The 112238-nt window shown below is 63.0% G+C and carries 105 protein-coding genes, 2 tRNA genes and 1 other RNA gene (2 of these 108 only partly in view); 35 read left to right on the top strand and 73 right to left on the bottom strand.

Annotated elements, in window-relative coordinates:
- The 7 genes from CHB88_RS00570 to CHB88_RS00605 form a co-directional block, all read right to left on the bottom strand.
- On the bottom strand, nucleotides 1-213 hold the 5' portion of the coding sequence (locus tag CHB88_RS00570; RefSeq protein WP_089397354.1) for a response regulator. 186 nt of this gene lie to the left of the window's left edge; 213 of the gene's 399 nt are visible here — the first part of the coding sequence; it begins with the start codon at nucleotides 211-213; its stop codon lies beyond the left edge, outside the window.
- 46 nt (nucleotides 214-259) lie between these two features.
- Entirely contained in the window at nucleotides 260-535 is a 276-nt protein-coding gene (locus CHB88_RS00575) for a hypothetical protein (protein WP_089397355.1), read from the bottom strand.
- A 672-nt stretch (nucleotides 536-1207) separates the two neighbouring features.
- Nucleotides 1208-3694, bottom strand: coding sequence for a GGDEF domain-containing phosphodiesterase (locus CHB88_RS25770; RefSeq protein WP_089397356.1), 2487 nt, complete (start codon nucleotides 3692-3694; stop codon nucleotides 1208-1210).
- A gap of 12 nt (nucleotides 3695-3706) precedes the next feature.
- Nucleotides 3707-4501, bottom strand: coding sequence for an alpha/beta fold hydrolase (locus CHB88_RS00585; RefSeq protein WP_089397357.1), 795 nt, complete (start codon nucleotides 4499-4501; stop codon nucleotides 3707-3709).
- Between the two features lie 1229 nt (nucleotides 4502-5730).
- Nucleotides 5731-6750: a hypothetical protein gene (locus CHB88_RS00595; RefSeq protein ID WP_089397359.1), complete on the bottom strand. Its 1020-nt coding sequence runs from the start codon at nucleotides 6748-6750 to the stop codon at nucleotides 5731-5733.
- Nucleotides 6747-7130: a hypothetical protein gene (locus CHB88_RS00600; protein ID WP_143131089.1), complete on the bottom strand. Its 384-nt coding sequence runs from the start codon at nucleotides 7128-7130 to the stop codon at nucleotides 6747-6749. The genes CHB88_RS00595 and CHB88_RS00600 overlap by 4 nt, the downstream gene beginning before the upstream one ends.
- Complete coding sequence (locus tag CHB88_RS00605; RefSeq protein WP_143131090.1) at nucleotides 7127-7561, bottom strand: hypothetical protein; 435 nt, start codon at nucleotides 7559-7561, stop codon at nucleotides 7127-7129. Before CHB88_RS00605 ends, CHB88_RS00600 begins: the two co-directional genes overlap by 4 nt.
- A gap of 174 nt (nucleotides 7562-7735) precedes the next feature.
- On the opposite strand from CHB88_RS00605, the gene CHB88_RS00610 reads away from it, so the two are divergent.
- Nucleotides 7736-8422 carry a recombinase family protein gene (locus tag CHB88_RS00610; protein WP_089397362.1) on the top strand — a complete coding sequence of 229 codons (687 nt, stop codon included), beginning with the start codon at nucleotides 7736-7738 and terminating at the stop codon, nucleotides 8420-8422.
- A gap of 199 nt (nucleotides 8423-8621) precedes the next feature.
- On the opposite strand, the gene CHB88_RS00615 is transcribed toward CHB88_RS00610, so the two are convergent.
- The 3 genes from CHB88_RS00615 to CHB88_RS00625 form a co-directional block, all read right to left on the bottom strand.
- Complete coding sequence (locus CHB88_RS00615) at nucleotides 8622-10412, bottom strand: site-specific integrase (RefSeq protein WP_089397363.1); 1791 nt, start codon at nucleotides 10410-10412, stop codon at nucleotides 8622-8624.
- A gap of 97 nt (nucleotides 10413-10509) precedes the next feature.
- Nucleotides 10510-10889, bottom strand: a transfer-messenger RNA (tmRNA) gene (ssrA, locus tag CHB88_RS00620).
- A 269-nt stretch (nucleotides 10890-11158) separates the two neighbouring features.
- Nucleotides 11159-11234, bottom strand: a tRNA-Arg gene (locus tag CHB88_RS00625).
- Nucleotides 11235-11431: 197 nt separating this feature from the next.
- Here CHB88_RS00625 and CHB88_RS00630 point away from each other — a divergent pair.
- Nucleotides 11432-12328 (top strand): c-type cytochrome, encoded by an 897-nt coding sequence (locus CHB88_RS00630; RefSeq protein ID WP_089397364.1) that lies wholly within the window; start codon nucleotides 11432-11434, stop codon nucleotides 12326-12328.
- A 77-nt stretch (nucleotides 12329-12405) separates the two neighbouring features.
- On the opposite strand, the gene CHB88_RS00635 is transcribed toward CHB88_RS00630, so the two are convergent.
- The 10 genes from CHB88_RS00635 to CHB88_RS00680 all read right to left on the bottom strand — a co-directional run bounded on the left by CHB88_RS00635 (nucleotide 12406) and on the right by CHB88_RS00680 (nucleotide 19607).
- Complete coding sequence (locus tag CHB88_RS00635) at nucleotides 12406-13146, bottom strand: YiaD family glycine zipper/OmpA-like lipoprotein (RefSeq protein ID WP_089397365.1); 741 nt, start codon at nucleotides 13144-13146, stop codon at nucleotides 12406-12408.
- Nucleotides 13147-13273: 127 nt separating this feature from the next.
- The gene (locus tag CHB88_RS00640; protein ID WP_143131091.1) at nucleotides 13274-13690 is read right to left on the bottom strand and encodes a hypothetical protein; all 417 of its coding nucleotides are present in this window, start codon (nucleotides 13688-13690) and stop codon (nucleotides 13274-13276) included.
- A 9-nt stretch (nucleotides 13691-13699) separates the two neighbouring features.
- Complete coding sequence (locus CHB88_RS00645; protein WP_089397367.1) at nucleotides 13700-14098, bottom strand: phage holin family protein; 399 nt, start codon at nucleotides 14096-14098, stop codon at nucleotides 13700-13702.
- Nucleotides 14099-14103: 5 nt separating this feature from the next.
- Nucleotides 14104-14409 carry an ElaB/YgaM/YqjD family protein gene (locus CHB88_RS00650; RefSeq protein WP_089397368.1) on the bottom strand — a complete coding sequence of 102 codons (306 nt, stop codon included), beginning with the start codon at nucleotides 14407-14409 and terminating at the stop codon, nucleotides 14104-14106.
- Between the two features lie 217 nt (nucleotides 14410-14626).
- Nucleotides 14627-15169: a hypothetical protein gene (locus CHB88_RS00655; protein WP_089397369.1), complete on the bottom strand. Its 543-nt coding sequence runs from the start codon at nucleotides 15167-15169 to the stop codon at nucleotides 14627-14629.
- 110 nt (nucleotides 15170-15279) lie between these two features.
- Nucleotides 15280-15921 carry a hypothetical protein gene (locus CHB88_RS00660; protein ID WP_089397370.1) on the bottom strand — a complete coding sequence of 214 codons (642 nt, stop codon included), beginning with the start codon at nucleotides 15919-15921 and terminating at the stop codon, nucleotides 15280-15282.
- 300 nt (nucleotides 15922-16221) lie between these two features.
- The gene (locus CHB88_RS24990) at nucleotides 16222-16743 is read right to left on the bottom strand and encodes a hypothetical protein (protein WP_176442276.1); all 522 of its coding nucleotides are present in this window, start codon (nucleotides 16741-16743) and stop codon (nucleotides 16222-16224) included.
- Nucleotides 16744-16891: 148 nt separating this feature from the next.
- On the bottom strand, nucleotides 16892-17857 hold the full coding sequence (gene pip, locus CHB88_RS00670; RefSeq protein WP_089397371.1) for a prolyl aminopeptidase: 966 nt from the start codon (nucleotides 17855-17857) through the stop codon (nucleotides 16892-16894).
- Nucleotides 17858-17942: 85 nt separating this feature from the next.
- Nucleotides 17943-19283: a radical SAM protein gene (locus tag CHB88_RS00675; RefSeq protein WP_089397372.1), complete on the bottom strand. Its 1341-nt coding sequence runs from the start codon at nucleotides 19281-19283 to the stop codon at nucleotides 17943-17945.
- Between the two features lie 114 nt (nucleotides 19284-19397).
- Nucleotides 19398-19607: a hypothetical protein gene (locus CHB88_RS00680; protein ID WP_089397373.1), complete on the bottom strand. Its 210-nt coding sequence runs from the start codon at nucleotides 19605-19607 to the stop codon at nucleotides 19398-19400.
- A 664-nt stretch (nucleotides 19608-20271) separates the two neighbouring features.
- On the opposite strand from CHB88_RS00680, the gene CHB88_RS00685 reads away from it, so the two are divergent.
- Nucleotides 20272-20348, top strand: a tRNA-Asp gene (locus CHB88_RS00685).
- A 172-nt stretch (nucleotides 20349-20520) separates the two neighbouring features.
- Here the strand turns inward: CHB88_RS00685 and CHB88_RS00690 are convergent.
- A complete protein-coding gene (locus CHB88_RS00690) occupies nucleotides 20521-21465 on the bottom strand; it encodes a recombination-associated protein RdgC (protein WP_089397374.1) in 945 nt (314 codons plus the stop codon).
- Nucleotides 21466-21517: 52 nt separating this feature from the next.
- Nucleotides 21518-22666, bottom strand: a complete 1149-nt coding sequence (gene dinB / locus CHB88_RS00695; protein WP_089397375.1) for a DNA polymerase IV — start codon at nucleotides 22664-22666, stop codon at nucleotides 21518-21520.
- A 155-nt stretch (nucleotides 22667-22821) separates the two neighbouring features.
- Between dinB and CHB88_RS00700 the strand changes: the two genes are divergently transcribed.
- A complete protein-coding gene (locus CHB88_RS00700) occupies nucleotides 22822-23034 on the top strand; it encodes a hypothetical protein (RefSeq protein WP_089397376.1) in 213 nt (70 codons plus the stop codon).
- Between the two features lie 96 nt (nucleotides 23035-23130).
- Here CHB88_RS00700 and CHB88_RS24100 read toward each other — a convergent pair whose 3' ends face one another.
- The 3 genes from CHB88_RS24100 to CHB88_RS00720 form a co-directional block, all read right to left on the bottom strand.
- Nucleotides 23131-23688 (bottom strand): hypothetical protein, encoded by a 558-nt coding sequence (locus tag CHB88_RS24100; protein WP_143131092.1) that lies wholly within the window; start codon nucleotides 23686-23688, stop codon nucleotides 23131-23133.
- A 154-nt stretch (nucleotides 23689-23842) separates the two neighbouring features.
- Nucleotides 23843-24154 (bottom strand): DUF2288 domain-containing protein, encoded by a 312-nt coding sequence (locus tag CHB88_RS00715; protein WP_089397379.1) that lies wholly within the window; start codon nucleotides 24152-24154, stop codon nucleotides 23843-23845.
- 17 nt (nucleotides 24155-24171) lie between these two features.
- On the bottom strand, nucleotides 24172-24381 hold the full coding sequence (locus CHB88_RS00720) for a SlyX family protein (RefSeq protein WP_089397380.1): 210 nt from the start codon (nucleotides 24379-24381) through the stop codon (nucleotides 24172-24174).
- A gap of 139 nt (nucleotides 24382-24520) precedes the next feature.
- Here CHB88_RS00720 and CHB88_RS00725 point away from each other — a divergent pair, with 139 nt between their 5' ends.
- Nucleotides 24521-24781: a hypothetical protein gene (locus CHB88_RS00725; protein ID WP_089397381.1), complete on the top strand. Its 261-nt coding sequence runs from the start codon at nucleotides 24521-24523 to the stop codon at nucleotides 24779-24781.
- A 142-nt stretch (nucleotides 24782-24923) separates the two neighbouring features.
- On the opposite strand, the gene CHB88_RS25775 is transcribed toward CHB88_RS00725, so the two are convergent.
- The 3 genes from CHB88_RS25775 to CHB88_RS00735 form a co-directional block, all read right to left on the bottom strand.
- Entirely contained in the window at nucleotides 24924-25055 is a 132-nt protein-coding gene (locus tag CHB88_RS25775; protein ID WP_281254963.1) for a hypothetical protein, read from the bottom strand.
- Nucleotides 25056-25099: 44 nt separating this feature from the next.
- Complete coding sequence (locus CHB88_RS00730; protein ID WP_089397837.1) at nucleotides 25100-27148, bottom strand: UvrD-helicase domain-containing protein; 2049 nt, start codon at nucleotides 27146-27148, stop codon at nucleotides 25100-25102.
- A gap of 136 nt (nucleotides 27149-27284) precedes the next feature.
- Nucleotides 27285-28271, bottom strand: coding sequence for a Vgb family protein (locus tag CHB88_RS00735; RefSeq protein WP_089397382.1), 987 nt, complete (start codon nucleotides 28269-28271; stop codon nucleotides 27285-27287).
- 194 nt (nucleotides 28272-28465) lie between these two features.
- On the opposite strand from CHB88_RS00735, the gene CHB88_RS00740 reads away from it, so the two are divergent.
- Nucleotides 28466-28945 (top strand): SRPBCC family protein, encoded by a 480-nt coding sequence (locus tag CHB88_RS00740; RefSeq protein WP_089397383.1) that lies wholly within the window; start codon nucleotides 28466-28468, stop codon nucleotides 28943-28945.
- 120 nt (nucleotides 28946-29065) lie between these two features.
- On the opposite strand, the gene CHB88_RS25940 is transcribed toward CHB88_RS00740, so the two are convergent.
- Together CHB88_RS25940 and CHB88_RS25370 are read right to left on the bottom strand one after the other, a co-directional pair.
- Nucleotides 29066-31246: a YsnF/AvaK domain-containing protein gene (locus tag CHB88_RS25940; protein ID WP_342745467.1), complete on the bottom strand. Its 2181-nt coding sequence runs from the start codon at nucleotides 31244-31246 to the stop codon at nucleotides 29066-29068.
- A 186-nt stretch (nucleotides 31247-31432) separates the two neighbouring features.
- Nucleotides 31433-32056 (bottom strand): YsnF/AvaK domain-containing protein, encoded by a 624-nt coding sequence (locus CHB88_RS25370; protein ID WP_217900111.1) that lies wholly within the window; start codon nucleotides 32054-32056, stop codon nucleotides 31433-31435.
- A 163-nt stretch (nucleotides 32057-32219) separates the two neighbouring features.
- Here CHB88_RS25370 and CHB88_RS00755 point away from each other — a divergent pair, with 163 nt between their 5' ends.
- Nucleotides 32220-32792 carry a glycine zipper domain-containing protein gene (locus CHB88_RS00755; RefSeq protein WP_089397840.1) on the top strand — a complete coding sequence of 191 codons (573 nt, stop codon included), beginning with the start codon at nucleotides 32220-32222 and terminating at the stop codon, nucleotides 32790-32792.
- Nucleotides 32793-32820: 28 nt separating this feature from the next.
- Here the strand turns inward: CHB88_RS00755 and CHB88_RS00760 are convergent, their stop codons facing one another.
- The 19 genes from CHB88_RS00760 to CHB88_RS00850 form a co-directional block, all read right to left on the bottom strand.
- On the bottom strand, nucleotides 32821-34860 hold the full coding sequence (locus tag CHB88_RS00760; RefSeq protein ID WP_245844620.1) for a primosomal protein N': 2040 nt from the start codon (nucleotides 34858-34860) through the stop codon (nucleotides 32821-32823).
- Nucleotides 34861-35287: 427 nt separating this feature from the next.
- Complete coding sequence (gene hemE, locus CHB88_RS00765; protein WP_089397385.1) at nucleotides 35288-36373, bottom strand: uroporphyrinogen decarboxylase; 1086 nt, start codon at nucleotides 36371-36373, stop codon at nucleotides 35288-35290.
- A 94-nt stretch (nucleotides 36374-36467) separates the two neighbouring features.
- Nucleotides 36468-37196: an SGNH/GDSL hydrolase family protein gene (locus CHB88_RS00770; protein ID WP_089397386.1), complete on the bottom strand. Its 729-nt coding sequence runs from the start codon at nucleotides 37194-37196 to the stop codon at nucleotides 36468-36470.
- 87 nt (nucleotides 37197-37283) lie between these two features.
- A complete protein-coding gene (locus CHB88_RS00775; protein WP_089397387.1) occupies nucleotides 37284-37721 on the bottom strand; it encodes a CoA-binding protein in 438 nt (145 codons plus the stop codon).
- 83 nt (nucleotides 37722-37804) lie between these two features.
- A complete protein-coding gene (locus CHB88_RS00780; protein WP_089397388.1) occupies nucleotides 37805-38227 on the bottom strand; it encodes a F0F1 ATP synthase subunit epsilon in 423 nt (140 codons plus the stop codon).
- A gap of 55 nt (nucleotides 38228-38282) precedes the next feature.
- Complete coding sequence (atpD, locus tag CHB88_RS00785; protein ID WP_089397389.1) at nucleotides 38283-39662, bottom strand: F0F1 ATP synthase subunit beta; 1380 nt, start codon at nucleotides 39660-39662, stop codon at nucleotides 38283-38285.
- A gap of 35 nt (nucleotides 39663-39697) precedes the next feature.
- Nucleotides 39698-40567, bottom strand: a complete 870-nt coding sequence (gene atpG, locus CHB88_RS00790; RefSeq protein ID WP_089397390.1) for a F0F1 ATP synthase subunit gamma — start codon at nucleotides 40565-40567, stop codon at nucleotides 39698-39700.
- Between the two features lie 27 nt (nucleotides 40568-40594).
- Nucleotides 40595-42130: a F0F1 ATP synthase subunit alpha gene (gene atpA, locus CHB88_RS00795; protein WP_089397391.1), complete on the bottom strand. Its 1536-nt coding sequence runs from the start codon at nucleotides 42128-42130 to the stop codon at nucleotides 40595-40597.
- Nucleotides 42131-42188: 58 nt separating this feature from the next.
- Nucleotides 42189-42722 carry a F0F1 ATP synthase subunit delta gene (locus CHB88_RS00800; protein ID WP_089397392.1) on the bottom strand — a complete coding sequence of 178 codons (534 nt, stop codon included), beginning with the start codon at nucleotides 42720-42722 and terminating at the stop codon, nucleotides 42189-42191.
- A 2-nt stretch (nucleotides 42723-42724) separates the two neighbouring features.
- Nucleotides 42725-43195, bottom strand: coding sequence for a F0F1 ATP synthase subunit B (locus CHB88_RS00805; protein WP_089397393.1), 471 nt, complete (start codon nucleotides 43193-43195; stop codon nucleotides 42725-42727).
- A gap of 72 nt (nucleotides 43196-43267) precedes the next feature.
- Nucleotides 43268-43513: a F0F1 ATP synthase subunit C gene (atpE, locus tag CHB88_RS00810; RefSeq protein ID WP_089397394.1), complete on the bottom strand. Its 246-nt coding sequence runs from the start codon at nucleotides 43511-43513 to the stop codon at nucleotides 43268-43270.
- A gap of 59 nt (nucleotides 43514-43572) precedes the next feature.
- Complete coding sequence (gene atpB / locus CHB88_RS00815) at nucleotides 43573-44403, bottom strand: F0F1 ATP synthase subunit A (RefSeq protein ID WP_089397395.1); 831 nt, start codon at nucleotides 44401-44403, stop codon at nucleotides 43573-43575.
- Between the two features lies 1 nt (nucleotide 44404).
- Nucleotides 44405-44743, bottom strand: coding sequence for an ATP synthase subunit I (locus tag CHB88_RS00820; RefSeq protein ID WP_089397396.1), 339 nt, complete (start codon nucleotides 44741-44743; stop codon nucleotides 44405-44407).
- Between the two features lie 216 nt (nucleotides 44744-44959).
- Nucleotides 44960-45850 carry a ParB/RepB/Spo0J family partition protein gene (locus CHB88_RS00825; RefSeq protein WP_176442277.1) on the bottom strand — a complete coding sequence of 297 codons (891 nt, stop codon included), beginning with the start codon at nucleotides 45848-45850 and terminating at the stop codon, nucleotides 44960-44962.
- Nucleotides 45851-45863: 13 nt separating this feature from the next.
- A complete protein-coding gene (locus tag CHB88_RS00830; protein WP_089397397.1) occupies nucleotides 45864-46634 on the bottom strand; it encodes a ParA family protein in 771 nt (256 codons plus the stop codon).
- Between the two features lie 413 nt (nucleotides 46635-47047).
- Nucleotides 47048-47707, bottom strand: a complete 660-nt coding sequence (gene rsmG, locus CHB88_RS00835) for a 16S rRNA (guanine(527)-N(7))-methyltransferase RsmG (protein ID WP_245844622.1) — start codon at nucleotides 47705-47707, stop codon at nucleotides 47048-47050.
- Between the two features lie 3 nt (nucleotides 47708-47710).
- Nucleotides 47711-49636: a tRNA uridine-5-carboxymethylaminomethyl(34) synthesis enzyme MnmG gene (gene mnmG, locus CHB88_RS00840; RefSeq protein WP_089397398.1), complete on the bottom strand. Its 1926-nt coding sequence runs from the start codon at nucleotides 49634-49636 to the stop codon at nucleotides 47711-47713.
- Between the two features lie 137 nt (nucleotides 49637-49773).
- Entirely contained in the window at nucleotides 49774-50511 is a 738-nt protein-coding gene (locus CHB88_RS00845) for a hypothetical protein (protein ID WP_089397399.1), read from the bottom strand.
- Nucleotides 50512-50549: 38 nt separating this feature from the next.
- The gene (locus CHB88_RS00850) at nucleotides 50550-51311 is read right to left on the bottom strand and encodes a sulfite exporter TauE/SafE family protein (RefSeq protein WP_176442296.1); all 762 of its coding nucleotides are present in this window, start codon (nucleotides 51309-51311) and stop codon (nucleotides 50550-50552) included.
- A 163-nt stretch (nucleotides 51312-51474) separates the two neighbouring features.
- Between CHB88_RS00850 and CHB88_RS00855 the strand changes: the two genes are divergently transcribed.
- Nucleotides 51475-52641 carry an iron-containing alcohol dehydrogenase gene (locus CHB88_RS00855; protein WP_089397401.1) on the top strand — a complete coding sequence of 389 codons (1167 nt, stop codon included), beginning with the start codon at nucleotides 51475-51477 and terminating at the stop codon, nucleotides 52639-52641.
- A 336-nt stretch (nucleotides 52642-52977) separates the two neighbouring features.
- Here the strand turns inward: CHB88_RS00855 and CHB88_RS00860 are convergent, their stop codons facing one another.
- The 7 genes from CHB88_RS00860 to CHB88_RS00890 form a co-directional block, all read right to left on the bottom strand.
- Entirely contained in the window at nucleotides 52978-53949 is a 972-nt protein-coding gene (locus tag CHB88_RS00860; RefSeq protein WP_089397402.1) for a branched-chain amino acid ABC transporter permease, read from the bottom strand.
- A 13-nt stretch (nucleotides 53950-53962) separates the two neighbouring features.
- Entirely contained in the window at nucleotides 53963-54847 is an 885-nt protein-coding gene (locus CHB88_RS00865) for a branched-chain amino acid ABC transporter permease (RefSeq protein WP_089397403.1), read from the bottom strand.
- 115 nt (nucleotides 54848-54962) lie between these two features.
- Complete coding sequence (locus CHB88_RS00870) at nucleotides 54963-56171, bottom strand: ABC transporter substrate-binding protein (protein ID WP_089397404.1); 1209 nt, start codon at nucleotides 56169-56171, stop codon at nucleotides 54963-54965.
- A gap of 48 nt (nucleotides 56172-56219) precedes the next feature.
- Nucleotides 56220-56927, bottom strand: a complete 708-nt coding sequence (locus tag CHB88_RS00875; RefSeq protein WP_089397405.1) for an ABC transporter ATP-binding protein — start codon at nucleotides 56925-56927, stop codon at nucleotides 56220-56222.
- A gap of 2 nt (nucleotides 56928-56929) precedes the next feature.
- Nucleotides 56930-57700 carry an ABC transporter ATP-binding protein gene (locus CHB88_RS00880; protein ID WP_089397406.1) on the bottom strand — a complete coding sequence of 257 codons (771 nt, stop codon included), beginning with the start codon at nucleotides 57698-57700 and terminating at the stop codon, nucleotides 56930-56932.
- 448 nt (nucleotides 57701-58148) lie between these two features.
- Nucleotides 58149-59843, bottom strand: a complete 1695-nt coding sequence (locus CHB88_RS00885) for a GMC family oxidoreductase (protein ID WP_089397407.1) — start codon at nucleotides 59841-59843, stop codon at nucleotides 58149-58151.
- A 76-nt stretch (nucleotides 59844-59919) separates the two neighbouring features.
- Nucleotides 59920-61440 carry a CoA-acylating methylmalonate-semialdehyde dehydrogenase gene (locus CHB88_RS00890; protein WP_089397408.1) on the bottom strand — a complete coding sequence of 507 codons (1521 nt, stop codon included), beginning with the start codon at nucleotides 61438-61440 and terminating at the stop codon, nucleotides 59920-59922.
- Nucleotides 61441-61564: 124 nt separating this feature from the next.
- Here CHB88_RS00890 and CHB88_RS00895 point away from each other — a divergent pair, with 124 nt between their 5' ends.
- From CHB88_RS00895 to CHB88_RS00900, 3 genes are all read left to right on the top strand, one after another.
- Nucleotides 61565-62440 carry a LysR family transcriptional regulator gene (locus CHB88_RS00895; RefSeq protein WP_089397409.1) on the top strand — a complete coding sequence of 292 codons (876 nt, stop codon included), beginning with the start codon at nucleotides 61565-61567 and terminating at the stop codon, nucleotides 62438-62440.
- Between the two features lie 297 nt (nucleotides 62441-62737).
- Nucleotides 62738-63031, top strand: a complete 294-nt coding sequence (locus CHB88_RS24110) for a hypothetical protein (protein WP_143131093.1) — start codon at nucleotides 62738-62740, stop codon at nucleotides 63029-63031.
- Nucleotides 63032-63220: 189 nt separating this feature from the next.
- Entirely contained in the window at nucleotides 63221-63991 is a 771-nt protein-coding gene (locus CHB88_RS00900; RefSeq protein ID WP_089397410.1) for a 5'-methylthioadenosine/adenosylhomocysteine nucleosidase, read from the top strand.
- Here CHB88_RS00900 and CHB88_RS00905 read toward each other — a convergent pair.
- The 3 genes from CHB88_RS00905 to putA all read right to left on the bottom strand — a co-directional run bounded on the left by CHB88_RS00905 (nucleotide 63988) and on the right by putA (nucleotide 70062).
- The gene (locus tag CHB88_RS00905; protein ID WP_089397411.1) at nucleotides 63988-64194 is read right to left on the bottom strand and encodes a hypothetical protein; all 207 of its coding nucleotides are present in this window, start codon (nucleotides 64192-64194) and stop codon (nucleotides 63988-63990) included. The genes CHB88_RS00900 and CHB88_RS00905 overlap by 4 nt on opposite strands.
- Nucleotides 64195-64304: 110 nt before the next feature.
- Nucleotides 64305-66341, bottom strand: a complete 2037-nt coding sequence (locus CHB88_RS00910; protein ID WP_089397412.1) for an AsmA family protein — start codon at nucleotides 66339-66341, stop codon at nucleotides 64305-64307.
- A 52-nt stretch (nucleotides 66342-66393) separates the two neighbouring features.
- Nucleotides 66394-70062 (bottom strand): bifunctional proline dehydrogenase/L-glutamate gamma-semialdehyde dehydrogenase PutA, encoded by a 3669-nt coding sequence (gene putA, locus CHB88_RS00915; protein WP_089397413.1) that lies wholly within the window; start codon nucleotides 70060-70062, stop codon nucleotides 66394-66396.
- A 134-nt stretch (nucleotides 70063-70196) separates the two neighbouring features.
- Here putA and CHB88_RS00920 point away from each other — a divergent pair, with 134 nt between their 5' ends.
- Nucleotides 70197-70655 carry an Lrp/AsnC ligand binding domain-containing protein gene (locus tag CHB88_RS00920; protein ID WP_089397414.1) on the top strand — a complete coding sequence of 153 codons (459 nt, stop codon included), beginning with the start codon at nucleotides 70197-70199 and terminating at the stop codon, nucleotides 70653-70655.
- Between the two features lie 92 nt (nucleotides 70656-70747).
- Complete coding sequence (locus CHB88_RS00925; protein ID WP_089397415.1) at nucleotides 70748-71503, top strand: hypothetical protein; 756 nt, start codon at nucleotides 70748-70750, stop codon at nucleotides 71501-71503.
- Here the strand turns inward: CHB88_RS00925 and CHB88_RS00930 are convergent.
- Nucleotides 71491-72456 (bottom strand): LysR family transcriptional regulator, encoded by a 966-nt coding sequence (locus CHB88_RS00930; protein ID WP_089397416.1) that lies wholly within the window; start codon nucleotides 72454-72456, stop codon nucleotides 71491-71493. The genes CHB88_RS00925 and CHB88_RS00930 overlap by 13 nt on opposite strands.
- A gap of 175 nt (nucleotides 72457-72631) precedes the next feature.
- Here CHB88_RS00930 and CHB88_RS00935 point away from each other — a divergent pair, with 175 nt between their 5' ends.
- Nucleotides 72632-72940: a hypothetical protein gene (locus CHB88_RS00935; protein ID WP_089397417.1), complete on the top strand. Its 309-nt coding sequence runs from the start codon at nucleotides 72632-72634 to the stop codon at nucleotides 72938-72940.
- A gap of 60 nt (nucleotides 72941-73000) precedes the next feature.
- Entirely contained in the window at nucleotides 73001-73411 is a 411-nt protein-coding gene (locus CHB88_RS00940) for a DUF2798 domain-containing protein (RefSeq protein ID WP_089397418.1), read from the top strand.
- 77 nt (nucleotides 73412-73488) lie between these two features.
- On the opposite strand, the gene CHB88_RS00945 is transcribed toward CHB88_RS00940, so the two are convergent.
- Both CHB88_RS00945 and CHB88_RS00950 read right to left on the bottom strand, forming a co-directional pair.
- The gene (locus CHB88_RS00945; RefSeq protein WP_089397419.1) at nucleotides 73489-74655 is read right to left on the bottom strand and encodes a PQQ-dependent sugar dehydrogenase; all 1167 of its coding nucleotides are present in this window, start codon (nucleotides 74653-74655) and stop codon (nucleotides 73489-73491) included.
- A gap of 66 nt (nucleotides 74656-74721) precedes the next feature.
- Nucleotides 74722-75150 carry a hypothetical protein gene (locus tag CHB88_RS00950; protein ID WP_089397420.1) on the bottom strand — a complete coding sequence of 143 codons (429 nt, stop codon included), beginning with the start codon at nucleotides 75148-75150 and terminating at the stop codon, nucleotides 74722-74724.
- 252 nt (nucleotides 75151-75402) lie between these two features.
- Between CHB88_RS00950 and CHB88_RS00955 the strand changes: the two genes are divergently transcribed.
- The 5 genes from CHB88_RS00955 (at nucleotide 75403) to CHB88_RS24115 (ending at nucleotide 80910) form a co-directional block, all read left to right on the top strand.
- A complete protein-coding gene (locus CHB88_RS00955; RefSeq protein ID WP_245844624.1) occupies nucleotides 75403-77991 on the top strand; it encodes a penicillin-binding protein 1A in 2589 nt (862 codons plus the stop codon).
- A 32-nt stretch (nucleotides 77992-78023) separates the two neighbouring features.
- The gene (locus CHB88_RS00960) at nucleotides 78024-78836 is read left to right on the top strand and encodes an SIR2 family NAD-dependent protein deacylase (protein WP_089397844.1); all 813 of its coding nucleotides are present in this window, start codon (nucleotides 78024-78026) and stop codon (nucleotides 78834-78836) included.
- Between the two features lie 34 nt (nucleotides 78837-78870).
- Entirely contained in the window at nucleotides 78871-79800 is a 930-nt protein-coding gene (locus CHB88_RS00965) for a delta(1)-pyrroline-2-carboxylate reductase family protein (RefSeq protein WP_089397421.1), read from the top strand.
- A 120-nt stretch (nucleotides 79801-79920) separates the two neighbouring features.
- Nucleotides 79921-80388 (top strand): Dps family protein, encoded by a 468-nt coding sequence (locus tag CHB88_RS00970; protein ID WP_089397422.1) that lies wholly within the window; start codon nucleotides 79921-79923, stop codon nucleotides 80386-80388.
- A gap of 138 nt (nucleotides 80389-80526) precedes the next feature.
- Complete coding sequence (locus tag CHB88_RS24115; protein ID WP_143131094.1) at nucleotides 80527-80910, top strand: hypothetical protein; 384 nt, start codon at nucleotides 80527-80529, stop codon at nucleotides 80908-80910.
- 15 nt (nucleotides 80911-80925) lie between these two features.
- Here CHB88_RS24115 and CHB88_RS00975 read toward each other — a convergent pair whose 3' ends face one another.
- The 6 genes from CHB88_RS00975 to nhaR form a co-directional block, all read right to left on the bottom strand.
- Entirely contained in the window at nucleotides 80926-81609 is a 684-nt protein-coding gene (locus CHB88_RS00975; RefSeq protein ID WP_245844626.1) for a hypothetical protein, read from the bottom strand.
- 209 nt (nucleotides 81610-81818) lie between these two features.
- Nucleotides 81819-82055, bottom strand: a complete 237-nt coding sequence (locus CHB88_RS00980) for a hypothetical protein (protein ID WP_089397423.1) — start codon at nucleotides 82053-82055, stop codon at nucleotides 81819-81821.
- Nucleotides 82056-82070: 15 nt separating this feature from the next.
- A complete protein-coding gene (locus tag CHB88_RS00985; protein WP_089397424.1) occupies nucleotides 82071-83057 on the bottom strand; it encodes an LLM class flavin-dependent oxidoreductase in 987 nt (328 codons plus the stop codon).
- Nucleotides 83058-83068: 11 nt separating this feature from the next.
- Nucleotides 83069-83929: an S-formylglutathione hydrolase gene (gene fghA, locus CHB88_RS00990; RefSeq protein ID WP_089397425.1), complete on the bottom strand. Its 861-nt coding sequence runs from the start codon at nucleotides 83927-83929 to the stop codon at nucleotides 83069-83071.
- Nucleotides 83930-83947: 18 nt separating this feature from the next.
- Nucleotides 83948-85054 (bottom strand): S-(hydroxymethyl)glutathione dehydrogenase/class III alcohol dehydrogenase, encoded by a 1107-nt coding sequence (locus CHB88_RS00995; protein WP_089397426.1) that lies wholly within the window; start codon nucleotides 85052-85054, stop codon nucleotides 83948-83950.
- 279 nt (nucleotides 85055-85333) lie between these two features.
- Nucleotides 85334-86239, bottom strand: a complete 906-nt coding sequence (nhaR, locus tag CHB88_RS01000) for a transcriptional activator NhaR (protein WP_089397427.1) — start codon at nucleotides 86237-86239, stop codon at nucleotides 85334-85336.
- 233 nt (nucleotides 86240-86472) lie between these two features.
- Between nhaR and CHB88_RS01005 the strand changes: the two genes are divergently transcribed.
- The 3 genes from CHB88_RS01005 to CHB88_RS01015 all read left to right on the top strand — a co-directional run bounded on the left by CHB88_RS01005 (nucleotide 86473) and on the right by CHB88_RS01015 (nucleotide 90686).
- Nucleotides 86473-87159: a Bax inhibitor-1/YccA family protein gene (locus CHB88_RS01005; RefSeq protein WP_089397428.1), complete on the top strand. Its 687-nt coding sequence runs from the start codon at nucleotides 86473-86475 to the stop codon at nucleotides 87157-87159.
- Nucleotides 87160-87318: 159 nt separating this feature from the next.
- Nucleotides 87319-88086, top strand: a complete 768-nt coding sequence (locus CHB88_RS01010) for a TerC family protein (RefSeq protein WP_089397429.1) — start codon at nucleotides 87319-87321, stop codon at nucleotides 88084-88086.
- A 497-nt stretch (nucleotides 88087-88583) separates the two neighbouring features.
- Nucleotides 88584-90686, top strand: a complete 2103-nt coding sequence (locus CHB88_RS01015) for a putative bifunctional diguanylate cyclase/phosphodiesterase (RefSeq protein WP_217900116.1) — start codon at nucleotides 88584-88586, stop codon at nucleotides 90684-90686.
- Between the two features lie 111 nt (nucleotides 90687-90797).
- Here CHB88_RS01015 and CHB88_RS01020 read toward each other — a convergent pair whose 3' ends face one another.
- A complete protein-coding gene (locus CHB88_RS01020) occupies nucleotides 90798-92654 on the bottom strand; it encodes a phosphoenolpyruvate carboxykinase (GTP) (RefSeq protein ID WP_089397430.1) in 1857 nt (618 codons plus the stop codon).
- A 322-nt stretch (nucleotides 92655-92976) separates the two neighbouring features.
- Between CHB88_RS01020 and CHB88_RS01025 the strand changes: the two genes are divergently transcribed.
- Together CHB88_RS01025 and CHB88_RS01030 are read left to right on the top strand one after the other, a co-directional pair.
- Nucleotides 92977-93963, top strand: a complete 987-nt coding sequence (locus tag CHB88_RS01025) for a D-2-hydroxyacid dehydrogenase family protein (protein ID WP_089397431.1) — start codon at nucleotides 92977-92979, stop codon at nucleotides 93961-93963.
- Nucleotides 93964-94029: 66 nt separating this feature from the next.
- Nucleotides 94030-95214, top strand: coding sequence for an MFS transporter (locus tag CHB88_RS01030; RefSeq protein ID WP_176442278.1), 1185 nt, complete (start codon nucleotides 94030-94032; stop codon nucleotides 95212-95214).
- A gap of 51 nt (nucleotides 95215-95265) precedes the next feature.
- Here CHB88_RS01030 and CHB88_RS01035 read toward each other — a convergent pair whose 3' ends face one another.
- The 3 genes from CHB88_RS01035 to CHB88_RS01045 form a co-directional block, all read right to left on the bottom strand.
- Nucleotides 95266-96021 (bottom strand): L-asparaginase, encoded by a 756-nt coding sequence (locus CHB88_RS01035; protein ID WP_089397433.1) that lies wholly within the window; start codon nucleotides 96019-96021, stop codon nucleotides 95266-95268.
- A 291-nt stretch (nucleotides 96022-96312) separates the two neighbouring features.
- A complete protein-coding gene (locus CHB88_RS01040) occupies nucleotides 96313-97377 on the bottom strand; it encodes an AbrB family transcriptional regulator (protein WP_089397847.1) in 1065 nt (354 codons plus the stop codon).
- Nucleotides 97378-97521: 144 nt separating this feature from the next.
- The gene (locus CHB88_RS01045; protein WP_089397434.1) at nucleotides 97522-98493 is read right to left on the bottom strand and encodes a Bug family tripartite tricarboxylate transporter substrate binding protein; all 972 of its coding nucleotides are present in this window, start codon (nucleotides 98491-98493) and stop codon (nucleotides 97522-97524) included.
- Between the two features lie 379 nt (nucleotides 98494-98872).
- On the opposite strand from CHB88_RS01045, the gene CHB88_RS01050 reads away from it, so the two are divergent.
- The 7 genes from CHB88_RS01050 (at nucleotide 98873) to CHB88_RS01080 (ending at nucleotide 106872) form a co-directional block, all read left to right on the top strand.
- Entirely contained in the window at nucleotides 98873-100216 is a 1344-nt protein-coding gene (locus tag CHB88_RS01050) for a hypothetical protein (RefSeq protein ID WP_089397435.1), read from the top strand.
- A 153-nt stretch (nucleotides 100217-100369) separates the two neighbouring features.
- A complete protein-coding gene (locus CHB88_RS01055) occupies nucleotides 100370-102325 on the top strand; it encodes a hypothetical protein (protein ID WP_143131095.1) in 1956 nt (651 codons plus the stop codon).
- A 159-nt stretch (nucleotides 102326-102484) separates the two neighbouring features.
- A complete protein-coding gene (locus CHB88_RS01060; RefSeq protein WP_089397437.1) occupies nucleotides 102485-103168 on the top strand; it encodes a response regulator in 684 nt (227 codons plus the stop codon).
- Entirely contained in the window at nucleotides 103165-104619 is a 1455-nt protein-coding gene (locus tag CHB88_RS01065; protein WP_089397438.1) for a sensor histidine kinase, read from the top strand. Before CHB88_RS01060 ends, CHB88_RS01065 begins: the two co-directional genes overlap by 4 nt.
- Nucleotides 104620-104875: 256 nt before the next feature.
- A complete protein-coding gene (locus CHB88_RS01070; RefSeq protein WP_089397439.1) occupies nucleotides 104876-105856 on the top strand; it encodes a CAP domain-containing protein in 981 nt (326 codons plus the stop codon).
- A 92-nt stretch (nucleotides 105857-105948) separates the two neighbouring features.
- On the top strand, nucleotides 105949-106164 hold the full coding sequence (locus CHB88_RS01075) for a hypothetical protein (RefSeq protein WP_089397440.1): 216 nt from the start codon (nucleotides 105949-105951) through the stop codon (nucleotides 106162-106164).
- 18 nt (nucleotides 106165-106182) lie between these two features.
- The gene (locus tag CHB88_RS01080) at nucleotides 106183-106872 is read left to right on the top strand and encodes an SOS response-associated peptidase (protein WP_089397441.1); all 690 of its coding nucleotides are present in this window, start codon (nucleotides 106183-106185) and stop codon (nucleotides 106870-106872) included.
- A 239-nt stretch (nucleotides 106873-107111) separates the two neighbouring features.
- On the opposite strand, the gene CHB88_RS25780 is transcribed toward CHB88_RS01080, so the two are convergent.
- Nucleotides 107112-108716 carry a methyl-accepting chemotaxis protein gene (locus CHB88_RS25780; protein WP_281254964.1) on the bottom strand — a complete coding sequence of 535 codons (1605 nt, stop codon included), beginning with the start codon at nucleotides 108714-108716 and terminating at the stop codon, nucleotides 107112-107114.
- A gap of 645 nt (nucleotides 108717-109361) precedes the next feature.
- Here CHB88_RS25780 and CHB88_RS01090 point away from each other — a divergent pair.
- The 3 genes in view from CHB88_RS01090 to CHB88_RS01100 are tightly spaced (at most 18 nt apart) and all read left to right on the top strand, a layout consistent with a single transcriptional unit that may run on beyond the window.
- Nucleotides 109362-110303: a S1C family serine protease gene (locus CHB88_RS01090; RefSeq protein ID WP_089397442.1), complete on the top strand. Its 942-nt coding sequence runs from the start codon at nucleotides 109362-109364 to the stop codon at nucleotides 110301-110303.
- Between the two features lie 18 nt (nucleotides 110304-110321).
- Nucleotides 110322-111344, top strand: a complete 1023-nt coding sequence (locus CHB88_RS01095) for an AAA family ATPase (RefSeq protein ID WP_089397443.1) — start codon at nucleotides 110322-110324, stop codon at nucleotides 111342-111344.
- A protein-coding gene (locus CHB88_RS01100) for a DUF58 domain-containing protein (protein ID WP_089397444.1) crosses the window boundary here: on the top strand, nucleotides 111316-112238 show its 5' portion. 91 nt of this gene lie beyond the right edge of the window; only the first 923 of its 1014 coding nucleotides appear in the window; its start codon is at nucleotides 111316-111318; its stop codon lies off the right edge, out of view. Before CHB88_RS01095 ends, CHB88_RS01100 begins: the two co-directional genes overlap by 29 nt.

Below are 112238 nucleotides of genomic sequence, written 5' to 3' on the forward strand. Positions count from 1 at the left end.
CACGTCGCTGATAAGCACTTGTAAGTCTGGGATGGCTTTCAACCGTTCAAGCGCCTCTTCCGCATCACGCGCGGCAATCACTTCGTGCCCAAGAAAGTTGAGAAAATCGATTACAAGCTCAAGCAGATCAAGGTTGTCGTCTACTAGCAAGACTTTACGGTGAACCTTGTTTGGCGGTCCAGTTTTTTTGGAATGGCGGGAGGTGGAAGACATGATTAACCACTAGCGAAGTCGCCCCTGCATAGACAGCGACGTTCGTCTACTCTTCTTGTAACTTTACAATAGCAAGTACGCTGTACTCATCGATAGGGTTAAGCGGGACCACGAAATATCCACTCTGCCGGAGTTTGCTCAGTAGCTCTTTATTGGCAAGCAGGTCTGCCGTTTCTATGATGCGGTAAATCTGCCCGTACTCATTCTCTACACCTATTTTGACAGCCTCCGACACAGGCGCCACAGGGACGGCAGCGAGTTGTTGGAGCAAGTCATGGTCGAAGCGAGGAACAAATTTGCCTTCGAGGAGCGTCGTTTTCATTGGGGTCTTTGTTGGTCAATACCTGAACAGTTGACGCACCTCACGTCTACCAAGTTCGCAAGGTTGACAAATTTCTTTCATCAAGCTGAAAAATTGTTGCAAAATTGATATCACCGTGTCTATGTTACGGCTCCCTGATTTCCCGCAGCAGCTATTATGCGGCTGCGGGCCCTTTTTGCTTTACAGCAGCCATAAAAAAGCAGGACACCCAATCAAGGCGTGCCCTGCAATGCTTTAAGTTGGAGACCTAAGAAGCACTTATTGGACATGCAATATGCTGCGTCAAGTTCCTGACGCACAAACGATTATTTTCACTATCCTGCGATCCACGTACCAATCTCCCCGGTCCGCTCTTCACCGCTCTAGTTTGCACGTCTCTCTTACGAAAATGGCCTTCCGAGTGGAACTTGGAAGTTCGCAGCCGCCAGCGTAAGCGAAAAAAGCAGGGTTCTGACGAAGCTATCTATAAGGTTCGCTCGAAAACTGGCCGCAGTTGATGACGGCTGTCCCATCACGTCTGCGCAACGGCTCTAGGGCTTTTGCTTTTGGGGGTATCAGTCAGACGTGACTGAAAGGCGGCCACAAGCTGACATCGTACTAAGCTTTTGATGTGATACCGATGGGGCAGGAATTGCGGTCAGTAACTTGGCATCAAGTGTTCAGGGCGGTGATCTAGCGGTGGGAAGCGGCGTCCGGCACCGGCGGCGGCGTTTGGTGCGCGCGGACGAAGTCCAGGAACGCCGCCTGCGGCAACGGGCGGCAGAAGTAATAGCCCTGGTAGGCCGGGCAGCCCAATTGCGCCAGCAGGTCGTGCTGTTCGCGGGTTTCCACCCCTTCGGCCACCGTCGACAGGCCCAGGCTGCCAGCCAGCGTGATCACGGAGCGAGCGATGGCGAAATCATTGGGGTCGTGCAGCAGGTCGGCGACGAACGAGCGGTCAATCTTCAGCGCGTCCAGCGGCAGGCGCTTCAGGTATGCCAGCGACGAATAGCCGGTGCCGAAGTCGTCCAATTGAAAGCGCACGCCCATGCGCTGCAGCGCGCCCATCTTGGCCACCGTGTCTTCGACATTGGCCACCAACACTGATTCGGTCAACTCCAGGTGCAGGCGCTGCGGCGGGGTGTCGTTGGTTACCAGCGCCTGCAGCACCTGGCCGACAAACTCCGGCTCGGCGAGCTGGCGCGCCGAGACGTTGACCGACAGGGTAAGGTCGGCCAAGCCGGGTTCGCGTGCCATCTGCGCCAGCAGGCGACAGGCTTCCTGCAGCACCCATGCTCCGATGTCGCAGATGAGGCCGCTGCGCTCGGCAATGCCGATGAAGTCTAGCGGCGCAATGAAGCCGTCGGTCGGGTGGCGCCAGCGCAGCAGCGCCTCAGCGCCGACGATTCTGCCGGCAAAGTCGGCCTGCGGCTGGTAGTGTAGTTCGAACTGGTTGGCCGCCAGCGCCCGGCGTAAGTCGTCTTCGAGCCGCGCACGGCGCTCCAGTGCGGCCTGCATGCTGGGCTGAAACGTCTTCGCCAGATCGCCGCCAGCTGTCTTGGCTTCATACATGGCTAGGTCGGCGCGACGCAGCGCCTCGCTGCAGTTCGTGACCGTCGCATTGATGACGGCCACGCCGATCGACGCCGGCAGGTGACGGGCGGCGCCCGACAGCAGATGCGGGTGCGCCAGTAGCTGGCGCACCTGCTCGGCCGTCGCCGCCGCGCACGACTGTGCTGAATCGGCGCTGTCGGCAATCTCCGGCAGAAGCAGCACGAATTCGTCGCCGCCCAGGCGTGCCACCGTGTCGATTGGGCGCGCCGTGTCCAGCAGCCGGCGCGCAACGGCCTTGAGCAGCTCGTCGCCGGCCAGATGGCCGAGCGTGTCGTTGAGGTCCTTGAAGCCATCCAAGTCCAGCAGCAGCAGCGCGGAATACGCCGGCACTTGCTGCTGGCGCTCGATCAACGCCTGGAGCTTTTCCAGCAGCAGGCGCCGGTTGGGCAGCGCGGTAAGCGAGTCGTAGTACGCCAGTTGCGCGACTTCCTGCTCGGCCTGGCGCCGGCCGGTGATGTCGCGCAGATACACTGACAAGCCGTCGGTCGTCGGATAGGCCGAGATTTCCAGCCACAAGTCCATCGCGTCGAGCTGGATTTCAAAGCGCGTCACATGCCCGCTGTTGCGCGCGGCGAGATAGCGGTGCTCAGTTTCCGAGCCGCGAAACGTCGGAAACACTTCCCAGATGGTTTTGCCCAGCATGTCGGCGCGGCTGCGGCGCAGCATCGCCTCGGCGGCGCGGTTGACGTAGCGAAAACGCCAGCCGTCGTCCATGAGCAGAAAGCCATCGGTGATGGTATCTAGCGTGTTGGTCAGGCGCTCATGCAGGCGGCGGTTTTCTTCCAGCGTCTCGCGCTTGACGGTAATGTCCTGCAGCGCGCCGCGCAGGCCGGTGACCGTGCCGTCCAACCCGCGCACCGGCTCGCCCACCACGCGCACCCAGCGCGCCTCGCGCTCGACGGTCCAGATGCGCAGTTCATGCGAGAACGGCGTGCCGCTGTGGCGCGCGGCCTCTTTGGCGTCATTCAGCTCGCGCCACGCGGCGGTGTCCAGATGGCGGCGGTAGGCTTGGCCGGTATCAGTGAACCCGGCGGGCAGGCCAAGGATGGCGGCGGCTTCGTCGCTCCATGTCGTGGCGCCGCTGGCAAACTCCAGGCGCCAGTCACCCACCTTAGCCAAACGGCCGATGGTCTTAAGCGACAGTTCGCGCTCGGACAGGTGCTGCTCGCGCAGCGCCAGGCGCGTTTCCTGCGCGCGGCGCGCCTTAGCCGGAAACAGCGCCAGCGCCAGGCCAGCGGCCCCCGGCAATGCACGCGCATTCATCAGCACCGGCGTGGTCGCACCGCCGGCGCACACCAGGTCGAGCGCGATTTCGTCGATGTTGCTGCCATTGCGTATCAGCGGCCGGCAGACCGCCTCGAACAGCACCGGGCCGGCGGCGCCCATCAGGCGCTGCATGTCCAGGGCGGCCAGTTCGTCGGTGCGGTAGCCGGTCAGGTCGAGGAAAGCGCGATTGACCCCCGTGAGGCGGCCATCGGCGCTGCAGTGCGCCAGAGCGCACGGCGCGGCGTCGGCTTCGACGGTGCCAAGCAATGGCCGGTTAAGTACGGCGAGGATGCTGCTCATGGCTGGTCCCGGTCAATGCAGCAGGAAGCGGCGCAGCACGGCCACGGTTTCCTGTGGCGCCGACAGATGCGGGCAATGGCCGGTGGCCTCCAGCAGCGCCAGCACGCTGCCCGGAATTTGCTGATGCATGTAGTGCCCGACTTCGGGCGGCGCTAGAGCGTCATCGCGGCATTGCATAATAAGCGTCGGCACAGTAATGGCCGGCAGCAGCGAGCGCCAGTCCGACAGGAAGGTCACCCGTGCAAAGGCGCGTGCCACGTCCGGGTCCGTGCGGCAGAAATTATCGGTCAGCTCAAGCGTCAGCCCGTCCCAGGTGGGGCGGCCCATGATCGTGGGCGCCAGCGTCTGCGCCCAGGCAAAGTAATTCGCTGCCAAAAAATCCAGCAGCGCCAGCACGGCAGCACGGTCCATCCCACCGCGATAGGCGCCGTCGTTGATGTAGCACGGCGATGGCGCCACCAGGCTTAGCCCGGCGAAGCGATGCGGGGCGCGGGCGGCCGCATGCGCGCCAATGGCGGCCGACACCGAATGGCCGACGAACTGCGCCTGCTCCAGTTGCAAACCGTCCATCAGGCATAGCAGGTCGTTGGCGTACGCATTTAGGCTGGCATAGTGGATCGGGTCGTAACTGGCGCGGTTGGAGGGGCGCGCGCCGACCAGGTCGTACAGGATGACGTCGAAGTCGTCAGCAAAAGCGGGCGCTACCTGCTGCCAGACGGACTGGTCGCAGCCGAAACCGTGCGAGAAGATCAGCGGAGTGCGGCCGCGGCCGCTGCGGTGAATGTTAAAGCACGCAAGCGAATTCATAGAAAGCCCGGCTAGTACCGCACGCTAAATCAACCGACAACACGCTGTGTAATGCGTGGCGACGGCCCGGCGGCGGGAAAACGGGGCAGTCGGCAAGCGCTGGCCGACCACCTGATTGCTGGGAAACAGTAGCACCAATTTACAGTTTCTTACAAGAAAAAACTTACACAGAGGAAACAATTTTGGATTTCCGGCCACACCTGCTCGCGACCGACCAGCCCGCCCAGCAGCGGTACCGGCCGCAACGGCGGGGCAGCCAGGCCCAGCGACGCGGCGTTCCCACCCAGCGCCTACGAGCGACCCCAACACGGTGACAGAGCCGGCCGCCGGCTTGACGCCGACAAGCGCCGCCACGGTGCCGCTGGCGACTGGGGCCGTAGGAGTTTTGGGAAGCTAGTCAAGGTACGCGACTTCGCTAAGTGTGATGGGCAGCTTTGGGGCGAACTTGGAAGTTCACATGTCATGGCGTATAAAGCCGCAGTCCTGCAACAGTCAATCTATAAGGTTTGCATTGAAACCTGCCATAGTCGACGACTGCTGCACCATCACACCTGCGCAACGGCTCTAGGGCTTTTGTTTTTGGGGGGTATCAATCCGAGGTGATTGAGCGGAAGGGAGAGCAAAAATAAAGGGAATTGTTTCGATTGCAGCCAAGCTGTCTATAGATGAACAGGGCTACGCGGTCCGCGTTGGCCCCATGCACGGTGATGAACCGGCATGGGTTGTCAGGTGTGCCGATGTTTCCATGCATAGCTATCGTGCTTTTGGTCTTCATTGTCTGTCGTGCAGCCGGCAAGGTGCAGAATGCATGCAATGCTGTGTGCGCGAAACGCAGTCGAAAGATAAGAAACCACCCGCGTTAGACCAGCAAACCGCCAGCACGGGTTTAGGTTATTTGGACCAGTAAGCCAACCCGACGACAATGCTGGCAAAGGTCACAGCAAGGCCAAAGATTTCTGCGAAGGTGGCACGAGTAAGCCAGCGAGTAGAACGCCCACGCGTGATGGTGTCGAGCAGAAGTGCAACAACTAGCGAGATCATGAAAACGTGGAACATTGTTTCCCCCTTGATGTTTTCTAGCAGACGCACCAACCGCTTTGCGTTTCTTGTTTCGGCTGGTGTGTCTACTTTGTTAATGTAGGCAAAGATAGAGCTTTCAGTAGGTATAGTTAAAAGGACGCTGCCCGCAAACCCGCATGAATCCTGGGTTCAGGATGGAAAATCCGTGCCTATTTTTTGTGGAAACGGGTCGATAACGTGGCCAGCTTCGCCCTCACGATCCGGTTCAGCTCCTCGTCGGCAACAGTGTGCCTGGAGTGCCGCAACTCCTTCGGCTTACCGCCATCTCTTGGTTTCCCGGTTCGGGCGTCGGTACCGTAGGCAAGTCGACCGAGCGGGTAGGTGCAGACCGCTTCCGCCCTTCCCTTACGCGCAGCGACTAACATGAGCTGCATGAGCTGCATGATTTCAAGCCGCCCCTGTGTCAACTCATCGATGGATCGAAGGCGGCGAAAATGCAGCAGTTCGGCCAGGCGCTGAAAGCGGTAGCCGTCCAAGTCGTCCAGCCTCACAATGCCGTGCTTCGCCAGCTCGTCGCCGCGCAAGGTGAATTCGGCGCGGGCGCGATGCTCTGCAATCGGCAAATCTCGGTTACCGCTGTCGCCGCCCCAGTTACCATCGGTGCGCTTGTAATAAACCTGGTAGCTGATCTGGTTGCCCTTGCTGCCGATACGCAGGTTGTGGTGCGGATCAATTTTCAACCGACGCGTGTAAATGGTCGGCTCTGGATCGTCGCCGCTTAGAAAGACGTTCCCCATTGTCGCCGTGTCTTTCAGGCTAGGGTCGAATTGGCGGGCGTCTTTCCCATATGCTGCAATCCCAGCTTGCAGCCGGCGCACCATTTCAGTAACCGCATTAGGATCGCCGTCCTCTGGTCGCGCATAGAAGTCGAGCGAAATTTCTAGGCCGGTGACGGTCGGTTCCTGCGCCAGGGGCAAGGCGCTGACAATGCGGCGCAGCTCCGAATAGGAATTTGCCTGAGCGTCGTACAGGGTTATTCTGAAGTTGGTAGCGACGCCGCCCGCGCCCGGATTGATGGCTTCGGTTCGCGTGGCATTCGTTCCGGTAATGCGTTGCAGGTTCTCCCAAATCCATCGCGGCTGGGTTGGCTGTGTGGTGCGCACGTCGAGCTGAATCCAATCGATCACGGCCTCCGTGCGGTAACGGGAACGGAGGCTCTGGCTCATCATGCGGCCGCAACGTATGCCGAAGGCGAAGCCGCACAACTGACCACGAAAGCCGTCCGCGCCGTTGGCAGCTTACGCAGCCTCCAGTGCCGGATGTCGGTCGAATCGCTGAGCGCGGTCTTCATCAAGGGGGGCTCGTTACGCTTAGTACTGGGATCGGCCGCCCTGACCGCCTCGATGAATTCCCAGACTTTTGCCGCTTGATACATTGGCAGCCAGGCGCGGTCTCCTTTGCCCTTGCACTCTGGAAGGAGAATAAAACCGCTGACAGCGACTTTGCCGCGCCGCATGTCGCTCAGGGTGTCAAGCCAAGACCTGACCGGTCCAAGCTCCTTGCGGAGCAGGTAGGCGGCTTCAGACGCGGACATAACGGTAATTTTCATTGGTGCTTCTCGTTTGAGGTAGTCAATCCGTGTGGAACGATGAATGCAAAGTGAAGGCCATTGCGCAGGCCGTTCCGAATCCATACGCAATCCTGGCCATGCTCATCGAAGCCGAAAACGACTTCAAACCCACCGAAGTCTAATCGTCCTTGCACGTGTGCCTTTTCCAAGATCGAACCGAGTTCAGCATCGTCGAGCATGCCGCTGTCGCGGATCAGCGGATGGTTTCCCATTGCTGCGTATTGGGCTGCCCGATCTTGGAAGATTGTCTGTTCTAGCAACCTACACATTGCCGCCTCTCTAAGCGCTGCCGTCATGTTTTCTGCATCACTTGCTGGAGCCAGCGCATCGGCACACCATACCTGCCAAGTCTTGCTTTGCTGGTCGGCAAGCCAATCGATAGCCTGCCAAGTCGCTTCGTCTAGCTTCATGGGTATGCGCCTTCCGGAATGAAGGGTCAGCATGCGTTGCGCGGTTGTCGGCATTTTTACTCCTACGAAATAAACGTTAGCATACCATGAGATTCAATTGCATATTATAAGGTTCAGATTTATTATTGACCACAGATTAAACGAACGTCTTGAAACGTCGTCAAGGAGAAAATCATGGCACAGGGCAAATACATCGCCTACTACCGCGTCAGTACCCAAAAGCAAGGTGCTTCTGGGTTGGGGCTCGAAGCACAACAAGAAGCCGTGCGGCGTTATCTGAACGGCGGAGAATGGGAGCTGGTCGATGAGTTTGTCGAAACTGAAACCGGAAAGGGCGCCGACGCACTCGCGAAACGGCCCCAACTTCGCGCGTCTCTAGAAGCATGCCGAAAGTCTGGCGCAAGGCTACTGATTGCAAAGCTCGACAGACTGGCAAGAAACGTCCACTTCATTACAGGCCTGATGGAAGCCTCGCGGGGAAACGGCAAGAACGCGGTCAAGTTTGTGGCATGCGATATGCCGGATGCAAATGACCTAACCATTCACCTGATGGCAGCGTTTGCGGAGCATGAAGCCAGGCGAATCAGTGAGCGCACGAAGGATGCATTGGCGATGGCAAAGAAACGCGGAGTGATTCTCGGCAAGGCCGGCGCCGCAAATCTAAAGCCAAATATCCACATGCGCCAAGCGAACGCCAATATCTTTGCCGAAAAGCTGCGCGGTCAGATTGAAGGGTTCACGCTGCGTAAATTGTCGCAGCGCGCTATGGTGGATGAACTGAACCAGTTGGGTATTCGCACCGCGCGAGGAAGCACGTGGTCGCTCGTGCAACTGCAACGAGTCATCCGGCGGCTAGCCTAGCGTTGTCGCTGCTCGCATCGTTTGGGGCACGATGTTCGGCGGGTTCTGTAGGTGGCGAGATCGTCGGGCGAAATGACAGACGGATTTTGGAATTTCCACGTCTGTATAAACGTTGTTCGATGATGGCGACATCCGGCTGCCAAAGTCGCCGGCGCCATTAGGCGACAAAATAGCCCCATATTCGGCGCTGTTACTTGTTTTAACGGGGCCCCCGGCGCGGGACAATACGCACTTGCTCGAACTTTGGTATTAGGCGCCACACGTCTTCGTGCGGTTGATATTTTTCGACGGTCGGTTTTCTTTTGGCCGCGTCTTTGGCGTTCCAATACACCTTGCCGGTGATCAGATTCGATTCGTGGCCTACTATCTGAGCGACAGAATGTTCGGGCACTTCGTCGTCCAGCAGAGCCGAAATGAAAGTATGACGAAAACTGTGGAAAACTTTCGTATGCTTGCCGTCGATGCCGCATTTCCTTTTGTGCCGTTGGAACCAGTTGGACGCCGCCTGCGCAAAACCGTCGCGGCGCTCGTTCAGTTCCGGAAAAAGCCGCTTAGCACCGGCTTTGCGCAAACCGTCAACGTATTGTAATAGACCAAGGTCGATCAGCTTGCTATGGACTGGGACGAGGCGTTTGGAGTTGGCGTTCTTCAGGCGCTGGCCTTCTTTTTCGTCAGTCACGTCGATGCAAGGGACGCCGTTGTGATCTACGAAGTCCGAAAGGTAAAGCTGGCACAGTTCGCCGAGTCTTGCACCAGTGAGTAATCCCATAGGTATTAGCCAGTAGGCATAGGGATTCTCGAATTCGCGCGTAGCGAATTCTTCCGAGCGCAACAAGGCGGCAAGTTCCGAATTTGTGAAAGGTTGGCGCTTCGCAGCGCCGCTTTCGTCCACGCTCATGCCGGCGGCGGGGTTGCGGGTAACGCCGTATTTCTTCTTGCCCATCGCCCATTTGAACAAGCTGCTTACTCGCTCGACGTTTTTATTGATTGTCCGCGCTGCCATTGTCGTTTCGGGCGCCAGTGCAATAATTTCATCAATCGATTTGCCTACATAAGCAGGGGCTTTGTTTATGTTCGGCGGGAGCTTTTTCAGCGTTTCAAGGTAGCTGACGATGCCATCATCGTCGATCTCCACAAGCGGCTTGTCTCCGACAATCAGCTTGAACAGTTCGTAGACAGCGCGGTTTTCCGCTTCAGTTTTGGCTGTCCACCTTCCTTGCGCGCGCTTGAAGCGGACGAAGTCTTCGATGGTCGCGGATAGCGAAGGGATAGAGGGGACGCTGTTGGATTCGGATGCCGGCGCCCTTGACACTATAGTGGAAACGAAATCGGCCAGCGCATGCTTCTCGGCCTTATGCGTGCTCGCTTGCTCTGCAATGGCTTCCTGATGTTGTCGGGAAAGGCTCAACGCGCGAACGTCCTGCAGGAGCAGCATATATTCGGTATTCAGGCCGCTCTCTTCAGTCTTGAATGCCATCAATTGCGGCAACATCTTATCCAGCATGCCATCGACCCTATGAAATTCGGCATTGATGGCGGTGCGCCTGTCCGCGTCTTTGGTGGTGCCGCGCAAAGCATCGAGTTTAGCTACGTGTTCTTGCATCGCCAAGAGCGCTTCAGTAAGCGCTGTCTTCCGTTTTTCGAGGGCTTTACCTTTCTCCATCAATGACAGCAGGTGATCGCCAAGCCGAGCTCTTTCAGCGGCAAGGTCCGCGATAAAAACCGGAGTGCTATCGACATCAGTAGCTAGGTGTGTTGCGGTTGTAATTCGGTCTGGCATGGGTTTTTGACGGAGTTCTTCGAACATCCGCTTAAATGCGGTCGATAGCGATTTTGCGTCGTTTACCGCTTGTCGTACGTTCGCAGTTCGAAGGCTGCGGTAAATTTCTTTGGTAGCGAAATGGTGCCGCAGGTCGAGCGGTATTGCAATGCGGAAATGCAGCGTGCCGGATCGGCTGCGGTGAAGATGGGAAGGTAATTTGATCGCCATGCTCGACCTGTTTTGGGGTGCTTGGTTGGGGTACCAAGCCAGGTCGGATAGTCAGAAACGGCTAAACCGTTGAGTAATCAACGGTTTAGCGTATTGGTGGTGGAGGCGGCGGGAATCGAACCCGCGTCCAGAAGCCCTCTACAGACAGTTCTACATGCGTAGTGCAGCCTATTGGTTTTAACCCTGCCGACGCGGACGCACGCGCTTCGTCAAGGCGAGCCACCTAAGTTTAACGCCATGCCAAGTAGCCCGACATGACGCGATTCCCTGTAAATGACTCCACTGCTGTTGCCAGCCCGCCCCAGGGACGAGACGGTGTGGAGCTAGAAGGTTCTTAGGTTTCTAGTGATTTACGCTGCGAGAGCGTAAGGGGTTTCATCGTTTGCATTTAAGCATTTCTGGATGGATTTATGAGGTAACCAGTCCTCAGCATGCCCTGCACTGCTTTGCAACCCCTGTCGAAACCAGGTCGCCCCCAAGCAGAAAATCTATTGTACTCCATAGATGGACACGGCCCGAGCGAATTCAAGGGCCAGGACCAATGATATGTGCCGGCTTCGATTTAGCGGCCGACCCACGTATCCACAGGACGAAGACGGAAAGAAAAGGGATCAGCCGTTCCTGGTTACCTGATCGTGAGGCGATGCGGTAATCGTTTCGGACGCTTTCCGCGGAACGCCGGAATCATGGCCGGTCCGGAGCGCGCCTGAAGCGCGGTGAAAGCGTGATGCGTTGGGAAAAATGCGTGGCGCGGCTGGCTGGGATCGAACCAGCGACCCTTGGCTTCGGAGGCCAATACTCTATCCACTGAGCTACAGCCGCGTTGTGGAACGGGAAGAGGCCTGAAGGATACCGGTTTTCTTCGCTTCCGTCCATGCAAAACACGGCCGTTTCATTCCAAACCAAGGGTATTAAGTCTATAATCAAAAGATTTGCAAGGTATTGCACCGCAGCATCTTTTTGCTGGTCTTGCTGTCCTGTGCCCTGCCGTCCGGTTTTGAAATAGCACTGAGGGAATAATGAGCGAAGCACATAACGAACACGAATCCGTCATCAAAACCCCAAAGCAGCTCATCGCTGTGGTGGTCGCGGCCTTTGTCATCCCCATTACGATCATCATGCTGCTGGCCGGCCATTTCGGCTCTGCGGACAAGGTCGGCGCAGGCTCCAATGCACAATCGCCGGAGGCCGTTGCGGCGCGCATCCGTCCGGTTGCCGACGAGGGCTTTACCTTCAAGGATGTGAACGCACCGAAGCAACTGCAAACCGGCGAAGCCGTCTTCAAGGGCGTGTGCGCGGCCTGCCACGCCAGCGGCGCCGCCGGCGCGCCCAAGCTTGGTGATGGCGCCGCCTGGTCGGCCCGCATCGCCCAGGGCTACGACACGCTGGTCTCCAACGCGATCAAGGGCATCCGCGCCATGCCGGCAAAGGGTGGCAATCCTGATCTGGAAGACGTGGAAGTCGCGCGCGCCGTGGTGTATATGGCGAATCAGTCGGGCGGCAAGTTCAAGGAACCGGCGGCACCGGCTGGCAAGACCGCGGATGCCGCACCCGCCGACGCCGGCAATGCCCAGGCGGCCGCAGCACCTGCCGCTCCGGCTGCGACTCAGGCGGCAGCTGCTCCCGCAGCGGCTGCGCCGGCAGCTGCGCCTGCCAAGGCATCGGCCGATGCCGGCAAAAAACTGTATGAATCGGCCTGCGTCGCTTGCCATGGCGCCGGTGTTGCCGGCGCGCCGAAGTTCGGCGACAAGGCAGCCTGGGCGCCGCGCATCGCGCAAGGTTCGGCCACGATGTATGAGCATGCGATCAAGGGCTTCCAGGGCAAGGGAGGCGTCATGCCGCCCAAGGGTGGTTCCACCGCCTCCGACGATGAAGTCAAGGCGGCAGTCGATTACATGGCATCCGCCGCCAAATAATCTGCCGACGCAAGAAGAAAGCCGACCCGCGGGTCGGCTTTTTTATTACCTTCGGCGGCATGCGTGCCGCCTATCGTTCATCGCGGTGAGACCGGGATCGATTGCTGCATCGGGACGGACCGCTGCATGGGCACGGGCTGCGACTGCATCGGCGCCTGCGCAGTGGTCTGCGGTTCGGCGACGAAGATCTCCACCCGACGGTTGCGGGCACGATTGGCTTCGGTATCGTTCGGCGCCACCGGCTCGTGCGAGCCATGGCCCTGCACGTTGACCCGATTGGCCGCCACGCCGCGGCCCGAGAGATAGTCGCGCACCGAGGCGGCGCGATTGACCGACAGCGGATTGTTGATGGCATCATTGCCGGTGCTGTCGGTATGGCCGGTGATGTTGAGCACCGTTGCCGGGTTCTCCGTCAGCGTGCTGGCGAACTTGTCGAGGATGGGCCGGAAGTTGGGCTTGATGTCGGCACGGTTGGTATCGAAGGAAATGTCGCTCGGGATGTCGAGCTTGAGCCGGTTGTCGGCGGTCTGCGTGACCTGGATGCCGGTGCCTTGGGTGGCTTGCTGCATGGTGCGCTTCTGCTGTTCCATGCGCGTCGACCAGATGTTGCCGATGACCGCGCCGGCAGCGCCGCCGAGCGCAGCGCCCTGGGCCGTGCGGTGCCCGCCGCCCGGGCCGACCACGGCGCCGAGCACCGCGCCGACACCGGCGCCAATGCCGGCACCTTGCGCCGTGCCGCGGTCCACCGCGTTCATGTCGGCGCACCCTCCCGCAACCAATGTGATTGCGAGCATGCCTGCTGTCAGTCGAATGTGCATTGCGAAGTCCTTGCCTGATTGCTGGTCTTTTTCGACCCCGGCAAGATATGTAAGTTCGACAAGCCCTTTGCGAGGCGGCAAGCAAAGTGATGCCCTTCCCCGTCGGGGTTACGGCATCGGTGGTTCGTCAATAATACGAGTCGGTAGAGTCGGCCGTGTCGTCGCGCGTCAGGCGCGACTTGGCCTTGGCATAGAGGAAGGCTGCGCCGCCGGCCACGGCGGCCACGCCCAGCACGGTTCGCAGCGAAGGCTTGCGCACGCGCCCCTTGAACAAGGTGGAGGCAAGGCTCGTCGCCACCGGCAGCAGTGCCTGCAGGTCGAGCGGCGCGCCGGCTATCGGCAGGCCGGTTCGCCGCTGCAGCAGCGACATGACCATGCCGCCGGCGTTGCGCAGCGCGCCGAGTGCCATGCGCGGGGGCTGCAAGGATGCCAGCGCATCTTCCTTGGCGTGATACAGATCGGCGCGAAAGAGCGCGCCCTGCGCAATCAGCTGCTTTTTGCGCAGTTCGGGCGACATGCGCATGGTATTGCGTGGTGTATCCATGTCGCCTCCTTAAAGCAGCGCGTCGCGGTCGGCGCGCAGTTCCGACAGGGTAGCCGGCAGCGACAGGCTGCCGCCGGCCACCATGCCGCGCGCGCGCCACAGCAGCAGCGCGGCCAGCGCGGTGAACGCCAGGGCCAGCAGCAGCAGTATCTTCCAGCCCCAGGTTTCCCATGCGAGGACGATGATCAGAGCGCTCCATCCCGCCAGCGCAAAGCCGATGGCGACAATCGCCAGCGCGCCCACCAGCAGCAGGCGCAGCAGCACATTGCGCGCTTCGCCCAGTTCCAGCGCCGCCAGCTCGATGCGGCTGAGCGTCAGGCCGAGCAGATTCTTCGCGACGGCTGCGACGCTCGCCGCGAAGCCGGGGGATGGCGCCGATGCGCTGTTGTCGTTATATCCCTCCCTCAAGGCGCTTACCTGCGCGATGAGAACAGCATGCCGAACACGAGGCCGACGCCGGCCGAGACGGCGACGGCGCGCCACGGGTTGGCGCGCACGTACTGATCGGTGTTCTGCGCCACTTCCCGACTGGATTCGAGCGCGACCGCCTGCATCTCCTGCGCCCGTTCCACGGCCACGTCCAGCAGCTGGATGCCCTTGTTGCGCAGATCCTCGGCCCGCTCGCCGGTCGTGCTGGTCGCTTCCCGGAACAAATCGCGGGCATCCTTCAGGAGGGTGCGCATGTCGTTTCGCACGGTCTTGTAATTGGTCGTCTGCATGATGTTCTCCTGTACGGACTGGCGGGAATGCAGGCGTCTTGGCGTCTGGCATTCACCGGGTTAAGACAATGACGGTATGTTAACTGTCTTCAATGAGACAGATGTTCCACCGGAATTGTTCATCGGCCCGCCATGGAGCGGACACGACGCACGCGAACCTGACTAATTTACCAAATGTAAGAGCAACGCGTGCTGCCGCGGCACGCCGCCTTGATCTTTACACGGCCCGCTGGCGCAGTTCGGCAATGCCTTCGATGCTGCCGATGCGGATGATGACCGGCCGCGAACTGAGGCCCGGCTGCATCGGGCGCCAGGCGAACAGCCACTCCTTTTCCATCGCGAACTGGCGCGACTTGGAGAAGGTGGCGCCGAGCGGGCTCGGCATGCCGTAGGAAACGGCGGCGTCGATGCCCGCCCAGCTCGGCAGCGCGCGCTGCGCCGCGCGGTGGATGCGCTCGCCGAACTGCTCCGGATCGTGGATGACAAGACAGCAGTCGGTGCCGGGGAAGGCATCGAACAGTTTCTCGTCCCAGGCCGAAGCCAGGCTCAGCGTCAGGTAATTGCGGGCCGAGGTCATGCTGGCCTGGCGCGCGCTCCACGGCAGGATGCGGTCGCTGGAAGCGGCTTCGGGCTGGGGCGGCTGCAGGCGAAATTCGCCTTGAGCGAGTGAGCGTTCCAGCCAGATGCTTTGTGAGTAACGGTAAAGCTTTTGGGGACGGTCACTGGGGACGGCAAGCGATGCCGGCGAGACTGATTTCATGAAGGGCAACGGTGATGATCTGCGTCCATTTAAACAGATTCGGTAAGACCCGGCAAATCACGTGAAAAAAGCGGCCTGGGGCCGCTTTCCTGGCATGCCTGTCGGCGTGCTTACTTCGAGGTGGCGGCAGCGCCCGGGGAAGCGCTGCTGGTCGGTGCCGACGCGCCGGCGCCCTGGCCGCCCGAGGTCGATTCGCGGGCGCCGCCGGTGGTGCCGCCCGGGGTGCCGGTCGCGGCGGTCGATGCAGAAGCACCGTCGCGCTTGGCGGCGCGCTTGGCTTTCTTGGCTTTCTTCTTGGCCTTGGTGCCGGTATCCGACGCGGCGGCGGTGCTGGTGCCGCCGGCGCTGGACGCAGCCGGGCTGCTCGAGGAAGTATCGCTGCCGGTCGAACTGGCGCCTGAAGTGCCGGCGGTGCCGCTCATGCTGGTGCCGGTGCCGCCGGAGGTGCCAGAGGAAGATCCCATGCTGCCGCTGCCGGAATTGCCGGAGGAACCCGCGGTGCTGCCGCTGGTGCCGGAGGAGGCTCCTGCTGCGCCGGTGGTGCCGGCGGTGCCGCCCATGGCACCCGTGGTGCCGGAAGAAGCGCCGGTGCCGCCGGTGCTGGACCCGCCGGAAGCGCTGTCGGATTTCATGGTGGAGGTGCGATCAGTGCTGCCGGCGTTGCCGGTGGAACTGGTTTGGGCGAAGGCGAGCACGGAAACGGATGCGATGACAACGAAAGACAGGGACTTGAGCGTTTTTTTGAATGCCATGACTGACTCCTTGGTTGAAATAAAGACATCACCGAGACAGCTGCTTGGATGCAGAGGCCGGCGGCTTGTTCATTGAAGCATTGGCGACCGCCTAAGGTCTGGTGACCAAGTCGTTGAATCGGCGATGATTTTTACGGTGTAAAAATCTGTAACCCAGATCGGTCGTTGTCATTCGACTATCGGTGCCGGAAAAAAATCCTTGGCAGTATCGCCGCGTCGATGAAGTGCCCGGATCTGCCAAGGAGCAACCCGCGTGCAGCAAAACGGATGTCGGGGAAGGCGCTGCTTATCCTATTTATCCTATTGATCCATCTGCGCCAGCGCGATGCTGCGTAGCTGGAAGCGGCCATCGCTGTTGAAGAGCCAGGTTTCGGAAAGCTCCACCCGGCCGCCGCGCATCAGATGCGAGGCGGGCTTGGGGAAAGGCGCGCTGTTGCGCAGGCTGGCGAGCGCAATGCTCTCCGTCTCGCGGTCACGGTTGGAGCGCTGGATTTCGCTGCGCACGAGGTTGCCGTGGCTGTCCACTGCATACTTCACCACGATCACCGAGCGCAGCAGCGCTTGCGGCCGATCGAGATAGACACGGGTCGAGTTCACCTGAGAGATGCGCTGAGCCAGGTCACGCTTGTAGCTTTCGGCGGTCATTGCGGTGGACACGGCATTGCGGTCGGTTTCCGCCCGATCGTAGCCGGCGCTCTGGCTACCGACCGGGATCAGCGCACCGGGATGGGTGCTGGCGCAGCCGGCCAGGGCCGCCACCGCGCCGGCCAGGAGAAGCCCATGGATGGGCCGGATGGTCTTCGTCAACAACAATGGTTTCATTTGTCTCGTCCCTCTCGCAATCCTGTTTTCAGTTATCGCCGCATGGCAAGCATGGAACCCGGCTCGACCCATGATGCATTACCTGCCTGCGGATCGCCAGCAATGTCACAAACGGAAGCAAGATGTCGGACGGAAGCGGAACGAAATGTCAGATGAAGCCGCGCCCGAGCCGGAACTGTTCGGTGGCGTTGACCAGAGCGCTGGTGATGCCGGGTTCGGCGGCGGCATGGCCGGCGTCCGGCACGATATGGAAGGCCGCCTCGGGCCATGCCTGGTGCAGGCGGTGGGCGGTCGCCGGAGGACAGACGACGTCGTAGCGGCCCTGAATGATGACGGCAGGCAGATGGCGGATGCGGTCGATGCCGCGCACAAGCTGATCTTCCTCGAAGAACCCGCGATGGAGAAAGTAATGCGCTTCCAGCCGCCCGATGCCGAGGCTGACGGCATCGCTGCCGAAATCGTCGATTGCTTCCGGCTCCGGCCGCAGGAACAGGCAGCTTCCTTCGTAGCGGCTCCATGCCCGGGCCGCCGGCATGTAGACGTCGGGATCGTCGCAGAACAGGCGCTTCTCATACGCATGCAGCAGGTCGGCCCGCTCCGTTTCCGGAATCCGGGCGATGAACTCGTCATGCGCCTCCGGAAAAAACCAGCGGATGCCGTGCATGAACCAGTCGATCTCCGGCTGGGTGCAGAGGAAGATGCCGCGCAGGATGAAACCGAGGCAGCGCTCCGGATGAGCCTGCCCGTAAGCAAGCGCCAGGGTGGACCCCCAGGAACCGCCGAACGTCAGCCATTGCTCGATGCCGAGCATGACCCGCAGGCGCTCGATGTCGTCGATCAGCAATTGGGTGGTGTTGTTGCGGTACTCGCCCAAGGGCGTCGAGCGGCCGGCGCCGCGCTGGTCGAACAGCACGATGCGGTAGTGCTGGGGATGGAAGAAGCAGCGATGGCGCGGCGTCACGCCGCCGCCCGGACCGCCATGCAGGAACAGCACCGGCAAGCCGTCCGGATTGCCGCACTCTTCCCAGTACAGCGTATGGATATCGTCCACGGCGAGCATGCCTTGGCGATAGGGCTCGATCGGCGGGAAGAGCGCGGTGCGGGGCAGGAACATGGGACGATTGAAAAGTGGAGTCGGCCCATTGTAGCGAAGTCGCCTGGCGCGTGGCGCAGGCATGCCGGCCTGGCCGTTCAGGGATTTACTTCGCCAGCTCATCGAGTGCGAACAGCAGATTGAGGCGATGCCTGATGTTGTGCTTGGTCGAAGGACAGGGCGCCATGCCCTCATGCCAGGATTTCGGACACTGGCCGCCGCATACCGGCAGCATGGCGCAGGCGGCGCACTGGCGATGTTCGCCATTGAGCAATTGCGCATTGAATGCCTTCAATCGCTGCGCCGGCTGCATCTGCGTTTGCGTGATCACCTTGACCGGAAAAGAGACGGCATGGCGATCCGGCTGGCCATGCGCCGGCACGCAAGGCGTCTCGGTGCAGTTATTGCCGCCATGGGCATCGACGACTTCGGCATCATGCTGCACCGACAAGCAAACGATCTTGCGCCGCTGCGGCAGCAGCGCCGGCTGGTAACCGAGGCGGGCCTGCAGCGCCAGCCATTCGACTTCGGCGTCGGCAAGGGTTTTCGGGTCGAGCGCGGTGTCGTGGGCAGCGGCGCCCGAGGCGCAAACCGAAGACACGTAGAACCGGATGCGGCCGGCCAGGCCGGCTTCGGCGATCCGCTCGATGAGGCCCGATACCGCCGTCGCGTTTTCCCGGGTGACGTTGCAGCGTAGCGTGATGCCGAGATTGCTGGCGGCGGCAATCAGGCAAAGGTTGCGGAAGATGGCGGCGAAGCTTTCCTTGCCGTTCGTGCCGGGCCGCCGGCGGCCGTGGGTCTTCGGGTCGCCATTGAGCGCGATTTCCACTTCCCGCACGCCGTGGCACTGCGCCAGTTCCCGAGCGACTTTGGGCGTCAGCCCCAGGCCGCTGGTGACCAGCCTGGCCGAATAGCCGCATCCATGACGCGCCGCCAGCGTCATCAGCCGAGGACTCATGTCGCGCATGACGGCAATGCCGGTCAGCGGTTCGGCGCCAAACCAGCCGATGCGCAGCTCGCGATAGCGTCCGCTTGCCAGGCGGCTTTCCACTCGAGCCAGGAAATCCTCCCGCATGAGCTCGCTCTTCAGCGTCTTCTCATGCGCCTGGCCGCAGCCGCCGCAAGCCAGCTCGCACCAGGCGCTCGGTTGAATGACTTGATACAGCACGTCGTTGGCATCGACCGCGGCCTGATTCTCGCGGACCACCGCCGCAAATTCATCTTCGCTCCGATCGACCAGGATGCCCGCCTGCGCCAAGACGCCCCGTTGCTCGTCGCCGATCGCATCGATGTCGTCGGCCAGCAGCGTTTGCCAAGCGGCTTCAGTCAGCCGCATCAGATTGCCGGAGCGGGTCGAGAAAACCAGGCGGCCCCTGAAGCCGCTGCGGGCTGCGGTCAGGCAGTCGCTCGCGGCGACATATCGGGAAAGCTTCATGGAACGGGACATCGGTAACTCCGGACGAAGTGCGCATGAAGGAGCAGGGATGGCCGCTGCCCTGCCAATGACGACCGGCAGGGCATGGACGAAGCGGCGCGCTCCGGCATGCCCTGCCCCGAACGCTCAGCCGATCCCGCCGCGCTGGGTTGGCATCGTCTGCAGCGCATTTTCAAGGCTGCCGCCGGAACCATCCTTGCCGACGCAGGCAGCCGGCGCCACGCGGGCAACTTCATCGGCCCCCGGCTCGCGCATGCAATCCATCCGCGCGGGTGCATCGTTGATTTCGACGCCGGCGCGGGCCAGCAAAGCCTTGACTTCATTTCTGTCTGCCATGGTGTTCTCCGTTGAATCGATTGGAAAGGCGTGTCACCGGCCGCGCCAAGGTCGGCATGGTGCGGGAAATGTAGGTGAAATCAGGCGGGTTTGGGCGCCCGGTACGGCGTGCGGTGGCGTACCGGTGCATCAAACGGAATGTTGAAGTTTCGCTTTCATGCATTGTCAGTGCCTGGGCAAGAAAAGCGAATCCATGACCAGCAAAGCTTGGGCGGATGACAATAACCCGCACGCCTCTGTTTGCTTCCCGATTTACGAACATCGAAATTCAGGAAGGTGATTCCAAAGATTCGCTACGGAAGCCGGCCGCGATTACGCCCTGATCAATTTTTGTGCACAGAATCGGACAGAAGCGGCACCGTCCGGGCCCTTCCAGCCCGCACGATGCGAAGACCGATAACCCTGAAAACGATGCGGAAGACGGCACCGCAGGAGCCGGCATGGCAACGCACTGCGGCAATGATGAAGGGAGGCTGCTCCTGCGCATCTATACTGCCCGTCTGCCGTGCCGAAAGGTTTTCCCGCCGTTACGCTGCGCGCCTTCTTTTTTGCTTCTTTGGTATCTTGCCGCAGCATCAGGAATTTTTTCCTCGCCGCTACCCAAATCCGGAAATCCCCTGTACAATTCGCGCCTCCAGACGTTGATGAAACGCTGACCGATTTAGGAGTGGTAGTTCAGTCGGTTAGAATACCGGCCTGTCACGCCGGGGGTCGCGGGTTCGAGTCCCGTCCACTCCGCCAAACTCGAAAACGGCTCGCTTCGGCGAGCCGTTTTTACTTTTTGCCTTTCCCCTTCCCTCGCATGCGCCGCCGCTCGTCTACCGCACGGGCCGGCAAGCCATGACGTTCCTGCGCCGCCAAAGAAAAAGCGCGGACTCGCCGCGCTTTCTAATTCAATCAAATTCACAAGCCGTCAGGCAGCCAGCTTCTCTCCCGACGCAGCGGGCGCAGCCAGCGCGCCTTCCGGCACTTCGCCGCCGAGCGCATCCACCAAGTCGTTGAGCAGCTTGCCGAGCTCGCCCGTCATCAGCGCGAAGTCGGTATCGAAACGCTCCTCATCGTTCTGCGTGGTGCTGTCGTTGTTCTCCTTCAGCACATCAAGCGGCGCCACGCGCTTGATGGCGAGGCTTTCGGTCAGCACGATGGAGACGCGGTCGTTCCAGGTCATGGCGAGGCGGGTGCACTGCTTGCCGGCGGCGATATGGCGCCGCACATCGTCTGCTTCCAGCGTATGGCGCACATAGCGCACCGTGGCCTTGTCCTGGCTGGAAGCGCGCAGCTCGGTGTCCTGGTCGACGGTGAAGTTGTACGGCGCTTCGTCGGCGGCGAGCCAGTCGGTCATGGCGGCGACCGGCGAACGCGCCACGCGCAGCGTGCCCACCGGCAGCTGGTCGAGGCATTTGAGCAGGGTCTTGAACACCTCGTCGGCCTTGGCCGGGCTGGCGGCATCCACCACCAGCCAATTGTTGACCGGATCGATCCACACCGAGGTGCTGCGGCGGATGCTGAAGGCGCGCGGCAGCAGTTCATCGGCGACCTGCTCCTTGATTTCCTTCATCTGCTTGCGACCCGGCTTGAAGCCCTGCTGCTCTTCCAGCTCGGCGGCGCGCTCCTTGCTCACCTGGTTGATGACCGACGACGGCAGCAGCTTGCGCTCGGTGCCGAGCTGCAGCAGGATCTGGCGATTGACGGTATGCGACAGCATGCCGTTGTTGCGCGGCGAGACCCAGCCGCGGGTCTCCATGTCGGCGCTGCTGCAGGGCGCGAAAGCCTGCTTGGCGAGCGCGGCTTCGAGCGCATCGCCGACGACTGTCCACGGCGCGCTGAGACGATAGATCTGAAGATTTTTGAACCACATGGCGGCACGCAAAAAGCGGGAATTCTACACGCTGGCCCGCGCGCATTGGTTGCTATCCCACGGTGTTTTCGCTACCGTCCGCAACAGCGGTTGACAAGCGCGGCGCATCGGCTTCTGAGTCCTCGAGGGTGATGTTCTCCACGCCGAACAAGCCGAGCTGATCGGCCGGCGCTTCCTCGCTCAGCCGGATGCCGACGCCAAGCAGTCGCACCGGCTTGCCGCCGCGACGAAAGCCCGCTTCCAGCAGCGCATGCAACTGACGCTCATCGACGGCGTGGGCCACGCACTCCGCCGTGGTGCGCTTGAAGTCGGCGAAGCGCAGCTTCACGAACAGCTTGTTCATCTGGCGCTGCGCGTTGGCGCGCCGGATGCGCTGGTGCAGCCGCTCCACCAGCGGCGGCAGTTCGGCCATGCAGGCTTGCAGATCCGGCAGGTCCGTCACATAGGTTTCTTCGACGCTGATCGACTTGCGCTCGCGCTCGGGGCACACCTCGCGGCGATCGATGCCGCGGCACAGGCCGTGCAGGCTTTCGCCGAACTTGCCGAAATGCTGCTGCAATTGAAGCAATGACCAGGTTCGCAGGTCGGCGCAGGTATGGGCGCCGAGGCGCTTGAGCTTGGCGGCGGTCACCTTGCCCACGCCATGCAGCTTTTCCACCGGCAGCGCGGCGACGAAATCCTCCACTTCTTCCGGCCGGATGACGAACAGCCCGTCCGGTTTGTTCCAGTCGCTGGCGATCTTGGCGAGAAACTTGTTCGGCGCCACGCCGGCGGATGCGGTGATGCCCACCGTGTCCGCGATGCGGCGGCGGATCTCCTGCGCGATCAGGGTTCCGCTGCCGCGGAACTGCGGCGTCTGCGTCACGTCGAGATACGCCTCGTCCAGCGACAGCGGCTCCACCAGCTCGGTGTAGTCGCGATAGATGGCCAGGATCTGCTTCGAGGCGCTGCGGTATTTGTCCATCGCCGGCGGCAGCACGATCAGGTGCGGGCAGCGCTGCAGCGCCTGCGCGGTGGACATGGCGGAGTGGATGCCGAACTTGCGCGCCTCATAATTGCAGGTCGCGACCACGCCGCGTTGATCGGCACGGCCGCCGACGGCGAGCGGCTGGCCGCGCAGCGACGGGTCGTCGCGCATCTCGACCGCGGCGTAGAAGCAGTCGCAATCGCAGTGGATGATCTTTCGGGAAGCGGAGGTCAAGGCGGTCAGGCGGGATGGGGCTCGCGCGGCAAGCCATGCGCCTATTGTAGCGGTGTGAATGCCTGGATGTAATACAGCTCGATACAACCCGGGCGCGTGAGAAACTCGCTGCGGCGATCGCGGGTCGAATTCCCATCACCACTCCGGAGAACACCATGGCCCAGCCCGGTTCGATGCAGGACCCCGCCAACATCAAGAATCCGCCCAATCCGGCGCCCTATCAGCCGCGCGACCGGCAGCCCAAGGAAGGCACCGCAGCGCCGGCCGGCACGGCCGATGGCCATGTCGAGGTCATCGGCGAAGTCGACAACGAACGCAGCGACGAGGACAAGGCGCCGATTCTTTCGGATGAGCGTTACAAGCGCTGAACCATCGGTCTGGCTGCATGCAGAGCGCAGAAGCGCTGAAAAATGCAGCAATAAAAACGGGGCGCCATGGCGCCCCGTTTTGCTTCGGCTACCCGCTTACTGGCCGGAAGTGGAGCCGCGGTTCAGCGGGCCGGAGACGCGGTTGGCATCCCTCAGCTCGGCATCGGCGGCACGCTTCTCCGCCTTGTACTCTTCCTTGGCGGCGCGCCGGTCGGCCTTGTACTCCTCTTTCGCGGCGCGCTTGTCCGACTTGTAATCGGCCTTCGCTTCGGCGCGCTCGATGCGGCGGCGCACCAGCGGATCATTGGCCGCATTGTCGGCCGGGTTGGTGCCGGGGATGGGCACCATCACCGGGGCAGAAGAAGCGCTCGATGCCGCCGAGCCTCCCATGGCAGCGCCGGAACCCATCGAAGATGCGCCCGAGGTATCCGCACCGGTCGCCGGGACTGGAACGATTTGCACCGGCACGACGACCACGCCCGGCGTGGCGCTCGGCGCGGTGCCCGATGCGGAATCAGTCATCGCGGAGCCGCTGGCTGCCGGGCTGGCCGAAGAAGCACCATAAGTGGATGAGGTGCCGGCAGACTGCGCTTGGGCGAGCTGACCAAAGGCAAGGAGGGCGGAAGCAAGCAGGATCTTCTTGGGTGTGAACATGAACGACTCCTTTCGAAATGCCCCGGCGGCACCATGCCGGAGGGAACAAGAAAATTCCCTCGCTGCCGAGCGATCTTGTTGAAAAGACAAATCGTTCATTTCGTAGTTCCAGTCAGGGTCGTTACGAGATGTTTCAACCCTTGCCGACGAGCACTCAGGACGCCCTCATCTGCACCAGAATCCAGGGCTTCACCACCACCGTCCACAGCAGCGCATTGCTGTCGCTCCATGCCTGCGCCAGGTCGTCCGGCACCTTGCTCAGCTGCTGCTTGTTCATCCATTGCAGCACAGCGGCCTTGTCATCGCTGGCGATGGCGGTGGCCACTTCGATCAGGTCAAGCTCATCGCTCACCACGATGACCATGCCGGCGGCGAAATAGCGCTCCAATTCCTTCCAGGGAAAATGCGCGGTCTCGAGGTTGAGCTTGGCGCGAAGCAGCGGGTCCTGCGGTATGGAGGAAGTCATAAGGTCGGGAAAAGTTTTCAGTAGTGAGGCGGCTTGTCGTCAGCCGGCGAGGCATCGCGGGCGGCGTCGCGCAAATCCTTTACATGGCGCGCCAGGGCGGCGCACAGGGCTTCCAGTTCGTCTATCTTCTTCTGCTGGCGATACACAAGCTTGTTGAGCGTTTCCACCAGGTCGTCCTGGCGCGCAAGCTGCATCTCGATATTGGCCAAGCGCTCGTCGCTGATCATCGTCACGCTCCTGTGCAAACTGTGAAAAAATGAGAAGCCGCCATGGTAGCGGAATCAGCCCTGCGATGGCTCGTCGCAGGGTGAACAAAGCGCGTCCGGCGCGATCCATCGAATGCCGGGACTTTCATGAAAGCCAGCAATGAGAACCACCAAAGCCAGCGCCGCCGTTACCCGCTTGAACAGCCGCGATCCGGAACACCACTATTCCCTCGGCATGACCGCCAGCGGCTTCTTCTACCTGCTGCGCGCCAGCGACGATCAGCCGGCGGAAAAGATCAGCGGCGATCTCACCATGGAAGAATTCGTGGAACTGTGCAACCGCACTGGCCCGCAGAAACAGGTACGCGTCAGCAAGCTCGACGTCGCCTTCGAGAAGCAGCTCGTCAACCGCGCCAAGTAGGCGCATCGCACACGAACATCGTCTAGACACCGTCGGGCTTGACGCCCTCGCCGATGCCGTCACGGCAGGCCGGCGGCACCGCATCGGGCAGGCGGTTGCCCGCGACGCGCTCGCGTATCGTCACGTTCACCGCGACCTTTCCTCAGCCGAAGCAGATGGCCGGCAGCAACAGCAGGGCCAGCAGCGCCAAGCCCTTGCCCAGGGCATGCTGACGCCGCGGCGGAGCGGCAGAAGAAGCGGCGGGATGGCGGCCGGATTTCACTTGGATGGGCATGATCGATCACCTCCGTCCTTTCGACCCGGGCGATCGCCGGAAATTCAGGCCGCCTTCGGTTTCTGCAGCAGCGCCTTGAGATTGGCGAGCCGGGCCTGCGGCGTGACGACTTCATCCTCCTTCGGCACCGCATCCCCTTCGTCCAGCTTCATTTCCTTGATGAAGCGGGAGATGTCGCAGTTGATGCTTTCGCGGGCGCGCTTGCGGCGCTTGCACCAGGTGACATGCAGGCTGCGCTGGGCGCGGGTGATGCCCACATACATCAGGCGACGCTCCTCCTCGATGCGCGCCGCGATCTGCGCGTCCGGCGCATCCGGGTCGCCCTTGTGCGGCAGGATGCCCTCCTCCACGCCGACCAGGAACACGTGCGGAAACTCCAGGCCCTTGGAGGCATGCAGGGTCGACATGCGCACCGCGTCCGGCTCCTCGTCGCGTCCTTCGAGCATGGTCATCAGCGCCACCATCTGCGTCAGCTCCAGCAGGCTCTTCTCCTCGCCGGCGCCATCCTTGCCGCCGGTGCCCTTTTCCTTGAGCCAGCCGGTGAAGTCGATCACGTTCTGCCACTTGGCCTGGGCCTGGCGGTCGTCGAAGGTATCGTAGAGATAACCCTCGTAATTGATTTCCTTCATCATGTCGTCCAGCAGCTGGGCGGCATCCTCGCCGCGCCGGCTGGCGCGCGCTTCCAAACCGTTGATGAAATGCCCGAACTCGCGCAGCGGCGTGAGCTGGCGCTCGGCCAGCTTGGCTTCGATGCCGCCCTTGAACACCGCTTCGAACAGCGAGCATTGCCACTGGCCGGCGAAGGCGCCGAGCGCTTCCAGCGTCGACTGGCCGACGCCGCGCTTGGGCGTGGTGACGGCGCGAATGAAGGCCGGATCGTCATCCTCGTTCGCCACCAGCCGCAGATAGCTGACGATGTCCTTGATCTCGGCGCGGTCGAAGAAGCTCTGGCCGCCGGACATGGTGTAGGGAATGCGCTCCTTGCGCAGCGCCTGCTCGATCACGCGCGCCTGATGGTTGCCGCGATAGAGGATGGCGTAGTCGGAGAACTTGGCGCGGCGCTCGAACTTGTGCGCCGAAATCATCATCGCCACCTGCTCCGCTTCCTGCTCGTCGTCCTGCATCGCCAGCACTTTCACCGGGTCGCCCAGTCCGTGCTCGGACCAGAGCTGCTTCTCGAACAGCTTCGGATTGTTGCCGATCACCGCGTTGGCGGCCTGCAGGATGCGGGTGCTGGAACGGTAGTTCTGCTCCAGCTTGATGATCTTCAGGTCGGGGAAATCCACCTGCAGCGTGCGCAGGTTCTCGATGGTCGCGCCGCGCCAGGCGTAGATGGCCTGGTCGTCGTCGCCCACGGCGGTGAACATCGGCTTCTTGCCGAGGCCGGTCACCAGCAGCTTCACCAGTTCATACTGGCAGGTATTGGTGTCCTGGTATTCATCCACCAGCAGGTAGCGCAGCTTGCGCTGCCACTTGTCGCGCACGGCTTCGTTGCTGCGGAACAGTTCCACCGGCAGCCGGATCAGGTCGTCGAAATCCACCGCCTGGTAGGAAGCGAGCGTCGCGACGTAATTGCGGAAGATGCGCGCCGCCTGTGCCTGCTCTTCGGTGCGCGCCTGCTTCAGCGCGGTGTCAGGGTCGATCAGGGCATTCTTCCACAGCGACATCTCGTTCTGGATGCGGCGGATTTCCTGCTTGTCGGTGGTGCAGGCGAGATCCTGGACCAGGGAAAAGCAGTCGTCGCTGTCGAGGATGGAAAAGCGATCCTTCAGTCCGATCTCGCGCGCTTCGCGCCGCAGGATCTGCACGCCGAGCGAATGGAAGGTGCAGACCGTCAGGTTCTTCGCTTCCTTCGGTTCCTTCAGCAGCTTGGCGATGCGCTCCTGCATCTCGGCGGCGGCCTTGTTGGTGAAGGTGACGGCCGCGATGTTTTTCGCCTCGTAGCCGTGGTCCTCGATCAGGTGGGCGATCTTCTGGGTGATGACGCGGGTCTTGCCGGAACCGGCCCCGGCCAGCACCAGGCAGGGACCGTCCATGTAACGCACCGCCTCGCGCTGCGGCGCGTTCATGCCAAACTGGGGAGGATGTGTCATGGAAACCAACGGAGAGGAAAAGCGAGCCATTGTAGCAGCGCGCTTTTCCCGGATTTCCAATCTTGCATTTTTGGCCAGCAGAAAAAATCCGCTGGTGTTGCAACCCGGCTCTTGACCGGCAGATCGATGCGGCGGCTTACTCCACCACGCCGAGCTTGCCGCTGTGGCTGCCCATGTACCAGAGCTTGCCCTTGGCATCGACGATCATCTTGCGGATGCCTTCGTTCTTGGTCGGCAGATCGAAGACGCGAAATTTCTCGCTGGCCGGGTCGAACAGGGCGACGGTATCCGTCGCGATTTCGTTGGCCCATACCTTGCCGGCGCCATCCACCGTCACCGCATAGGGATTGCCGCGCGGTCCGGCCGGCATGTCGTAGCTCTTGATCACTTTTGCCGTCCTGGCATCGATATGCGTCAGCTTGCCGTCGCCATAGCGCACCACCCACAAGGTGTTGTCCGGCGCGGCGGCGATGCGGCGCGGCAGCGAGCCCTGGCCGAAGTCGATCTCGCTCACCTTGCCGCTGCGGGCATCGATGCGGCCGACGCGCTGGCCGCTGGCCTGGCAGAACCAGACGTTGCCGTCGCGGTCGATGGCGATGCCGTAGGGGCCGTCGCGGCTGCCGTATTCGGTCATCTTCTGCGTCGCGCGGTCGTAGCGCGTCACCTTGTCGGCCGACTGGTTGGTGAACCACAGGCTGTCGCGGCCATCGAAGACGATGGTATGCGGGCTGCCACCGGACGGCACCTTGTGCGCCACCATGCGCTCCGGCTGGCCGTTCCTGAACGGGATTTCGAGCAGCGTGCCGTTGCCATTGCCGGTCATCCAGACCGTGCCCTTTTCATCCACCAGCAAGGCGTGCGGCCGGGTGCCTTCCGGCAAGTCCCACTCCTCGAAGGCTTGTGTCGCAGGGTCGAAGCGGGCCAGCTTGTTGCCGTGCATGACGGCGATGTAGATCTTGCCATCCAGCGCCGGCGCGGGATCGCGCGCGAACTTTGGCGTCGGCACCGCCCACTCCGATACCTTGCCGCTGGGCTGGGACGTGCCGGGCGGCACGGTGTAGTTGGAACCGCCGGCCAAGGCGAAAGCCGGGAGGCTGGCGAGGAGAATCGGCAGGATGCGCATGATGACTCCGTGGGAACACATGGCGGATGGATGCCGGCGAACGCCGATCTTCGCTCCTTCTTGTCGAACGGCTCGCCAGACCTTATGTATTATGGATGAATTGCCGGATTGCGTACGCCGCACCTGTTCCCGGTATCGCTTCTTTTCCGCCTCACGACCGCGTGCTGGCCCGACCTTCTCCCTTACGTTCAAGAATGAAGTTTGCCCATCTCATCGAAATCAACGATCCGCTCAACCCCCTGATCGACCCGCTGACCCGCGAGCAGCTCTGGCGCGGCCTGGTGCTGCGCGCGGAAATCCCGAAGGCATTCGTGCCCTGGCTGGACCAGTGCCACATCACCGACCGTTCGGAGGACTCCATCTCGCGCGAGCTGCATTACGGCGACGTGGTGGTGCATGACCGGGTCACCTTTCTGCCGCAGCATCAGGTGCGCTACCAAGTCCCGCAGCAGAAGGACATCCCGGCGTCCAGCCTGACCATGACCATCGAGGAGCCAAATCCGGACGTGTTCTTCGTCCGCTTCGAGTACGACGATGGCCATGAGGAAGCCGACACCATGGCCGCCTTCTACAGCGAGTTCCGCCGGTCCGCCTATCAGGAAGCCGACATCGACACCATCCGCACCATCCGGCAGATGGCCGAGGATGGCCGCCTCGCCAAGCCGATGGCCTGACGTTTCTTCACGCTCTCCGCATGGTTTCCGGGACATGAAAAACCGCGCCGCTGCGGTCTGCAGCGGCGCGGTGTCGGGATAATGGCCAGGCACGCACCCGGCCGGTTTCCCCTGCCTTGCTCAGTGGTGACGATTGCCGGTGACGCGCTCGGCGCCGTACCGCACCGCATCCTTCACCCGTTCCCAGGTGCTTTCCGGGTGGCTGCGCTCCCAGTCGCTGCGCAGTTCCGGCTCGGCCTCTTCCCAGCGATAATTCCTGAAGCGCTCGGTGCCGCCCATGGTCGACCCGTAGCGGTAGGCCGAGTCATAGTCCTCGTAGCGGCCGCCCGACTGCCCATAGGCCGACTGCCAGTGGCGGCGATAGTCGTCGCTGTCGTCCATCATGCTTCGGCTGGTATCGCCGGTGCCCATGCTCATGCCGGCCGGCGCCATGCTTTCCGATGCCATGTCCGGATTGCGCGAAACCATGCCATCGGCAGTCGCCGCGCCGCTGGCCATGTGGTCGCGGGTCATGTCATGGCGCATGTCGCTGCTCATGTCGTCGCGCAGGCCCTCGCCCATCGTTTCGCCGCGCGTATCGGCTGTCGACATATGGGCTGCGCTCAGGTCGCCGCCCATGTCGCCGGCCACGAGGCGATCACGCATGCTGTCGTCATGCCCCATGTCGCTATGGCCCCAGTCATGGGTGGGCGCATCGGCATCGCGCAGGCTGGCGGCGCTCGCGGCACGGCCGGCCAGGTCCATGTCGCGGCCGGCCAGGGTGGCGTCATCCGGCATCAGGCTGTCGCGATGACGCGCGGCTTCGGCGCCGAGCTGCTCCACATCGACTTCGGTGCGGCGCACGGTGTCGTTGATCTGCTCGGTGCGCTCGCGTACCTCCTTGCCGACCTCGACTTCCTCCACCACGCGCGCGGTCTTGGACAGCACCGCTTCCTCGGCCATTTCACGCATTTCCACCGTGCCTTCCTTGAAGGCAGCGAGATCCGCTTCCGAGGCCGGGCGGTCGACCGGATGGCGCTCGACATGCACTTGTTCCTCGCGCAGCTGCACTTCCTCGTTGACCGGCGTCTCGCGCACCCGCTGGAACACGCGCACGCCGCCGCGCTGGACTTCGCGCTTGCCGACCTGCAGGTCTTCCTGCACCACCGGAATGCGCTGGGTCTCGCCGGTGTCCCGAAGGCCGCCGTCCGTCGCATGCATGGACGTGTCGTCGCGCAGGCGGTCGGCGCTCATGCCGCTGCCAGTCAGGCTGTCATCGCGCAGACGGTCGGCATGCATGGCGGTGTCATCCATGTGGTCGCTGCGCAGATGATCGGCGCCCATGGCGCTGGCACCCATGTTGTCGTCGAGCAGGCGGTCGCCCCCAGTGCTGCTGCCTGTCAGGCTGTCGTCGCGCAGGCGGTCGCTGTCCATGCGGTCGCCCATCATGCCGCCGCTGGTCAGGGTGCCGCCGGCGGCGGCATGGCTGCCGATCCGGTCGTCGCGCATATCGCTGCCGAGCAGGCTGTCGTCGCGCATTCGATCGCCGGTCATGCCATCGTCTGCCATGCCCGATGCGGTAGTCACACCGGCGCCGGTCATGCCGGCGCTGCCGAGGTGGTCTTCGCTCAGGCGTTCATTGGTGAGGCGGTCTTCGCTGCGGTCGCCGGCGCTGAGCAGGCTGCTGTCCCGATGGTCCATGTCCGCGGTGCCGCCGGATAGAGTGGCATCGTTCTGCATGCGCTGCTCCTGCGGCGTCATGTGGCCGGAAAGCATGGTGGCTTCGCGGTTGTCGGAAATCACCCCGCGCTCGTCGCCCTGCAGGTTCATGGTGTTTTCACGGCCCTGGGCATACATGCTGTCGTCGCCGGCAGCTGCGTAGCGGCTGCGCTCCTGCTGGATCTCGTCGTCGGTCATGCGCGGCTTCGAGGCGTCGTAACCGGTCCAGCCCTGGCTGCGCCAGTGAGAGGAACGCTCGTCGACGTCCACCGGATGGTAGCGGTTCATGATCTCGGTGGCGCGGTCGCGTTGCTCGTCGCTGTCGGCGTTCACCGCCAACACGCAGCTGCCGCGGCGCACCGCTTCCGAGTAGACGTCATGGTTCTCGCGCACACCGTCGTCCATGCCGAACAGGGAACGGAAGAAGGCGCCGATGCCCGATTCATGCTTCTCTTCATGGACGGCATGGCTATCATGGGCGGAGGGTTCCTGGTCGGGGTTGAGCTGCACATCATGATGGGAAAAACCGGATGCGATGAGCTCGTTCATCGCATCGCGCGCCTGCGTATAGCTGTCGTAGACGCCAACTACAGTATGTTCCATGATCAATCTCTCCTTGATTACCTGATGGCCGGCTCCGAATCGGCCGGGTGGAACCCTGGTGCGCGCCTGTGACGACGTCACCCGGCGCCGCGGCTGTACGCGCTCGGGTCTTTTCTGTGCGTTTTCCGGCCTGAGCAGCAGTCGCGGCGGCACGCAGCCATGGTGAGAAGCTCATGGCTGCATAACTCATGCCCGACCGGAGGGGGCGTTGCCCAGCGGTTCGATGTCGATCTGCTCCCGGCGCAGCACGATGCGCTGGGGCGCGTGGTATTCCTGTGGCCGGCGGGTGATGCGGACTTCCTCCTTCAACAGCGTCTGCTTCTGCAGCACCAGCACTTCCTCCAGCACGGGGACGATCAAGGTATCGCCTTCATAGCGCGCCTGCGGCAGCTGGGCATCGTCGACGACGCGGTTCACCGCCACGCGTTCGACGCTGATTTCGTCGCGCAGCAATGCTTCGTCCACCAGTTCTTCTTTCTCGGCAACGGTCTTTTTCAAGCGTATGCCGCGGCCAGTATCGACCAGGCGTTTGTCGATTTGTATTTTCTCCTGCATGACTGGAAAAGTTACCTGCGCCATCCGGCCTTCGTCGCCATTGCCGAAGCTGAAAGGCAGGCGCAGGCTGCCATCGTCGCGCTGCTCCAGCAGGTCGAGCGGCATCATCACGTCCGGACCGTGTTCGGGCCGTATGCATGCCATCGCCTGTTCCCGGGCGTCGGCCTCGGTGAAGGAGACGATGGTGGCGGGATGGCCGGCGGCGTCGAACACGGGCTTGCCGCTCAGGGCATGATGGGACGAGGCATGAGGCATGGCGGTCTCCTTGGTAGAGGCATGTCGATAACACCGCGGCGATGCAAGTAGTACGCCCGAGAACAGGGACCGGCGATGACGTAATGGCGGGAAACGGCAGCGAACTAAACCTGTAAGCAATGTTCTTATTGCTTGATTGATTGACCATTTCCAGGAGCCGCAGATGTCGAAAATCATCGCAGGACACGTGCAGCTGCAATCCGACGTGGATATCGCGGTGGAAGAACTCTGCCGCGCCGGCTTTTCGCGTGAGCAGATTTCCTCCTTCTACATGGGGCCGGCCGGCCGGCATGCCCAATATCCCATCGGCGGCGACGCCGACAAGTCGCAAGGCGCAAAAGAATCCGACAAGGGCGTGGCCATGGGCGCGGCGGCCGGCGCCGCCATCGGCGTGGCGACCACGCCTTTCCTTGGCCCGGTGGGCGCGATCACCGGCGGCCTCGTGGGCGCCCATGTGGGCGGCCTGGTGGGCGGCATGTCATCCATGAAGGAACATGGCGACCCGGGCGATGAGAATGATGTCGAGAACACCCTGCCGCAGCGCATGGAAGGCATGATGGTGGCAGTCGCGGTGCCGGATGACGGCATGCTCGACAGCGCGGTAAACGTGCTGCGCTCGATCGGCGCCACCAACATCGAGTGCGCCGAAGGCACCATCGTCGACGGCGACTGGCGCGATTTCGATCCGGTATCGCCGGTGCATCTGGTGCCGACCGGGCATGAGCGGCGGCTATGATCCGCTTCTGAGGCGGCTCTGATCCGGTTCAGATATCGACCGGATCGACTTCCAGCGACCACCGGACGCGCGTCCGGGCGGCTCGCAGCGCCTTCATCCATTCGCGCAGGAAAGCCTGCAGCGCCGGGCGCGACACGCATTCGATCAGCAGCTGCGCCCGCTCGGTATTGGCAACCCGCGTCAGCGTCATCGGGATCGGTTCGTTGATGGTGATGCCGGGATGGTCCATCAGGCCCGCTGCCGTCGACAGGAAATCCAAGGCTTCCTGCAGTTCCCGCGCTTCCGCTCGCAGCAGGGCCTGGTGCATGTAGGGTGGCAGGCCCGCTTGCTCCCGCTCCTCCAGCAAGCCGGCGGCGAAGCGCGCATAGTCGTGCGCCATCACCGCGCCATACAGCGGGTGCTGCGGATAGCGCGTCTGTATCCATACCTCGCTCGGATTGCCCCCATCCTGCTGCCCTGCCCGGCCAGCGCGGCCGGCCACCTGCATCAACTGGGCGAACAGGCGCTCGCCGGCGCGGTAGTCATGCGAGAACAGCGCGGTGTCGGGATTGAGCACGCCGACCAGGGTAAGACGCTGGAAGTCGTGGCCCTTGGCCACCATCTGCGTTCCGACCAGGATGTCGACGTCGCCGCGGTGAACGGTATCGAACGCCGCCTGGGCGCTGCCCTTGAGCCGGGTGGAATCGGCGTCGATGCGCAGGATGCGAGCCTGCGGAAACATCTGCTGCAGTCCTTCCTCGACGCGCTGGGTGCCGCGCCCCATCGGCTGCAGGTCGACGTTGCCGCAGGTCGGACATGAGCGCGGGATGCGCTGCTCGAGGCTGCAATGGTGGCAGCGCAGACGGTGCTCCGGCTTGTGCAGCACCATGAAGGCGGTGCAGCGCGGGCAGTTGCTGACCCAGCCGCAGGCGTCGCAGGACAGCACCGGCGCATAGCCGCGCCGGTTCAGGAACAGCAGCGTCTGCTCGCCTTTTTCCAGGCGCGCCTTGATGGCGCCGATCAGCGTCGAGGTGATGCCCTCGGATGGCTTGTCGCGTTCCATGTCGATCAGGCGCACGGTCGGCAATACGGCGTTGCGTACCGCGCGTTCATGCAGATCGATGCGGCGATACCGGCCGGACTGGGCATGCTGCCACGATTCCAACGAGGGCGTGGCCGAACCGAGCACGACCGGAATGTCGAGCTGGCGGGCACGCCAGATGGCTAGGTCGCGCGCCGAGTAGCGCAAGCCTTCCTGCTGCTTGTAGGAAGGGTCGTGCTCTTCGTCGATGATGATCAGCTTCAAGTGTGGCAACGACGCCAGCACCGCGAGGCGGGTGCCGAGGATGATGCTGGCCTGCCCCAGGTGCGCGGCCAGCCAGTGCGTCAGCCGCTCGCCCTCGGCCAGCCCGCTGTGCAGGGTAGCCAACGGCAGGCCGGGAAAGCGTGCCCGGATGTTTTGCTCGAGCTGCGGCGTGAGGTTGATTTCCGGCACGAGGATCAGCACTTGAGCGGGCTGGCCGGCTGCCTGCGCACGCTGCAGCAGGCAAGCAGCGGTTTGCAGGTACACCTCCGTCTTGCCGCTGCCGGTGACGCCGTGCAGCAGGATCGGGGCAAAGCCGGGCGCAACGGCAATTGCTTCCACCGCCTGACGCTGGCCGGCGTTGAGCTCTTGAGCGGCTACCGGGGTCGGATCGGGGGCGGCATGAAGCTTGGCCAGCCGCTTCAGCGCCCGCTCCAGCGAAACCGGCGTGCCAGCGCGCAGGTTCTTCGGCAGCGCCGGCACCATTACTTCGCCCAGCGGGCGCTGGTAATAGTCGGCCGCGAAACGGCAGAGCGACAGCCATTGGCCGGACAGCGGCGGGAGATTACGCCGCACGGCAAGCACCTCCTTCACCTTTTCCGGCGGGACGTCGGACTGATGCACGACATCGATGATGACGCCGGACGTTTCGCGGCGGCCGAATGGGACGAGGGCGAGCTGGCCGATCTCGGGCGGCGCTTCATCCTCGCGCTCAGGCACCCAACGGTAATCGAAGACTTGGTCGAGGGGCGTGTCGAGGGCGAGCTTGAGGAAGGTTGAATTCACTGGACGAGTCGATTCCGGCTTGAGCGTGGCGTGACATTTTCGCCGCATCGGACCTTGTTCGCCGTCATGCCGGCGATAGGTCTGAACTTAAAGTAATTCTTCCGATTCGGCGTTAAGTGCCGGTTTTTGAAGCGCAATTTTTAAGCGGGCAAAGCTGTGGATAACTTTGTGGAAAAAAGGAGGCGTTTGTTCGCAGTGCTATTCTTGCGCACGCACAAAGTGCGGACAAATCCTCCTTCCCAGGTTTTTTCCTTTTTATTTTCAGTGGCTTAAGTCTGCCTCTGCGTCGCTGAGGCTGATTTCCTATCTGAAACCCGGGTTTTTTGCCATCCCATCTTTCTGTGAATAAGGCGGCCGGCGCACTTGGGATGCAGGCCTCGCCGGGCGGGCGCGACAACGGGTCTGAAATGGTTTTGCAGGCCTGGCATCAAGCCCGGATCTGGCGGCTCATGCTGTGAACCGCCTCCACCATGACGGCGACGGCTTCGGGTGGCGTGAACTGCGAGATGCCGTGACCGAGATTGAATACATGGCCGCTGCCATTCGCGTCCGGCTTGCCAAAGGCGTTCAAGACTTGGCCAACCTCCATGCGTATCGTTTCATCGCTGGCGAACAGCACGGCGGGGTCGAGATTGCCCTGCAGCGCGACCTTGGAGCCGACCCGGCGGCGGGCTTCGGCCAGGTTGACGGTCCAGTCGAGGCCGACGGCGTCGCTGCCGATATCGGCGATCTCCTCGAGCCAGAGCCCGCCGCCCTTGGTGAAGACGATGCAGGGGATGCGAACGCCGTCGACGTCCCGCTTCAGCTGGCTCACCACCTGGCGCATGTAGTGCAGGGAGTATTTCTGATAGGCCCCGTCGGCCAGCGCGCCGCCCCAGGTGTCGAAGATCATCACGGCCTGCGCGCCAGCATCGATCTGCGCGTTCAGATACGCGGCGACTGCGGCGGCATTGGTCTCGAGAATGTGGCGCATCAGGTCCGGACGGTTGTAGAGCATGGTCTTCACCGTGCGGAAGTCGTCAGAGCCGCCTCCTTCCACCATGTAGCAGGCAAGAGTCCATGGGCTGCCGGAGAAGCCGATCAGGGGCACGCGGCCATCCAGGGCCTTCCGGATCTGCGTGACGGCGTTGAACACGTATTGGAGGTCGCCGAGGTCGGGCGCCTGCAGCGCCTTCACCGCCGCTTCGTCGCGCAGCGGATGCTTGAATTTGGGACCTTCGCCATCGGCAAAATACAACCCCAGGCCCATGGCATCGGGGACGGTGAGGATATCGGAGAACAGGATGGCTGCATCGAGCGGATAGCGATCCAGCGGCTGCAGCGTCACCTCGGTGGCGTAGTCCGGGTTCTTCGCCAGGCCGAGGAAGGAGCCGGCGCGCTTGCGGGTGGCGTTGTACTCGGGCAGGTAGCGGCCTGCCTGGCGCATCAGCCATACGGGGGTGTAATCGGTCGGCTGGCGCAGCAGCGCGCGCAGGAAGGTATCGTTCTTGAGAGGGGCGAAGGTATTTGACATGGCGGACTTTCAGTAAGCCGCCATTATCGCCCAAGCGGGACGCCTCGGCACGTTGCTTGGCAGGCTTGTGCGCCGCGCCGCGGCTTTTGGCGGGTTACGGGGTAGGACAGGAGGCGGCCAGACGCATCGCCCATGTGGCGCAGCCCGCGGCGGACGGATGGAATCCATCGCTCGCCATCAGGTGAGGCTGCAGGATGGAAGGCGGCAAGGGAACATGGCTGACGTTGGCATACCTGCGGGCGACGAGCCTTGCTTCGTTGTCCAACGTAGCGGCCTTGAGGCCGAGCACGGTCCGCAATGGCATAGGCAAGGCGGGAAAGCGACCGACTGGCGGCACGCCCGAGAGCAGGATGCCGCTCGGCTGCAGCCGCCGGTTGACCATGTCCAGCAATTGCGTCAGCTTGTCGCGCCAGCGGTTCGGAGAAAGAAAGCTGGTCGTATCGTTCACGCCGAATCCGATGAGCACGATGTCGGCATGGCACGCCGGTAAGGCGGGCAGCAGATGGAGAATTCCATGGTCCAGCGTGGCCCCATTCCGGCCTAGCGATTGCCAGGCGACGCTGCGCCGGAAGCGCATCGAGAGCTGCGCGGCGAGCTGGGCGGTAATCGCTTCGTCTTGCCATTGGACGCCGACGCCCGCGATGGTGGATTCTCCGATACCCACCAGGCGTAATGGCTGGCCGCCATGCTGCGTGCCATGGATTCCCTCCGTCGGTCCATCGGCCTCGGGCAGCCGGGGAATGCGGCGCCGTGCCGTACGGCCCTGCAGCATCAGGAAGGGCAGCAGCGGGACGGCAGCGAGTTCGGGAATCCAGCGTCGCATCGGCGGTTTTCCTGGTAGGCCATGGGCGTGTGACGCATCATACTCGGGAAGAGGAAGCCGGCGCTGACGGAGGATTTTCTGCGTGGCTCAGCTGCCGTGAAGCCGCATGTGCTCGATCTTCATGCAATGATCCATGACGACCTGCAGACCTGCGGCTTCGGCGCGGCGCGCCGCTTCTTCGTTGACGATGCCGAGCTGCATCCAGACGCAGCGGGCGCTGATGGCGATGGCTTCCTCGACGATGGCAGGAATGCTTTCCGGCTTGCGAAAGCAGTCGACGATGTCGATCGGCGTTCCTTCTCCCTGCAGCATGGCCGCGGCCTGGGTCAGGGTTGGGTAGCAATGCTCGTTGAGGATGCGCCCGCCGGCGTATGCGGGATTGATGGGAATGATGCGGTAGCCGTGCGCTTGCAGGTACTTGGCGACGCCGTGGCTGGGCCTTTCCGGGTTGGCGGAGAGGCCGACCACGGCGACCGTGCGCGACTGGCTGAGCAGTTCCGGGATGGACATCGCTTGCTGGCGCATCATTCCTCCGCAAAAAACGCTGCAAATGACTGCAAATGAAAAAGGCAGCCCGAGGGCTGCCCTTCATTGTACTGCCGCTGCGATCAACGCTTTTGACGCAGCTTCTGGATCGCCTGCAATTGCGCAATGGCCGCAGCCAGTTCGGCCTGGGCTTTTGCGTAATCGATCTGCGTATCCTTGTTGGCGAGGGCTTCCTCGGCAACGCGCTTGGCTTCGGCTGCCTTGGCTTCGTCGAGGTCATGGCCGCGGATGGCGGTATCGGCGAGCACCGTGACCGCATTCGGCTGGACTTCGAGGATGCCGCCGGCGACGAACACGAACTCGTCTTCCGCCTGGTTCGGTACCTTGATGCGTACCGCACCCGGACGGATGCGGGTGATGAGCGGGGTGTGCATCGGGTAGATGCCCAGCTCGCCCGATTCGCCCGGCAATGCGACGAATTCCGCCTCGCCCGCGAAGATTTCCTCTTCGGCCGAAACAACGTCTACATGAATGGTATTTGCCATGGGGTTTCCTGTCCGGCGCGCCGGCCTGCCCGCGAAGGCCGGCCGGCTTGCTGGGTTAGCTTACTTTCTTGGCTTTTTCGATTGCTTCGTCGATCGTGCCGACCATGTAGAACGCCTGCTCGGGCAGGTGGTCGAGCTCGCCGGATGCAATCATCTTGAAGCCCTTGATCGTATCCTTCAGCGAAACATACTTGCCAGGTGCGCCGGTGAACACTTCGGCGACGTGGAAAGGCTGCGACAGGAAGCGCTGCATCTTGCGGGCGCGAGCCACGACCAGCTTGTCTTCCGGTGCCAGCTCGTCCATGCCGAGAATCGCGATGATGTCGCGCAGTTCCTTGTAGCGCTGCAGCGTGCCCTGAACAGCGCGGGCGGTCTCGTAGTGATCCTGGCCGACGACGTTCGGGTCCAGCTGACGCGAGGTCGAGTCGAGCGGGTCCACGGCGGGGTAGATACCCAGCGCGGCGATGTCACGCGACAGAACGACGGTGGAATCGAGGTGGGCGAAGGTGGTTGCCGGCGACGGGTCGGTCAAGTCGTCCGCAGGGACGTACACGGCCTGGATCGAGGTGATCGAACCGGTCTTGGTGGAGGTGATGCGCTCCTGCAGGCGGCCCATCTCTTCGGCCAGGGTCGGCTGGTAGCCCACCGCGGACGGCATACGGCCCAGCAGCGCGGACACTTCGGTACCGGCCAGGGTGTAACGGTAGATGTTGTCGACGAAGAACAGCACGTCGCGGCCTTCGTCACGGAAGGATTCGGCGATCGTCAGGCCGGTCAGCGCCACGCGCAGACGGTTGCCCGGCGGCTCGTTCATCTGGCCGTAGACCATCGCGACCTTGTCGAGAACGTTGGAGTCCTTCATCTCGTGGTAGAAGTCGTTGCCCTCACGGGTACGCTCGCCCACGCCTGCGAACACCGACAGACCGGAGTGCTGCTTCGCGATGTTGTTGATGAGTTCCATCATGTTCACGGTCTTGCCCACGCCGGCGCCGCCGAACAGGCCGACCTTACCGCCCTTGGCAAACGGGCACACCAGGTCGATCACCTTGATGCCGGTTTCCAGCAGTTCCTGCGACGGGGACAGCTCGTCGTAGGCCGGCGCCTTGCGGTGGATGGAAGCGCGAACGTCGGTCGCGACCGGACCGGCTTCGTCGATCGGGTTGCCGAGCACGTCCATGATGCGGCCCAGCGTGGCGGGACCAACCGGCACCGAGATCGGGGCAGCGGTGTTTTGAATGGTCATGCCGCGGCGCAGACCTTCGGAAGAACCCAGCGCAATGGTACGGACCACGCCGTCGCCAAGCTGCTGCTGCACTTCCAGGGTCAGCTCGGAGCCTTCCATCTTCAGGGCGTCGTACACCTTCGGCATTGCATTGCGCGGGAACTCCACGTCCACCACGGCGCCGATACACTGAACGATTTTGCCTTCAGCCATTTTCGTTCCTTCAATATAGATTTAGATTCTTTACGTTAAACCGCAGCTGCACCAGCGACGATCTCGGACAGTTCTTTCGTGATCGCGGCCTGGCGGGTCTTGTTGTAGACCAGTTTCAACTCGCCGATCACGTTGCCTGCGTTGTCGCTGGCCGCCTTCATCGCCACCATGCGCGCCGACTGCTCGGACGCGATGTTCTCGGCGACGGCCTGGTAGATCAGGGCCTCGACATAGCGCACCAGCAGCTCGTCGATGACGGTCTGGGCATCCGGCTCGTAGATGTAATCCCACGAGTGGGCGCTTTTCTCGGTCTGCATCCGTTCGGCCGACAGCGGCAGCAGCTGTTCCAGCATCGACTCCTGCTTCATCGTGTTGATGAATTTGGTGTAGCAGATGTAGACGGCGTCGAGACGGCCTTCCTGGTAAGCGTCGAGCAGCACCTTGACCGGCCCGATGAGCTTTTCCAGATGCGGCGTGTCGCCGAGCTGGGTAGCCTGAGCCACCACCTTGGCGCCGATGCGGTTGAGGAAGCCGAGACCCTTGTTGCCGATGGCGACGGTTTCGATCTTGTTGCCTTGGCCTTCGAGTTCACGCACCTTGTTGGTCACCGTGCGCAGCACGTTGGTATTCATGCCGCCGCACAGACCCTTGTCTGTGGTGACGACGATGATGCCGACGGTCTTCGACGCGTCCTGCTTGACCAGGAACGGATGCGAGTACTCGGGGTTGGCCTGGGCCAGATTGGAGGTGATGTTCCGAATCTTTTCACTGTAGGGACGGGCGGACCGCATCCTGTCCTGCGCCTTGCGCATCTTGGATGCGGCGACCATTTCCATCGCCTTGGTGATCTTCTTCGTATTTTCTACGCTCTTGATCTTGCCACGTATTTCTTTACCTGCAGCCATGAGTAATTACTCCTTGCTTCGGCGGGCTCAGAAGGTTTTCTTGAAGTCGGCAATCGCGGCGGCCATTTGTGCTTCGCCGTCTTTATCGAGTTGCTTGGTGTCTTCAATCTTCTGCAGCAGCGCGCCATGGCTGGTCTTCATGAAGTTATGAAGACCGGATTCGAAGGCGAGCACGCGCTTGACGTCGATGTCATCGAAGTAGCCCTTGTTGACCGCGAACAGCGAGACGGCCATCAGGGAGATCGGCAGCGGCGAGTACTGCGGCTGCTTCAGCAGTTCGGTGACGCGGGCGCCGCGGTCCAGCTGCTTGCGGGTCGCTTCGTCGAGGTCGGACGCGAACTGGGCGAACGCGGCGAGTTCACGGTACTGCGCCAGGTCGGTACGGATACCGCCGGACAGGCCCTTGATGACCTTGGTCTGGGCGGCGCCACCGACGCGGGACACCGAAATACCGGCGTTGATCGCGGGACGGATGCCGGAGTTGAACAGCGAAGTCTCCAGGAAGATCTGACCGTCGGTGATCGAAATCACGTTGGTCGGAACGAACGCGGACACGTCGCCGGCCTGGGTTTCGATGATCGGCAGCGCGGTCAGCGAACCGGTCTGGCCCTTGACTTCACCGTTGGTGAACTTTTCGACGTAGTCGGGATTCACGCGAGCGGCACGCTCGAGCAGGCGGGAGTGCAGATAGAAGACGTCGCCCGGGAATGCCTCGCGGCCCGGCGGACGGCGCAGCAGCAGCGACACCTGACGGTAGGCCACGGCCTGCTTGGACAGGTCGTCATACACGATCAGCGCATCCTGGCCGCGGTCGCGGAAGTATTCGCCCATGGCGCAGCCGGAGTAGGCCGAGATGAACTGCATCGCGGCGGATTCGGAAGCAGAAGCGGCGACGACGATGGTGTACTCCATCGCGCCGTTGGCTTCGAGCGCGCGCACGATGTTCTTGATGGTCGATGCCTTTTGGCCGATCGCGACGTAGATGCACGTCATGTTCTGGCCTTTTTGGTTGATGATGGCATCAACCGCAACGGCGGACTTGCCGGTCTGGCGGTCGCCGATAATCAGCTCGCGCTGGCCACGGCCGATGGGCACCATGGAGTCGATCGCCTTCAGGCCGGTCTGCATCGGCTGCGACACGGACTGACGCGCGATGACGCCCGGGGCGATCTTCTCGATCGGAGAGCTCAGCTTGGCGTTGATCGGACCCTTGCCGTCGATCGGCTGACCGAGGGCGTTGACGACGCGGCCCTTGAGTTCCGGACCGATGGGGACTTCCAGCACGCGGCCGGTGGTCTTGACGGTGTCGCCTTCGGAAATGTGCTCGTATTCACCGAGGATAACGGCACCGACGGAATCGCGCTCGAGGTTCAGCGCCAGGCCAAAGGTGTTGCCCGGGAATTCCAGCATCTCGCCCTGCATGGCGTCGGAGAGGCCGTGCACGCGCGCGATGCCGTCGCTGATAGAGATGACCGTACCTTGATTGCGGATTTCAGCGGTGTCGCCAAGGCCCTGAATCCGGGTCTTGATCAGTTCGCTGATTTCGGAGGGGTTGAGTTGCATTGCTAACTCCTAAAATTGTTCACTTGCTTGACGCTCTGTCGCGGCGGTGGCCGGCGAATCAGGCGGTCAGCGCGGTGTGCATCTTCTGCAGCTTGGCGCGGACGGAGGTGTCGAGGACTTCGTCGCCAACGACGACGCGCACGCCGCCAATCAGGGAAGAGTCGATCTTGACCGTCGGATTGAGCTTGCGTCCGAACTTCCGCTCCAGCGTCGCCACCAGATCCGCCACCTGTGCCTGGGTCATCTCGAACGCGCTGACGATTTCCGCATCGGCCGCACCGGCATCCGCATTTTTCAGGGCATGGAACTGCTTGCCGATTTCCGGCAGCAGATTGAGACGACCGTTCTCGACCAGCATGCCAATGAAGTTTTTGACTTCCGGCGTAACGCTGGACTTGAGCAGGGAAACGAAAGTTTCGCTGACCTGCTGGTTGGTGAGCTTGGGATTGCTGACGAATTGCTGGACATCCGGGAGGGAGGCTACCTGCGCCATTTCCGACACGAGGTCGGACCATTGCGCGAGGTTGCCGGACTTCGCCACCCGGTACAGGGCTTCTGCGTAAGGACGAGCGATGGTAGCCAGTTCCGCCATGATTACAGCTCGTTCTTCAGTTGGTTCAGCAGGTCGGCATGCGCCGCTGCGTTCACCTCACGCTTGAGGATCTGTTCTGCGCCCTTGACCGCAATGGTTGCGACCTGGTCGCGCAGTTCCTCGCGTGCCCGAGTGACTTGCTGCTCTGCGTCAGCCTTGGCGGCGGCGATGATGCGCGCTGCTTCGTCGGCGGCAGTTTTCTTGGCTTCTTCGATGATGGACTGGGCGCGCTTCTCGGCATCCGCCACGCGCTTCTGGCCTTCGTCGCGTGCGGAGGCGAGTTCGGCCTGAACGCGCTTTTCAGCGGCGGCCATTTCAGCCTTGCCACGTTCAGCGGCGGCGAGTCCGTTGGCGATCTTCTCGGCGCGTTCGTCGAGCGCCTTCATCAGCGGCGGCCACACGAACTTCATGGTGAACCACGCGAGGATGAAGAAGACCACGAACTGCGCAAACAACGTTGCATTTAAGTTCACGGTATTTTTCCTTCTTTAAATAACGAGTGCCGAACCTTCGGTCCGGCAATCGATAACCATCGTTTAGCGGTATTACGCGCGGACGAACGGGTTTGCGAAGGCGAACAGCATGGCGATACCAACGCCGATCAGGAATGCCGCGTCGATCAGGCCGGCCAGCAGGAACATCTTGGTCTGCAGGGTGTTCATGAGCTCAGGCTGGCGAGCGGAAGCTTCGAGGTACTTGCCGCCCATGATGGCGATACCGATACAGGCGCCGATAGCACCGAGGCCGATGATCAGACCGCAAGCCAGAGCAACAAAAGATACGTCAGTCATTTGAGTTCCTTTAAAAGTTAAGTGAAGTTAATTGAGATGGTTAGGATTTGAAACGAAACTTAGTGTCCTTCGTGCGCTTGGCCGATGTACACCAGGGTCAGCATCATGAAGATGAAGGCCTGGAGGATGACGATCAGGATGTGGAAGATGGCCCAGATGGAACCGGCGATCACGTGGCCGACGAAGCCGAAGGCGGTGGCCATGGAACCGAGCAGTGCAATCAGCAGAAACAGCAGTTCGCCGGCATACATGTTGCCGAACAGTCGCATGCCGAGCGAAACGGTCTTGGCGGCATACTCGATCAGGTTCAGCAGGAAATTGAAGGGCGCCATGTAGATGCCGAACGGCGCGGCGAACAGCTCGTGGATCCAGCCGCCCACACCCTTGATCTTCAGGCTGTAGTAAATCATCAGCGCGAGCACGCCAAGGGCGATGCCGAGGGTGCCGTTGAGGTCGGCGGTCGGCACCACGCGATGGTGGATGTCGATGCCGATCATGCGGAACAGGCCGGAGAAGAGGTCGACCGGCAGGAAGTCGAGCGAGTTCATCAGGGCAACCCAGACGAACACGGTCAGCGCCAGCGGCGCGATAAAGCGGCGATCACCGTGAACGATGGCCTTGGACTGGTCCTCGACCATCTCGACGACCATCTCGACGAAGGCCTGCAGACGTCCCGGGACGCCGGCCGTGGCACGGCGAGCAGCGAGCCACATGATGAAGCAGCCAACCACGCCCATGGCGACGGACCAGAAGACCGTATCCATGTTGATGATCGAAAAGTCGACGATCTTTTCCTGATGGTGGGTGGAGAGATGTCCGAGGTGGTGGACGATGTATTCGGAGGCAGTTGGGGCGTGCGCCGCTGCTCCTTCGACAGGTGTGGATGCCATGCTAGTGCCTAAATAATAAGATGATGTAACTCTTCAGTGCCACGATGAAGGCGGCGATGAGCGCCAGCCAGTTCAGATCGCGGTACAGCGTCGCCACCGCGCCGAGAAACGCGATGGTCAGTGCAATCTTCATAAATTCGCCGATGAAAAACGTCATCGGATTGGCGCCGCCCGGCTTCTGCGCGCCGATGAAAAGGCGCAATGCGAACAAGCCATTTGGCACAACACAGCACAGTCCGCCCAAGATCGCCGACACGAACGCATGCACTCCACCGATCAAGCCGGCCACACAGCCGGCAGCGACTGTCGCCGCTAATTGAAGGAGGACAATGCGAAGCATGTTTGCCCGGAAGGGGTCGATGCACGGAAACGTTGATGTTGTCATGTTCCGCGCCCGCCTTGATTCGTGGAACGCCTTGGAGCGTTTTGTGAAACCACGGGATTATATGTTTATTGCGCCTAGTGCGTCAAACGATTGGTGCACTGCTTGAGTGCGCACCAAGCATGGCATGCGATGACGTAATTTACTATTGGTAAGAGACTAGCCTGCGAAGGCTCAGGCTTCTGCTTTGGCTTTTAGACGGGCGATGAGTTCATCGAGCATATCGAGGTCAGCGAAATCGATGATCAGCTGGCCGCGATTCTTGGCACCGAGTTTCACGGAGACGTTCGTGGCAAGCGCGTCGGACAATTCCTCTTCCAACTGCGCGATGTCGCGCGACTTTTCCCGCACCGGCCGCGGCTTGTTCGCCGTCTGCTCGGCGCTGCGCGCCACCAGCTTCTCCGCATCCCGCACCGACATGCGTTTGGCAACGACCTGGTTGGCGAGCGTAATCTGGGTTGCGGCATCGACCGCGAGCAAGGCACGCGCATGACCCATGTCGATGTCGCCGGCCATGAGCATGGTCTGCACCGGCTTGGCCAAGTTCAGCAGGCGCAGCAGATTCGATACCGCGCTGCGCGAGCGTCCTACCGCATTGGCCGCCTGTTCATGGGTAAAGTTGAAGTCGCTGATCAGCCGGTGGATGCCTTGCGCTTCTTCCAGCGGATTCAGGTCTTCACGCTGAATGTTTTCGATCAGCGCCATGGCAGCCGCGGCGAGATCGTCCACGTCTTTTACCAGTACCGGCACCTCGGTCAGGCCGGCGATCTGTGCCGCACGGAAGCGGCGTTCGCCGGCGATGATCTCATACCGGTCCCGTGCGCCTTCGAGCGGCCGCACCAGAATGGGCTGCATCAGGCCCTGCGCCTTGATGGAGGCGGCCAGCTCGTTCAGCGCACCTTCATCCATGCGCGTACGCGGCTGGTATTTGCCAGCCTGTAGCTGACCGACCTGCAGCGCGTTGGGTGCGCCCGGCACGCTCGGCACCGCTTCGATGACGTCCCCTGCTCCGCCGAGCAGCGCATCCAGGCCGCGGCCCAGTCCCTTGGATTTCTTGATGACCATGATGATGTTTGCTTTACATTGACTTGATGCGGTCCACCATTTCGGCGCCGAAGGTGATGTAAGCCTGCGCGCCCTTCGAAGCGGGATCGAAGTTGACGCCCGGCATGCCATATGACGGTGCCTCGGCCAGGCGCACATTGCGCGGAATGATGGTTTTGAAAACCTTGTCGCCGAAGTGCTGCTCGAGTTGGGCCGAGACCTGCTGCGACAGCGTAATGCGTGGATCGAACATGACGCGCAGCAGTCCGATGATCTTCAGTTCGGTATTCAGTTTGGCGTGCACTTTCTTGATGGTATTGACCAGGTCGGACAAGCCTTCGAGCGCATAGTACTCGCACTGCATCGGAATGATGACGCCATGGGCGGCACACAAGCCGTTCAGCGTCAACATGGAAAGCGCTGGCGGGCAATCAATCAGCATGAAATCGTATTCGCCCTCCACTTCCGCCAGCGCCATTTTCAAACGCTTTTCCCGCTGTTCCAGCTCGACCATTTCCACTTCGGCACCGGCCAATTCACGGTTCGCCGGAAGTACGTCGAACCCGCCGCTTTCGGAAGCTTGTCTTGCCTGCTTGACATTGGCGAGGCCGAGTAACACTTGGTAAACCGAAGCAGGCAGCGTGGCCTTGTTGATGCCAGCACCCATCGTGGCATTGCCTTGCGGGTCAAGATCAACAAGAAGCACGCGCTGCTTCAGTTGCGCCAATCCTGCGGCAAGGTTCACTGCTGTTGTCGTCTTGCCGACGCCACCCTTCTGATTGGCGACACAAAAAATTTTGCCCATATCTTCTACTTGTTCCGGTGTGCAGCGGTTGGTCGCCATGCCGCTTGTTGTCTGTCGTCTATCGCGCGTTGCATCGTGTCCTGCTTGATTTCGGTCTTGGTGCTACGAGACGAAAGGTGAAGGGAGAAGCCACATTCGACACAAAACAAAATGAGGCACCATAGTAGCGCTCAATTCATTTTTTGCCAGCAATATTTTTGTGTTCACCTTCGTCGCTTTGTGTAGCGATGCAGTTCAAAGCAACACAGGCTGCAGCAAAAATCCCCTTCCCTTTTGCATCACCCTCCGCGACACAAAACATCATCCTTGCAACGCCCCGCAACGACTATTTATGCCTGAATGCTTTCTTGCCGATTTGATCTGCAGTGGCGCACAGGTCATTTTTGAGATAGTTAATGGAGCGCTCATTCCGGTTATGTCGCCTCCCGGCCCACCATGAGCAGGTGGCGCTCGGCATCCAAGCCAGGCACGCAAAGAGGAACAACCTCAGTGACCTTCCAGCCAGCCGGAAGTCGCGCAATTTCATCAACAGGTACCACGCCTTTCAATGCAATGAATCGGCCTGCATCGGCCAGCAGATGGCCAGACCAGCTGACGAAGTCGGACAAGTCCGCGAAAGCGCGGGAAGTGATGACATCGAATTTGTCCGCCGTGTCCAACTGCTCTACTCTGCCGGTATGCACCGTCACATTCATCAGGCGGAGTTGACTGCGCACTTGCGTGAGGAAGGCGGTTTTCTTGTGAACGGTGTCGATCATGTGAACCTGCATCGTCGGGCAAGCTATTGCCAGCACGATTCCCGGCAACCCGCCTCCTGCGCCAACGTCGAGCACACGCGAAGCGCTGATGAATGCCGGGACCGCCGCGAGAGAATCCAGCAGATGATGCGTCACCATCTGAAGCGGGTCGCGCACAGCGGTCAGGTTGTAGACAGTGTTCCACTTCAGGAGCAAAGCCAAGTAATCGAGCAACAAGGCTTGCTGCTGCTGCGACAGGTCGAGTGACAAGGTAGCGATACCGTCCGCCAGCACCGCCGCCAGTTGCTGCATGTCCGCTTGCTTGGATGTCGCCATGGATCAGGCCGCCGGGGAAGCGGGTGTCATTTCCTTGAAGCCGCCCTTCTTCAGGTGCACCAAAAGCAGCGACACCGCAGCCGGGGTCACGCCGGAAATGCGTGATGCTTGACCCAGGGTCTCCGGCCTGTGCTTGTTCAACTTCTGCCTCACCTCGACCGACAAACCTTTGACTTCCATGTAATCCAGCGATGCCGGCATCTTCAGGTTTTCGTAGTGGTCGTGGCGTTCTACTTCGCGTGCTTGGCGATCGATGTAACCGGCATACTTGACCTGAATTTCAACCTGTTCGCGGATGGCGGGATCGTTCACGCCAGGACCAGCCAGTGCAGTGCCGTCCTCCCCTTTCAGGCTCATCAGCGCTTCATAACTTACGTTGGGACGCCGCAGCAGATCAGTGAGCGCATACTCACGTTCAATTGCCTTTCCAAGGACCCGCTCTGCCTCTTGCGATGGCAGCATGCGGGGGTTCACCCAAATCGATTTGAGGCGTTCCGTTTCACGTGCCACCGCTTCCCGCTTGCGTTCAAAAGCCTCCCACTGTGCGTCGCCGACACAGCCCAGTGTGCGGCCGATCTCGGTCAGGCGCATATCGGCATTGTCTTCACGCAAGCTGAGTCGGTACTCTGCCCGACTGGTGAACATCCGATAAGGCTCTTGTACGCCTTTGGTAATGAGGTCGTCCACCAACACGCCGAGATAAGCCTCATCACGGCGTGGGGTCCATGCTTCCCTTCCCTGTGTATGAAGTGCCGCGTTCAGTCCAGCCAGCAATCCTTGCGCTGCCGCTTCTTCGTAGCCGGTCGTGCCGTTGATTTGCCCAGCAAAGAACAACCCTTCAATTGCCTTGGTTTCCAGCGATGCTTTCAAACCTCGTGGATCGTAGTAATCGTACTCAATCGCATAACCCGGTCGTAGGATGAAAGCATTCTCCAGACCTTTCATCGAATGAACGAGTGCCAATTGGACGTCAAACGGCAAACTGGTCGAGATACCGTTGGGATAGAACTCGTTGGTCGTCAAACCTTCGGGTTCGAGGAATATTTGGTGCGAGGCTTTGTCAGCGAAGCGATGAATCTTGTCCTCGATCGAAGGGCAATAGCGCGGACCGACGCCTTCGATTACCCCGGTGTACATCGGGCTGCGATCCAAACCGTTACGGATGATTTCGTGCGTGCGCTCGTTGGTATGGGTCACCCAGCACGGCATCTGCTGCGGATGCATCGCTGCAGAACCCATGAAGGAGAATACCGGCACCGGATCAAGATCTCCCGGCTGTTCGGCCAACACACTGAAGTCGATGGTTCGCCCGTCGATGCGCGGGGGTGTACCCGTCTTCAACCTTCCCTGTGGCAACTTGAGTTCTTTCAAGCGCGCCGAAAGCGAAACCGCCGGCGGATCCCCTGCCCTGCCGGCTGAGTAATTATTCAAGCCGACGTGAATTTTGCCGTCGAGAAAAGTACCGGCAGTCAGCACCACCGCGCGTGCGCGAAACTTGATACCAACCTGGGTGACGGCACCCACGACTTTGCCACCTTCCAGCATCAGATCGTCTACTGCTTGCTGGAAGAGGTGTAGGTTCGGCTGGTTCTCTAACCGGCCTCGGATCGCTTTCTTGTAAAGAATTCGGTCCGCTTGTGCTCGTGTGGCCCGTACTGCGGGACCTTTAGATGAATTCAGGATGCGGAACTGTATGCCAGCTTCGTCCGTGGCAATCGCCATTGCACCGCCAAGCGCATCGACTTCTTTGACAAGATGGCCTTTGCCGATGCCACCGATTGAAGGGTTGCATGACATTTGGCCGAGAGTTTCGATATTGTGAGTCAGCAGCAACGTGGATTGCCCCATGCGAGCAGAAGCCAATGCAGCCTCGGTTCCGGCATGGCCGCCGCCGACGACGATAACGTCAAATTCTTTTGGGTATAGCATTTTGCCTAAGGGAGACGCAAAAGGAAATGATTCGCCTCCGACGGAAGCGGAGCGAATGACTTGTGACAGGTTCAGAAGGGATTATAAGGGTTTTCGGAGGGCGCTTTTGAACGTCCTTTGTGTTTCACGTGAAACCACTACAGAAATCGTCGCAGCAGGTAGAAGCCGATAATGAAGATGCCAAGCAGCGTCAGGAGGAGTGACGCCAGCGGAAGCTCGATCGACCCATCCTTTACCTGGTTTAATCGAAGGCTTTCATTCTTTCGCTCAACTTCTTGTTCTTCTTCGTGTAGTTCCGTAGCCGAGCAGTTTTCTTCCACGATCTTTATAGAACGTTCTCGGCATGTGGGCGCTAGTGCCTGCGTTGCCATCCCTGCCTCTCTCCTAGGCCCGTGTTCATCACGCGGAGTCTGTGCCGGCTGAGGCTCACGCATCATCGCTTCGATTTTGCTCAGCAGTTCACCACGTGCGCCTGGAATATCAACCGGTTTTGCGGACGGGGATTGCGGAGCACGGTATTCATCTTCCGTGAGGTCCAATAATTCCTCTGGATTAGTCGAGAAAAGCGTAACTGGATCGAGCGGATCTTGCTTCAGAAAATTTTGCACAACCTCGTTGTCCAACTCTTCTTTGTTGCCCTCATCAGGCAATAGAACTTCCGTTACCAGTTCCATCTTGACCAGCTTTTCCGCTGCCACCGTAACACGGACCGCCGTCAACCGCGTCAGTTTCGCGATGACTGCATCGAGGCTGCTCACTCCATCAATGAGGATAAGCACGGTGCGCTCGCTTTGAGTCAGCCTTCCGCTTTTTTGGTAAATCTCATCCTTGCCACTTTGTGTTCGTTGGAGCACGACATTAGCGCTGATTTGCACATTTACCTCGCCTATGTTTCACGTGAAACAGGGCTTCTCTAGCGGAAAAAGGCATCAAAACCGGTTTTGAAAATCAATGCGGAAACGACCAAAAGAAAAAGCTTCCGAACGAAACCGCTTCCATAACGAATAGCTAGCCTGCTTCCGATTAAAGAGCCTCCAATATTACAGACCGCCATGGCAGCACCCAGCTGCCAGATCATATGTCCGCTATGCCAGAACCAAAGCAAGGCAGCTAGGTTGCACGATACGTTCACTACTTTCGCTGCCGCGGATGCATGCAAAAAATCGAACCCGAATAGCCTCACGAAAAAAAACACGAGAAAGCTGCCTGTGCCGGGACCGAAAAAGCCGTCGTAAAAACCAATTGAGCCCCCAGTGATACCTGCAAGTGCCTTTTCCTTATTCCCTGTGAAAGCCGGTTGATGAACCGTTCCCAGGTCTTTCTTCTTCAACGTATAAACCGCGACTGCGATCAAAATAAACGGCAGCAGGCGGCGCAGGAAATCAGGCGGAATACGAGTTACCAGATAAGCGCCAAGGAAAGAAAAGACAAAAGCCGCTGCTGCCGCGGGTGCCGCCGTGCTCCAGGAGATTTTGACTTTTTTCGCGTAGCTGAAAGCGGCTGCCGCCGTACCCCAAATACTGGCAAGCTTGTTCGTGCCGAGCAAAGTAGCCGGCGTGATATTCGGAAACACCGCGAAGAGCGCCGGCGTCTGGATCAAACCTCCTCCACCGACAACGGCGTCGATCAACCCTGCCAAAAAGCCTGCAAGACAAAGCACAACGTATTCACTTATCATTATTAAACCCTTGTAACAAATGCAGCGGCAATATGCCTTTAGGCAGGTGCGTAAGGCATGGTTAGCCGAAACGAAACTTCCCATTTTACTTCGGCTACAAAATGCTTATCCGCAATAACACAGAGGCCAGGACCTCGAAAAATACCGGAGACTTCATCTCATGACCCCATCCCCCGCGTTTTCCTTCAGCACCGTCTCGCATCTGCTGTCCGAACCAGGCGGTGCCAAGCAGCTAGGCGACTGCATTCGCACCCAATTTCCGCAAGTTCGGAAGGCGCTTGTTGTCACCGACGCCGGTTTATTGAAAGCCGGCTTGCTGCAACCATCTCTGCAAAGCCTGGAAGCGGTCGGGATCGGCATCGTGACCTTTTCCGATATCATTGCCGACCCCCCAGAAGCGGTGGTGCTGGAGGCAGCCAGTCAGGCGCGGCAACACCAGATCGACATGGTGATTGGCTTTGGCGGAGGAAGCTCCATGGATGTGGCCAAGCTCATCGCCGTGTTGGCAGCAGGCGAACAAGATCTCCAGTCCATGTACGGCATTGGCAATGTAAAAGGCGGACGCTTACCGCTAGTGCAAGTACCCACTACTGCCGGAACCGGCTCCGAGGTGACACCAATCTCGATCGTGACCACAGGAGAGACCACAAAAATGGGGGTGGTATCACCCCAGCTGTACGCCGATCTGGCTATCCTAGACGCGGAATTGACGATAGGCCTGCCACCCAAGATCACTGCGGCGACAGGGATCGACGCCATGGTACATGCCATCGAAGCGTACACCTCCAAGGTCAAGAAGAATCCCCTGTCCGACATGCTTGCCAAGGAAGCGCTTAGATTGCTTTCACGTAATTTATTGCGTGTCTGTGAGAATGGGAAGGACATCGAAGCAAGACAAGCGATGCTGCTCGGCGCCATGCTCGCCGGCCAGGCGTTCGCCAATGCACCGGTGGCGGCGGTACATGCCCTCGCCTATCCGATCGGCGGCATTTTTCATGTGCCCCACGGACTGTCGAATGCCTTGGTCTTGCCCCATGTTTTGCGCTTCAATGTGCAGCACGCCGGACATTCGTATGCGGAACTGGCCGACATCGTCTGCGCGGGCCAAGGCAAAGGCGTGGAAGAAAAGAGCGCCGCCTTCATCGATTACTTCGTGAATCTGGCCCAGAAAGTGGGCATTGAAACCCGGTTATCTCAGGTGGGGATCACGGAAGCGGATCTGGACCGATTGGCGGATGACGCCATGCTGCAGACAAGACTGCTGGGGAACAATCCGCGGGATGTCACGCGCGCGGATGCGCGGGCCATTTACGCCGAAGCGCTGTAGCACGACGGTAAGGTGCTCAGCGCCGTTCAGCCTGCCCAAAATCGGGTCGAAAGTAGCTGTGAAGCCGGAGCCCGGCCAGGCCAATCGACGGCCCGGCCGGCAGTCTTCCGTCCTGTATCCGATGTGTGCAAGCCACGGCTTTCCTTTGTTGCCAGGGCAGTCCTGGCCACCGGCAAGATGCCGACATCCGCTTCACCACGAAATCGCACCAGCGCTCATTTTTCACACTTCGGCAGCAGAACTCGTGTTCAGCTTGGCAGACATCCCGAGTCAACGCCCAAAGAAAAGGGCTGGCGCTCATCGAGACGCCAGCCCTTAGTCTGAACAGCGGTTGATTCAGCGGGCGCCGACCCGCCTCGTGAAAGCGATCAGCTCACCGACAATGCCTCGGCGGAAGGCAAGCACGACAATGATGAAGATCAGGCCGGTGACGATCGTGACCGACTCGCCGATGGAGCGGAACCATTCGACGCTGGTGAGCGAGGCCAGCCAGTTGCCCATGTCGCCAATCTTGTTTTCCAGCGCGATGATGATGATGGCGCCGACCACCGGTCCGGCCAGGGTGCCAAGGCCGCCGACCAGGGTCATCAGCACCACCAGACCGGACATGGACCAGTGAACGTCGGTCAGGGTTTCGAAGCCCAGCACTACCGTTTTGGTAGCACCAGCCAAGCCTGACAACGCAGCGGACAACACGAACGCCAGCAGCTTGAAGCGGCTGGCATCGTAGCCGAGGGAGATGGCGCGCGGCTCGTTCTCCTTCACTGCCGCCAGCACCTGCCCGAAGGGTGAATGTACCGTCCGCACGATCAGAGCGAAGCCGGCGACGGCGATGGCCAGCACCACGTAATACAGCGTGAGGTCGTCGCCGAGGTCCACCATGCCGAGCAATCGCCCGCGCGGAACGCCCTGCAAGCCATCCTCGCCGCCGGTGAACGGCGCCTGCAGGAAGATGAAGTACAGCATCTGCGCCAGCGCCAGCGTGATCATGGTGAAGTAGATGCCCTGACGGCGAATCGCCAGCAGGCCCATCACAAGTCCGAAGAAGGCGGCCACCACCACACCGCCGATGATGCCCAGCTCGAACGGCAGCCCGACATTCTTCAGCAGATGGCCGGTGATATAGCCGGCGCCGCCAAAGAAGGCGGCATGGCCGAAGGACAGCAGGCCGGTAAAGCCGATCAGCAGGTTGAATGCGCAGGCGAACAGCGCGAAGCACAGCAGCTTCATCAGGAACACCGGATACATGAAGAACGGCGCTGCCAGTGCGGCTACCAAAGCGATCGTATAACCGAGTTTCTTGTTCATTGCTCAGGCCCTCTTATTTTTCTTTGCCGAACAGGCCGGCGGGACGAATCATGAGCACGATCGCCATGATGATGAAGACCACCGTGGCCGAGAGCTCAGGGTAGAAGACGCGCGTGAAGCCTTCGATCACGCCCAGTCCCAGGCCGCTGAGAATGGAGCCCAGGATGGAGCCCATACCGCCGATCACCACCACCGCGAACACCACGATGATGAGGTTGGAACCCATCAGCGGCGAGATCTGCACCACCGGCGCGGCCAGCACGCCGGCGAAAGCCGCCAGCGCCACGCCGAAGCCGTAGGTCAGGGTCACCATCAGCGGCACGTTGATGCCGAAGGCTTCCACCAGCTTGGGATTCTCGGTGCCGGCGCGCAGGTAGGCGCCGAGCTTGGTCTTCTCGATGACGAACCAGGTCAGCAGGCACACCACGATCGACGCCAGCACCACCCAGGCGCGGTATTTCGGCATGATCATGAAGCCGAGGTTGAAGGCGCCGGACAGCGCATCGGGCACCGAATACGGCTGGCCGGAAACGCCGTACACCGAGCGGAACAGGCCTTCGAGCAGCAGCGTGATGCCGAAGGTCAGCAGCAGGCCGTAGAGGTGGTCGAGCTTGTACAGCCAGCGCAGCATGGTGCGCTCGATGATCATGCCGAACACGCCGACCAGCAGCGGCGCGGCGACCAGCATGACCCAGTAATTGACGCCGAGGTAGCTCAAGCCCATCCAGGCGAAGAAGGCGCCCATCATGTACAGGGCGCCGTGGGCGAAATTGATCACATTGAGCAAGCCGAAGATGATCGCCAGGCCAAGCGACAGCATGGCGTAGAACGATCCGTTGACCAGGCCGAGCAGCAGCTGGCTCAACATCGCTTGCAAAGGGATGCCGAAAATTTCCATGGCGGTGTGCGAGAGAGGACTCTCGAAAGACGAACTGTGGCAGGCGCCGTTCCGGGCGCTGGCAAGGCCTCCCGGCCTGGAACGGCGGATTTTTTTTATCGACTACCGGATCCGCTTACTTCCAGAGCGAGCACTTGGTCTCGGCCTTGGTGGTGAAAGCCTGATCGCCCGGGATGGTCTGGACCACCTTGTAGTAATCCCAAGGATACTTCGACTCGGACTGCGCCTTCACCTGCATCAGGTACATGTCGTGGATCATGCTGCCGTCGACGCGATAGCTGCCGTTCTTGGCGTAGACGTCGTTCACCTTCTGCGAGCGCAGCTTGGCCATGACCTTGTCGGTATCGTCGCTGCCGGCTGCCTTCACCGCGGTCAGGTATTGCGTTGCGGCGGAGTAGTCGGCGGCCTGCAGGCTGGACGGCATCTTCTTCATCTTCTCGAAATAGCGGCGGGACCACTTGCGGGTGTCGTCATTCTGGTCCCAGTACCAGCTGTCGGTGAGGTACATGCCCTGGGTCAGGTTCAGGCCGAGGGAATGCACGTCGTTGATGAACATGAGCAGACCGGCCAGCTTCATCGACTTGGTGACGCCGAACTCGTTGGCTGCCTTGATGGCATTGACGGTGTCCCCGCCGGCATTGGCCAGACCGAGGATCTGCGCCTTCGAGCTCTGCGCCTGCAGCAGGAAGGAGGAGAAGTCGGAGGCGTTGAGCGGATGCTTGACCGAACCCACCACGCTGCCGCCCGAGGCCTTGACCACGGTGGCGGTATCGCCTTCCAGCGAGGCGCCGAATGCATAGTCGGCCGTCAGGAAGTACCAGCTCTTGCCGCCCTGCTTCACCACCGCCGAGCCGGTGCCCTTGGCCAGCGCCACGGTATCGTAGGCGTAGTGGATGGTGTACGGGGTGCACTCTTCATTGGTCAGGCGGGCGGTGCCGGCGCCGATGGAAATGAAGGGCTTCTTCTTTTCCGCAGCGACCTTGGCCATCGACAGCGACGTGCCGGAGTTGGTGCCGCCGATCAGCATGTCCACGCCTTCGCGGTCGAACCATTCGCGCGCCTTGGAAGCGGCGATGTCGGCCTTGTTCTGATGGTCGGCCACCACCAGCTCGATCTTCTTGCCGTTGACGTTGCCGCCGAAGTCGGCGATCGCCATGCGGATCGCTTCGACGCCGCCGGCGCCGTCGATGTCGGAGTAGAGGCTGGACATGTCGGTGATGAAGCCGATCTTCACTACGTCGCCCGAAATCTGGGCCATGGCAGAGCCGCCCATGCCCAGCGCACAGGTGGCGCTTACTGCGAGTGCCAATTGCTTCAACTTCATGCTGTTCTCCTTTGGTTATGGCGCCGGCGGATGCCGGCATTTGTTGGTCTAGACTCCCAGCAGGGAATTCAGTACAGGCATTTTCTGTTGCAGCTCGGCGGCGGCGAAGCTCTCGACGATCTGGCCATGCTCCATGACGTAGAAGCGGTCGGCGAGCGGCGCGGCGAAGCGGAAATTCTGTTCCACCATGACGATGGTGTAGCCCTTGGCCTTCAGCGTGGTGATCATGCGCGCCAGCGCCTGCACGATGACCGGCGCCAGGCCTTCGGAAATCTCGTCCAGCAGCAGCAGCCGGGCGCCGGTGCGCAGGATACGCGCCACGGCCAGCATCTGCTGTTCGCCGCCGGACAGGCGGGTGCCCTGGCTGGAACGGCGTTCCTTCAGGTTGGGAAACATGTCGTAGATTTCGTCGATCGACATCCCGCGGTCGTCCTTGGAGACGAAGGGCGGCAGCATCAGGTTCTCTTCCGCCGACAGCGAGGAAAAGATGCCGCGCTCTTCCGGGCAGTAGCCGACTCCCAGATGCGCCACGCGATAGGTGGGCAGCTGAATGCTCTCGCGGCCGTTGATCTTGATGGAGCCCTTGCGGCTGCCGGTCAGACCCATGATGGCGCGCAGCGTCGTCGTGCGGCCGGCGCCGTTGCGGCCGAGGAGCGTCACCACCTCGCCCTGGTTCACGGTCAGATTGACGTCATGCAGAATATGCGATTCACCATACCAGGCTTGCAGGTTCTTGAGTTCCAGCGCGACAGTCATCTTCAGTGAGCCCCTTCCAGCGCGCCGGCCGTGGTGCCCATGTAGGCCTCCATCACCTGCGGGTTCTTCGATACTTCCTCATAGGTTCCCTCGGCCAGCAGCGCGCCGCGCTGGAGCACCGAGATGCGGTCGCAGATGCCCGACACCACGTTCATGTTGTGCTCCACCATCAGGATGGTGCGGCCGGCGGAAACCTTCTTGATCAGCTCGGTGACGCGATGCACGTCCTCATGGCCCATGCCCTGGGTCGGCTCGTCGAGCAGCATGAGTTCCGGCTCCATCGCCAGGGTAGTCGCGATTTCCAGCGCGCGCTTGCGGCCATAGGGCAGGTCCACCGTCATAGTGTCGGCGAAGCTGGCGAGGTCCACTTCCGCCAGCAATTCCATGGCGCGTGCATTGAGCGTGTCGAGCGTCTTTTCGCTTTTCCAGAAATGGAAGGACGTGCCGATGGGCCGCTGCAGGCCGATGCGCACGTTCTCCAGCACGGTCAGGTGCGGAAACACCGCCGAGATCTGGAAGGAACGGATGATGCCCTGGCGCGCGATCTGGGCTGGCTGGGCGGAGGTGATGTCACGGCCGTTGAACAGGATTTGTCCCGATGTCGGCACCAGGAATTTGGTGAGCAGATTGAAGCAGGTCGTCTTGCCAGCGCCGTTCGGGCCGATCAAGGCATGAATGTGTCCGCGCTGAACTTGCAAGTTGACGTCGTTGACTGCAGTGAAGCCCTTGAATTCTTTAGTCAAGTGGCGAGTCTCTAATATCACATCTGACATAGTGTCTCCTTCGAAATTATTCTCTCACACCGATGTTGAACAAGGGCAAATTATTTTGCTAAAAGAACCATGCCCTTCCTTGCCCAGGTCTCCCTGCATCGCCATGTGACGGAGAACATTCAAGCACCCGCGGCTCGCCCGTTTAACTTCCTAAGACATTGAAAAATTTAGCGAAGTCGGTGACGGTCGGAGCATCACAGTACACAGAGCATGAAGCGGGTCGCAACAATCCGCTTCATGGATATGGAAAAAGTTTGTCATGAATCAATCTTTTTCCCTAGCGGAGAAACGCATTCAATGCGCCAACCTAGTATTTCTACGGTAAGAAAGGCGAGTGAAAGCAAGCGTCGCACGAGACTGCAGGACGCCTGCCTTCGTTCAGCCTTGCTTCGCTCTCGGCGATTGGAGAAAAGGGTCGCTCCAGGCGTGGTGCCGGAGCGTGATTGGATCAGGCCGTTTCGATGGACGAAGGCTGGCTCAGATTGCCGCTCCGGACGATATCGCCGGCGCCCGATGCGGCGGAGGATTCCCGAATCAGCTGCGCCGCCTTTTCCGCGATCATGATGGTGGGCGAATTGGTGTTGCCCGATGTGATGGTCGGCATGACGGAGGCATCGACCACGCGCAGGCCGCGCACGCCCCGCACTCTCAGCTGGCTGTCGACCACGGCGGCCGCATCGTCGGCCCGTCCCATCCTGCAGGTACCCACCGGATGGAAGATGGTGGTGCCGATATCGCCGGCGGCGCGCGCCAATTCCTCTTCGGTGCGGTACTGCAGGCCGGGCTTGAACTCTTCCGGATGGTAGCGCTGCAGCGCCGGCGCGGCGACGATGCGGCGGGTCAGCGCCAATGCATCGGCGGCGACCTTGCGATCTTCCGGCGTGCTCAGGTAGTTGGGCATGATCTTCGGCGCGGCGAAGGGATCGCCCGACACGATGCGGATATGGCCGCGCGCCGTCGGCCGCAGATTGCAGACGCTGGCGGTAAAAGCCGGGAACGGATGCAGCGGCTCGCCGAAGCGCTCCAGCGACAACGGCTGCACATGGTACTGGAGGTTGGCGCGGCGCTGGCCGGGATCCGACTTGGTGAAAGCGCCGAGCTGGGACGGCGCCATCGACATCGGCCCGCTGCGCGTCATCAGATACTCCAGCCCGATTTTCATCTTGCCGAACCAGTTGTTGGCCATGGTGTTGAGGGTCTTGGCGCCCTGGATGCGAAAGGCCATGCGCAGCTGCAGATGGTCCTGCAGGTTTTCCCCCACTCCCGGCAGGTCGGCGATGACCGGGATGCCGTGTTGCTGCAGCAGCGCGGCCGGACCGATGCCGGACAGCTGCAGGATCTGCGGCGAACCGACCGCGCCGGCGGCGGAGATGACCTCGCGCGCCGCTTCGGCAAACCATTCGGTGCCGCCGCCGGTGAATTCGACGCCGGTGCAGACCAGGCCCTGTTCGCCGGTCTTCAGGCGCAGCCGCTTCACGTGGCAGCCGGTCATGATTTCCAGGCTGCCCTTGCGGTTGCCGGCGGACTTGAGGAAGGCGCGGGCGCTGCTCCAGCGCAGGCCGGCGCGCTGGTTGACTTCGAAATAGCCGCAGCCTTCATTGTCGCCGCGGTTGAAATCGTCGGATTTCGAGATGCCGGTCTGCTCCGCCGCCTCGCGGAAGGCATCCAGGATTTCCCAGGACAGGCGCTGCCGCTCCACCCGCCATTCGCCGCCGGCGCCGTGAAAGTCGTCGGCGCCCTCGTGGTAATCCTCGCTTTTCTTGAAAACGGGCAGGACGCTGTCCCAGCGCCAGCCGTCGTCGCCGGTGGCCTGCGCCCAGGCATCGTAGTCCTGCACCTGGCCGCGCATGTAGATCATGCCGTTGATGGAGGAGGAACCGCCGATCACCTTGCCGCGCGGGTAGATCAGGCTGCGGCCATTCAGGCCGGGATCGGCTTCGGTGCGGAAGCGCCAGTCGGTGCGCGGATTGTCGATGCAGTACAGGTAGCCGACCGGAATGTGGATCCAGACATAATCATCCTTGCGCCCGGCCTCGATCAGCAGCACCGAGACGCCGGGATCCTGCGAAAGCCGGTTGGCCAGCACGCAGCCGGCGCTGCCGGCGCCGATGATGATGTAATCGTATTTGCCCGCGGATTCCATGCGCCTGCTTCCTGTTCGGATGGTAGAGTCGCGCCGCGCCGGCGGCGCTTTCGAGAACGAACTATCGAGGAAAGGCTTACTTCGCCACCGGCATGGTGAATTCGGCGCCTTTGGCGATGGTCTGCGGCCAGCGCTGCATCACCGACTTGAATCGGGTATAGAAGCGCACGCCTTCCTCGCCATAGGCATGCATGTCGCCGAACAGCGAGCGCTTCCAGCCGCCGAAGGAGTGCCAGGCCATCGGCACCGGGATGGGCACGTTGACGCCGACCATGCCGACCTCGATGCGGCGCGAGAATTCACGCGCGGTGTTGCCGTCGGAAGTGAAGAGGGAGACGCCGTTGGCGAATTCGTGGGCATTGATCAGCTGCACCGCCGAGGCAAAGTCCGGCACCCGCACCACGCACAGCACCGGCCCGAAGATCTCTTCCTGATAGATCTTCATTTCGGGGGTGACGTTGTCGAACAGCGAACCGCCGAGGAAGAAGCCATTCTCGTGGCCCGGCACCTTCAGGCCGCGGCCGTCCACCAGCAGCTTGGCGCCGGCGCGCACGCCTTCCTCGATATAGCCTTCGATCTTCGCCTTGTGGGCGGCGGTGACCACCGGACCCATCTCGGCATCGCTTTCCATGCCGTTCGTGATCTTGAGCGACTTGACCCGCGGGATCAGCGCTTCCACCAGCCGGTCGGCCACGCTGCCGACCGCCACCGCCACCGAGATCGCCATGCAGCGCTCGCCGGCGGATCCGTAGGCGGCGCCGATCAGGGCATCGACCGCCTGGCCGAGGTCGGCATCCGGCATCACCACCAGGTGGTTCTTGGCGCCGCCCAGCGCCTGCACCCGCAGCGGCCATGGCCCCTTGCGGCGCGCGCCCTCGCTGTAGATGTATTCGGCGATCGGGGTGGAACCGACGAAGGACACCGCTTTCACATCGGGATGATGCAGCAGCGCGTCCACCGCCACCTTGTCGCCCTGGACCACATTGAACACGCCGTCCGGGAGGCCGGCCTGCCGGAACAGGTCCGCCACCATCAGCGACGGCGATGGATCGCGTTCGGACGGCTTGAGGATGAAGGTGTTGCCGGTGGCGATCGCCATCGGCGCCATCCACATCGGCACCATGAAGGGGAAGTTGAACGGCGTGATGCCGGCGGTGACGCCGAGCGGCTGCCGCAGCTGCCAGTTGTCGATGCCGCCGCCGATGTTGTCGGTGAACTGAGTCTTGAGCAGCTGCGGCGCGCCGCAGGCGAACTCCACCACTTCCAGCCCGCGCACCACCTCGCCCTTGGCATCGGAAAACACCTTGCCGTGCTCGCGGGTGATGGCAGCCGCGAGATCGTCGTGATGCTTCTCGATCAGCTCCTTGAACTTGGAGAGGATGCGCCCCCGCTTCAACGGCGCGGTATCGGCCCAGGCCGGCGCCGCGGCGCTGGCGGCAGCCACGGCGGCATTCACTTCCTCGACGCTGGCCAGCGCAACCTGACCGGTTACCTCGCCCGTTGCCGGATTGAAGACATCCTGCTGGCGTCCGCTGGTCGAAGCCACCACGCGGCCATTCACATAGTGCTGAATCGAGGGAACGGTAAGGTTGGTCATAAGGATTCCTTTGGCGGTTGACGGGTTTTTCGCACGATAAGCGAGTCAAAACCGGAAATCCAATGAGTTATTATGAAGATGATCATAAGCAGCGCTTATCAAGCTCATCTTCCAAGGGTCTCTCATGGATCTGGCTCACCTGCGTGCCTTCGTCACCATCGCCCGCGAAGGCAATCTCACCCGCGCGGCGGAACGGCTGCACCTCACCCAGCCAGCGGTCAGTCTGCAAATCAAGGCACTGCAGCAGGCGCTGGACCTGCAGCTCTTCAGCCGCACGCCGAGCGGCATGGCGCTCACCGACGACGGCGCCAAGCTGCTGCCCTTCGCCGAGCGGGTAATGGAAAGCGTGGCCGAGTTTCGCCAGGGCGTGGATGCGCTGCACTCCACCCTGTCCGGGACGCTGGCCATCGGCACCATCCTCGATCCGGAATTCATCCGGCTCGGCGCCTTTCTCAAGCGGCTCGTGGAGAGTTATCCGCAGTTGTCCACCGAGCTGCACCACGGCATGTCGGGCTGGGTGCTGCAGCAGGTGAAGTCCGGCGCGCTGGATGTGGGCTACTACCTCGGCACGCCCGGCAAGGAAGTGCATTCGCTGACCCTGACCTCCTTTGCTTATCACGTGGTGGCGCCGCAAGGCTGGAAGAGCCGGGTTGCAGGCAAGGACTGGGCGGCGCTGGCCCGCCTGCCGTGGATCTGGTCGCCGCCCGAATCGGTGCACAACCGGCTGCTGAGCCGGATCTTCGCGCAGCACAAGGTCACGCCGAACCGGGTCGCGCTGGTGGACCAGGAACCGTCCATGCTGGACCTCGTGAAATCCGGCGTCGGCCTGTCCCTGGTGAGGGAATCGATCGCGTTGCGCGAGGCGCATGCCCATGGCCTGGCGATCGCCGACGCGGTCAATGTTTCCACCGAACTCTCCTTCGTCACCCTCGCCCGCCGGCGGCAGGAACCGACCATCGCCGCCCTGTTCGCCCTCATGCAGGCGCTTTGGCGCGCATGATTGGTGCAGGAAGTACCTTGGAAAATGTGGATAACTTGCAGAACAAGCCGTGCACCACTTGGGGACAAGCACGAAAGTTTGTCGAAGCCGTTTTTTTATCCAGAAATTCGCCCCATGCAGGTACAGGCCTTATCCCGCATGTTGCGAAGACCCTAATGCCTTGTTTACCCACGGTTTACTTGGGTTATCCACAAAAAACGCGGCCGTTAACCGTTACTACTATTCGTATACAACAGCTTTTAATTTAAAATCCGCTTCTTGTCGTTTCGCCGGCATTGAAACGAAACCCGAAGGCAAATGCGGAATCACTACAGCTCGGCAACGTCGAGCAAACCGGTCTGCCTACCTGAAGATGCTTTTTGCCAAAGAAGTACGAAACGGCTTTCTGAAAAACCGGCGATGGCGGAATCGATTGCTTCTGATGAAAGCCTTGCCGGTGCCGTCTGGTCGCCTGATCGTCATGTGGATAAATCTCTGCATAGGTTTTTCCGTATCTGGGGAAAACTGCCTGAAGATGTGGAACATCTTTTTTTATCCGCAATTCGTCCTTCGGCCATACCGTGCTTTTCCCCTTACTTGAAAAATCAGTAAGCACTTGAAGTTAAAAGCTTTTCCCGAGTTATCCACAAAAATCGGCCCCGTTAACCATTACCACTATTCGTATACAAAACCTTTTATTAAAACCCCCCGTGCTTTCGTCATACGCCGAAGAAATCCACAGAAAACCAGTCCAGCTACAATCCCTGGATTTTCCAAACCACTCCCGATCGGAGCAAAGTCATGCGTCTTGGCCTCGTCAGCGCCCTGCAGCAGGAACAAACCGGCTTGATCGACCTGATGGCGCATCCCGCCCGCATGCACTCCGGCATGCGGGAATACACCCTCGGGGAAATCGAAGGGCTGGAATGCGTTTGCGTGCTGTCCCGCATCGGCAAGGTGGCGGCTGCCGCCACTGCAACGACCTTGATCGAACGCTTCGGCGTAACGCACCTGGTGTTCACCGGCGTGGCCGGCTCCGGCGATGCGGCGGCTAAGGTGGGGGATATCGTGGTCGGCAGCCAGCTGCTGCAGCATGACGTCGATGCCTCGCCGCTGTTTCCGCGTTTCGAAATCCCGCTGATCGGCAAGTCACGCTTCGCCGCCGATGCCCTGCTCACGGGAGAACTGGTGCAGGCGGCGCAAACCTTTCTGGAGCAGGATTTCCATCACCTGGTGCCGGAAGCCGAACGCCAACGCTTTCGGCTGCACCAGCCCGCGCTGCATGCGGGCCTGATCGGCAGCGGTGACGAGTTCATCACCGAGGCGGCGAAGATCCGCCAGCTGAAGGCGGCGCTTCCGGATTTGCTGGCGGTGGAAATGGAAGGGGCCGCGGTGGCGCAGGTGTGCCACGAGTTCGGCATTGGCTTTGCCGTGCTGCGCACGATTTCCGATGCGGCGGATGAAGCTGCGCCGGTCGGTTTCACCGAATTCATCGATGCCGTGGCGGCGCGCTATGCGTTCGGCATCATGCGCCGCTTCTGCCGCCAGCTTTCCCGCCTCAATACAGCCTAGTCGCTCGTCAGCAGCGGCATCTGCCGGCTGTCCTTGTAGACCAGCAAGCCCTGGGGCGTGCGGCTGATCTTGGCAATTCCCTGCTCGCCGTGAACGATGGCAAAGACTTCGCCGCGCGCATCCAGCTTGCTGGCCAGATGCAGATAGCCGTTGGCGACGCGGAATCCTTCGGCGAAACGAATCAAAACGATGTCGGAACCCATGGGCTTGAATGACGATTCAGATGAATTCCGAATGTAGGGCTGCCGCAACACCGGAAAAAGCTGTCAACCCTGACAGCTGAAGAAGTTGCTTGGGTAGAAACCCGCAGGCGTCAGCGTCCGCTGCTGTCTATCCGGCTGCCCTGTTCCAACGGCGCCTCCGCCGACATGGGCGCCGGTGCCGGGTGCGGCTTGACCGTCCTGGCGATCAGGCTGGCGCAGGATTCGCCTTCGCCGGAGCCGATGTTGATCAGCGGCAGCACAGCCGCCGCCACCGGCGCCAGCACCCCCAGCGCCAGGGCGCTGCCGGCCTTCATGGCCATGGTGGTCTTGTCGACTTCGATGCTCGGCTTGGTAAAGCTGCCGCTGACCTCCAGCGGCGAGCTAAGCGAAATCAGCCGCATGCCCTTGGTTTCCGGCTGCAGTTCCAGCTTGATCTCTTCCTTGCCGAAGTCGAAGCGGCCTTCGCCGTAGATCGATGACTCTTCCGTATCGGCCACCAGGCTGCGCGTCGTCATGATGCCGCCGGCAACCTCCAGATCGGCCACGCCGCAGTTCAGCCTGACCTGACGGTCGCCGAACAGCTTGGTGGCGATCATGCCGCTGACATTCAAGCCCATCTGCTCCAGCACCATCTGGCTGATGGTGCCCTGCGACACCACCGCGCTCACCTTGCCATCGGACGAGGCCAGCAAGCTCGCCACAGAATCGCCCCTGCCGGAGAGCGCGATGTCGCCGCTCAGCCGGCCTGGATCGGCTGAGCGCACGCCCGGAAACAGTTGCCGCACGCGGAGTTCACGCAGGGAGGCCTTGAGGTCCATCTTCGCCGGCTGCTGCCGGCCGTCGAGGCGCAGTTCGCCATTGATGCTGCCCTCCGCGACATTCAGCTTCAGCGGCGCCAGCGCCAGCAGGCCATCCTTGCCGCGCACCCGTGCCGAGACATTGCCCAGCGTCAGGCGCTTCGTGGCGACGATTTTCCGTCCCTGGAACTCGATATCGGCATCGATCGCCGTCAGGCGCTCCGCATGCACGGATTCGGCCGGCAGCATCTTCGCCTGCGCGACCGGCCTGGCCTTCGGCTTGCCGCCCTTCCTGGGCGGCGGCGCTTCTTCTTCGCCGAACAGCCTGGCCAATTCCGTCATGTCCAGGGTTTCCGCTTCAAGCCGCGCTTCAACCTTGGGGCGGGCGTCCGCGCCCATGCGCAGATGAAGATTGCCCGACACCTTGCTCTTGCCAAGCCGGGAGCTGAATTTTTCGTAGGTCCAGCGCCTGGCCTCTTCGTCGAACGAGGCCACCAGATGCCCTTCGGTGGCGAACGGCCCGATCGCCGGCAGCTCGCGGCGCAGAATGGGCTCCATCTGCGACAGATTCTTGCCGCTGACTTCCAGCTGCAGATCCAGTGCGCTCGGCTTGAAAGGCTGGGTGATGCTGCCCTGCAGCTTGATGTCGGCCTGGCCCAGGCGCAGTTCGGCCGTCAGCGGGTAGGGATGCCGGCCGTCGCGCATGGTCAGCAGATTGCCCGACTTGCCGCTGCCGGTCAGCGGCGCGCCGCCGTAATTGCCCGTCAGGTCCCAGGCCACGCGGAAATGGTCCTGGTCATGATCCAGTTGCCGAACGGTAGCGCTGATGTCGGCTTCGCGCCTGGCATCGATGTAACGAATGCTGCCTTCGCCGAAGGACATGCGGTTGACCCGTATTTTCCACTGCGGCGGATTCTCCAGCTGCCAGTTGGCACGGCCCTGCGCATCCCGCTCGAGCACCAGTTGCGGCGCTTCCAGCACCAGGGAAGACAGGATCAACTGATGGCTCACCAGGGCCAGTGGATTGAGAGTTAAGACGGCGCGCCTGGCTTGCAGCATGTCGGGGCCGCTGCTGGCCCATGCCGGATTGCCGAAATGAACGTCATCGGCCGTCAGCCGTGGCCAGGGCATCCAGCGCTGCATGGAAAAGCCCGCTTCGCCTTCATAGCGCCAGACCAGCGCCAGCTTGCCGCGGATCTCGAACTGGCGCCCGCTGGCCTGGGTCACCTTGTTGTTCAGCCAGGGCCGGACGTGGTCCCAGTCGAAGCCGGCCAATGCAATGGCCACCGCCGCCGCCGAAGCGGCCAGCAGGCCGGAAAACAGCAGCAGGAACCTGGCAAGCCGGGACATGAGACTGAGACTTTCCCGATTGACAATGGTTCACCCTGACCTCAGCGGCAGATCAAGCCTCTAGGCTCATCAGGCTGGCATTGCCGCCCGCCGCGGCGGTGTTGACGCACAGCGCCCGTTCCGCCACCAGGCGCCACAGGGGGATGGGCTGGCATCCCCGAGTGGCGACGGTGATCGTCACGCCTTCGCCCATGGCGGCCAGCCGCGGCAGCCATGGCGGCTGCAGATCCGCTTCCACGAGCGCCATGGGAGCCGGAGCGATGGCGTCGACGACGATGAGGGTTTCCCGTACCGAAGACGGCAGATCCGCTTCCAGCCGGCTGACGTCCTGCGCGATCACCTGCGGCCGATTGCCGGTGGCGAGCGCGGCGGCGATCTGGTTCAGCAAGCCATCGGTTCCGGCAGCGATGCACAAGACGTCGCCGCGCGGCACGAAGCGCAGGCTGTTGGCCTCGCCGGTCGGCCCGGGCAAATCGACGCCGCGGTCAAGCAGCGTGGTGTTCGCATACTGCACGCACAGTTCATGCAGCCAGGCCCTGCCCGTGCGTTGCGCCCACGAAGCGAGTTCCCGCAGCGGCGCCGGCGTTTCGTCCGCCGGCGCGCCGAGGGCCGGTTCGCTTGCCCGTTGCAGCCGGTGCAGCCGGTGCAGATAGAGCGGCCCGCCGGCCTTGGGACCGGTGCCGGACAAGCCTTCGCCGCCGAAGGGCTGTACGCCCACCACCGCGCCGATGATGTTGCGGTTGACGTAGACATTGCCGATTCGCGCGCTGCCGGCGATGCGGGAGATGGTCGCGTCGATGCGCGACTGCACGCCCAGCGTCAGGCCGTAGCCGGTGGCGTGGATGGCGTCCAGCAGCGCCGGCAGGTCGTCGCGGCGGTAGCGCAGCACGTGCAGCACCGGACCGAACACTTCCCGCGTCAGCGCCGACAGGGAACTTATTTCGATCAGGGCCGGCGCGACGAAGCTGCCGTGCGCGCAGGCCGGCGGCAGGTCCAGCTGCATCATGCTTTTCGCGCGGAGGCCGAGTTCATCGATGTGGCGCTGCAGGCCGGCCCGCGCCTGCTCGTCGATCACCGGGCCGACATCGGTGTCCAGCCGCGACGGATCGCCGATGCGCAGCTCGCGCATGGCGCCGCGCAGCATCGCCAGGATGCGGTCGGCAATGTCTTCCTGCAGGCACAGCACGCGCAGCGCCGAGCAGCGCTGGCCGGCGCTGTCGAAGGCGGAGGCGACCGCGTCCTGCACCACCTGCTCCGGCAGCGCGCTGGAGTCGACGATCATCGCGTTCTGGCCGCCGGTCTCGGCGATCAGCGCCAGTTCTCCCGAGGCATCCGCTCGTGCGGCCAGGCTGGCGTTGATGTGGCGCGCCACCTCGGTGGAGCCGGTGAAGATCACGCCGCGGATGCGCGGATCGGCGGTGAGGCGGGCGCCGACGGTGTCGCCTCGCCCCGGCAGCAGTTGCAGCGCGGCGCGCGGAATGCCGGCCTCATGCAGCAGCCGCACCGCCCGCGCGGCGATCAGCGGCGTCTGCTCGGCCGGCTTGGCCAGCACCACATTGCCGGCAGCGAGCGCGGCGCTGACTTCGCCGATGAAGATGGCCAGCGGAAAATTCCACGGGCTGATGCAGGCGACCGGCCCGAGCGCCGGCCCGAAAGTCATGCCGCGCGTCTGAGCGGCGTAGTAGCGCAGGAAGTCCACGGCTTCCCTGACCTCGCCCACCGCATTCGGCAGCGACTTGCCGGCTTCCCGCACCGCGAGCGCGAACAGCTCCATGCGATTTGATTCCAGCAGATCGGCGGCCCGCTCCAGCGCGGCCGCGCGATCGGCAGGCAGCGTTTGCTGCCATTCTTGCGCAAAACCGGATGCGGCCTGCAAGGCGGCTTCGACATGGGCCGGACCGGCTTCGGCTGCGTGCCCAACGATGTCGCGCCGGTCGGCGGGATTGGCGACTTCACGCATCGCGTCCGCCGGCATGGTGTGCGCCAGCAGCGGCGCCGCCTGCCATTGCACGCTGGCGAAGCGCGCCAGTTCGCGCGCTGCATCGCGCAGGACTTCGTCATTGGCCAGGTCCAGCCCGGCGGAGTTGCGGCGCGCGGCGCCGAACAGATCTGACGGCAGCGGAATCTTCGGATGCGGCTGGCCGCCGCTGGCGCTGGCCTGCTCGAAGGGATCGGCCGCCAGTTCCGCCGCCGGCACGGCGTCATCCACGATGCGGTTGACGAAGGAGGTATTGGCGCCATTCTCCAGCAGCCGCCGCACCAGGTAGGCGAGCAGGGTTTCATGCGAGCCGACCGGCGCATAGATGCGGCACGGCTTGTCGAGCCTTCCGAGGCCGACGACCTCGTCATACAGGCTCTCGCCCATGCCGTGCAGGCACTGAAATTCATAATCCTCGATACCGGCCTGTTCGGCCCAGGCATGCACGGCAGCGACGGTATGCGCATTGTGGGTGGCGAACTGCGGATAGATGACGTCGGCCGCCGCCAGCAGCTTGCGCGCGCAGACCAGGTACGAGACATCGGTATGCACCTTGCGGGTGTAGACCGGGTAGCCAGGCATGCCATCCATCTGGGCGCGCTTGATCTCCGCGTCCCAATAGGCACCCTTCACCAGGCGAACCATGAAGCGACGGCCGCTGCGGCGCGCCAGGTCTATCAGGTAATCGATCACCGCCGGGCAGCGCTTCTGGTAAGCCTGGACCACGAAGCCGAGGCCGTCGAAGCCGTCCAGTTCGGGATCGAAGGCCAGCGCTTCCACCAGGTCCAGCGACAGTTCCAGCCGGTCGGCTTCCTCGGCATCGATGTTCAGGCCGATGCCATGGCGCTTGGCCTGCAGCAGCAGCGCCTTCAGGCGCGGCAGCAGTTCCGCCATCACCCGTTCCTTCTGCGCGCGGCCGTAGCGCGGATGCAGGGCCGACAGCTTGACCGAGATGCCGGGGCCATTGCGGATGCCGCGGCCGGCCGAGGCGGCGCCGATCGCGTCGATGGCGTGGCGATAGGCCTCGTAATAGCGGCCGGCATCCTCGGCGGTGAGGGCCGCCTCGCCCAGCATGTCGTAGGAATAGCGGTAGCCGCGCGCCTCCCGTTCCCGCGCATGCGCCAGCGCTTCCTCGATGGTGCGGCCGGTGACGAACTGGCTGCCGAGCATGCGCATGGCGAGATCCATGCCCTTGCGGATCAGCGGCTCGCCGCCGCGGGCGATCAACCGCGTGAGCGCCGCCCCGAAGCCGCCCTCGCCCGGCTCCGACACCAGCCGGCCGGTGATCAGCAAGCCCCAGCTGGCGGCATTGACGAAGGGCGAAGGCGAGGCGCCGAGATGGCGGCGCCAGTCGCCCCGGCTGATCTTGTCGGCGATCAGCCGGTCGGCGGTTTCCCGGTCCGGGATGCGCAGCAGCGCTTCAGCGAGGCACATCAGCGCCACGCCCTCTTCGGACGACAGCGAGAATTCGTGCATCAGCGCATCCACGCCGGATGCCCGGCTGCGCTTGGCCCGCACCGCCCGCACCAGGGTTTCCGCCCGGGCGGCGATGGCTTGCCGCGACTGCGCATCCTGCGGCGCTTCGGCCAGCAGCGCCTGCACCGCTTCCGTCTCGTCCCGCCGCCAGGCGGCGGTAACGGCTTGCCGCAGCGGCGATGGCGCCGGCCCGGCGTTGCGCGCCAGCGCGGCGAAGGGCGGTTCGCCGCCGGGGCGCGGGTCGGGCGTTTCGGGATAGGGTTGCATGGCACTCTTTCGGTGAAAGGGGTGATTTGATTCTAGAGCGGTTTTTATTGGATTAATTCTGGAAATCATGGGTATTTGCGAAATGAAATTCGCCATGTGAGAATCAATGCCAATAAAATTTGGCGAGGACCGGCATGCTGGACAAGATCGGCCGCAAGATACTGGCGGAGCTGCAGAACGATGGCCGCATCTCCAACGTGGAGCTGGCGGGACGGGTGAACCTGTCGCCCGCCGCCTGCCTGGAGCGGGTGCGCAAGCTGCAGGAAGCCGGTTACATCCTCGGCTACACCGCCCTGCTCAACCCGCAGCTGCTGGATGTGTCGCTGCTGGTGTTCATCGAGGTGGTGCTGGACCGCACCACGCCGGACGTGTTCGACGACTTCAAGCGCAGCGTGCAGACCATTCCCGAGGTGCTGGAGTGCCACATGGTGGCCGGCGGCTTCGACTACCTGATCAAGGCGCGGGTGAAGGACATGAACGCCTACCGCGAATTCCTCGGCAAGGCGCTGCTGCAGCTGAAGGGCGTGCGCGAGACGCACACCTATGCGGTGATGGAGGAAGTGAAGCACAGCACCCGGCTGCCGCTGCGCTGACGTCAACGGGGCATCCCTGCCGTTCTTCACGCTGACAGGCGCAAGCGCATGGCTTAGGGTGAGGTGTCGACAGCCAACCGCACCGCGCGCCCATGTCCTATCCAGCCTGTCCGAAATGCCGCCATGCGCCCCTGCCCGAGAAGCAGGATTTTCCCGCCGCCTGCCCGGCCTGCGGCGTGATCCTCGCCAAGGTCGGCATGGTGGCGCCGCGGCGCATGCCGGCCGCCAACGAGCCGGGCCGGCTGGCGGCGCTGCTGTTGGCGCAGCCGGCAAAAACGACGGCGCTGGAATGGCGGGGACGGATGCTGACGCTGGCGGGACTCATCCTGTGGACGGTGGCGATCTGGCGCGACATGGACATCGCCGGCGGCGAACCGGGCAGCGCTTTCCTGCATGCGGTGCTGCTGCCGTTTCATGAAGCCGGGCATTTCTTCCTGAGCTGGGCCGGCCGCTTCCTATATGTTCTGGGCGGTACCCTGGGTCAGCATGCGATGGCGGCGACCTTGTGCCTGGCGCTGCTGCTGAAGCGGCGCGATGGCTTCGGCGCCGCGGTGTTCTGCTGGCTGCTCGGCTTCTCCGTGGCCGACATGGCGGTCTACATGTACGACGCGCTGGAGCCGAAACTCACCCTGCTCGGCGGCGGCACGGGCGCCGAAAACGACGGCCACGACTGGATGAATCTCTTCGCAATGCTTGGCATTGGCCGGCGCGCCCAACGCATTGGGCTGTTCTTCGGCGCTGCCGGCAAGGCCGTCATGCTGCTCGCCCTGCTATGGGCGGGATGCGCGCTCCGGCAGCAGAAGACCCTGGCCGCCGGGCGCGCCGACGACGGCGCTCAGGCTTCCTGACGGGCAGCCACGCGCTGCGACGCTTCGCGCGTCACTTCCGACATGTGGCCGCGCAGCCATCGGTGGCCCGGGTTGCGGGTGTCGCGCTCATGCCAGAGCATGTCCACGTGCACGTTCGGCAGCTTGAACGGCAACTCCTTGGTGACCAGTTCCTCCGTCATGCCGGTGGCGGCCATCAGATGGCGCGGCAGGGTCGTGATCAGGTCCGAACTGGAAACCACCCGGCCGGCGGTGAAGAACTGGTTCACCGTCAAGAGAATGCGCCGCTCGCGGTTGAGCGGCGCCAGCGCCTCGTCCACCAGGCCGTGGGCGCGGCCGGAAAAGCTCACCAGCAGGTGGTTGGCGGAACAGTAGCCGTCCAGCGTCAGCTTGCCTTCGGCCAGCGGATGGCCCTTGCGCATCACGCACACATACTGGCCGGAGTACAGCTGTTCGTGCCGGATCGGCGAGACCGAGCCCTGGCTGCCGGTCAGCTGCGCCACCACGCCGGGGAAGAAGCCGATCGCCAGGTCGATGTCGCCGCGCAGCAGCATCGGCCGCGGTTCGCGGGTGGTCAGCGGCACCATGCGGATCTTGATGTTGGGCGCCTCGGTTTCGATCTTCCGCACCAGGGAAGGCAGCCACAGCGCGGCGGTGGCGTCGGCCATCGCCAGGCGGAAAGTCTGGTCGGCCTTGGCCAGGTCGAAGCTCTGGTCCGGCGTGATCGCTTCCTCCAGTTCCGCCAGCGAACGCCGCACCGTCGGCCACAGGCTTTCGGCGCGCGGCGTCGGCTTCACGCCATGGGCGGTGCGGATCAGCAATTCGTCGTTGAGGGCGTCGCGCAGGCGCCTCAAGGCATTCGACACTGCCGGCTGGGTCATGGCGAGGCGATTGGCGGCGCGTGTCAGGTTCTGCTCCGTCATCACGGCGTCGAACACCCGAAGCAGGTTCAAATCCAGCGTCAGAAAACTCATTTGTCGTCAGTCTCGGCGATAAAAAAGCGCTTCCCGCAGACATGCCGGAAAGGCGATAAAGATATTCAAGGGAAGTATAGCTGATATCCAATAACTGAATTGGATTTATATCTTACCGATCCTTATACTGCAAAGCAACAAATGTGAATCGTCAAGAATCTTTGGGAGAAAGTCCATGTCCATCCTGACCCTTGCCCTGCCCGTCCAGGCCATCATTCCCGCCGCCGGCGCCATCGCCACCTCCGTCGCTCGCCCGCTGCTGGGCTTGAGCGCCACCGTCATGTTCCTGATGGTGTTCAAACCGCTGCTGCTCGGCCTGTTCCGCGCCGCCCTGCTGGTCGTCAAGCCGCGCCAGTCGCTGGTCGAGCGTTCCGCCGCCTACAAGCTGCGCAGCGCGCTCAAGCTGAACCGCATTGCCCGCCACTATGACGCCATCCAGCCCAACCTGGCCGCCGAACTGCGCTTCTTCGCCGGGCGCGACTAACCAGATAGATCGACATCGCCCCGGTCGCACGGGCCGGGGAAAGAAGAGAGCCGTATTTCCATGGAATTGCTTGCTTCCTCCGAACATGCAGGAATGACCCGGCCGCAGTCGCGGCCGTTTGCATTGGCCGGCCGTCTGCGCCGCTCCAGGAGCCTGGCCTCCGTGCTGCCGGCGCTGCTGCTGACCGGCGTCATCACCCTGGTGAGCACCGCCGCCAGCACCCTGCTCAACAACGCCGCGCAAGGCTTCATGGCGCACTGGATGCAATCCTGGCTGACCGCCTGGCCGATTGCCTTCCCCATCGCCTGGGTACTGGCCCCGCTGCTCGACCGCCTCGGCGCCGGCCTGGGCGCACGGGCAACGCCGCCGGGCCTCGGCTGGCATGCGATCACCTCCGCGTCGGACAAGGCCAGCGCCCGAAACGGCGTGGCCCCGCGTCGGCAGCTCCGAAGCCCGCATCGCGTCGCCTGACGACGCCTCTTCGAACCGAGTTTTTGGCAAACGAAGCCCCGCAGGAACACCCGGCGGGGCTTTTATTTGCACCCCGTTCAGGAAGCCGGCGCTACCCGCAGCACTTGCCCCGGCGCTTCATCGGTGAGCAGGTACAGCAGGCCGTCCGGCCCTTCCTTCACATCGCGCACCCGCTGCTTCAGATCGGTCAGCAGCTTCTCTTCCTTCGTCACCTTGCCGTCGCTGATTTCCAGCCGGGCCAGGTACTTGAACTTGAGCGAGCCGATGAACAGGCTGCCGCGCCAAGCCTGGCCATAGCGGTCGCTGTGCAGGAAGGCCATGCCGGAAGGCGCGATCGACGGCGTCCAGTAATGCACCGGCTGCTCCATGCCGGCCTTGGCGGTGATGCCTTCGCCGATCGGCCCGCCCCCGTAGTTCTCGCCATGGGTGATGACCGGCCAGCCATAATTCTTTCCGGCTTCCGGATGGTTGATCTCGTCGCCGCCCTGAGCGCCATGCTCATGGGTCCATAGCCTGCCATCCGGCCCCAGCGCCGCGCCCTGGGAATTCCGATGGCCGTAGCTCCAGATTTCCGGCAGCGCGCCATTCCTGCCGCCGGCGAAGGGATTGTCCGCCGGCACGCCGCCGTCCTTGCGCATGCGGACCACCTTGCCGTGGTGATTGTCCAGCGTCTGCGCATCCTTCATGCGGCTAAAGCGTTCGCCCAGCGTCAGGAACAGCGTGCCATCCTTCGCCTCGACGATGCGGCAGCCGAAATGGGCGCTGCTCTTGACCTTCGGCTTCTGGCTGAAGATCACCTTCAGCTGCTCCAGCCGGCTGCCATCCTCCGACAGCCGGGCCGAGGCCAGCGCGGTGGAGTTGCCCGAACCGTTGGCGGCCGGTTCGGCGTAGCAAAAGTAGATGCGACGGTTGCGCGCGAAATCGCTGTCGGCCAGCACGTCGTGCAAGCCGCCCTGGCCGCCGGCGTCGATCTTCGGCAGGCCGGTGATCGGCGCCGACAGCTTGCCGTCGCTGCCCACCAGCCGCATCCGGCCCGGGCGCTCCGTCACCAGCATCCGGCCGCTATCGATGAAGGTCAGGCCCCAGGGATGCTCCAGGCCGCCGGCGACCACTTCGGTGCGGAGCCGCGGTCCGCTTTCCTGCGCGCCGGCCATGGCAGGCCCGAGCAGCAGCAAGGCGGCGAGCAGCTCCCGCATCGCGCCGCCAGGCAGCGAGCTCACGCGGGATGAAATGCGAATCGACATGCTTTCTCCATCATGATGGGTGGTTGCGGGGGCTGCCACCGCGAAGCGCACGCTTGCGCGCCGCAGTCACAGCCCCTGAATCAGCATATGGGTATCGATCACCTTCGCCTGCCCGCGCTTCAGTTCGCCCTCGCGCTCGAACCAGCGCTGCACCACGAAGGGCGCGAAGGTGGTCTCCAGGCGGATGGCGAACTGGAACACCGCATCCCATTCGGCATCGCGCGGCATCACCCATACCACCTGATGGCCGCGGTCGCCGGCGATGCCGGCCTGACGCAGGTGGCGCCGCACTGCCTGCGCGCGCTGCTCCCGGCTGCGCCGGTGGAAGCCCCCCTTGCCCGGCAAGGGCAGCACGAAAGGCACGCGCTTCTGCGCCAAAGCCGCCGCGCCGGTCCAGAAGCGGGCTTGCGGTCCGATAAGCGTTTGCCGGAGGAACTGCAATTCATCGTCGCCGAGTGGATCGTCCAGGTAATAACAGGAAAGGATCAGTGCCATAGCCCTCGTTGGTGATAGGCGCCGACGCGATGCTTGGCCAGCCTGCCTAATGCGCCGGCTTGCCTGCGCGACGATGCGCGGCGGCCGACTTCGATACGACGGCGCATGGCTTCCCGGGTTCGCGCCGCATGCAACCGCATTAACCTAAGTCATTGCGGCGCACCATCCTCTGTCCCAGCGCAAGCCCTGAATAAAACCAAAACAGGCCGGCTCGGTCGAACAGGGCATTGATGATCTTCAAGGGCAGCGATTGTGTCCAGGAAAAATACCAAGCAGCGCGCCTCCTCGACATCGTCCGCGCAGAAACGCCGGCGCGGTCCCTTCGCCACGACTTTCGTTTACCTGATGCGCGCCATCGCGCTGTGCATGGTGCTGGGCCTGGGCGCTGTCATCGCTGCCGGCGCCTATGTCTACAAGCTGATTCCGGAAACCCCAGAGATCGAGGACCTGCTCGAAGCCCGCACGGCCGAACCCAGCCTGCTGTTCTCCGCCAGCGGCAAGCAGATCGCCGTCTTCAGCCAGGGACAGCAGGAAAGGGTGACCCTGGCCCAGGTATCGCCCTATGTGGTGCAGGCGCTGATCGCCACCGAAGACCATCGCTTCTACGAGCATCAGGGCATCGACCTCACCCGCACCGCGTCCGCCATCTACCGCACCCTGCGCGGCGATACCCAGGGCGGGTCCACCATCACGCAGCAATTGGTGCGCAACATGTTTCCCGACGAGATAGGCCGCGCCAAGACCATCGACCGCAAGATCAAGGAAATCATCACCGCGCTGAAGATCGAGCAGGCCTACACCAAGAACGAGATCCTCGAAACCTATCTCAACACCGTCCCTTTCCTCTACAACGTGGTCGGCATCGAGATGGCGGCGCGCACCTATTACGACAAGCCGGCCGCCAACCTCAACGTGCTGGAAAGCGCCACCCTGATCGGCATGCTCAAGGGCACCGCCTACTACAATCCCATCCTCAATCCGGAACGCGCGCGCAAGCGCCGCAACGTGGTGCTGGGGCAGATGGTGAAGCACCACATTCTCACCCGCAGCGAAGTCAAGTCCATGCGCGACGAGCCGCTCCATGTGCGGCTGACGCGCCAGCCCGATCCGCTCGGCACCGCGCCGCACTTCGCCGCCTACGTGCGGCGCTGGCTGATCGACTGGGCCGACGAGCATGACTACAACCTCTATACCGACGGCCTGATCATCCACAGCACCATCGACGACCGCCTGCAGGAAGCGGCGCAGGAAGCGGTGGCGCGGCAATCCAGGGTCTTGCAGAACATCGCCGACGTCGAATGGGCGCAGAAGAGCAGCCGGGCGGCATCGCAGAATCCGGCGGCCTATGCGGCGCTGAGGAAGAAGGTGGAGCCCTTCCGCCATTTCTGGAACGAGAACGACGGCCTGCTCAATGCCTTCCTGCGCGAGACGCCGGAATTCCGCCGCGCCGTCGCCGCCGGCCAGCGCGATACGACGGTGCTGGCGAAGCTGAAGGCCGATGCCGATTTCATGGCCCGCCTGCGCGCGATGAAGACCCGCCTCGAAGCCGGCTTCATGGCCATGGACCCGAATAACGGCGAGGTCAAGGCCTGGGTCGGCAGCCGCGACTTCGAGGTCGACCAGTTCGACCACGTGGCCCAGGCCGAGCGCCAGCCCGGCTCCACCTTCAAGCCCATCGTCTACGGCGCGGCGCTGGAGATGGGCATGAAGCCGGACAAGACCTATCCCGACACCGCCGTGCAGATCGCGCTCAACGACGGCACCTACTGGCGCCCGACCGACATGTCGGGCGTGAGCGGCCGCCGCATGAGCCTGCGCGAAGGCCTGATGTACTCCAAGAACACCATCACCGCGCAGGTGATGCGGGACGTCGGCATTCCCAACATCGTCAACCTGGCGCGCGCCGTCGGCGTCAAGCAGAGCCGTCTCGATCCGGTGCCTTCCCTCTCGCTCGGCACCAGCCCGGTGACGCTGCTGGAGATGGTGTCGTCCTACGCCACCATCGCCCAGGCCGGCGAATACCGCAAGCCGGTGACGATCAAGCGCATCACCGACCGCGCCGGCCGCGTGCTGGCCGAATTCGGCAGCGAGCCGCAACGGGCGATGTCGGAAGATACGGCGGTGGAGCTGATCGACATGATGCGCGGCGCGGTCAAGAAAGGCACCGGCACCTTCATCAAGACCCAGTTCAACATCGGCGCCGACATCGCCGGCAAGACCGGCACCACGCAGAACAATACCGACGGCTGGTTCATCCTGATGCATCCCGAGCTGGTGGCCGGCGCCTGGGTCGGCTTCAACGATTCCCGCGTCACCATGCGCAGCGATTACTGGGGCCAGGGCGGCCACAATGCGCTGCTGCTGGTCGGCGACTTCTACAAGCAGATACTCAAGTCCGAGCTGATCGACACCAAGCTGCAATTCCCGAAGCCGAAGCGGCGCGCCCCGCTGATCGTGAAGGCGCCCGAATACGACGCGCTGCAGCCGGGCCTGCCCGACGACGCCCTGCCGCCCGGCTATGGCGTGATGACGCGCGACGACGGCCAGACCATCCTGCTCACGCCGGGCGGGAGCCGGGTGGTGGAATCGCAGCGCGAGCGGCTGGATGAGATTGGCCGCATGGCGGTTGGAGGTGAACGCGGCGCCGGCGAGAATGCCTCGGGCGGCGGCGCGCCGGGCGGTGCGGCGGCTTCAAGCGCTTCAGGTCCTTCCGGCGCTTCCGGTGCATCAGCCAGCCCGGGCAGCCATGCCAGCCCCAGTCCGCCGCGCGACGAGATTCCCATCACCATCGATCCGGCGCGCGGCCGCACGCCATCGCAGGCCGACGTCAATCTCTGGTAGCCTTGGCGGCATCCGTTCCGATGCCTGCCGCCATGAATCTCGACGCCCAGGCCGCCCAGGCGGCCGCATGGATAGCCGATGCCGATGCCTTGCTGATCACCGCCGGTGCCGGCATGGGGACCGATTCCGGCCTGCCCACCTTTCGCGGCGACGAAGGCTTCTGGAACGCCTATCCGCCGCTCCGGCAGGCGCGCCTGTCCTTCACCGACATCGCCAATCCGCAAGCCTTTCGCGACGATGCGCAGCTGGCCTGGGGCTTCTATGGCCATCGCCTGGCCATGTACCGCCGCACGCCGCCGCATGCCGGCCATGCGCTGCTGCAGCGCATGGCGGAGAAGATGCCGAACGGCGCCTTCGTCTTCACCAGCAATGTCGACGGGCATTTCGGCCGCGCCGGCTTCGATGAGGAACGGGTGGTCGAATGCCATGGCTCCATCCATTTCCTGCAGTGCAGCCGGCCCTGCGCGGAGGACATCTGGCCGGCGAAGATGGACGTCGAGGTCGATGAAAGCCGCTGCCGGCTGCTGTCGCCCTTGCCGCGCTGCCCGCGTTGCGATGCGGTGGCGCGGCCCAACATCCTGATGTTCGGCGACGGCGAATGGCTGGGCCGGCGCACGGCGGCGCAATCGGCGCGCCTGCAGCAATGGCTGCGCCGGGTCGGCAGGCCGCTGGTGATCGAGCTCGGCGCCGGCACCGCGGTGCCGACGGTGAGGCGCCTCGGCGAAGCGATCGGCAGCCGGCTCATCCGCATCAACCCGTTCGACCCGCAGCTCGACGCCGGGGCCGGCATCGGCATGGCCTGCGGCGCGCTGCAGGGCTTGCACGCCATCGCCGCCAGGCTGTAGCCTGCTCGCCTCTTTCCTTGTTTCGAAGAACCCCATGTCCGTCTTCACCGCCGACCAGACCCGGCGCCTGCTGCCCTTCTCGCGCCTGCCCGGCCATATCGCCCGCATCTGCGCCGCGGCCCGCGACCAAGCCATCCAGGCGCCGGAGCGCGCCACCCTGAAGCTCGGCAGCGACGCGCTGTTCCTCGCCATGCCGGCGGCCGATGCGCGGCTCGCCATCGCCAAGCTGATCTGCGTGCATCCCGCCAATCCGGCCCTGGGCTTGGCGACGATACAGGGCGACGTGACGGTGTTCGACGCCGCCAGCGGCCGCCGCCTGGCCATCCTCGACGGTCCCGCCGTCACCGAGCGGCGCACGGCGGCGGTGTCGCTGCATGCCGCCGACCGCCTGCGTCCCGGGCCGGTGGACAGCCTGCTGGTGGTCGGCGCCGGCCCGCAGGCGCGCGCCCATGTGCAAGCCTTTTGCGAAACACGTGCCGTCGGTCGCCTGGCCATCGTGGCGCGCCGCGCCGCGTCGGCGCAGGCCATGCTGGATTCATTGGAAGAGCCTCTGCCCTCGGAGGTGAGGGTCATCGAAGCCGCCGATGCGGCCGCGCTGGCAGCGGCGGCCGAGGAAGCCGACGTGATCGTCACCGCCACCACCGCCACCGCGCCGGTGCTGCCGGAACGGGTGCGCGACGATGCCTTGTTGATCGCCGTCGGCGCCTTCCGTCCGCACATGGTGGAGATCCCGCCGGCGCTGGTGCGGCATTCGCAATGGGTGGTGGACAATCTCGAAGGCGCGCGCCACGAGGCGGGCGACCTGCTGCAGGCCGGCATAGCCTGGGACGCCGTCGCTTCGCTGCGCGACGAAAGCCTGGTGTGGCAGCGCGGCCGGCCGCTGCTGTTCAAGAGCGTGGGTTACGCCGGCTGGGACCTCGCGGCGGCGCATCTGGCGGTGGATGAGCTCGGCTTGCTGCCGTGAGATCAGGGCGCCGCCAAACGGTTTTTTCCCGGCATCGTAGAATGTTCGCCATGGTGATCTGGCAAGAACCCATCACCACTTGCCCGGTCTGAATCCCTGACTAACCTTGGAGAACAACAGATGGAAATCAATATCGGCATTTCCGAGAAGGATCGCCTCAGCATCGTCGACGGCCTGTCGCGCCTGCTCGCCGACACCTACACGCTTTACCTCAAGACCCACAACTTCCACTGGAACGTGACGGGCCCGATGTTCCAGACCCTGCACCTGATGTTCGAAGGCCAGTACACCGAGCTCGCCACCGCGGTGGATTCCATCGCCGAGCGCATCCGCGCCCTCGGCAGCCCGGCGCCCGGCACCTATTCCCAGTTCGCCAAGCTCACCGCCATCAAGGAGCCGGACGGCGTGCCGGCCGCGCAGGAAATGATCCGCCAGCTGGTGCAGGACCAGGAAACCGTGGTGCGCACCGCCCGCTCCCTGCTCGGCGCGGTCGGCGATGCGAATGACGAAACCACCGCCAGCCTGATCACCGATCGCATGGAAGTGCATGAGAAGACGGCGTGGATGCTGCGGTCGATGCTGGAGTGATGAACTGCCGCTGCTTGATGCGCTAAAGAAAATGGCCCGATGAAGTCGGGCCATTTTTGTTTCCTACCGTTACATCCGGCATACAAAGTGCTTAATGAACGCTCCCAAACTTATCGATCCAATTTTTAGGAGCTTGAAATGACGCACTCAGTGAATAAACCTTCAACTCATCCTTTAATTCATTCCTCAACGTATTCCAACAATAAGGTTACCAATGCGGGGCAACCAAATAACCGGCCGTCCTTACCACAAGTCAATATCCCAATCGATTATCAGAAAACCGAATGTCAAGATGCAATGGTTAACTTCGGTTTACCTTTGGCTGTAACTCTTTCTAGCGTAGCGGTGACAGGGGGCTTCGGCAGAAGCGCCGTCTCCGCTTTCAGAATGGGCTTCAGTGGGCTGGGTACCTTCTTGACTAAAGGAGCGATCGTTAGTGGAGCAGCAACGCTGTGGGAGCTGACGACAATGCCTCTCGATAAAGCGGCTAGAGAATTTGTAGATCAGTGCTGGAAAAAATAAGAGCTCCCTAGTTCTTTAAAACCGGTAACTCACCCCCACCCGCAACACCGGATACAGCTTGAAGCGGCTGACCTCGTCGTTCAGCGCCGCTCGTTCGCGCGCGAGGTCGGTCGCCAGCTGGCTGCACACCGCCGCGCCGCCGCTGCAGCCGCCGGCATCGAGCGTGGTGCGCGGCGAGCCCTGGAACAGCACGCCGACGTCGGAGGAGAAGGACCAGCCTTTCCCCTCCTTCTCGCCATGGCCCCAGCCGAAGCCGAGATAGGGCGCGACCTTGCCGAACTCGGTGCGGCCGCTGATGCCATTCACCTGGGAAGCGGAGTAGGCGTTGCCGCCGACCACGTACTGACCGTTGCCGTTCGGCTTGGCGTTGACGTCGATCTTGTTGCCGTTGAGGGCGAGGCCGGCAGTGAGGCGGAAGGCGCTGCCCTGGACCGGATACCAGTCGACCAGTGCGTCCATCGTCTTGGCCTTGAGGCTCAAGGCATAGTCCGCGCTGGAGGTGCTGCCGCCGAAGGTGTAGCCGAGATAGCCGGTGCCGAAGCGCACGTTCACGTTCGGCGCCACCGGCATGCCGGCGTGAAAGCCGATGCCGGTGGTGCCGATGTCGCCCGTCACCGACACGTCCGCCAGCGCGCCGCCGGCCATTGCCAATCCCGTTACTCCTGCTGCCAACATCACCTTCAAGCGTCTTGCTGCCATGTGCATCCTTTACCTTGTCGTGGGCGCTTTCTTTCAAAGCGGAAAAGCGCGAACAGGGCGTTAGGACTGCCGCAAGGCAAGCCGGTTCCGGAAATCAGTGCCGATGATCAAAAAAGGTGGGATGGTGATGATGGGAGGAAATCCCTTGACGGGATGAGAAGCCGATAAGCCAACGTTGGCCGGCGCAGCTTGGCGTAACAGGCAGGCAATCAGCGCCGCCGCTTCTTCCAGTTGTAGTCGGGCGACGGATCGGCCGCGCCGGGATGGCCGACGGAATCGGGATGTTCGGATGACATGGTCACGAAGGAAATCCCTTCCCCGGCACGCTGGCGCGCCCGCAGGCTTTCCATGAAGGCGAGCGCCGCCGCCATGTCGTCGGACGCGAATCGGCGCGATTGCGGCGCGGATTGGCCGCCATCGGCGTCGGTCCAGTACACCATGTACATCGCGGCCTGCCCGTCTCAGCCGGACCAGGCCTGGGCCACGATCTCGTAGGAACGCAGGCGCGCCGCATGGTCGTGGATCATGGCGTTGATGATGATCTCGTCGGCGCCGGTGGCGTCGGCGAAGGCCTGCAGCTTGTCCTTCACGGTGGAGGCATCGGCGATGATGGAGGCCGCCAGCGTTCCCTCGATGGACGCCTTCTCATGCGGCAGCCACAGGTCGTCCATGCTGTCCACCGGCGGCGGCAGCTGCACCGGCGTGCCGCGGATCAGGTTCAGGTGCGCCTGCTGGTGCGAGGTCGACAGGCGCCTTGCCTCTTCCTCAGTGTCGGCGGCGAACACGTTGACGCCCACCATGGCATACGGCTTCTCCAGGGTTTCCGACGGCCGGAAGCTCTGCCGGTAGAGGTTCAGCGCCGTCATCATGTAGGCCGGCGAGAACTGGCCTGCGAAGGCGAAGGGCAGGCCGAGCCAGGCGGCGAGGCGGGCGCTGAAGTCGCTCGAGCCGAGCAGCCAGATCGGCACGTTCAAGCCTTCGCCGGGAATGGCGCGCACCGCCCGGCCCGCCTGCGGCTGGAAGTAGCCGCGCAATTGCTCCAGCAGCTGCGGGAATTCATCCTCGGTCGGCAGGCTGCGCCGCAGCGCCCGCATCACCGCCTGGTTGGAACCGGGCGCGCGCCCCAGGCCGAGGTCGATGCGGCCCGGGTAGAGCGATTCCAGCGTGCCGAACTGCTCCGCCACCACCAGCGGCGCATGGTTGGACAGCATGATGCCGCCGGCGCCGACGCGGATGGTGGAGGTGCCGCCGGCCACATGGCCGATCACCACCGCGGTGGCGGCGCTGGCGATGCCCGGCATGCCGTGGTGCTCCGCCAGCCAGTAGCGGCGATAGCCCCAGCGTTCCGCATGCCGCGCCAGGTCGAGCGTGCGCCGCAGCGCATCGGCGGCGGTGTCGCCCTGGCGGATGGGCGACAGGTCGAGGACGGAAAGCGGGATGGCGGCCATGATGACTCCGGTCAGAAACCCGCCGGCTGGCCGTTCAGCACGCGGTGATGGAAGGCGAGGTGGTCTTCCATGAAGGTGGAAATGAAGTAGTAGCCGTGATCGTAACCTTCGTGCCGGCGCAGCGTCAGCGGCTGCTGCGCCTGCTGGCAGGCATGCTCGAACTCCTGCGGCAGCAGTTGCTCCTGCAGGAATTTGTCGTTCAAGCCCTGGTCGATCAGGATGCCCTGCGGGTAAGGCGTCTTCGCCCGCTTCATCAGCTCGCTGGCGTCATGCTCCACCCAGGCGGCGCGGTCGGCGCCGAGGTAGTGGCCGAAGGCTTTCTCGCCCCACGGGCAGCGGCTGGGCGCGGCGATCGGCGCGAAGGCGGACACCGAGGAAAACACCTCGGGATGGCGCAGCGCCAGCGTCAGCGCGCCATGGCCGCCCATCGAATGGCCGAAGATGCCGACGCGCCTGGCGTCGGTGTTGAACTGGTTCAGCACCAGCTCGCGAAGTTCGCGCACGAGGTAGGACTCCATGCGGAAGCGCTCGGCATACGGCGCCTGCGTGGCGTCGAGATAGAAGCCGGCGCCGTGGCCGAAGTCCCAGTCGCGGTCTATGCCCTCGATGCCGGTATTGCGCGGGCTGGTGTCCGGCGCCACCAGCATGATGCCGTGCTGCGACGCCCAGCGCTGGGCGCCGCCCTTGATCATGAAGGTCTCTTCGGTGCAGGTCAGCCCGGCGAGGTAGAACAGCACCGGCACCGCCTCATGCTCTTCCTGAGGCGGGTGGTACACCGAGAACTGCATGGGCAGCCCGATCTCGGTGGAGTCATGCCGGTAGAAGGCTTGCACGCCGCCGAAGCAGCCGTGCTGGCTGATGATGTCGAGCATGGCGCCCTCCCCTGCCGCTTAGTACACCACCACCGAGCGGATCGACTCGCCGCGCTTCATCAGGTCGAAGCCGTCGTTGATCTGCTCCAGCTTCAGCGTGTGGGTGATCAGGTCGTCGATGTTGATCTTGCCTTCCATGTACCAGTCGACGATCTTCGGCACGTCGGTGCGGCCGCGCGCGCCGCCGAAGGCGGAACCCTTCCACACCCGGCCGGTGACCAGCTGGAACGGGCGGGTGCTGATCTCCTTGCCGGCCTCGGCCACGCCGATGATGATGGACTGGCCCCAGCCCTTGTGGCAGCACTCCAGCGCCTGGCGCATGGTGGTGGTGTTGCCGATGCATTCGAAGCTGTAGTCGGCGCCGCCGTCGGTGAGCTGGACGATGGCGTCCACCACGTTGTCCACGTCCTTCGGATTGATGAAGTGGGTCATGCCGAACTTGCGCGCCATCTCCTCGCGCGCCGGGTTGATGTCGATGCCGATGATCTTGTCGGCGCCGACCATCTTCGCGCCCTGGATCACGTTCAGGCCGATGCCGCCGAGGCCGAACACCACCACGTTGGCGCCGGCCTCCACCTTGGCGGTGAACAGCACCGCGCCGAGGCCGGTGGTGACGCCGCAGCCGATGTAGCAGACCTTGTCGAACGGCGCATCCGAGCGGATCTTCGCCAGCGCGATCTCCGGCACCACGACGTGGTTGGCGAAGGTGGAGGTGCCCATGTAGTGGAACAGCGGCTTGCCGTCGAGCGAGAAGCGGCTGGTGCCGTCGGGCATCAGGCCCTTGCCCTGGGTGCTGCGGATCGCCTGGCACAGATTGGTCTTCTGCGACAGGCAGAACTTGCACTGGCGGCATTCCGGGGTATAGAGCGGAATCACATGGTCGCCGGGACGCAGCGACTTCACGTCCGGGCCGACGTCCACCACCACGCCCGCGCCTTCATGGCCGAGGATGGCAGGGAAGATGCCTTCCGGATCGGCGCCGGACAGGGTGTAGTAATCGGTGTGGCAGATGCCGGTGGCCTTGATCTCCACCAGCACCTCGCCCGCCTTCGGGCCCTGCAGATCGACTTCCTCGACGGTGAGCGGTGCTCCGGCTTTCCAGGCGACAGCGGCGCGGGTCTTCATGGGTAACTCCTTTTCTTGTCCGGTTGTTTTCGAGTGCATGAATGCGGGATTGATTCCGCGCTGTCCGCAGGGGAAGGGATGGCGCGGGTATTCCGGCACGACGCCGGCATCTTACCGAAAATACATGGATGCCGCCGTCGGCCCTCGCACGCCGAAAGAGCGGCGCAGGCCGCGCCTCATGATGGCCGCAGCGCTGCGATGGCCGGCATGGCGATCCGCAGCCAGCGTCGATGCGTCACGAGGCCGGCCGCCGCGTGGCTGATGCCGCCATGCATGGACTTACTTGGCGAAGATCTCCCGGTGCACTTCCGACATGATGGCCTCGATCGCCGGGTGCTTGATCTTGCGTTCGTTGGAGATGGCGTAGAACTGCTCCTGTACCTGCAGCTCGCCGATCGGCATCGCGCCGAACTGCTCGCGCACATCCTTGGCCAGCGCCGATGGCGCGGGAAACAGGCCGATGCCGCTGCGGCCGAAGGTGTTGAGCAGCGCGTTGTCGTCGAACTCGCCGACCACGTCGGGACGGATGTCGTTCACCTCGAACCAGTGGTCGAGGCGGCCGCGGATGGCGTTGTTTCGCGTCGGCAGCAGCAGCGGCGCGCCGTGCAGGCTGCGCGGGAAATCGTCGCGGTAGCGCTTGGCCAGTTCAGGCACGCCGAACAGCGTGATCTCGCTCTCGCCGAGCAGGTGGCTGAACACCCGCAGCGTGGTGCCGGAGGGCACCGGCCGGTCGGTCAGCACCACGTCCAGCTTGTGCACCGACAGGTCGCCCAGCAGCGATTCGAAGTCGTCCTCATGGCATACCAGCTTGACCCGCTCCGGCAGCTTCAGTGCCGCTTCCAGCAGGCGCGAGGCGATCAGTTTGGGCAGGGAATCGGAAATGCCCACGGTCAGGCGCATGGTCTGGCCGATCTCGCTTTCAGCCAGCGCATCCTGCAGCTGTTCGCCGAGCAAAAAGATCTGGTCGGCATAGCCCAGGGCCACGCGGCCGGCTTCGGTCAGTACCAGCCGCCGTCCGGACGGCGCCAGCAGCGACTTGCCGAGCGAGCGTTCCAGCAGCGAAAGCTGCGCGCTGATGGTCTGAATCGCCACATCCAGCCGCTCCGCGGCGCGGGTGACGCTGCCTTCCTTGGCCACCATCCAGAAGTAGTAGAGATGCCGGTAGTTGAGCGTGGAAATTTTCATATTCTGTTTTTTCCGAAGCGATGCTTCCAATATCTTCGCTTTTTAAAGAATGAGTGCAACCTTACCATCATTCCACCTGATCGACACAATGGATTCATTCGAGGAGTTGCCGATGTAAGCGTCGCGCCATGCGCACCGGGCGGCCGCCACTTTTTCATGGCCGCCGCACAGCCATCGTTTCACCGCCCATCGCTTCTGGATTTCATCGCATCAGCACATCAAAGGACATCAATATGGTAGACCGCTACAACAGCCTGCGCTTCGGCGCCTCCCAGTCGAGCACCACCGTCATCGACACGGCCTCGCACCGGGTGCTGCGCAATACCTACATGCTGCTGGCGCTCACGCTCGGCTTCAGCGCGCTCGTCGCCGGCGCGTCCGCCGCGCTGCGCCTGCCCCATCCCGGCATTCTGATCACCCTGCTCGGCTATTTCGGCCTGCTTTACCTGGTGAACAAGAACCGCGACAGCGGCCTCGGCGTGGCCTTCGTGTTCGCCCTCACCGGCTTCATGGGCTACACCCTCGGTCCGATCATCAGCCACTACCTGAAGCTGCCCAACGGCGGCCAGATCGTGATGATGGCGCTGGGCGGCACGGCCGCGATCTTCATGTCGCTCTCCGCCTACGTGCTGGTGAGCCGCCGCGATTTCTCGTTCATGGGCGGCTTTCTCGCGGTCGGCGTGCTGGTGGCCTTCCTCGCCGGCCTCGGCGCGCTGCTGTTCAGCATTCCGGCGCTGTCGCTGACGGTGTCCGCCGTGTTCGTGCTGCTGATGTCCGGGATGATCCTCTACGAGACCAGCAACATCATCCATGGCGGCGAAACCAATTACGTCATGGCCACCGTGACGCTGTTCGTCTCGATCTTCAACCTGTTCACCAGCCTGCTGCAACTGCTCGGCTTTGCCAGCAGCAATGACTGAGGACGGTTGCTGAGCAGGGAACGCGCCGCCCGGCGGCGCGTTTCCGCAGGACGCGGGGCGTCATGTGTCGAACGTGACGCCCTCATTTTTTCGGCAGGCGCAAACGGCAATCGTTCCGCCGCGCCGCCGCATCACACGCCTATACACGAGGAGATTCCCATGATGGACATGCTGGCCGATCCGCAAATCTGGATGGCTTTCGCGACCCTGACCGCCCTGGAGCTGGTGCTGGGCATCGACAACATCATCTTCATTTCCATCCTGGTCGACAAGCTGCCCAAGGAAAGACAGGAAGTGGCGCGCCGCGTCGGCCTGTTCCTGGCGATGTTCATGCGCATCGGCCTGCTGCTCATCCTGTCCTGGATCGTCGGCATGACGGCGCCGCTGATTACCATCATGGGCAACGAAATCTCCGGACGCGACATGGTGCTCATCGGCGGCGGCCTGTTCCTCCTGTGGAAGAGCGTGAGCGAAATCCACGAATCCTTCGAGGGCGGCGGCAACGAGGCGATGATGCAGGTGAAGGCCAGCTTCGCCGGCGTGATCGCCCAGATCATGATGATCGACCTGGTGTTCTCGCTCGATTCCATCATCACCGCCGTCGGCATGGTCGACCTGGTGGAAGTGATGATCGCCGCCGTCATCGCCTCGGTGTGCCTGATGATGTTCTTTGCCGGCCCCATCGGCCGCTTCATCTCCGAGCATCCGACCATCAAGATGCTGGCGCTGTCCTTCCTGGTGGTGGTGGCGGTGGTGCTGATCGCCGAAGGCTTCGACCATCATGTGCCCAAGGGCTACATCTACAGCGCGATGGCGTTCTCGGTGGTGGTGGAAATGCTCAACATCCGGCTGCGCAGGCGCTCGAGCAAGCCGGCGTCGCAGCATGCGGGCTACGGCCACGAGCGCGAGCCGCACAAGCAGCATTGAGCCGCAAGACCATGCCCGGAACCGGGTTCCGGGCCGGGAGTCTGACTCTTATTGCCGCCGCGGCGGCGCTTTCGGAAACAGGTGCATCATGCGAAAAATGATCTTGATGGCGGTCGCCGGCTTCGTCTGGAAAAAACTGCAGGCCCGCCTGCTCGCCGGCAAGGCGCGTGCTCCGGCCCGCACCCCGGCTCGCACTCGCAGCTGGTAGTCGCTTCTTCTTGCAGCATCCGGTTTCAGTCGGGCCATGGCGCGTCGCGGCGCCGTGGCCTCTTTCCTTTTCCCGCTTCCCCCTTGCCTTTCCTCCCTCGGCGTTGGCCATTCCCATGGCAGCTTTGCCGTTTTAGCCACTCCATAGATTCATTTTCGGCATAGAGGCATCGTTTTGCTGCGGCGCACATTGTTTCGTGGCATCATGATTTCCTTTGGGAAACGTCGAAGAGGCGCCGATCCGCCCCATGCTTGCCGGCGTGGAACGGCCGAGCTTGGAAAGGAAGAAAATGGTCAACACGACGCCCGCCCTCGCAGCTTCGACGGGCGCGCTCGACGGCGACGCCGGCATGCTGGGCAACCTGCTGGCGAACTTTGACGGCCTCGTCTACCGCTGCCTCATCGACGACAGCTGGACCATGATTTTCATGAGCCAGGGTTGCGAAGCCCTGACCGGTTATTTGGCGGAAGACTTCCTCGCCAACCAGGTGATCGCCTACGAAGACGTGATCCATCCGGACGATCGTATCCATGTGCGCGACGGCATTTACGCGGCGCTGGAAACGAATCGCCGCTTCAGCATCGAATACCGCATTCGCCGGCGCGACGGCACGGTGCACTGGGTGTGGGAGCGCGGCATCGGCGTGCGCGAGGGCAACGCATATGTGGCGCTGGACGGATATATCCAGGACATCACGCAGCGCAAGGCGAATGAGCATGCGCTGGCGGAAGCTGAACGGCGCTTTCGCAGCATTTTCGAGAATTCGATCGAGGGCATCTTCCAATCCACGCCGGACAAGGGCTACCTGGCCGTCAACCCGGCGCTGGCCCGCATGTATGGCTACGAGACGCCGCAGGAGATGATGCTCAACCTGCGTCATCTCGACCGTCAGCTCTACGTCGATCCGCGCCGCCGCGCCGAATTCCTGGCGTTGATGAACACGCAGGACGGCGTGATGAACTTCGAGTCGGAGGTCTATCGGCGGGACGGCAGCATCATCTGGATTTCGGAGAATGCGCGCACGGTGCGCGGCGCGGCGAGCGAAATCCTGTTCTTCGAAGGCACGGTGATCGACATCACCCAGCGCAAGCTTTACGAGGAACGCATCCGCCACCAGGCCACGCATGACGCCCTCACCGGCCTGCCGAACCGCAACCTGATGCACGACCGGCTGCAGCAGGCCATCCTGCATGCCAGCCGGGCCGGCAGCCTGGCGGCGGTGGCCTTCATCGACCTCGACCAGTTCAAATTCATCAACGACAGCCTCGGCCATCCGGCGGGGGACATGCTGTTGAAGATCGTCGCCTCGCGCCTGACCTCCTGCATGCGCGCCAGCGATACCGTGGCGCGCCAGGGCGGCGACGAATTCGTGCTCGTGCTGCACAATCACCCGTCGGAAGCGTCGATCACCGACACCGTCCAGCGCCTGCTGGAAGCGGTGGCGGCGCCGTGGTCGGCCAACGGTATCGAGCTGCACGTCACCTGCAGCATCGGCATCAGCATCTATCCCAACGACGGCCTGGATGCGGAGACCCTGCTGCGCAACGCCGATGCGGCGATGTACCGCGCCAAGGAACTCGGGCGCAACAACTTCGCCTTCTTTTCGGCAGAGATGAGCGTCAACGCCACCGAGCGTCTGGGCATGCTCAGCCGCCTGCGCAATGCGCTGCAGCGCAACGAATTCCTGCTGCATTACCAGCCCAAGGTCTGCCTGAAGACCGGCCGCCTGGTCGGCGCCGAAGCGCTGCTGCGCTGGCACAACGGCAGCCACGGCCCGATCCCGCCCGGCCGTTTCATTCCGCTGGCGGAGGAAAGCGGCCTGATCGTGGAGATCGGCGAATGGGTGCTGCGCAGCGCCTGCCGCCAGGCGGTGGCCTGGCAGCGGGCCGGCGCCCCGCCTTTGCCGATCGCGGTCAACCTGTCGCCGCGCCAGCTGCTGCGCGACGACCTGCTGGACGTGGTGGAGCAGGCGCTGCGCGACACCGGGCTGGACCCTGCCTGCCTGGAACTGGAAATCACCGAGACCGTGATCATGCGCGACGTGGAAAAGTCGCTGCATACCCTGCACCGCCTGAAGCAGCTCGGCATCGGCATCGCGATCGACGATTTCGGCACCGGCTACTCCAGCCTGAACTATCTGAAGCGCCTGCCGGTGGACAAGCTGAAGATCGACCGCTCCTTCGTCAGCGACATCACCACCGATCCGGACGATGCCGCCATCACCCGCGCCGTCATCTCGCTGGCCCACATCCTCAACCTGAAGGTGGTGGCGGAAGGTGTGGAGACCGAAGCGCAGCACCGCTTCCTGCTGGAGAATGGCTGCGACGAAGTGCAGGGCTACTACTTCGGCAAGCCGATGGCGCATCAGGATTTCGCCGCCCTGCTGGCCTGACCGGACCTGCCGCCGACGTCCGCGGCCGCATGAAAAAAAGCGCGCCGGGCGAACCCGGCGCGCTTTTCATTTTCTGCGCCGCCCCGGCGAGCGGGGCGAACGACGGCAGGCTTATGCCGCCAGGCGCTTCTCCATCTGCGCCTTGGTCTCTTCGAGCGCCTTGGGCAGGTGGTATTTCAGCTTCTCGAACAGCTCGGCGTGCAGCTTGAATTCCGCTTCCCAGGCAGCCTTGTCGATCGAGGTGATCTTGTCGAACTGGTTCTGCGAGAAGTTCAGGCCTTCCCACTGCAGGTCTTCGAAGCGCGGCGTGACGCCGAATACATGCTCCTGGCCGCCGGCCTTGCCTTCGACGCGGTCCAGCATCCACTTCAGCACGCGCATGTTGTCGCCGAAGCCCGGCCACACGAACTTGCCGTTCTCGTCGGTGCGGAACCAGTTGACGCAGTAGATCTTCGGCAGCTCGGCCGGCGACGCGGCGATCTTCTCGCCCAGCTTCAGCCACTGGTCGAAATAATCGCTCATGTTGTAGCCGATGAAGGGCAGCATCGCGAACGGGTCGCGGCGCACCACGCCCTGCGCGCCGGTGGCGGCGGCGGTGGTCTCGGAGCCCATGGTCGCGGCCATGTACACGCCTTCGACCCAGTTGCGGGCTTCGGTCACCAGCGGCACGGTGGTGGAGCGGCGGCCGCCGAAGATGAAGGCCGAGATCGGCACGCCGGCGGGATTGTCCCAGGCCGGGTCGATCACCGGGTTCTGCGTCGCGGCGACGGTGAAGCGGGCATTCGGATGCGCCGCCTTGCGGCCGGTCTGCTTGCCGATCTCCGGCGTCCAGTCATTGCCCTGCCAGTCGATCAGGTGCGCCGGCGCTTCCTTGGTCATGCCCTCCCACCAGACGTCGCCATCGTCGGTCAGCGCGACGTTGGTGAAGATGGTGTTCTCGTTGAGCGAGGCCATGCAGTTCGGGTTGGTCTCGAAGTTGGTGCCCGGGGCGACGCCGAAGTAGCCGGCTTCCGGATTGATCGCGTACAGGCGGCCGTCGGCGGCCGGCTTGATCCAGGCGATGTCGTCGCCGATGGTGGTGACCTTCCAGCCGTTGAAGCCCTTCGGCGGGATCAGCATGGCGAAGTTGGTCTTGCCGCAGGCCGACGGGAAGGCGGCGGCGACATAGTGCTTCTTGCCTTCCGGCGATTCCACGCCGAGCAGCAGCATGTGTTCGGCCAGCCAGCCCTGGTCGCGGCCCATGACGGAGGCGATGCGCAGCGCCAGGCACTTCTTGCCCAGCAATGCGTTGCCGCCGTAGCCGGAACCGAAGGACCAGATCTCGCGGGTCTCGGGATAGTGGACGATGTACTTGGTGTCGTTGCAGGGCCACGGCACGTCCTTCTCGCCGGCGGCCAGCGGCTTGCCGACGGTGTGCACGCAGGGAACGAACTCGCCGTTCTCGCCGAGCACTTCATACACGGCCTTGCCCATGCGCGCCATGATGCGCATGTTGACGGCGACGTACGGGGAGTCGGACAGCTCGATGCCGATGTGGGCGATCGGCGAGCCGAGCGGGCCCATGGAGAACGGCACCACGTACATGGTGCGGCCGCGCATGGCGCCGTCGAACAGGCCGTTCAGGGTGACGCGCATTTCCGCCGGGGCGACCCAGTTGTTGGTCGGGCCGGCCTCTTCCTGCGTGGCGGAGCAGATGAAGGTGCGGTCTTCGACGCGGGCGACGTCCGACGGATCGGAGTTGGCGAGGAAGCTGCCCGGGCGCTTGGCCGGGTTCAGTTTCTTCATGGTGCCGGCGGCGACCATCTGTTCGCACAGACGGTCGTACTCGGCCTGGGAGCCGTCGCACCAGTAGATGCTGTCCGGCTTGGTGAGCGCGGCGATTTCGGCAACCCAATTGATGAGTTTCTGATGCTTGACGTACGATGGGGCGTTCACGGCGGTGACGCCGCCCATGACAGGTTGATTCACGATAAAACCTCCAATGCCTAAAGAAAAACCGGTTGTAGCGGCACGGCAGGATCGTCGTTTGGGATTTCCAGGGCTGGTTCGGAACGGCGGTGGCGTTCGATCAACAGCGGAACGGCGGTCTGTCGGATGGTGAAGCACGTTTGATAAGCGCTTCGGATATCAGCTCTTTTTCCCGCCAGGGTGGGGCGGGCATGGGCTGCTATAAGGCTACGGAACATACGATTTTACACCCGGGAACTGATTTTTGACCAACCCCCGTTCATGGTTATCTATTGGTTAACATAATACTAAGTGTGCTGAAAAGTAGGGAAACAATACCCGTATGAGAATCGCAATTCTTGACGACTATCAATCGAGCGTAAGTCGATTGCCATGCTTTGAGCTGCTCGCTGGCCATGAGGTAAAAATCTTTACCAACACCGCTCGCGGCGTTGGCCAGCTGGCGGTGCGGCTGGCGCCTTTCGAGGCGCTGGTCCTCAACCGGGACCGCACCAGCCTGCCGCGCCTGCTGCTGGCCAAGCTGCCCAACCTGAGGCTGATCGCCCAGGCAGGACGGGTCGGACCGCACATCGATGTCGACGCGGCAACGCGCCAGGGCATCGCCGTTGCCGATGGCGTGAGCGACCCGACGGCCACGGCGGAACTCACCTGGACGCTGATCATGGCGGCGATGCGCCGCCTCAGCGACTATGCCGGCCTGCTGAAGGAAGGCTTGTGGCAAGCCGCCTCGATCACGCCGGCGCGCAACGGCCTCGGCCGCTCGCTGAAGGGGCGCACGCTCGGCATCTGGGGCTACGGCCGCATCGGCAGCCTCGTCGCCGGCTACGGCCGCGCCTTCGGCATGCAGGTCGTCATCTGGGGCAGCGACGCTTCCCGGCAGCGGGCCCAGGCCGACGGCCACGCTGCGGCCGCCTCGCGCGAAGCGTTCTTCGCCGGCTGCGACGTCGTCTCCCTGCACCTGCGGCTGGATGACGCCACCCTCGGCATCGTCGGCGCCGACGACCTGGCGCGCATGTCGCCGCAGTCGCTGCTGGTCAACACCAGCTGCGCCGAACTGATCGCACCCGGCGCGCTGCTGGAAGCGCTGCAGCGCGGCCGGCCGGGCCAGGCGGCGCTGGACGTGTTCGAGAACGAGCCGCTGGCGCCGACCGATCCCCTGCTGCGCCTGCCCAATCTGCTGGCCACGCCGCACATCGGCCACGTCGAGCAGGACAGCTACGAGCAGGTCTACCGGGCGGCGTTTGAAAACGTGCTCAATTTCGCGCGCGGCGAACCGACGAATCTGATCAATCCGGAAATCTTGAAGTAATCCATGCTGCACGGCGTCATGAGGACGCTGCTATGCTGAATGCCCCGTTCATCCCGTCGCGCCTTCATGTCATCGCATTCCTCCAAGCCGCCCCGGCTCTGGTCCCTCACCCTGGGCAACTTCGCCATCGGCACCGGCGTCATGATCGTGCCCGGCATGCTCAACGAACTCAGCGCCGATCTCGGCGTGCCGCCGGCCTCGATCGGCATGCTGATTTCCGCCTTCGCCATCACCATCTGCGTGAGCGGCCCCATCCTCGCCAGCCTCACCACCGCCATCGAACGGCGCCTGCTGCTCACCGCCTCGCTCGCGCTGTATGCGCTGGCCCATCTGCTGGGCGCGCTGGCGCCCGGCTACGTCGGCCTGCTCGGCGCACGCATGCTCACGGCGCTGGTGGCGGCGGTGTTCACCTCGCAGGCCGCCGCCACTGCCGGACTGATGGTCAAACCGGAGGCGCGCGGCCAGGCGATGGGCCTGGTGTTTCTCGGCTGGTCCATTGCCGCCGTGTTCGGCACGCCGCTCGGCGCCTATCTCGGCGCCCACATCGGCTGGCGCCTGACCATGGGCCTGGTTGCCCTGATGTCGGCGCTGTTCGCGCTGGCGGTGTGGCGCCAGATTCCCTCGCGGCTGTTCGTCGCGCCCATGGATGGCGCCGCCTGGAAGCGCCTCGCCGGCAACGCGCCGCTGCTGGTCGCGGTATCGGTCACCGCCTGCCAGGCGGTCGGCATGTTCACTGTGTTCTCCTACATGGCGCTGGTGCTGAAGGATTTCATCGGCGCCGGTCCCACCGCCATCAGCTTGCTGTTCCTGGGCTTCGGCCTGGCCGGCGTCACCGGCAACGTGCTGGCGGCGCGCATGATGGACCGCATCGGCCCGGTGCGGGTCGGCATGATCGCCATGGGCTGCATGTTTGCCGCCCTGCTGCTCTGGCCTGCGGCCCACGGTTCGCTGCCGCTTGCCGCGCTGCTGCTGGTGCTGTGGGGACTGGGCTGCTTTGCGGTCAACAGCTCGCAGCAGGTGCGGCTGGTGGCGATGGCGCCGGAACTGGCCTCGGCCTCGGTGGCGCTCAACTCCTCCGCCATCTATCTCGGCCAGGCCAGCGGCGCCTTCATCGGCGGACTGGTGTTGTCTTCCTTCGGCACTTCGCGGCTGTCTTGGATAGGCGCCGGCTTCCTCGGCTCGGCGCTGCTGATCTCGTATCTCGCCTCGCGCATGGCAGCCGGTCGCCGCCTCGCCGCCGCCCGCTCCTGAAATGCGAAAGCCCCGCACGCGGGGCTTTGCTTCATCGGCGCCGGGCGCCGCTTACTTCACCGTGTCGGAACGCTTGCGCCGGGTCGGATGAATGAACTCCGTCTGCAGCTTCCGGCCATTGCTCCATAGCCGGGTCCAACCCGGCGGCCAGGGCAGCGGCGGCCCGGCATATTCGGGCACGTTGCGCCGCACCGGAATCACCGGCAGGCTTTCCGGCAAGGGCCCGTCGCGGTAATCCCAGCCCAGGGTGTAGGCATAGTTGGGCAGCAGCGCCTCGCACACCGCGTCGAACCAGGCGGTATGGTCTTCGTCGCGGCGCAGCGCCTGCGCCAGTCCCTGCGGATCGAACTGGGCCAGCGCGCTCGCCAGTTCCTGCGTGGTGGCGCCGGGCGCGTCGCCCCAGCCGAGGATCGGATTGAAGTTGTAGTCGGCGCCGGAGCCGTACCAGCCTTCGCGCCAGGAACGCTCGATCCAGTTGCGCTGGCCGGTGAACAGATGCCAGCGCCAGTGCAGGCCGGACGGCTTCGGCCAGCTATAGAGATAGAGGCTTTGATAGCCGACGCGATGCAGCTCGCGCACCATGCCCATCAGCCGCGCATGCGGCATGCGGTCCGGCGGCGAGCGGCGGAAGCGGATCGGCTCGCCGTCGGCATGCTGCAGCTCGTCGGTGGACAGGTTCAGGTCGAGGGTGCGGATTTCGCTGCCGAAGCGGGCCGAGACCCATCCGGTCAGCAGGTTGACGGACGTGATGACGCCATACCCGCGATGGCGATGGAAGATGACGGTGCCTGGTGCGACTGCTTTCATTGGTCAGAGTGATGCTGATAATGGTCGAATGGAAGCGTTGAAAACCGCGCGGACACGAAAAAACGGTCATGCCTTGCATGGGTGCGATTGCGGAAAACGCGAGCAATCCGCAGGTCCGCCACCATGCAGTCAGGATGACAGCGTCGTTGCGCCGGCCGGCTGACCGGCCGTGATGCCATCTGACTTAAATGAATGCAATGAGTTCAAGTGTAGCGGCATATTTCGGCCGCCCGCCAGTTGTATTTTTGACCATGCGCGCCGGAAAAGGTGCGATGAACGAACCGCAAATTTTTACGATGCGCCGGCGCGCGCGGCCTGCCAGCGGCGCATCAGGTTGAACAGCGGACCGATGGTCATCACCAGCACCGCCATGCGCATCACATGGAAGGCGGTGACAATCGGCACGCCGAGTTCCAGCGTCTTGGCGGTCAAGCTCATCTCGGCGATGCCGCCGGGCGAGGTGGCGAGAATGGCAGTGGCCGGATGGATGCCGCTGAGCGCCGACAGCGCCAGGCCGAAGCCGAACGCCAGCAGCATGGCGACGGTGGAGCACAGCGCCACGCAGCCGAGGTAGCGCGGCGCGGTATGCAGGAATTCGCGGCTGAAGCGCGAACCGAGCGAAATGCCGATGAACAGCTGGCCGAGATGCACCATCCACTCCGGCAGCGCCGACAGGTTGATGTTGGTGGCGGTCAGCCCGATGCTCACCAGCAGCGGGCCGATGACCCAGGCATTCGGCAGGTCGCGGCGGCGGAACAGCCATGCCATCGCGCTGGTGGCGGCGATCAGCAGCGCCAGCCCGGGGTAGCTGACGATGCGCGCGCCGGGCTGATACGCGTCCAGCCCATGCACGCCGGAGAACTTGAAGGCGAAGGGAATGATCAGCACCACCATCATGATGCGCAGACTGTGGGCGGCGGCGACGCGATCCACCCGGGCGCCGTGGCGCTCGCCCTGCGCCGCCATTTCCGCCGCGCCGCCGATGGCCATGGCGAAGAAGGCGGTGGTGCGGTCGATGCCTGTCATCCTCTGCAGCAGCCAGCCGCAGAACAGGCCCAGCCCCATGGCGAAGACGATGCCGAGCGCGATGAAGCCGATGTAGGAAGCCAGCACCTGCACCACCGGCGGCGTGAAGTACAAGCCGAGGGCGGTGCCGATGGCCCATTGGCCGGCGCTGCGCACCGCCAGCGGCGCATGCAGGTCGACGCCGGCCATGCGCCCGATGGCGGTGGCCAGCAGCGGCCCGATCATCCAGGGCAGCGGCGTGGCCAGCCACACGCACAGCCCGGCGGCCAGCAGGCCGAGGGAAAAGGCAAGGATGAAGGGGACGAGGTCGGAGCGGGAAACGATGGGCATGACGGAATTCGGAAACTTTCGATGCATTGCCGCCGCATGCGGCCCCGCAAGCCTACCTGAAGCCTCGCGAGGCTGCAGCGGAGCGGGTGCATTCCGCATGCCATGCCGTCGGCCGGCCCGCGATGCTGCGCGAATGAGCCAAAGTCACCGCACCAGTCCGAGCTCCTTCGCCTGCCGGCCATAGCCGTCCACCGTCTTGCGGATGTAGGCGGTGAGCGCGTCGCCGGTCAGGGCGAAGGGATACAGGCCGTAGTCGGCGCGCATGCGGTCGAAGGCCGGCTGCGCCAGCATGCGGTCGAAGGCCTGCACCCAGCGCCGGTAGTCGGCATCGGACACCTGCGGTCCCATGTAGAAGCCGCGGATGATGGGCCAACTCAGGTCGAAGCCCTGCTCGCGGGCGGTCGGCACGGCGGCCAGCGCACCTGGCAGGCGCTCATCGGCCAGCACCGCCAGCACCCGCACATTGCCCTTGCCGGCGTAGGACAGCGCTTCGGAAGCATCGCCCGACACCGCCTGCACATAGCCGGCGGAGAGCGCGGTGAAGGCTTCGCCGCCGCCTTCCAGCGCCACGAAGCGCAGCGCCTTCGGCTCGATGCCGCTGCGCTTGGCGATCAGCGCCATCTTCAGCCAGTCCTGGCTGCCGACCGTGCCGCTGCCGCCGATGGAGACCTTGGCCGGATCGCGCCGGATGGCATCCATCAAGTCCTTCAGCGTCTTGTACGGCGAATCGCTGCGCACCGCGATCATGCCGTAGTCGGCGCCCAGGGCGGCGACCCAGCGCACGTCGGCCGGCGAGGACTTGCCGAACTTGCCGAGCGCGAGGTTGAGCAGGGAGCCGCCGGAGAACACCACCAGCGTTTGGGCTTCGGCACGCCGCTGCGACACGATGGCGTTCCAGGCCACGGCGCCCACGCCGCCCGGCATGTAGCTCAGCTGCATCTGGCTCTCGGCGGCAGAGGCGTGCAGCAGATCGGCCAGGCCCTTCTGCGTCAGCTTGCAGGTCAGGTCCATGCCGCCGCCGGGCTTGGCCGGCACCAGGCATTGCGGAGACGCCATGGCGGCGGCGCTTGTCCATACCGCCGCAGCGGCGATGAGGTGCTTCAATGCTGAACGCATGAGGTTTCTGTGTTTCTGTTCATGCCGGCGCGCGGCAGGAATCGCAGGAGGGGAAAACCGGAACTGTAATGCATTGGGGGCTCGCCTGCCGGGTCAATTTGCGAGAACGCTGCCCAAGCAATTTTCGATTGTTGCGCAAGGAGGACCGCGTTGACCGGCAAAAACCTGCGTGAGGAACTTGGCCATTCAGCGGTATGGATTTTGCTAAGCAATGCCGCCCATCAAGTGAACAAAACCGTCAACAAGATCGGAATCAGTCATTTCCAAGAGGTTGTTTCGAGCGCGTTGGCGATACGGCCCCAAACGGCATGTGCCAGCCCGAGACCGGCATTTCTTGGAGGCGATGACCGTCCTCGACTACTGAAAGGCGAACCGAACCATGAGCACGAATACCGCGTTCAATCCGCAAGGTTATCAGCTTCAACCTGCCAGCCCCGGAAGCCAGACGGATCAATTGCCAGTGTCTCCGCCGGAGAAGGTGGCTATTGCCTTCGAACTCACACTCACCATCCTAGGCTTTCCATTTACCCCTGCCCAGGCGGCCATCATCATTGCTGCTACTGGCGTTGTGCTCTCGGCCATCTTCATTGACAGAAAGAGCGCCGGCCAGGCTTTGGCAATCGGTCTGAACTGGCTTGGTGACAAGGGGGCCGGCATGGGCAAGCTTTTCCAGCAGGCGCTCGGCCCTTTTTTCAAAGACCTCGAACTAGAGATGAAGAAGAAAGATCCGGATATCAAAAGCTTCCTCGAAAATCGCTTGCTGGCCAAGGTGCCGCAAGAATTGTGGAGTCCCCTGAAAGCGGTGATGAGCCAGCTGCCGGAAACTGCCGCGTCCAGCATCGATGCGCTTTCAAGCCGGTTAGCCGCTTCCTATGCAAGCAAGGTGGAACAAGCGCCTCGCCAAGTCGCGCCGCGTGTCTTGCAACCGATTCCAAAGCAAGCCGCCGTAACGAATGCGACCGCATCCTTGGCGCCTGCAGCCAGCCAGCCTATGAACCGGCGAACCGTCCCGCATGCCAACAATCCGGTGCAATCCCAGCCCGTGCCGACGTCGCAGAAACGCAATCCATCCCAGCCGGCATCCGTGACAACCTCCCCGCAGAAAGCGAAAAGCATTGCAACCACGTTGGAAGCTTATGAGAGCCGACTGGATGCCATGCGCACCCAAGTGCGGGGACTCATGATGTCAGGCACAGCGCCCTCGGGATTGACTGAAGCCTTCCTGCAGACTTCCAACAGCTTCCATGCCCTTGCCGAGCGGGCTGAACGAATGGCCATGCTGAGCGGCATGCAGGCGACGCTGAAAGCCAATCCCGGCCTGACGATGGTGCGGGACCCGCAGACCGGATTGACCTTCAATTCGAAAACGATTGCGATGCAGGTGGAAAAGGTGAGGAAGGCGTATCAGGGCGCAGCGGGTCGCTACCAGCAGCAGATGGCAAGCCTTGAGAAGCGATTGAGCGCTTCCTCCTACAAGGATCAGGCTGGCGGGAATGCGAAGCAGGAAGGTGCCACGGCCAAGGAAAAGGCCCCTGGGGAAGGAGAAAAGGCGCCAGAACCACCCAAGCCGCCGGAGCCACCCAAGCGGGACTGGAACGAATGGACTGTGGTCGGGATTGGCGGAATGAAGAAGTTCTTGAACAAGAAGGACTTCTGGAACGCGGCAGCGGATGTGAGAAGACGCGAGCGCATCCCTTCATTGGAAGGGGCAACTTATCAATAAACGCTCGATGGCACGACCTATGTCTTATCCAATGGGTTGAAAGTGCCACCTTTGTCGAGAGAAGGCTTTGACGAGGCAGTTGGAAAACTCCCCGCGGAGATAAGACCGGCATTCACCAATGCGCTCTTCGAACAGCTCAAGCAAAACCCGTTTTTGCCTGTCATCGCCGCAGAACTCCAGAATGGGAACCTGAACAAGTATGTAAAGGACAAGGTTTTTGATACAGACGTATTTGTCATCGAGTGCCTCTTCCCCATGCTCAAGAATTCCATCAACGCCTCCGGGGCCGATCCCCGAATCATAGTCGCAGGTTTTGCCTTTGCGATTTCCACTACCCTCCGCGATCCGCTCCTGCGGACTAAGAAAGAGGGTGTCGCCGGGTCATTTGCGGAAAACGAGATTGAACTCGCCGACAAGCAGGTTGCGATTCAGCGCCTGGTCAGATCACCGTCTCTGGTCATCGGCAATGTGTATCTCAAGGTGATGGAAGAGTTTGAGAAAAACCATCGAAAGAGAAACGAAAACGGCCGGTTCGAACGTTTGCCGGCCGGAATTTCGTTTTTCAATATGTGGCCTCGTGTGAGCATCGTCACGATCAGCACGGAAGAAACGCCACAAACGCTCCTCATGGCGATGCTTGCTCTGAAAAGAAAGAGCAGCTTTTCACCTCGCTTGCGCTCGATTGCCAATCTGGTTAGCGTGAATCAGGAAAGTATCGAAACACAGGAAAAGAACGTGTTGACGATCCTCGACGGTTTGGCAGGCAAGAGCGCAAGCAGCGTCCAGGAGACCATATTTGAAAACGCCAATATGGCGTTCACCAGGATTGGCTTCGGTCCTACGCTGGATGCGGTGTCGGCTGCGCTGATGCCAGGCACGATGCTGTCGACCTATGCCGAGCACCATGAGCGCCAGGGTTTCAGCCTCGCGGCCTCGTACAGCCGGGCGCGGGAAGATGTCATCAAATTCTATGAAACCAATCCGGGGAAATTGAAACCCGTGGATTTGGCCAGGCGCTTCCTCAAGGACAATCTTTTCAATGACCGGATGTGGAATTATCTGGTTGAGAAAAATCCTGCATTGGCCGACGACGTGAAGCTTCTGCGTTTGGAGATAGCCAAGCTGGACAAGCTTTATGACGAAAGCGAGGCGCTGGGCCGAAGGGCTTACAACCAGATCATTGATGAGAAACTGGACATCAGTCTTCGAGGGCTGACCTTCCTCAGTCCCGCACTCGCCGTTCATGCCAGCTCCCTGGTTGATGATGCTTTTGCAACCGAGCCCATCAAGGATCGCTCGTACCCAAGGTTCCGGGAGTCGATCATGATGTATCTGCGGGAAGCGGCGCCAGCGCATAACATCACTGCCGATCCCAAGCGAATCAACCGGATCGGCCTGGAGAACGCGTCTTTTCCCGACTTGAGCACCATGTCCGGCGGCCCCATGCTCGGCGCACTCAAGGACCTGCGTACAGCATTGGTGAAGGACCGCGTGATCACCGGATGGCAGTTCGAGCTGATGCAGAAACTCATCCTGCATGCATCCATGGCGGCCACCGGCGTCGACAAGTCGTCGATGCCGCCCGAGCTTCGGAAACTCGCGCCGCTGGTGGAGAAATATTACGCGCAGCTCATCCGGGTGGTTGGCATCCGGGGGCATAACGAGAACGGCGTGCTGTTCGGCTTGCTGGCGAACGACAGGCTGATTCCCGGCTTCGCCAAGCTGCGCGAGCCGGTGGTCAACGAGGCAAAGCAACAGGCCAATGTCGAAAACATGCTCGAGCTGAGCGACGAGCCGCTTCCTGAAGACGATGTGCGACAACTCTTCTTTACCAAGAGCAGTGTTCCCGCGCTGAGTGCCGGGGTGATCGCGGAATGCAGGCCGGAATTCTTCGTTCGCGATGGGGCGCTCAACATGCTGATCACGCTCAGAGGGCAGCAGTACGTGCTGCGGGATCTGGGGTCGAAGTTCAATGAAATCTTCATCCCGGCATGGATGCGCTCCGTTTCTCTCAAGGGCGATAGCCAGGCCGTGGTGGAGAATCTCAACAAGGCAATGGCGCTCACCCAGGCAATGATGGGCGGTGAAATGCCCAATGCGAAGCCCTGAGCGGCGTTGATCCGGTATCGAGGGCTTACCGGCAGCAGGGCGAGGCTCGGCTATAGTGCTCCCGCCTTGCCTGCCGGATAATCCCGCTGCAGCGCCGGCCCTTGTCGTTTTCCGCCGGCTGCACGATACTTTCATCCCCTCATCTCACATTACGCCGCAATGCGCATCCTGTTGGTAGAAGATCATGCCGAGCTCTCGCACTGGGTCGCCAAGGCCTTGCGCGATGCCCGGCTGTCGGTCGAATGCGCGATGAACGGCGCCGATGCCGACGCCCTGCTGCATACCCAGGAGTATGCGCTGGTCATCCTCGACCTCAGTCTGCCGAAGATGGATGGCCTGGACGTGCTGCGCCGCCTGCGCGCGCGCGGCAGCAAGACGCCGGTGCTGGTGCTGACGGCGCGTGGCGGCCTGAACGACAAGGTGCAGGGCCTCAACCTCGGCGCCGACGACTACCTGTCCAAGCCTTTCGAGCTGGCCGAGCTGGAAGCCCGGGTCAAGGCGCTGCTGCGCCGCTCCCAGGGGCAGGAATCGGTGACGCTGTCCTGCGGCGCGCTCAGCTTCGACACCGTGTCGCGCATGTTCAGCTATGGCGGCGCGCCGCTGGCGCTGACGCCGCGCGAGCATGCGGTGCTGGAGGCGCTGATCACCCGCGCCGGCCGGGCGGTGTCGAAGGAAAAGCTGTTCGACGATGTGTTCGCGCTGGATGACGACGCCAACATCGACGCCATCGAAATCTACGTGCACCGCCTGCGCAAGAAGCTGGAAAAAATCGAGCAGGGTCGCGTCGCCATCACCACCCTGCGCGGCATCGGCTATCTGCTGGAAGTCGCCGCCCCGAAATGACATTCCCGCGGCCGCCCGGACGGCGCCTGCGCGGCAGCCTGCGCCTGGGCAGCCTGCGCAACCAGCTGCTGCGCTGGCTGCTGATCCCGCTGGTGCTGCTGGTGGCGGTGGATGCGGTGTTCGTCTACCAGAACGCGCTCGATGCCGCCGACCTCGCCTATGACCGTTCCCTGCTCGCTTCCACCCGCGCCCTGGCCGAGCGGGTCAGCGTCAGACAGGGCCGTCTGGTGGCCGACGTGCCCTACGTGGCGCTGGACAGCTTCGAGACCGATACCCTGGGCCGCATCTACTACAAGGTCACCGGCATCCACGGCGAGTTCGTCGCCGGCTACGACGACCTGCCGGCCATGCCGAAGAACACGCCGCGCTCCGACATCTATCCGGCCCTGGTGTACTTTTATCATGCGACCTACCGCGGCGAGGCGGTGCGCATCGCCGCGCTGTATCAGCCGGTCTACGACGAGAGCATGCGCGGCATCGCCATGATCCAGGTGGGCGAATCCTATGAAGCGCGCAGCGAGCTGACGCGCCGCATCCTGCTGGAAACCTTGTGGCGCCAGGCGGCGCTGGTGCTGGCGGCGGTGATGCTGGCCTGGATCGCGGTGCGCTTCGTGCTGCGGCCGCTGATGCAGCTGCGCCAGGCGGTGGAGGCGCGCACGCCCACCGACCTGTCGGACTTCGATCCCGCCCTCGTGCATCGCGAAGTGCGGCCGCTGATCGAGGCGATGAACGGTTACATGACGCGCCTGCGCACGCTGATCAGCGGCCAGCAGCGCTTCATCGCCGATGCCTCGCACCAGCTGCGCACGCCGCTGGCGGTGCTCAAGACCCAGGCCGAGATGGCGCTGCGCGAGGACGATCCGCGGGCGCTGCGCGACATCGTCGCCAGCATCGCCCGCACCACCGATGCCACCGTTCACCTGGCCAACCGCCTGCTGACGCTGGCGCGTGCCGAGCACGGCGTGGCCGAGGGCGAGCGCACCCGCCTGTCGCTGGCCGATCTGGCGCAGCAGGTGGGGCTGGAGCTGGCGCAGCAGGCGGTGAAGAAGGATATCGACCTGTCGCTGGAGGCAGAGCCGGATGTCGAGGTGGAAGGCAGCGCCCTGCTGCTGCACGAGATGGTGAGCAACCTGGTGGATAACGCCATCCGCTACACGCCGGCCGGCGGTCGCGTCGCCCTGCGGGTGAAGGCCGATCCCGCGCCGCTGCTGGAAGTGGAGGATACTGGCCCCGGCATTCCCGAAGGCGAGCGGGAGAAAGTCTTTTCGCCCTTCTACCGCGCGCCGTCGGCGCAGGCGGTGAACAGCGCTGGCACCGGACTGGGCATGACCATCGTGCGCGACATCGCCGCCCTGCATGGCGCCCGCATCACGCTTGACGATGGCGACAGCGGAATGGGACTGAAAGTCGGTGTGTGGTTCGAGGCCAAGACGGCGGTGAAAGCCGCTTGAGTTGCGATTGCTTAATTGTGGAAAGACTGTTTGACGGCAATATGCAAGCGGAGCCAGTTCAACCCGCTTCCTGTCCTATATACCTCGTGACCAGCAAGCCCTCGAAGATATTGCCAATTCCGCATGGTTGGAAACCATTTGCGGCAGTTCGCCGACAAAACCCTACACACTTCCCGTTGTTTCAGGCACCAAGCTTTTACAATGCGATGCATTCAGGCATGATCGATTCACGTCATGTCGTCTCACAAGGAACTTTATGAGCTTCATCTCCCGCCAAGCCCCCTCGGCTGCCTCCGCCTTGATCGTTGCCCTTCTGCTTGCCGCATGCGGCGGCGGGGGCGGAAACAGCAGCAGCGGGTCGAATACCCTCAGCGGCGTGAGCACGACGCAGGGGCCGTCGGCGGCCACCGTCGCGGGCGAAACGAGCGCACCGGCCGCCACCGGCAACACCGCCACCGACGGCATCGCCTGGTTCAATTACCGGCGCCAGCAGATGGGCCTGCCCGCCTTCACCCGCGATGCCCGCATCGACAAGGCGGCCGCCGCGCATTCGAATTACCAGCGCCTGAACAACACCATCACCCATGACGAAACGCAGGGCTTGCCCGGCTTCACCGGCGTCAGCGTCGGCGACCGTCTCGTGGCGGCTAGCTATACCTTCAACAGCAACACCAGCTATGCCTATGGCGAAGTCATTTCCAGCACGCCGGATACATCGGGCTTCATCGCCGCCGAAGACCTGATCGCCGCCATCTACCATCGCTTCGTGGTCATGGAACCGACCTTCAAGGGCGTAGGCGGCGGCGTCGGCACGGTAACCGGGGGCAATACCTACTTCACCGCCGACTTCACCGCCTATCCGCTCACCAGCGTGCTGGGCAAGGGCAAGATGCTCGTCTATCCGTTCGCCAGCCAGCAGCGGGTGCCGCGCAGCTTCTTCAGCGACAACGAGCTACCCGACCCGGTGCCGGGCCGCAATGAAGTCGGCTATCCGATCAGCGTGCATGCCGACATCACGTCCACGGTGACGGTGCAGAGCTTCACCGTCGCGCCGCGCAATGGTGCGCCGCTCACCACTCGCTTGCTGGTCAACAGCAGCGATGCCGAAACCCCGACCTCGGCCGCCGCCATTGTTCCGCTCAACGTGCTCAGCGCCGGCACCACCTACGACGTCCAGTTCACCGGCACGGTCGATGGCGCTCCGGTCACCCGAAGCTGGTCTTTCACCACTCAGTAAGCCACCTACCGGGACGCCGGCGACTTCCCGCCGGCGAACCTGCGGCCGCCATGCCAGTCCTATCGTCATCGACACATGACGACGGAGCGAGCATGGCAGCCATCACCTACACCAAGGGCGACAAGCGCATCGAGGCCGACATCCAGCGCCTCGCCGGCGGGAAATATCAGGGCGTGGTGCTGATCACCGGCCAGGAAAGCCGGAGCGCCGACGGCGCGCAGCACCTGACCGAGGCCTTGTCCGATTCGCCCGAGGAAGCGCTCGAAGAAGCCAAGGCGCTCGCGCACCGCCTGCTGGACGCCCATTAACCGCTCCCGGGGGCCATCATGTGCGGCCGCATCACTCAGAAAGCCAGCCCGGCGGACTACGCGCGCGGGCTGAGCTGGCCCGACAGCGTGGTCTCGGCGCTGCCGGAAGTTCCGATCGACAATTACAACTGCACGCCCGGCGCCGGCCACTGGATCATGCATTGCATGGAGGAAGCGCCGGCGATGCGCGAGCTGCCGTGGGGTTATCGCCCGAGCTGGGGCGCGGAAAAGAACTTGCCGGTGGCGATCAATGCCCGCATCGAGAACGCCCTCACCAGCGCCTATTTCCGCGGCATGTGGAAGAACGGGCGCATCATCGTGCCCGCCGACGGCTGGTACGAATGGACCGGCGAGCGCGGCAGCAAGCAGCCGTGGTACGTGCGCCGCCGCGACGGCGCCCCGCTCTATATGGCGGCGCTGACGAATTTCCGGCTGGACAAGGAGCTCTCGGAAGACGGCGGCTTCGTGCTCGTCACCGCCAGCGCCGGCGGCGGCATGGTGGACATTCACGACCGCAGGCCGGTGGTGCTGGCGCCGGAAGATGCGCAGCTGTGGATGGATGCCGGCTTCTCCAAGGAACAGGCGGAGCACATGGCGCGCTATTTCGCCCTGCCGCCCGACAGCTTCGAATGGTATGAAGTCAGCACCGAGGTCAACAAGGTGGGCCGCAGCACGCCGCGCATGATCGAGCCGCTGCACGCCCATTGAGAGGGAGGCAGCCGCAAGCGCAGGCCGGCACGCGGTGCTCGCGGCTGGCCGCCATGGCGGCGTGGCGCCCAAAAAAAAGCCCGCATGGAATGCGGGCGGAATTCAACTCCAGGAGAACTGGAAAGACGATTTCACTATACGAGTGCGGCCCCCGTTATCAAATCGGCTTTACATAGTCTTACAACTGGGTTTTACAACTCGGGTTTCACCCCTGCATGAAGCAGGAAGATTCCACACGGCTACGAACGGTCGTGCGTCACCGAGTGCGCCGCCGCTCCCTCATCAAGCCGGAAGGTCCGCACCGCCCCCGCCAGGCTCTGCGCCTGATTCTGCAAGGCGTCCGAGGCCGCCGCCGCTTCTTCCACCAGGGCGGCGTTCTGCTGCGTGCCGGCATCCATCTGGCTCAACGCCTGGCCGATCTGCTCGATGCCGCTCTGCTGTTCCGCGCCGGCGCTGCTGATGCGGCCCATGATGTCGGTGACATGGCGCACGCTGTCGACGATTTCGCGCATCGTCAGGCCGGTGGCATGGACCAGGCGCGCGCCGGCATCCACCTTGTCCACCGAATCGGCGATCAGCTCGCGAATCTCGCGCGCGGCGGCGGCGGAGCGCTGCGCCAGCGTGCGCACTTCGGAGGCCACCACCGCGAAGCCGCGGCCCTGCTCGCCGGCTCGCGCCGCTTCCACCGAAGCGTTAAGCGCGAGAATGTTGGTCTGGAAGGCGATGCCGTCGATCACGCCGATGATGTCGGCGATTTTCTTCGACGAGGCATTGATGGTGTCCATGGTCTGCACCACCTGCTCCACCATCGCGCCGCCGCGGCCGGCGACTTCCGATGCCGAGACGGCGAGGTCGTTCGCCTGGCGCACGCTGTCCGCATTCTCGCGCACCGTCGCGGCCAGCGTTTGAATCGAGGACACGGTTTTTTCCAGGGCGCTGGCCTGCTCCTCGGTGCGCGCGGCGAGATCCTGGTTGCCGAGGGCAATCTGCTCCGCGCCGGTATGCACCGAATCGACGGTGCGCTGTATCGTCAGCACGGTCCGCGCCAGCATCTGCTGCATGTGGCCCATGTCGAACAGCAGGCTCTTCCTGTCGCCGGGCCGCAGCACGATGGATTGCGTCAGGTCGCCGCTGGCGATGCCGTGCGCGATCCGCGCCGCATAGTCCGGCTCGCCGCCCAGGCGCCGCAGCAGGTCGACGGCGATCACCAGCGATATCGCCACCCCCGTCGCCAGCGCCGTCAGCAGCGTCGCCAGCATGACCAGGCTGCCGATGGTGATCTGCTGCCTGGCGGCCGCCTCGTCATGCTCGTTGCGTTGCGTCGCCGCCTTGACCAGGCGGTCGACCGCATCGCGGTGCTTCTGGTACAGCGGCTTCATGCGCGCCAGCACGGCGCGCGCCTCCGTGGCATCGCCGCGCAAGACGGCCGGCGCATAGTCCTTGATCGCCATGTCGAGAAAAGCCTGCGCCGGCGGCTGCGCTTCCTCCGCAAAGATGCCATCGAGCGCCGGCTCCAGATGCTGCTGCTTCCAGAATTGCTGCCGCTCGGCGAAGTCCTTGGCCAGCGCGGTCAGCCGTTCGGCCAGCGCCGACTTCTCCTTCGGCTCATTGCTGTCCATCATCTGCAAACACACCAGATATGACTCGATCACGTACATCGGCGGCGGCAGGATGTCGGCGATCAGGTCCTTGCTCTGCACGATGCGCTGGTACAACGGTCCGTTGACCCGCAGGTCGTCGAGCGTCTTGAAGGACCACAGGCCATACAGCGCCATGCCGGCGGCGAACACGCCGATCATCAATCCGAAACGCTGCATGAGACGCAGGCGGGCAAGCAAGGCCATGGCCGACTCCTTTTTTTTGCGGGATGGGAGACAAAGCCGCCGGTTCGCGGTCGAAGCGGGATCAGGCTGCCGCGCCGGCTTTGCCATGATCATGAAACAGGGAATTGCCGATGCTCGCAATATGCCGCACGGCATCCCATGAACATGGACATGCCCAATCGGGTGCACGCCCGGTGCGGCAGCCTTGGCGCGCAGCAAGCCTGCGCGCATCGTGGAAGCAGCGAAATTTTGCCGTTGATCCATCTCATGTCACGGCGAACCAAGGCTGCTAAGGTGAAGTCATAAGAGCCTGTTCAGCATCTTTGTGGCATGTGCGTTCAAGCAGGAAGGGATGCAGTGCAAGGGCGAAGCAGGGGTTTCGAGCGGCATGCCGCTCGCCTGCGGAGCGGTACCGGCTTATCAGCCGGTACGCGCCCTGCAAGGGCGGCGCGCCGCTCAGGGTGGTCCCCTGCGCAAGCGCCGCAACGCCGCAATGCGCCCTTCCTGCTTGAACCCTTCGGGCAGCCACGGGAACCGGCCGCCTGCGTCGTTGCGGCTCCTTGCCGTAGCCCCGCTACGTCGCGTCGCCACGCCTAGCATTCGACCGGTTCGCGTGGCTGCGCACATGTCACAAAGATACTGAACAGGCTCTCACCGGACATAGCCATGCGCCGAACTCCCTTATACAGCCGTGCCAAGCGCACGCCCGACAACGCTATGCCGTCCGGGCCGGGTCAGCCGCGCGCCGGCGCCACCGCGGCGGGACCGCCGCAGCAACCGCAGCAACCCATTCAGCCGCCGGACCGCCCCTTTTCTTGGGCCGGCATGAAGCGGCGCTTCCCTTCCGGCGCCAACCTGCTGGCGGTCTTCGCCCTGCTGTCCATGCTGGGCGTATCGCTGGCCATGCGACAGCCGCATCAGCCGCTGACCCAGGCCGACATCGACGCCGCCGTCAAGCACACGCTGCAGAACACCATCCTGCCCTCGCCTGCCGTGCGCGCCTATCAGACCATTCTGCCGTCGGTGGTGCGCGTCACCAGCTTTGCCAAGAAGCATGGCGAGGAAAAGACGCCGTATGGCGTCGGCACCGGCGTGGTCATCGTCGACACCGGCGTCATCCTCACCAACCAGCATGTGGTGCAGGGCGCCGACCGCATCGAGCTCACTTTTTCCGACGGCACCAAGTCCGACGCCACCATCACCGGCATCCGGCCGGAGCATGACCTCGCCATCCTGCAGGCCAAGACCATCCCGGATGACCTGACCGCCGCCACCATGCGTTCCACCGGCGACCTCGCGCCCGGCGACCATGTGTTCGCCGTCGGCTTTCCGTTCGGCATCGGGCCGTCGGTATCGGCCGGCGTCGTCTCTGGCCTGCGGCGGCAGTTCGTTTCGCCGGAGGGTAAGGGCCTGCTCACCAACCTGATCCAGTTCGACGCCGCCGCCAATCCCGGCAATTCCGGCGGCCCCTTGGTCACGGCGGAGGGCGAGGTGGTGGGCATCGTCACCGCCATCCTCAATCCGACCGAACAGCGGGTCTTCGTCGGCATCGGCTTTGCCGTGCCGATCGAGAACGCAGCTTCCGCCGCCGGCATGCCGCCTTTCTAAACTTTCGCAAAGGATAGTATGGACGCCCAGGACGTGAATGGCAGGACCGATGTCGCCGCGCTGATGGAGCGCATCCTGTATGAGGTGAAGCGGGTGGTGGTCGGCCAGGACCGCTTCCTGGAGCGGGTGCTGGTGGCCATGCTGGCCCAGGGCCACCTGCTGGTGGAAGGCGTGCCCGGCCTGGCCAAGACGCTGACGGTGAAGACGCTGGCGCAGACCATCCGCGGCTCCTTCAAGCGCATCCAGTTCACGCCCGACCTGGTGCCGGCGGACCTGGTCGGCACGCGGGTCTACAACCAGAAGACCGGCGACTTCGCCACCTCGCTCGGCCCGGTGTTCGCCCACCTGCTGCTGGCCGACGAAATCAACCGCGCGCCGGCCAAGGTGCAGAGCGCGCTGCTGGAGGTCATGCAGGAGCGGCAGGTGACCATCGCCGGCCAGACGCACAAGGTGCCGGAGCCCTTCCTCGTCATGGCCACCCAGAACCCGATCGAGACCGAGGGCACCTATCCGCTGCCGGAAGCCCAGGTCGACCGCTTCATGATGAAGGTGCTGGTCGATTACCCGACCGACCAGGAAGAGTATGTGATCGTGGAGCGCATCACCGGCCCGGCGATCGACGTCATGCCGGTGGCCACCACCGAGCAGCTCTACGCGCTGCAGCAGGAGTGCCGGCAGGTGTATGTCGATCCGGCGCTGATCCAGTATGCGGTGAAGCTGGTCTCCGCCACCCGCACTCCGGCCAAGCATGGGATGAACGACCTGGCCCGCTTCATCGAATTCGGCGCCAGCCCGCGCGCCACCATCGGCCTGGTGGAAGGCGCGCGCGCCATGGCGCTGCTGCGCGGCCGCCGCTATGCCCTGGCGCAGGACATGACCGACATCGCCGCCGACGTGCTGCGGCATCGGGTGGTGCCGACTTACGAAGCCATGTCCGAAGGCGTGAGCTCCGACCAGATCGTCGGCCACATTCTTTCCAAGACCGCGGTGCCGGACAAGCCGCTCGCCACCCATGCCCAGCCCGCCGCCCCGGTCGCCTAAGCCTGCTCAGTCGCTTAGGCCTGCCCAGTCGCCCAGGCCTGAACAGCTGCTGCGCCACGTCGAGTGGACGGTACTGCGCCGGCTCGACGGCCTGCTGCAGGGCGACTACCGCACCCTGATGCGCGGCACCGGGCTGGACCTGGCCGACCTGCGCGAATACCAGCACGGCGACGACGTGCGCCACATCGACTGGAACGTCACCGCCCGCATGCAGTCGCCGTACATCCGGCAGTTCACCGAGGACCGGGAGATGACCGCCTGGTTCCTGCTCGACCTGTCGGCTTCGCTCGACTTCGGCTCCGGCGACGTCCGCAAGCGCAACCTGTCGGCCGGCTTCGTGGCGGCGCTGGCGCGCCTGCTGAGCAAGCACGGCAACCGCGTCGGCGCGGTGATCTACGGCGCCGGCGTCGAGCGCGTCATCCCGCCCGGCACCAGCCGGCGCCATGTGCTGTTCATGCTGGAGCAGATCAACCACCGGCCGGAGTCCACGCCGCACGGCGAAACCCGGCTGCTCGATCTGCTGCAGTCGGCCGGCAACCTGCTCAAGCGCCGCTCGACGGTGTTCGTCGTTTCCGACTTCATCAGCGAACCCGGCTGGGAAAAGGCGCTGGCCTGGCTGGCGCGCCGGCATGAGGTGCTGGCGGTGCACCTGTCCGATCCGCTCGAACGCGACCTGCCCGACCTCGGCCTGCTGACGCTGGAAGACGCCGAAAGCGGCGAGCAGCTGCTGGTCGACACCCACGACCCCGCCTTCCGCAACCGCCTGACGCGGCTGGCCGACGAGCGCGAAGCCATGCTGCTGCAAGGCCTGGCCTCGGCCGGCGTCGACGCGCTGGAACTGTCCACCGATGACGACCTGTTCGAATCGCTGCTGCGCTTCGTCGAGCTGCGCAA

Origin of the sequence: Noviherbaspirillum humi (genome assembly GCF_900188095.1) — a bacterium.
Taxonomy (GTDB): domain Bacteria; phylum Pseudomonadota; class Gammaproteobacteria; order Burkholderiales; family Burkholderiaceae_D; genus Noviherbaspirillum; species Noviherbaspirillum humi.

What these genes read in the sequence shown, in the direction of transcription:
- CHB88_RS24100 (WP_143131092.1), bottom strand. Translation starts at nt 23,688, where the DNA reads ATGTTCACACCCAAGAAGATCCTGCTTGCTTCCGCCCTCCTTGCCTTT.
- CHB88_RS00970 (WP_089397422.1), top strand. Translation starts at nt 79,921, where the DNA reads ATGGAAATCAATATCGGCATTTCCGAGAAGGATCGCCTCAGCATCGTC.
- CHB88_RS00690 (WP_089397374.1), bottom strand. Translation starts at nt 21,465, where the DNA reads ATGTGGTTCAAAAATCTTCAGATCTATCGTCTCAGCGCGCCGTGGACA.
- CHB88_RS00605 (WP_143131090.1), bottom strand. Translation starts at nt 7,561, where the DNA reads ATGAAGCTAGACGAAGCGACTTGGCAGGCTATCGATTGGCTTGCCGAC.
- CHB88_RS00885 (WP_089397407.1), bottom strand. Translation starts at nt 59,843, where the DNA reads ATGGAATCCGCGGGCAAATACGATTACATCATCATCGGCGCCGGCAGC.
- CHB88_RS00870 (WP_089397404.1), bottom strand. Translation starts at nt 56,171, where the DNA reads ATGAAGTTGAAGCAATTGGCACTCGCAGTAAGCGCCACCTGTGCGCTG.
- CHB88_RS00575 (WP_089397355.1), bottom strand. Translation starts at nt 535, where the DNA reads ATGAAAACGACGCTCCTCGAAGGCAAATTTGTTCCTCGCTTCGACCAT.
- CHB88_RS00735 (WP_089397382.1), bottom strand. Translation starts at nt 28,271, where the DNA reads ATGCGCATCCTGCCGATTCTCCTCGCCAGCCTCCCGGCTTTCGCCTTG.
- fghA (WP_089397425.1), bottom strand. Translation starts at nt 83,929, where the DNA reads ATGCTCGACATCATCAGCCAGCACGGCTGCTTCGGCGGCGTGCAAGCC.
- CHB88_RS00600 (WP_143131089.1), bottom strand. Translation starts at nt 7,130, where the DNA reads ATGAAAATTACCGTTATGTCCGCGTCTGAAGCCGCCTACCTGCTCCGC.
- CHB88_RS00730 (WP_089397837.1), bottom strand. Translation starts at nt 27,148, where the DNA reads ATGACACATCCTCCCCAGTTTGGCATGAACGCGCCGCAGCGCGAGGCG.
- atpD (WP_089397389.1), bottom strand. Translation starts at nt 39,662, where the DNA reads ATGGCTGAAGGCAAAATCGTTCAGTGTATCGGCGCCGTGGTGGACGTG.
- CHB88_RS01065 (WP_089397438.1), top strand. Translation starts at nt 103,165, where the DNA reads ATGACATTCCCGCGGCCGCCCGGACGGCGCCTGCGCGGCAGCCTGCGC.
- CHB88_RS00875 (WP_089397405.1), bottom strand. Translation starts at nt 56,927, where the DNA reads ATGACTGTCGCGCTGGAACTCAAGAACCTGCAAGCCTGGTATGGTGAA.
- CHB88_RS25780 (WP_281254964.1), bottom strand. Translation starts at nt 108,716, where the DNA reads ATGGCCTTGCTTGCCCGCCTGCGTCTCATGCAGCGTTTCGGATTGATG.
- CHB88_RS00890 (WP_089397408.1), bottom strand. Translation starts at nt 61,440, where the DNA reads ATGACCAACCTTACCGTTCCCTCGATTCAGCACTATGTGAATGGCCGC.
- CHB88_RS00855 (WP_089397401.1), top strand. Translation starts at nt 51,475, where the DNA reads ATGACCCCATCCCCCGCGTTTTCCTTCAGCACCGTCTCGCATCTGCTG.
- CHB88_RS00825 (WP_176442277.1), bottom strand. Translation starts at nt 45,850, where the DNA reads ATGGTCATCAAGAAATCCAAGGGACTGGGCCGCGGCCTGGATGCGCTG.
- CHB88_RS01025 (WP_089397431.1), top strand. Translation starts at nt 92,977, where the DNA reads ATGAGAATCGCAATTCTTGACGACTATCAATCGAGCGTAAGTCGATTG.
- CHB88_RS00740 (WP_089397383.1), top strand. Translation starts at nt 28,466, where the DNA reads ATGAAGTTTGCCCATCTCATCGAAATCAACGATCCGCTCAACCCCCTG.
- nhaR (WP_089397427.1), bottom strand. Translation starts at nt 86,239, where the DNA reads ATGAAAATTTCCACGCTCAACTACCGGCATCTCTACTACTTCTGGATG.
- CHB88_RS00930 (WP_089397416.1), bottom strand. Translation starts at nt 72,456, where the DNA reads ATGAGTTTTCTGACGCTGGATTTGAACCTGCTTCGGGTGTTCGACGCC.
- CHB88_RS00680 (WP_089397373.1), bottom strand. Translation starts at nt 19,607, where the DNA reads ATGGCAGACAGAAATGAAGTCAAGGCTTTGCTGGCCCGCGCCGGCGTC.
- CHB88_RS25770 (WP_089397356.1), bottom strand. Translation starts at nt 3,694, where the DNA reads ATGAGCAGCATCCTCGCCGTACTTAACCGGCCATTGCTTGGCACCGTC.
- CHB88_RS00640 (WP_143131091.1), bottom strand. Translation starts at nt 13,690, where the DNA reads ATGGATACACCACGCAATACCATGCGCATGTCGCCCGAACTGCGCAAA.
- CHB88_RS25775 (WP_281254963.1), bottom strand. Translation starts at nt 25,055, where the DNA reads ATGCCCATCCAAGTGAAATCCGGCCGCCATCCCGCCGCTTCTTCTGCC.
- CHB88_RS00980 (WP_089397423.1), bottom strand. Translation starts at nt 82,055, where the DNA reads ATGTACATGGTGTACTGGACCGACGCCGATGGCGGCCAATCCGCGCCG.
- CHB88_RS00800 (WP_089397392.1), bottom strand. Translation starts at nt 42,722, where the DNA reads ATGGCGGAACTGGCTACCATCGCTCGTCCTTACGCAGAAGCCCTGTAC.
- CHB88_RS00715 (WP_089397379.1), bottom strand. Translation starts at nt 24,154, where the DNA reads ATGACTTCCTCCATACCGCAGGACCCGCTGCTTCGCGCCAAGCTCAAC.
- CHB88_RS00905 (WP_089397411.1), bottom strand. Translation starts at nt 64,194, where the DNA reads ATGGGTTCCGACATCGTTTTGATTCGTTTCGCCGAAGGATTCCGCGTC.
- CHB88_RS25370 (WP_217900111.1), bottom strand. Translation starts at nt 32,056, where the DNA reads ATGCCTCATGCCTCGTCCCATCATGCCCTGAGCGGCAAGCCCGTGTTC.
- CHB88_RS00995 (WP_089397426.1), bottom strand. Translation starts at nt 85,054, where the DNA reads ATGAAGACCCGCGCCGCTGTCGCCTGGAAAGCCGGAGCACCGCTCACC.
- CHB88_RS24990 (WP_176442276.1), bottom strand. Translation starts at nt 16,743, where the DNA reads ATGAAACCATTGTTGTTGACGAAGACCATCCGGCCCATCCATGGGCTT.
- CHB88_RS24110 (WP_143131093.1), top strand. Translation starts at nt 62,738, where the DNA reads ATGCGGAATCACTACAGCTCGGCAACGTCGAGCAAACCGGTCTGCCTA.
- pip (WP_089397371.1), bottom strand. Translation starts at nt 17,857, where the DNA reads ATGTTCCTGCCCCGCACCGCGCTCTTCCCGCCGATCGAGCCCTATCGC.
- CHB88_RS01050 (WP_089397435.1), top strand. Translation starts at nt 98,873, where the DNA reads ATGAGCACGAATACCGCGTTCAATCCGCAAGGTTATCAGCTTCAACCT.
- CHB88_RS00975 (WP_245844626.1), bottom strand. Translation starts at nt 81,609, where the DNA reads ATGGCAGCAAGACGCTTGAAGGTGATGTTGGCAGCAGGAGTAACGGGA.
- CHB88_RS00755 (WP_089397840.1), top strand. Translation starts at nt 32,220, where the DNA reads ATGTCGAAAATCATCGCAGGACACGTGCAGCTGCAATCCGACGTGGAT.
- CHB88_RS00585 (WP_089397357.1), bottom strand. Translation starts at nt 4,501, where the DNA reads ATGAATTCGCTTGCGTGCTTTAACATTCACCGCAGCGGCCGCGGCCGC.
- CHB88_RS00675 (WP_089397372.1), bottom strand. Translation starts at nt 19,283, where the DNA reads ATGTCCCGTTCCATGAAGCTTTCCCGATATGTCGCCGCGAGCGACTGC.
- CHB88_RS01010 (WP_089397429.1), top strand. Translation starts at nt 87,319, where the DNA reads ATGATGGACATGCTGGCCGATCCGCAAATCTGGATGGCTTTCGCGACC.
- CHB88_RS00660 (WP_089397370.1), bottom strand. Translation starts at nt 15,921, where the DNA reads ATGGCATTCAAAAAAACGCTCAAGTCCCTGTCTTTCGTTGTCATCGCA.
- atpE (WP_089397394.1), bottom strand. Translation starts at nt 43,513, where the DNA reads ATGACTGACGTATCTTTTGTTGCTCTGGCTTGCGGTCTGATCATCGGC.
- CHB88_RS00700 (WP_089397376.1), top strand. Translation starts at nt 22,822, where the DNA reads ATGGCCCAGCCCGGTTCGATGCAGGACCCCGCCAACATCAAGAATCCG.
- hemE (WP_089397385.1), bottom strand. Translation starts at nt 36,373, where the DNA reads ATGTCAAATACCTTCGCCCCTCTCAAGAACGATACCTTCCTGCGCGCG.
- CHB88_RS00725 (WP_089397381.1), top strand. Translation starts at nt 24,521, where the DNA reads ATGAGAACCACCAAAGCCAGCGCCGCCGTTACCCGCTTGAACAGCCGC.
- CHB88_RS00595 (WP_089397359.1), bottom strand. Translation starts at nt 6,750, where the DNA reads ATGATGAGCCAGAGCCTCCGTTCCCGTTACCGCACGGAGGCCGTGATC.
- putA (WP_089397413.1), bottom strand. Translation starts at nt 70,062, where the DNA reads ATGCAACCCTATCCCGAAACGCCCGACCCGCGCCCCGGCGGCGAACCG.
- CHB88_RS00935 (WP_089397417.1), top strand. Translation starts at nt 72,632, where the DNA reads ATGTCCATCCTGACCCTTGCCCTGCCCGTCCAGGCCATCATTCCCGCC.
- CHB88_RS00920 (WP_089397414.1), top strand. Translation starts at nt 70,197, where the DNA reads ATGCTGGACAAGATCGGCCGCAAGATACTGGCGGAGCTGCAGAACGAT.
- rsmG (WP_245844622.1), bottom strand. Translation starts at nt 47,707, where the DNA reads ATGGCGACATCCAAGCAAGCGGACATGCAGCAACTGGCGGCGGTGCTG.
- atpA (WP_089397391.1), bottom strand. Translation starts at nt 42,130, where the DNA reads ATGCAACTCAACCCCTCCGAAATCAGCGAACTGATCAAGACCCGGATT.
- atpG (WP_089397390.1), bottom strand. Translation starts at nt 40,567, where the DNA reads ATGGCTGCAGGTAAAGAAATACGTGGCAAGATCAAGAGCGTAGAAAAT.
- CHB88_RS00820 (WP_089397396.1), bottom strand. Translation starts at nt 44,743, where the DNA reads ATGCTTCGCATTGTCCTCCTTCAATTAGCGGCGACAGTCGCTGCCGGC.
- CHB88_RS01015 (WP_217900116.1), top strand. Translation starts at nt 88,584, where the DNA reads ATGGTCAACACGACGCCCGCCCTCGCAGCTTCGACGGGCGCGCTCGAC.
- CHB88_RS00910 (WP_089397412.1), bottom strand. Translation starts at nt 66,341, where the DNA reads ATGTCCCGGCTTGCCAGGTTCCTGCTGCTGTTTTCCGGCCTGCTGGCC.
- CHB88_RS00630 (WP_089397364.1), top strand. Translation starts at nt 11,432, where the DNA reads ATGAGCGAAGCACATAACGAACACGAATCCGTCATCAAAACCCCAAAG.
- CHB88_RS01060 (WP_089397437.1), top strand. Translation starts at nt 102,485, where the DNA reads ATGCGCATCCTGTTGGTAGAAGATCATGCCGAGCTCTCGCACTGGGTC.
- CHB88_RS01040 (WP_089397847.1), bottom strand. Translation starts at nt 97,377, where the DNA reads ATGCCCATCGTTTCCCGCTCCGACCTCGTCCCCTTCATCCTTGCCTTT.
- atpB (WP_089397395.1), bottom strand. Translation starts at nt 44,403, where the DNA reads ATGGCATCCACACCTGTCGAAGGAGCAGCGGCGCACGCCCCAACTGCC.
- mnmG (WP_089397398.1), bottom strand. Translation starts at nt 49,636, where the DNA reads ATGCTATACCCAAAAGAATTTGACGTTATCGTCGTCGGCGGCGGCCAT.
- CHB88_RS00985 (WP_089397424.1), bottom strand. Translation starts at nt 83,057, where the DNA reads ATGGCCGCCATCCCGCTTTCCGTCCTCGACCTGTCGCCCATCCGCCAG.
- CHB88_RS25940 (WP_342745467.1), bottom strand. Translation starts at nt 31,246, where the DNA reads ATGGAACATACTGTAGTTGGCGTCTACGACAGCTATACGCAGGCGCGC.
- CHB88_RS00720 (WP_089397380.1), bottom strand. Translation starts at nt 24,381, where the DNA reads ATGATCAGCGACGAGCGCTTGGCCAATATCGAGATGCAGCTTGCGCGC.
- CHB88_RS01070 (WP_089397439.1), top strand. Translation starts at nt 104,876, where the DNA reads ATGAGCTTCATCTCCCGCCAAGCCCCCTCGGCTGCCTCCGCCTTGATC.
- CHB88_RS00945 (WP_089397419.1), bottom strand. Translation starts at nt 74,655, where the DNA reads ATGTCGATTCGCATTTCATCCCGCGTGAGCTCGCTGCCTGGCGGCGCG.
- CHB88_RS00635 (WP_089397365.1), bottom strand. Translation starts at nt 13,146, where the DNA reads ATGCACATTCGACTGACAGCAGGCATGCTCGCAATCACATTGGTTGCG.
- CHB88_RS00860 (WP_089397402.1), bottom strand. Translation starts at nt 53,949, where the DNA reads ATGAACAAGAAACTCGGTTATACGATCGCTTTGGTAGCCGCACTGGCA.
- CHB88_RS01005 (WP_089397428.1), top strand. Translation starts at nt 86,473, where the DNA reads ATGGTAGACCGCTACAACAGCCTGCGCTTCGGCGCCTCCCAGTCGAGC.
- CHB88_RS00965 (WP_089397421.1), top strand. Translation starts at nt 78,871, where the DNA reads ATGTCCGTCTTCACCGCCGACCAGACCCGGCGCCTGCTGCCCTTCTCG.
- CHB88_RS00650 (WP_089397368.1), bottom strand. Translation starts at nt 14,409, where the DNA reads ATGCAGACGACCAATTACAAGACCGTGCGAAACGACATGCGCACCCTC.
- CHB88_RS00950 (WP_089397420.1), bottom strand. Translation starts at nt 75,150, where the DNA reads ATGGCACTGATCCTTTCCTGTTATTACCTGGACGATCCACTCGGCGAC.
- CHB88_RS00925 (WP_089397415.1), top strand. Translation starts at nt 70,748, where the DNA reads ATGTCCTATCCAGCCTGTCCGAAATGCCGCCATGCGCCCCTGCCCGAG.
- CHB88_RS00940 (WP_089397418.1), top strand. Translation starts at nt 73,001, where the DNA reads ATGGAATTGCTTGCTTCCTCCGAACATGCAGGAATGACCCGGCCGCAG.
- CHB88_RS01045 (WP_089397434.1), bottom strand. Translation starts at nt 98,493, where the DNA reads ATGCGTTCAGCATTGAAGCACCTCATCGCCGCTGCGGCGGTATGGACA.
- CHB88_RS00615 (WP_089397363.1), bottom strand. Translation starts at nt 10,412, where the DNA reads ATGGCGATCAAATTACCTTCCCATCTTCACCGCAGCCGATCCGGCACG.
- CHB88_RS00960 (WP_089397844.1), top strand. Translation starts at nt 78,024, where the DNA reads ATGAATCTCGACGCCCAGGCCGCCCAGGCGGCCGCATGGATAGCCGAT.
- CHB88_RS01090 (WP_089397442.1), top strand. Translation starts at nt 109,362, where the DNA reads ATGCGCCGAACTCCCTTATACAGCCGTGCCAAGCGCACGCCCGACAAC.
- CHB88_RS00655 (WP_089397369.1), bottom strand. Translation starts at nt 15,169, where the DNA reads ATGAAATCAGTCTCGCCGGCATCGCTTGCCGTCCCCAGTGACCGTCCC.
- CHB88_RS00895 (WP_089397409.1), top strand. Translation starts at nt 61,565, where the DNA reads ATGGATCTGGCTCACCTGCGTGCCTTCGTCACCATCGCCCGCGAAGGC.
- CHB88_RS00865 (WP_089397403.1), bottom strand. Translation starts at nt 54,847, where the DNA reads ATGGAAATTTTCGGCATCCCTTTGCAAGCGATGTTGAGCCAGCTGCTG.
- CHB88_RS00900 (WP_089397410.1), top strand. Translation starts at nt 63,221, where the DNA reads ATGCGTCTTGGCCTCGTCAGCGCCCTGCAGCAGGAACAAACCGGCTTG.
- CHB88_RS24115 (WP_143131094.1), top strand. Translation starts at nt 80,527, where the DNA reads ATGACGCACTCAGTGAATAAACCTTCAACTCATCCTTTAATTCATTCC.
- CHB88_RS01095 (WP_089397443.1), top strand. Translation starts at nt 110,322, where the DNA reads ATGGACGCCCAGGACGTGAATGGCAGGACCGATGTCGCCGCGCTGATG.
- CHB88_RS01030 (WP_176442278.1), top strand. Translation starts at nt 94,030, where the DNA reads ATGTCATCGCATTCCTCCAAGCCGCCCCGGCTCTGGTCCCTCACCCTG.
- CHB88_RS00880 (WP_089397406.1), bottom strand. Translation starts at nt 57,700, where the DNA reads ATGTCAGATGTGATATTAGAGACTCGCCACTTGACTAAAGAATTCAAG.
- CHB88_RS01080 (WP_089397441.1), top strand. Translation starts at nt 106,183, where the DNA reads ATGTGCGGCCGCATCACTCAGAAAGCCAGCCCGGCGGACTACGCGCGC.
- CHB88_RS00830 (WP_089397397.1), bottom strand. Translation starts at nt 46,634, where the DNA reads ATGGGCAAAATTTTTTGTGTCGCCAATCAGAAGGGTGGCGTCGGCAAG.
- CHB88_RS00780 (WP_089397388.1), bottom strand. Translation starts at nt 38,227, where the DNA reads ATGGCAAATACCATTCATGTAGACGTTGTTTCGGCCGAAGAGGAAATC.
- CHB88_RS00770 (WP_089397386.1), bottom strand. Translation starts at nt 37,196, where the DNA reads ATGCGACGCTGGATTCCCGAACTCGCTGCCGTCCCGCTGCTGCCCTTC.
- CHB88_RS01075 (WP_089397440.1), top strand. Translation starts at nt 105,949, where the DNA reads ATGGCAGCCATCACCTACACCAAGGGCGACAAGCGCATCGAGGCCGAC.
- CHB88_RS00610 (WP_089397362.1), top strand. Translation starts at nt 7,736, where the DNA reads ATGGCACAGGGCAAATACATCGCCTACTACCGCGTCAGTACCCAAAAG.
- CHB88_RS01035 (WP_089397433.1), bottom strand. Translation starts at nt 96,021, where the DNA reads ATGAAAGCAGTCGCACCAGGCACCGTCATCTTCCATCGCCATCGCGGG.
- CHB88_RS00775 (WP_089397387.1), bottom strand. Translation starts at nt 37,721, where the DNA reads ATGCGCCAGCAAGCGATGTCCATCCCGGAACTGCTCAGCCAGTCGCGC.